The following is a 110589-nucleotide window of genomic DNA, read 5'->3' as shown; positions in this document are numbered from 1 at the left end:
CGGTCGGCTTTGGCAAGGTAGGTCCTTGGCCGGTGGAAGGCGCGCGCGCGATGGCCTGACGCAGATTCTCGGCCTCGACGCCACGCTGGCGGGCAAGCTTGCGGTAGCGCCCCTGGCGCATCCAGGTGGCGAACGAGCCAACGAGAATGCCCACGGCCAAAGCCAGGAACAGCATGACAAACAGCGGCAAGGTGAGCGTCAGCGACGGATTGCCGGGATTGAACGGGTCGAGCGTGAAGGCAACCAGTTCGCGATTCGCCACAGCCAGCGCGATCAGCACGATGGCAAGCGGAACGAAGATGACGATGACAGCGAAGCGGTTGAACATGGCGTCTCCGGTCGGAAGGATGGTCGCGGCCATCCGCCTGGAGGCCGGAATGGCGACTTGGGCGATCTCAAATCGCCTTATTTGTCGCCGTTCAGCCTCTCGCGCAGCTCCTTGCCGGTCTTGAAGAACGGCACCCACTTTTCCTCGACCTCGACCGACTCGCCGGTGCGCGGGTTACGGCCGGTGCGGGCGGGGCGGTTCTTGACCGAGAAAGCACCGAAACCACGAAGCTCGACGCGATTGCCCTCGGCGAGCGCATCGGTGATTTCGTCGAAGACCGCGCCGACGATGTTTTCGACATCCCGCAGGAACAGATGCGGGTTGCGGGTGGCAATGATTTGGACGAGTTCGGACTTGATCATGCGGACGGTCCCCGTAAAGGCGCGGCGGCCAATTTTATGCGGATGATTTTATTCGCTTTTTGACTTGTGCCCCACGCCAGATCAAGGGTGCCAGACCGAAACGAGACCGTCAAGGAACAAGCGGTCGGCGCCAATCTCGCGCAGCACGCCCTCGCTCTCCGCAGGCAGGCCGAGCGCACGGCCCAATTGGCGGATCATCGCGTTGGGCAGGAAGTAGCTGCCGCGGTCGGTGCTCTTCCACTCCACGACCTTCAGTTTTTCGTCGACACCTTTGCTGCCGAGCCACTTCACGGCTTCCTGTTCGCCGCCCAGCGCGTCGATCAGCTTGTTGGCGACAGCCTGACGGCCGGTGAAGATCGAGCCGTCGGCCAACGCCAATGCCTGTGGTCGCGGCAGCTTGCGCCGTTCCGCAACGATGTCGACGAACCAGTCATAGCTGTCCATGATCAGCTTGCGCACCATGGCGCGGGCTTCTTCGGTGGTCGGCGCGAACGGTGAGGGCGATGCCTTGAGCGGCGAGGATTTCACCTCTTCGAGCTTGACGCCGATCTTGTCCATCAAGCCGGTTACATCAGGATACTGGATCAGCACGCCGATCGAGCCGACGATGGAGGTCTGGTGCGCGACGATATAGTCCGAGGCGCTGGCGATCATGTAACCGGCGGATGCCGCCAGCGTGCCGACCTCGGTCACGACCGGCTTTTCGGCGGCGAGCTTGCGCACGGCGTCATAGATGGTTTCGCCGCCGACCGTGGTGCCGCCTGGGGAATTGACGAGCAGAATCACGCCCTTGACGTGGGGCGCCTTGCGTACCGCCTCGATGCGGCGGATCAATTCATCGTCCTGCGTGATGGTGCCTTCGATCTTGATCTTGGCAATATGGTCGACGCCGGTGCCTTCGCTGCCGCGATAATACCAGGCGGACAGCGCAGCCAGCCCGATCAACAGGACGGCAATCGCCGCAATACGCCAGAAGGTCAGCTTGCGCCGCAGGCGGCGGCGGTCGATCAGGTCGTCGGCTCTCAAGGTCATGTCAGCCTCATCTTTGGGGCACGCAAGCAGACGCTTTTAATGCAACCGCCAATTCAGGGCTACCGCTTTTGGGCCCAAGCGCCGTGCGGCATCATTGCCACAAGCATCCCGGAATGACGTCGCAACTCTTCATGAGCGATCCGGCAATACTGGGCAGGGTGATAGTCGAAATGTAGGCATGGCGGCGAAAAAGGCGGCATGCTAGTCTTGGTAGGCTCCTGGCGACGTTTCTTCGCTTCAGGGTTAAGTCATATTTTGCGATTTTTCTTCGCATGCGCTTGCTTGGGCGCAAACCGGCACCAAATAAGGCGCGGGTTCTGCGGGCAAAAGGACCAGAAGGTTTACATGTTGGCACGAACGACCGACCCGGAGGGTAAGGATGAGATTATTGTCGCGCCCAAACGCGGCGAGCTCCCATCCGAACGCGCGGTTGCCTTCGACAGCGCCCAGCGGCATTCGCGTCGTGTCCGCATCCTCAAGCTGGCTCTGCCGGTCGTGGCGGGCATCATCGCAATAGCTTTTCCCGTCTATTCCTATTTGAAGACCCCGCCCGCGGCCCCGGTGCAGGCCGACGGCAGCGCGTTCTCCAACGGCAAGCTGGTGATGGCCAATCCCAAGCTCGAAGGATTCACCAAGCAGAATCTGCCCTATTCGATGAAGGCCCTGCGTGCGATCCAGGATGTGGCCAAGGAAAGCATCATCGGGCTGGAAGGCATCGATGCCAAGCTGCCGCTCGACAAGGATACGTCCGCAGTGGTCGGCGCAGCCAAGGGTGTCTACAACCGCGATGCCAACACGCTGGAGTTGGCCAAGGATATTACCATGACCACCACCAGTGGAATGGTGGTGAAGATGAAATCGGCCTTCCTTGATATGGCGAAAGGCAATATGAAGACGAACGACCCGGTCGACATCGTCACGCGCGGCTCGCATATCCAGTCCGACTCCATGTCGGTGGAAGACAGCGGCAAGGTGCTGGTTTTCGAAAAGCGGGTGCGAGTCAACCTGGAGCCTGGCGTCCTGAAGACGACCAGCGACAAGAGCGGAGAGCCGAATGGGGCCGAATAACATGAAGTGGCTTGCTGCTGCGGCATTCCTGGCGGCTGCATCCACGCCCGCCTTCGCCCAGTCGGCTCAGACCAACATGTCGGGCCTGAAGCTCTCCGGCGACAAGCCGATCCAGATCGAAAGCGACAAGCTGGAAGTCAGGCAGGAGCAAAACCTCGCAATCTTCACGGGCAACGTCAGCGTGGTACAGGGCCCGACCCTGCTGAAGGCTGGTATCCTCAAAGTGTACTACCTGAAGGACAAGGCTGCGGGCAAAGATGGCTCCAAGAGTGCGGCCATGGCTGGTCCTGCACTCGGCGGCTCCACCAACATCGATCATCTCGAGGTCGACGGGACCGTCTATCTCAAGTCCGATGACCAGATCGCTACCGGCGAGCGCGGTACTTTCGACATGAAAAGCCAGGTTTTGGTTCTGACCGGTTCCAAGGTTGTGCTGAGCCAGGGTGACAATGTTCTCACCGGCTGCAAGCTGACCGTGCAGATGAAGTCTGGCCTTGCTAATGTCGACGGCTGCAGCAAAGGCGGTTCCGGCCGCGTCATGATGCAGATCAATCCGGATTCGGCCAAGAAACCCTGACCGAAAGTGCGATGCAGTTGCTGAAACAAACCGACACCACGCCGGCCGCGCCTGCCATTGTCGGGGGCGAAAAGGTCAAGCTCAAGGGCACGTTGATGGCCCGCGGCCTGTCTAAGAGCTACAAGGGACGGCGTGTGGTCAATGGCGTTTCGCTCGGCGTGCGTGCCGGCGAAGCCGTAGGACTGCTGGGCCCCAACGGCGCCGGCAAGACCACCTGTTTCTACATGGTGACAGGATTGGTCCCGGTCGATGAGGGCAAGATCGAAATCGACGGCTTCGACGTCACCTCGATGCCGATGTACCGGCGCGCCCGGCTTGGCATTGGCTACCTGCCCCAGGAAGCCTCGATCTTCCGTGGTCTCAACGTCGAACAGAATATCCGCGCTGTTCTGGAGGTGGTCGAAAAGAGCCGCAAGACACGCGAGCGCGAGCTCGATGCCCTGCTGGAAGAGTTCCACATCACACATCTGCGCAAGGCACCTTCGATGGCCTTGTCGGGTGGCGAACGGCGACGTCTCGAAATCGCGCGTGCGCTGGCAACACGCCCGGCCTACATGCTGCTTGACGAGCCTTTCGCAGGCATTGATCCGATCGCGGTGGCCGACATCCAGCAGTTGGTCCGACATCTGACGGCGCGCGGCATCGGCGTCCTGATCACCGACCATAATGTGCGCGAGACCCTGGGGTTGATCGACCGTGCCTATATCATCCACGCCGGCGAAGTGCTGACGCACGGTCGGGCAGAAGAGATCGTCGCCAATCCCGACGTCCGGCGACTCTATCTCGGCGAAGCCTTCACACTTTGACTTGGATACTGCTGGAATGCGTCAGGTCCGGGCTTTGCTCGCGACTTTCACGACCTATCTAACAAGCTGGTAAGCCTGTCATGTTAGAGCAATTCCAGGAGAAGTGTGCGGTCTCCGTCCGGAATTGCTAGAAACAAAGAATGAGAGCGTCTCCGTATACGCTCGAAGGTTCATTGCTTGACAAGCAAAAGCCGGGCCATTTGATAGCAGGCTGGCAAATGGCCTCATCGAACAGGAGCTTGCACTCCAAACATGGCGCTCGCGGCCAAATTGCAGCTGAGACAATCGCAGTCGCTGGTGATGACGCCGCAGCTGATGCAGTCGATCCGACTGCTGCAGCTTACCCATGTCGAGCTCGAGCGCTTCATCGATGAGGAGATTGAACGCAATCCCTTGCTGGAACGAGCCGATCCGCAGCCGGATACACCGGTAGAGCCCGCTCAGCAGAGCGAGAGCGAGCGGAAGCCGGAAGACGCCGACGAGTGGTTCGAAGCGGAGACGGCCTGGAGTTCCGAAGCGATGTCGGAAAAGCTCGATTCGTCGCTCGAAAACCTATTTCCCGATGATCCCGGCATCAGCGACCGGGTCGGTCCGGATCTCTCTCAGCAATGGAAGTCGGCGCCTGGCACCGGTTCCGGCGCTGCCGAAAACTTCGACATGGAGGACATGGCGGCGGCTGCCGTGACGTTGCGTGACCATGTCGGGGAACAAATCGCCTTCACCTTCCTCGACGCTGGCGATCGGCTGATCGCAGCTGAGCTTGCCGACGGGCTGGACGAGGCCGGTTATCTGTACGCAGAGTTGGAGGAGATCGCGGAACGTCTTGGGACGGACATGGCTGCGGTCGAACGTGTTCTCGATGCCTGTCGCGGTTTTGAGCCAGCCGGCCTGTTTGCGCGCGATCTGGCCGAATGCCTGTCGCTGCAGCTTATCACGCGCGACCGCTTTGATCCGGCCATGAAGGCGCTGGTTGCCAATCTGGAATTGCTGGCCAGGCGGGATTTCCAGACACTGAAGCGCTTGTGCGGGGTGGACGAGGAGGACCTCCTCGATATGCTGGCGGAGATCCGGGCGCTGGATCCGCGACCCGGTCTCGCCTTTTCCGGCGGTGCAAGCGACGCCATCGTCGCCGACGTCGAGGTGCGGTCCGCTGCCGATGGCAGCTGGGCGGTCGAGCTCAATGCGGATGCGCTTCCACGTGTCCTGGTAGACCAGGTTTATTTTTCCCAGGTGTTCGGCCAGGCCCGGAAGCAGGCCGAGAAGGATTTTCTCTCCGAGTGCCTGCAAAACGCCAACTGGCTTACGCGCAGCCTGGACCAGCGTGCCAGGACCATCCTCAAGGTCGCCTCCGAGATCGTGCGCCAGCAGGATGCTTTCCTCGTCCACGGCGTGCGCCACCTGCGGCCACTCAACCTGAAAACGGTGGCGGACGCCATCGGCATGCATGAATCGACCATCAGCAGGGTGACGACCAACAAATACATGCTGACCCCGCGCGGCGTGTTCGAACTGCGCTATTTCTTCACCGCCTCGATCGCCGCTGCGGATGGCGGAGCCGCTCATTCCTCGGAAGCGGTACGAGATCGCATCCGGCAGCTGATCGGAGAGGAGAAGGCGGAGGATGTGCTCTCCGACGACACGATCGTCGACCTGCTCAACGCCAACGGGATCGATGTCGCTCGCCGGACGGTCGCCAAGTATCGGGAAGCAATGAACATTCCGTCCTCGGTGCAGCGGCGGCGGGAAAAACGCGCGCTTGCCGGCGCCGGGCGTTGAGAAGCCGCAGATTTCCACAGTTTTTCGTTTCGTTGACAAGCGCCAGGGAGTTGGCTAGAAGCCCGCCCGCATGAGACGGGCTGCGGCCCGGAAGTGGTCGGCCCGTTGTGAAGTTGACCTGGGGGCGGTCAAGGAACGGTCCAATGGCCGCGGCAAGGTTCGGTTACAAAATCGGGCGCGGACGGTACCGCGAAGCTTGTCTGCACGGGCCACAGGTATAAACTCCAGACAGTGTGAAGCCTGAGCAGGAAAGGTCAATTTTCAAATGACGCTGCGCATTTCGGGGAAACACATGGACATCGGCGATGCGTTTCGTACGCGCATCACCGATCGGATCGGGGAAGCCATCGGGAAATATTTCGATCGCGGCTTTGCCGGACATGTGACGGTGGTGAAAGCCGGTTCGCGTTACACCGCTGATTGCATGATCCGTCTGGATTCAGGCACTGCGTTGCAGGCAACCGGAGATGCCCAGGAGCCGACAGCGGCCTTCGAGGCAGCTGCGGACCGGCTTGAGACACGTCTGCGCCGTTACAAGCGCCGCCTCAAATCTCACGCCTCTGGCGCCGGCAACGGTGCGGCAACGGACATCGCCTATACGGTGATGGCGCCGCTCGCCGATGACGATGAGGAAATCCCGGAAAATTACGCCCCTGCCATCGTAGCGGAATCGACCATGGTTCTGAAGACCATGTCGGTCGCCTCCGCAGTGATCGAGCTGGATACCAAAGACAGTCCTGTCTTCGTTTTCCGCAATGCCGGAAACGAACACCTCAACATCGTCTACCGCCGGCCGGACGGAAACATTGGCTGGATCGACCCTTCGACGACAAAGGTCGCGCAGGGATAACGCCCTCGGGGCCGCGCTTCGGCGCGGCCTGGGGCGGTGGGCGAAAAAGGGATTTTCAGATGGATCTGAGTGATCTGATCGACGTTTCGGCGATCATGCCGACGTTGAAGGCGAACTCTAAGAAGCAGCTTCTGCAGTTGCTCGCAGAGCGAGCCGCCACGATCTCCGGAATTCCGGAACGTGAGGTTTTCGACATCATCCTGCAGCGCGAGCGGCTGGGTTCCACCGGCGTCGGCAACGGCATCGCCATTCCGCATGGCAAGCTGCCGGGGGTGAAGCGCATCGCAGGTGTGTTCGCGCGCCTGGAAACCCCCGTCGATTTCGAATCGCTCGACGATCAACCGGTCGACCTGGTGTTTCTGCTGCTGGCGCCCGAAGGCGCGGGTGCAGATCATCTCAAGGCGCTGTCGCGCATCGCGCGGCTGCTGCGCGATGCCGACACGGTCGCCAAGATCCGCGGCACGCGCGACGCCAATGCCATCCTGGCGCTGCTTTCGCAGGCACCGGCTTCGCATGCGGCCTGAGGTCCCGGAAAATTAAAGTTCCCACCGCAATTCCAGGAAAAGCGTGTAACGGTTTTCAGTCCGGAATTGCGTAAAAACAAGGATTTAGAGCGTGTCCGCGTTTCCGTGAAGAACGGAAACGCTCTAGTGGCGGCGAATGCCGCCCTTTTCCATTCCAAACAGATAACCGCCGTTAATGAATGGCGACGGTGGTCAGGTCGTTCTCCATCGCGCCGGCAAGCGCGCGGTCGCGGGCATCCGACAACAGGATTGGTTGACCGTTGGCGGCAAACAACGCCCACAGTTCCATGCCGGGCTGGATTTCCTCGAGGCCGGGAAAGCGGCCGCGCAGGTCGTCGCTCGACACTTTTCTGAGATAGGCGACCGAGCCTTCGCCGAGATGGGCGAGTTCGCTGTTGGTCATGGTCAGTCTTTCGATAGTTCTGGGCATTTTAAGCCTCCTTTCAGCGAGGCGCCTGTCCAGGGCCGCCGCGCGCAAGAGCCATCGGCAAAGTTAGTCTTTCACCGATATGTTTATTTTTCGTACCAGCCTTTCGGCTTCCGGCCGGTCGAGGTCGATCGACAGAAGGCCGTTCTTCAACTCCGCCGCCAACACCCGCATTCCGTCGGCCAGCACGAAACAGCGCTGGAACTGGCGGGCTGCAATACCGCGGTGAAGGTATTCGCGTTCCGTGTCGTCGCTCTGGCGCCCGCGCACCACCAACTGGTTCTCTTCGGTGGTCACGTCCAAATCGTCTTCCGCGAAGCCGGCAACCGCAAGCGTGATGCGCAACCTCTCGGCGTCGCCTTCGCCGCCATGCAGCCGTTCGATGTTGTAGGGCGGATAGCTGTCGCCGGACTTTGCCAAGCGCTCCAGCGTCTTTTCCATTGCATCGAAACCCAAAAGAAGCGGGCTGGAAAAGGGCGTCATTCGACTCATCGTACCGTTGTCCTCCAAGAGCGACATGAACCGGTGAAAACCCGACTGGCATTTTCCCGGTCTTCATTGATATGGTCCGCCGCGCGGGCGAGTTCAAGCCATCAAAAGACCTGCCAACCAAGGACACAAAATGCCGGATAAACGCAAGATCATCATCGACACCGATCCAGGTCAGGACGATGCCGTAGCCATATTGCTGGCGTTGGCGAGCCCCGAACTGGATGTGGTCGGCGTCACCGCAGTTGCCGGCAATGTGCCGCTGAGGCTCACTGAAAAGAATGCCCTCAAGATCTGCGAGCTGGCTGGCCGCCGCGACGTCAGGGTGTTTTCGGGTGCCATTCGACCGCTGGTCCGGCAACTGGTCACCGCCGAGCACGTGCACGGCAAGACCGGTCTTGACGGTCCCGACCTGCCGGAGCCGACGATGAAGCTGCAGGAGCAGCACGCGGTCGATTTCATCGTCGAGACGCTGATGCGCGAGGAGCCTGGAACGGTAACGCTGTGTCCGCTTGGTCCGCTCACCAATATCGCGCTGGCCCTGGTCCGCGAGCCGAAGATCGCCGCGCGCATCAAGGAGATCGTGCTGATGGGCGGCGGGTTCTTCGAGGGTGGTAATGTCACCCCGGCGGCCGAGTTCAACATCTATGTCGATCCGCATGCCGCAGACGTGGTGTTCCGTTCCGGCGTGCCGATCGTGGTCATGCCGCTCGATGTGACCCACAAGGCGCTGACGACAGCTGCGCGGGTCGAAGCGTTCCGCAAGATGGGTTCGAAAGTGGGCGACGCAACCGCCGCGCTGCTCGATTTCTTCGAGCGTTTCGACGAGGAAAAGTATGGCACCGACGGTGGGCCGCTGCATGACCCTTGCGTCATTGCCTACCTGTTGAAGCCCGAATTGTTCAAGGGCCGCCATTGCAACGTCAGCGTTGAAACGGCCTCGGATCTCACGATGGGCATGACAGTGATCGACTGGTGGGCTGTGACCGACCGACCGAAAAACGCCACCGTCATGCGCGACATCGACGCGGACGGTTTCTTTGCGCTGCTGGCAGAGAGGCTGGGACGGCTTTAACGTCGGTTTGACGGAATTTGTGTGTTGTTCGCCTCTCTCCAGACCATCGGGGAGGGGCGAACTGTTACTTCGCCCGCGAGAAGGCCAGCCAGAGACCACCACCGACCAGGAAACCGCCGCTGATCCTCGACAGCAGTCGGATGCGGTGCGCGGAGAGCAGGCGCCCTGCACGACCCGCGGCGAGGGCGTAGCAGCTGTCGGAGACCGCGGCGAAGGCGAGGGCGGTCAGGCCCATCACCGTCATCTGCAACAGAAAATTGCCGCTTGGATCGATGAACTGCGGGAAGAAGGCGCCGAAGAACACCAGTGTCTTGGGGTTGCTGATGGCGACCAGCACACCCTGCAGCACGAAACCGCCGCGCGGTTTCCTGGCGGAACCATCCGGGTTGAGGCTGCCCTTGTTGCGGAACATCTGGATGCCCATCCAGATGAGGTAGGCGGCGCCAAGGAGGCGAACCCATTCGAACCAGTGCCCCATGCCGGCGATCAGCGACGTCAGGCCGATGGCGACAACGCCGATGGTGATTGCAAGCCCGATCTGCGTGCCTGCTACATTGGCTAACCCCGCGCGTGTGCCGTGGCGGATCGAATTGGCGATGATCAGCGTCACCGTCGGTCCCGGTACAAGGACGATGACGATGCACGCCACGACATAGGCAGCGTAGAGTGAAGGCGACATGAACGATCTCCCAATTCGAATGCCGACCTCAGCCGGTATCGAGATCAATGCATGACGCCCTTGGGCGTGCAAGTGAGCGCTGGTTGCGAGGCACCGACGGGTCTCGTCGGGATCGCTGAGGATCACGTCGCGCTTCAGGCCTTCTTCGACTTCTTCCCTGCTGTGTTCACAGCCACGGCGGCGCGGATGAGGGCCTTGAACGCTTCCTCGTCGACCACGTCGCCTTGCTGAAAATCGATGGCGCGCCTTGTGTTACCGTCGAGACTCGAATTGAAGAGGCCGGAAGGATCCTCTACCGAGGCGCCCTTGGCGAAGGTCAGCTTCACGGCTGCCTTGTAGGTTTCGCCGGTGCAGATCATGCCGTCATGCTCCCAGACCGGAACTCCCAGCATCGAGTTGGACGGTTTGCGCCATTTCACCTCTTCGATAACATCGGAATCGGCCTGCTTTATGAGTGCACGCAGGTGCGCAAGCATCTCGCCGCGCCAGTCACCCAATGCCTGGATGGTCTGGTCGATGAGTTGGGAGGGAGCGGCGTCTTCATGCGGTAGCGCGTTCTTTGTCATGACGTCTATCCCTGAACCGGTCGAATTTCGACGCCGCCATATTGCGCGCCGGGTACGCGCTTGGCGAACTCGATAGCGGTGTCCATATCCGCAACTTCTATGAGGAAGAAGCCCGCAACCCGATCTCCTGTCTCCTGATAGGCTCCCTGCGCTGCTTGTGCCCTGCCATCTCGAGAACGGACGGTAGCAACGCCCGCCGGCCATGTCGCAGTTCCGCGCAAAGCGCCACTCCCGGCAAGGAATGTATTGAATTGACCATAGTCGCGCCCCACGGCCGCCTGTTCGTCAGCTGTTGCAGCCGCCATCTTTGCGTCGTCCTGATAAATCAGCGTCAGAAAGAGCATTGTTCCTCCTCAATCATATCGTTGCTGTGGGAATTGAGTGTGGATCTGCGACCTAGCTACAATTTCTCGCCCGGCAGTCCGCTGGCCTGTCTAACCCAATCGGCAAACTGCGCTTCGTCGAGCTTGTCTTCGTAGATGTCGTAGTAGCGGACGGTCTTCTGTTTCGAAGCACCTGGCGGGACCGGGCTCAACGACGCGCCGCGGAAGAAGGAGACCTTCACATATTTGGTGAAGAGATGGATGCCGAGAAACCAGCCCATGGCTTCGTCGGCCACGCCATAGAGCGGTGAGTTCCATTTCACGGCCTTGCGCACGCCGGGAACGGTGTTCTCGATGATTGTATCGAGGCGACGGGTGGTGTGGCTTTTCCAACCGGGGGCAGCGGCTATGTATGCCTGCACCGGTGCGTTGCCGTAGCCCTTGGCGATCTGCGGGTTATCGCCGGAAAGCAGAACAGGCGTATCCGTACTGGCGGCCTTAGTCGCGACCCCTGCCGTCTTGGGAGTTTTTCCATCTGGCATCGCCGTCGCTCCTATCCGCTCGTCGGCTGGCCGTTACCGCCCTTGGCTACATAAGGCAGAACGAACATGTAGAGCCCGCTGAACAGCAGCAGGAAAAGCGGAAGCAGTGGCGAGTAGACGATCCAGGCAGGAGGCTGCCCCATCGCCATGGCGATGAAATTGGCAGCAACGGTTGTTGTGAAGATGATTGAGAGCCAGCGATGCGACTGTCGTATCCATTTGTTCCAGATCATGGTTCCCTCTTCTTCAAGTGACGCGCGGTCAGCGTCTTAATCGCTCTTCGTCAGAAGCTGTTCGAGATTTGTGAAGAACTGCTGCCAACCAGCCTTGGCGCCGCCGAAGGCCTGCTTCTGGTCGGGTCGGAAGCCCGACTGCTGCATGCGCAGATGTGTTCCCTTCTCCGTGGCCGTCAGCGTAAAGGTGACTACGCTTTTCATTCCGTAGGCCGGATCGTCATGGGCGAAGTCCCAGCGGTAGGACAGGGTCCTGTGCGGCTCAATGGCCAGCACCTCGCAATCCAGGACGCCGCCCCATTCACCGCGCAGGTTGAAGCGGTGGCCGACAACGGGTTCGAAATCGTTCTTCATCAGCCACTCCTCGATCAGGTGTGGTTGCGTCAGCGCGCGCCACAGTTTCTCCGGCGGAAACGGAATCTCCCGTTCGACTATGACGGTGCGCGTTTCGCTCATTGATCCATCCTTCTCAGCAGGTCTTCGAGGTCGTCGAAGCGACTTTCCCAGAATCCGGCCATTTCCTTCGTCCAGTCGACCAGTGGGGACAGCGCACCAAGTTGTGCGCTGTAATGTGTCTGGCGGCCTTCATGACGGTCGCGCACCAGACCTGCCTGTTTCAGCACGCCCAGATGTTTCGAGACGGCGGGCTGCGAGACACCGGCATGCGTTGTCAGGGCGCCAACCGTCTGCTCTCCGTTGCGGCACAATCGCTCGAAGATCGCCCTCCTGGTCGGATCGGCAAGCGTTCTGAACAACAGGTCGTGAGCGTCCGTCATCGAAATCAATAACCCGCTGGCTATGGATTGACGTATAACTGGAGAGCTATGGATTGGTCAAGCGAGAATTTTGAAGGTCGAGAAACGCCTAGTTCTTGGGCGAGGCGCCGATTTTCCAGGGCAGGGTGGCTTCATAGGCTGCAGCGGCACGCAGAACGGCAAGGTCGCCACGCGGCCGGCCGATCAGTTGCATGCCCATCGGCCTGCCATTGGCATCGAAACCTGCCGGCACATTCACAGTTGGACAACCGCCAAGCGTTGCAAAGGCTGTGACCTGCATCCAGCGATGGTAGCTGTCCATGGCGCGCCCTGCGATCTCGCGTGGCCAATGTGTCGAGACCTCGAATGGGAACACCTGTGCGGTTGGCAGCGCCAAGAGGTCATAGCGCTCGAACAGCGTGAGCAGCGTGCGATGCCAGGCAGTACGCCGCATCGCCGCGGCATGGATTTGCGGCGCGGACAGCCGCGCTGCACCTTCCGCTTCCCAAATTGCTTCGGGTTTCAGAAGCAGGCGTTTTGCCGGATCGTCATAGAGCAGCTTCAGTCCGCAGCCGCTGGAAGACTGGCGCAACGTAACAAAAGCTTGCCACAAGGCCTCGAAATCCACATCTGGCAGCAGAGGCTCGATTTCGAAGCCTATGCGGGCGAGCCGCCCGAGTGCCGCCTCGCAGAGGCCGAGGATGCCGTCTTCCATGGGCAGGTGGCCACCGAGATCGGCGAGCCAACCAATTCTGCCGCTGTTTGTCGATCCCTCATCGATGCCCTTCAGGAACGATTCCTGCGGGTCGTATGACAGCGGCGCTTGTGGGTGGTAGCCGGCCTGCACGTCGAGCAGGAGCGCCATGTCGCGCACGCTGCGGCCCATGGGTCCTTCCACGCCCATCTGTGCGTGGAAGACCTCAAAGCCTGGGCCGCCCGGCACGAGTCCTTGCGACGGGCGAAAGCCGAACACGTTGTTGTAGGCGCCGGGATTGCGCAACGAGCCGCCGAAATCGCTGCCGTCGGCAAGGGGCACAAGATCAAGCGCCAGGGCGACAGCGGCTCCGCCGCTGGATCCGCCGGCCGTCCAGGCGGGATCGAAGGCGTTGAGGGTTGGCCCGAAGACGGGATTGTAGGTGTTCGACCCGAGGCCGAACTCCGGCACATTGGTCTTGCCGATGACGATGGCGCCAGCCTTGCGCATACGCTCGACGAAGTACTCATCCGCCTCGGGCTCCAGATCGGCGAAGATCGGTGAGCCGAACGTGGTCTTGAGGTCCTTGGTCTGCGCAAGATCCTTGATGGCGATGGGCAGGCCGAACAGGCTGCCTGCTGGCCCGCCGGTGGCGAGATGAGCATCTGCGGCGTCGGCCTCGGCCATGAGATCGGCGCGGCCGCGCAACGAGACGATAGCATTGACCTTCGGGTTGAGCGCTTCGATACGGTCAAGAAAAGCGGCTATGACTTCGCGCACGGAAAGCCGCCGCTCTCGGATCGCTGCGGCAAGATCGACCGCGCTCAGGCTGCAGATGTTACCGGCCGGTGCGATGGCGTGCCGGCTTTCGGGGCGTATCTCGGGCATATTATTGGCCGTCCGCGTTCAGAGCTGCCTCGACTTCGGCTGCCAGCGGGATCGCCGGCTGGGCACCCGGCTTGAGGCAAGCGAGCGAGCCGGCTGCGGCGGCACGTGTGAGCGCCGTCTCAAGCGGCAAACCGCTCTCCAGCCCGGCCGCCAGATAGCCGCAGAACGTGTCGCCGGCGCCCACCGTGTCCACGGGCACGATCTTGAGAGCTGTCACGCGCAGGAAGTCGTCGCCGGTTGCTGCCAGAACACCTTCGCCGCCGAGCGTGACGACAATGGTGTGACCAGTCCTGCGTGCATAGGCACGCATGCGTTCCCCACGATCCGCTCCGGTCAGGCCGAGCGGTTCGCAATAAAGGTCGAACTCGGTCTCGTTGGCCACGACATAGTCGGCTTTGCCGAGCAGCCCGGCGGCTTCGAGCCGAGCGGGAGCGGTGTTGAGCACTGTGACCGCACCAACTTCTCTTGCCGCTTCGAGTGCCGCGTCTACGGTCTTGAGCGGGACCTCGTGCTGCAGCAGCACGACGTCGCCTTTCTTGAGCTGCGCCTTGGCGATGTCGCCGGGCAGCACGGCTTCGTTGGCACCGGCCACCACCGCGATCATGTTCTCGCCGTCGCCACCGACCAGGATATGCGCGGTGCCGGTGGAGCTGTGTGTCCTGGCAACCGCCGACAGGTCGACCTTGCCGGCTTGCAGCAGCGCCAGTGCATCATCGGCGAAGCCATCCTTGCCGACGGCGCCCACCATGCGCACCTGAGCGCCGGCGCGTGCAGCGGCCAGAGCCTGGTTTGCGCCCTTGCCGCCAGGCGCCGTGGTGAAGGAGGTTCCGGGCACCGTTTCACCGGGGCCGGGCAATCGCTCGACCGTGACAATCAGATCAAGGTTGATGGAACCAATGGTGACGATCAAGGCAGGCCCCTCAGGATTGTTCTGAGCTTATTTTGGCGCGGACCCTAGCGTTTCTCATCGTCGAAAGAAACTGATTTGCCGGCCGGCAGGCCTTCCTTCCCCGTGGAATTCTTCGGACATGATGAGTGATGCGCGGGACAGGCACGCCGCCTTGCGGATCTGTTGTCGCATTGGTAAAATAAAATAATGAATTCAATTATTTAAATTGGTCCATCAGGAAAATTGAACCATGCGCCTGCGTCATCTCCTGCTGGCCCTCGGCATCGTTTTCATCTGGGGTGTCAACTTCGCCATTATCAAGCTTGGCCTGAGACAGGTCTCACCGTTGGCATTGGGCGTGGCGCGTTTCGTACTGGCAGCGTTCCCGTGGGTGTTCTTCATTCCACGCCCCAAGGTGCCGTTGCGCCTGATCGCCCTTTACGGTCTTCTCATCTTCGCCATGCAGTTCGGCTTCCTGTTCACCGGCATGAAGCTGGGCATGAGTGCCGGGCTGTCTTCGCTCATCCTGCAGTTGCAGGTGTTCTTCACCATTGGTCTTTCCGTGATGCTGCTCGGCGAGCGGCCGACAATTTGGCAATTGGCCGGTGCCTTGCTGGCTTTCGCCGGTGTCGGTGTGGTGGCCTTCAATGTCGGAGGCGACGTCAGTGTCGTCGGCTTGGTCCTGCTTGTCGCAGCGGCCGCCTCCTGGGGAGGCGGCAATATTGTTTCAAAGAGGATTTCACAGCTTTCGGAGACGCCCAACGTTCTCGGGCTGGTGGTTTGGGGGAGCCTTTTTGCGTTGCCGATCCTGCTGGTGGTGGCGCTGGTCCTCGATCCCGATCACCTGATATCCAGCTTCACCAATCTCGACTGGGTGTCGGTCGGCTCGATTGCCTATATCGTTTACCTGTCGACACTGCTCGGATTTGCGGTCTGGGCGAGTTTGCTTGCGCAGTACCCGGTATCGACGGTCGCCCCGTTCACGCTGCTGGTGCCGGTGTTCGGGTTCTTCGGCTCGGCTGTGCTGCTCGGTGAGCCGTTGCAAGGCTGGAAACTTGGCGCATCCGGCCTTGTCATTGCGGGTCTGTGCATCAACCTGTTCGGATCGAAGCTGAAGGCATGGCGTGTCGATTCAAATACTCAAAGAACACTCTGAGATTTGTGCGCGGGGTGCCTTGCCGAAACCGCTTCGAATTTTAGGCCGCATTGGGTGAAAGCTGGCCCGCTTCCCAGCCCAGAATGGCGCGCTTGCGGGTCAGGCCCCAATGATAACCGGTGAGCGCACCGGACTTGCCGAGCGCACGATGGCAAGGCACCACGAAAGACAACGGGTTGGCGCCAACAGCAGCACCAACAGCCCGACTTGCGGTTGGCTGGCCGATCTCGGCGGCGATCGCTGAATAGGTGCAGGCCTTGCCCATCGGAATGCGCAGCAGTGCTTCCCAGACGCGGATCTGGAAATCCGAACCGATCATCACCACCCGGAGCGGCTGGTCTGAGCGCCAGCTGGCCGGATCAAAGATGCGGGCGGCATAGGGAGCCGTGGCGCTGATGTCCTCGACATAATTGGCATTCGGCCAACGGCTCGACATATCCCTGAAGGCGGCCTGTTCGCTGCCTGCGTCGTTGAAGGCCAGGCCGGCCAGACCACGATCAGTGACCATGATCAGCGCGACGCCGAAAGGCGAAATGTGGTAGCCGTAGCGAATGGTCAGTCCTTCGCCGCGGGTCTTGTAGTCGCCCGGGGACATCGCCTCATGCGTCACGAACAGGTCGTGCAGCCGTCCTGGGCCGGACATGCCGACTTCAAGGGAGGTTTCCAGCAGCGGCATGCCCGAATCGAGCAACTTGCGCGCATGGTCGAGCGTTACGGCCTGCAGGAAAGCCTTCGGTGACAGTCCCGCCCAGCGGGTGAACAATTTCTGCAAGCCGGTTGGTGTTTCGCCAACGTCTTCGGCCAGAGCCTCCAGCGACGGCTGGTCACGGTAGTCGAGGCTGATCTTCTCGATGGCGCGGCGCACGACCTCATAGTCACTGCCGTCGGGCGTGATGTCCTTTTCGAGGGTCGGGGCGATCTTCATCGGCATTTTGGTATTCATAGCGAGATGAGCGTTCATGGCAATTTCTCCTTGAGCGCGAATATCGGGATTTTCGTGGATGGCCTCCACCCGTTTCCTGCGAAGCTCAGCGTGCCTTGACGGTGGCGAGCGCGCGGGTGAAAGCCTTGGCGAAGCTCTCGCGGTCGTCCGGGTTGAGGAAGCCGCCGATCGCCACGCTTTGACCGCGCGACTCGACAGCCATTTCGGTGATGCCGATCTCGGTGTGACGGGCCACAGAGAAGCGCGACCAGAACGGGTTGAAGTGGTGCTCCTCTGTCTTGCCCGAAGGTGCGGTCTTGCGGATATCCAGAGCGGTACGAGACACCGAGACCTCCTCGCGGGCGCGTGCCGAACGATAGTTCAGGCGGAAAGCGACATAGATGGCCAGAACGTCGAGACCGAAGAAGCCAAAAATCGGCCAGGCGCCGTTGGCCAGGAAAACCACACCTGTCACTGCCCAGCCGAACAGCAGCGCACCCATCAGGATCATGAAGCCGACGCGGCCCAGCGAGCGGTGCGGCATGAGCAAAGCCTGAAAGATCGGCTCGTCAGCGGCGAAAGGGGCGTTTGTATCGCTCATCGCGTAATATTATAGGAAGCGCATGGCAGTCCCCAAGTTCAAAGATCGTCGCAGTTCGGAAAATCGGTCCACGCCCACGCGCAAGGGAACGATACGAACGTCCGCGAGGAAATCTTCGCGCAACAAATCGGCTTATACCCCGGCTGAGGTGCACGAGATATTCCGCCGTTTTGCGGTGCAAAGGCCCGAGCCTAAGGGCGAACTCGAGCATGTGAATGCGTTCACACTTCTGGTGGCCGTCGTGCTTTCGGCGCAGGCGACCGACGCTGGCGTGAACAAAGCGACCCGTTCTCTGTTCAAGGTGGCTGACAAACCGGAAAAGATGTTGGCCTTGGGAGAAGCGAAGGTCGGCGAATACATACGCACCATTGGTCTGTGGCGCAACAAAGCCAAGAACGTGATCGCGCTATCGCAGGCGCTGATCGATAACTATGGCGGTGAAGTGCCAGACAGCCGCGATGAACTCGTCAAATTGCCGGGTGTTGGCAGGAAAACCGCCAATGTCGTGCTCAACATGGCGTTTGGTCAGCACACAATGGCGGTGGACACGCACATTCTGCGCATAGGCAATCGACTGGGCCTTGCTCCCGGCAAGACGCCCGAACAGGTCGAGGAAGAACTTATCCGGATCATCCCGGATGAATATATGCGGCATGCGCATCACTGGCTGATCCTGCATGGCCGCTATGTGTGCAAGGCGCGCAAGCCAGACTGTCAGGCCTGTGTCATCGCCGACATTTGCAAAGCTGCCGAAAAGACAAACACCATTCCGGCGCCACTGGTCGAGTTGGCTTCGCTCGAACTGGCCAGTGAAGCCATTTAACTTGGGTGACTAAGCTTCTCGGACCCGACCCAGTTGCTTGCGCAGTGATGGACACGCGCGCTGAGCGTCAAAGACCGTAGCCCCTTGCCATAGCGGCTGCAAAGACTGGAATTGCAAGGAAAAGCAGTGCCTCCAGCCACACGTAGCGGCGCACGGAAGCGAGTTCACGAGCGGGGACCTCAAACGCGCTGCTCGCTGTGGCCAGCCGGTTCCAGGAGATGAAGCGAATGGTGGGCACGATGGAGAGCAGCCCTACCGTCGCGAAGATCGCCATCTTGACCCAGAATACCCAGTTGTAAACGTAGAATTCCCAACCCTTGAGGCCATGAAAGACGCGGCCGATGCCGACAAGGATGATCAGCACGGCGAGCAGGCCGTAGTGGCGGTCGATACGGACAAGGCGCCGCAATGTGCCGGGCGTCAATTCGTTACGGATCAGCACGAACTCGGCAGCGATGACGCCGGCCAGAGAGAAGGCAAGCAGGTGATGCAGGATGGTCAGGACGAGATCGGTGGTTTCCATCCGCATTCCCCTTCGTAATCTCGTTTTCATACGATGTCAGGAGAGAAATGCCCAGCGGGGTGCAATCGAACATTGCCTATTTGAACCGCGCCAGCGGCTGACTAATGTTTCTGGATGACGACGCTGATACGTGCCCTCAACCCCATGCCGGATGATATCCGGACCATTCTCGATCAGAGCGGATTGAGCGCTGCGTACGCGGCGCGGCCCGACTACCAGAAGAATGACTATCTGGGCTGGATCTCGCGAGCCAAACGCGAGGAGACGCGGCTGAAACGACTCAACCAGATGCTGGACGAGCTGAAACGCGGCGGTGTCTACATGAACATGGCCTGGCGCGGTTGAGCCGCCTGTTTGAAGGTTCGCTACCGAGTTATCGCTGCCGCTCTCTGGCCGGGAATGCGGGATCTGCTGGCCCTTGCACCCGAGGCGTCACCTGTTAGGTGCGGCTGAGATCAAGAGGTCACCATGACGACAGCAATCCGCACCGTACCGATCCTCGAGACAGAACGGACCATTCTGCGCGCTCACGCCTTGGAGGATTTCGAAGCGTATGCGCAGATGTGGGCCGATCCCATCGTATGCCGCTTCATTGGCGGCAAGGCGCGTACGCGCGAGGAAAGCTGGATGCGCTTCCTGCGGCACGCGGGGCTGTGGTCCCTGATCGGCTATGGCTATTGGGCGATCGAGGACAAGGCAAGTGGACGCTTTATCGGCGAGGCCGGGTTTCACGACATGAAGCGGGATATAACGCCGTCAATGGAAGACATACCCGAAGCCGGCTGGGGACTTGCCTCCGAGGCGCATGGCAAAGGTATCGCCAGCGAGGTGGTTGCACGCATGGTCGCCTGGGCCGATGAGGCTTTCGGGGATGCTCGGACCGTCTGCATCATCGACCCGGAGAATGGTCCGTCGCTGAAAGTGGCGGGAAGGGCCGGTTACGCTGAAGTGTTGCGCACGACCTATCATGGCGCGCCAACGATCCTTTTCGAGCGGCTGCCGTCGTGATGCTTTGCGCAGGGGAAATCTCTGCGCTGCGCTTTTCCAGCAGCCTACTCGCTGGGAAGACTCAATGTCTTCAATAGTGTCGCCAGTTCCGGCTCGTCGATAAGCGTGGCGGCATCATCTACCTTGAGCCAGGCGCGTTGGCGCGTGCTGGCCTCAGGCCAATTCGTCAGCTCCTCGCTAACGGCAAGCAGGTAGACTGTGACGTTGACGCGCGCGAAGCTGTTTGTCAGGCGTTTCCAGTAGGTATAGCTGCCGGCGGGCTGCTTCAACGTCTTGCCGATGACGCCGGCTTCCTCCTCAGCTTCTATGGTAGCAGCCTTGCGGCCGCTCTTGCCCGGCATGGGCCAGCCCTTGGGGACGATGAAGCGTTGCGTCTGGCGCGATGTCACCAACATGACTTCGATGCCGCCCTCCACCCCCTGACGAAAAGGGATCGCGGCGACCTGTCGAATGGTTTTGCCCTTTTTGGCCTGTTCGACCGCCCGCTTTTTCGGCAATGGTTTTGCGACCGACAGCTTGGCGGCAGTCGGAGCAGTGTTCTTCTTGGGCGCATTTTCACGCCCGCTCTTCTTTCCGGTTGCCGCCATGGCACTTCCAATCAAACCCACCTGGCGGTTCAGGTAGACTTTCAAATTAACATAAACATCGACACCGAGCGCGACGGCTCGCATGCTGCAGTCACATTATGAATTAATAATAGACGGCTAATCAAATTAAAGCTGTCTCGTCAGCGACAGCCACCCACCACGGTACCGCCATTGCTCGACGATTGGCAAGGTTGCCGGATCGCTGGCGCTACCGTTTGCGGTGGGACGACAACCTGCCGGTCGATCTCACGGTAGATTTGCTGCTGTTGCTGGAACTGCTGCCGCTGAAGCTGATTGCGTAGCGCCTGAAGATCGGCCTGGCCGATCGAATTGACGCCCGGCCGCACCGGCTGGAGGGATTGGGCATTGACGGGCAAAGCAGAGGCAATCGCCAGGACCAGCCCATAAATAATGATAGCGCGATGCTGTCTCATCGTTTGTCTGCTTCTTCATCTGTGCACATCGATCTCAATATAGTGCGCATCGAGGGCAGTTCTATGGTCGCTGGCGCGAGAGGGGGGCGGTTGTGAAAACGACGAAGGCCGCCCGGAGGCGGCCTCTATCTCATGACCGCAGCCTGTTCGGCTGCGAAATCAAGACGATTGTTACTTCAGCTTGTTGGCGATGTTCGTGAATTGGGTGCCGAGGTTCGTACCGATGGCGCCGGCGCCAGTGATGATCGCAAGAGCGATCAAAGTGGCGATCAGGCCGTACTCGATGGCGGTTGCGCCCGATTCATCCTTGAAGAAGCGCGAAAGAAGCTTGGTCATTGTGGTACCCTTTGCCCGGTTATGACTATCGTTCGACGGTCTCTTTTCGAACCGTGGCCTATCTTGCGATGCTTCACTTGCGGACCGGTTAAGGCAAATGGTAAACAAAGTGTAGATCGGGTGTTTGCTTAACAAAGGGCGAACGAACGTCGAGAGATTTCGATAAATATTGCATCTTATTGGAATTTTTAGTTGAGCGGCACGTTGGTGTTCGAAATTATGGGGTCGAGACATCTAGCCTCATCCTGAATAGGGTCTTCACCTGTCTGCCACACAGCGTGCGCGACAAGCCGTCACATCAGGTTCACTTAGCCAAAATAGGGTCCCCCGTGAATTTTGCTGCACTGCAAAAGGAGCGGGACAATGGTGGACGTAACCTCAAGTGAAATAGGAATTCCGCGACCCGAGCATCCGCTCGAAGGGCCAAGCATGGCCGGCAAGTGGTTCATGCCAGTCTTCCTGGCGATCGTGATCGGCGGGCTCATCTATGTCGGCTATGCGCTGAGCCAGGATCTGACCAGCGCTGTTGCCGTGCCGTGGATCCTGCTCGGCCTAGCGCTGCTGATCGCGCTCGGCTTCGAATTCGTCAACGGCTTCCACGACACCGCGAATGCGGTGGCAACGGTGATCTATACCCATTCCATGCCGGCGGAACTTGCCGTGATGTGGTCCGGCTTCTTCAATTTCCTCGGCGTGCTCACCGCAAGTGGCGCCGTTGCCTTCGGTATCATCTCGCTGCTGCCGGTGGAACTCATCCTGCAGGTCGGCTCAAGCGCCGGTCTTGCCATGGTGTTCTCGCTGCTGACGGCGGCGATCATCTGGAACCTTGGCACCTGGTATCTCGGATTGCCGTCCTCTTCCTCGCACACGCTGATCGGATCGATCGTCGGTGTCGGCCTTGCCAACCAGTTCCTGGCGCCGGCCGGCAGTGCCACCAGCGGTGTGGATTGGACGAAGGCGACCGAAGTCGGCATGTCGCTGCTGATTTCGCCATTGTTCGGTTTCGGCATGGCGGCGTTGCTGCTTCTGGTGATGAAGCTGCTCGTGCGCAACAAGGCGCTCTACGAAGCACCGAAAGGCAACACCCCTCCGCCGCTGTGGATCCGCGCGCTGCTGATCTTCACCTGCACCGGTGTTTCCTTTGCGCATGGCTCCAATGACGGCCAGAAGGGCATGGGCTTGATCATGCTGATCCTGATCGGCGTGGTTCCGACCGCGTTTGCCCTCAACCGTACGCCGGACGTCAATTATCTCGAAGCCTACAAGACTGCGGCCACGCAGGTTGATACCGTGCTCGGAAAGTATGTGAAGCCCGGCGTTACGGTCACTGACGCGAAGGCCGTTGTCAGCGAAGCTGTGCGCACGAAAACCTGGACCGACCAGACCACGCCGGCGCTGCAGACGTTTATCCAGCAGACCAACACGCTGGTGTCGCCTTATCCATCGGTCGAGAAACTGCCGATCGAACTGGTCAGCAACGCACGCAACGACATCTACCTGATCGGCGAAGCGCTCAAGCTGATCGACAAGAAGAAGCTGCTGCCGATGGAAGCCAATGATCTGAAGGTGGTGACGGCCTACCACAAGGCGGTCGACAACGCGACCAAGTTCATCCCGCTCTGGGTCAAGATCGCGATTGCGCTCGCGCTGGGGCTGGGCACTATGGTCGGCTGGAGACGCATCGTTGTCACGGTTGGCGAAAAGATCGGCAAGACCCACCTGACCTATGGCCAGGGCGCCTCCGCTGAGCTGGTCGCCATGGGCACGATCGGGGCTGCCGATATGCTGGGCTTGCCGGTCTCGACCACCCATGTCCTGTCGTCGGGCGTTGCCGGTACGATGGCGGCGAATGGTTCCGGTCTGCAGTGGTCGACGGTGCGCAACATGTTGCTCGCCTGGGTGCTGACGCTGCCGGCCTCGATCGCATTGGCCTTCGGTCTGTTCGTCTTGATGCGCGCGCTGTTCTAGGGCTGCGCTCTTTCGTCAAGCGAGGCTGGCGCGGTGAAACCGCGCCAGCCTCTTTGCGGTTTCTGCAACAAGATGATGGACCGAGATTTCGGGATCGCGTTCATCTAAAGAAGGCTCGGTGTCGTTTATGAATGAAGCGCCGCGTTTCAATCTTCCGGGTAGTGAAAACACTGAGCAGGTGCCCGGCCTGATTTTTGCCTATCAGGCGCTGCCGGGCCAGCCCGCGACTGTTCTTGCGCAGAAGGATATCGAACCCGCCCTCGCCGCTACCGAAGGGTGGGTGTGGCTGCATGTGGATCTGGTCGACCAGCGTGCGCACGGCTGGGTGGGGCATGCCTGCCGGCTTCCCCATGCTTCGCGTGCCATACTGGAAGGGCATGACAGTCTGGTCCTCGGTCATGAGGACGGGGTGGTGCATGGCGTATCAGCCGACATGCACAAGGATATCGAACGGCGCTCCAGCACGATCGGTCGGCTGCATTTCGCCGTGACCGAGCGTCTGCTGGTGACCGGGCGCCGTCATTCCCTGGAGGGGGTCGACCAACTGCGCCGAGCGCTGGGCGATGGGTTGAAGCTGCCCACAGCCTTCGATCTGTTCGAGGCGATCGTCGGAGCCTTTTGCAAGAACACCGGCCTCAGGCTCGCCGAAGCAGGGCGAAAGCTTGATGAAGTGGAAGACAATCTGGTCACCGAGCGGCTGAGCGATGAGCGCCGGCGACTGAAGGAGGTGCGCCGACTGGCGGTGTCCCTGCACAGGCCGGTCTCCGGCATGGTCGCACTGTTTGAAGACGAGGACCGCGAGGAATGGCAGCTTTCGCCGGCCGCCCACACAGTGCTGCAACGCTTGTCGACACGACTCGAGCGGCTCGACCGCGAAATCGTCATGATCAACGACCGTGCCCGGTTGCTGCAGGAGGAAATGGCAGCGGAGCTGGCTGATGAATCAAACCGCAGCCTCAAAGCCATGGCCGTGATGAGCGCATTGCTTTTGCCAGGCACGCTGGTGGTCGGCATATTCGGCATGAACACATCCGGCCTGCCGTTCACACATGGCGAGAGCGGGTTCTGGTGGGCCGTAGGGCTCTGCATCGGCGCAACCGGAACGTTCTATTGGCTGTTGCGCCGCGCAGGAATCAGCCTGCGGTTCTGACGCCTGCGATCCAGGCTGGCCGCATTGGCCTCAGGTCGGATCCTCACGATGCAGGTCGTGGATGGCGACGCCTTCGACGTTCGTCGGCGGAGTCAGCCACTGATGGTGGCGCAGCGTACGCTGCGTATCCTCGAGTCCCATGTCCCAGTGTTCGCGCATCGAGGTGCCGGAGAACTCGTAATCCTTGGCGTGGCCCTCATAGCCCTTGTGCTGGTAGATGAGGTGAATGATGTTGACGATGCCGGCGTCGGAATAGTCAGCGATCAGCGTCTCTTCCTCGGGCGTCCGCATTTCTGCCGGCACGCGCTTCAGCGCGTCGAGAAGCTGCATCTTCAGCCCATGGATGCGCTTGAAATTGTCGGTGTTCTGGCGTGTGCGGCTGGAATACATGATGTCCTTGTGACGCGACAGCACGTCCGGCATGCCGCGCGGCAGCATTCCGCGGGCGCTGAACAGGTCGACCTGGAAGACCAGTGAACTGCGATCCTCTTCCTGATCGAGCAGGTACTGCAGCGGCGTGTTCGAAACGATGCCGCCGTCCCAATAATATTCACCCTCGATACGGATCGCGGGAAAGGCCGGAGGCAACGCACCCGAGGCCATGATGTGTTCCGGTCCGATTCGGACCTTGTCGGTGTCGAAATAGACGAAGTTGCCGGTGCGTACGTTGACGGCTCCGACACTCAGGCGCTTGCGGCCATCGTTGAGCACGTCGAAATCGATCAGTCGCTCAAGTGTGTCCTTCAATTCCGCCGTGTCATAGAAGCTGGTAGCGCCCTCGGCACCTGTCTGTTCCAGCCAGGGGTTAGGGAAGCGTGGTTTGAAGAAACCTGGCTGTCCCATCGTCATCGTCATCCACGAGCTGGTGCGATTGCGGATGTCGCGATAGATATCGCCTTCAGGTGTGTAGGCCCAGATCTTGCGGCCGGAGATCGTCTGCCAGAATTGCTCCAGCCTTTGCAGGCGGCGGCTCGGCTCGTTGCCGGCGATGATCGAGGCATTGATGGCGCCGATCGAAACCCCGGAGAGCCAGGTCGGTTCGCAGCCGGCGTCGGACAGTGCCTGGTAAACGCCAGCCTGATAGGCCCCAAGCGCACCGCCACCCTGCAGTACGAGCGCGACGCGGTCGTATTGCGAGGCGATTTCCTGGATGGTGGCGATGTTCGCCTTCGTTCTGTAGCGGTCCAGCACGGTCAACTCCGGCACATGATTAAGAAGGGTCAGCCGGCGAGATAGTCGTGGACGACTTCGCCAAGGCCGAGGGTGAGGTCGGCAGTGAAGTGCAACGCCGAAACGACTTCGAGCACCGGCAGGCGCGCTACATCGGCCATGACATGAGGGCGAAGATCCAGCGCGGCGGGGGCCGTCCAGGCTTCTTTGAGCGTGATGTCGGTCAGGTGATAGCGCACGAGTTCGCAGATGCGCGGCGTGCCGTCGACATGCGGAATGATCTTGACCAGGAAGTTCGGCGCGGTCAGTGCGGCCATCACCTGGTCACGGTCGGCTTCGCGGTGCTTGTATCCCATCGTGCCGGTGGCACAGAGCACCGAGCCGTAATGCAGCGTGCCGACAACGACTTCGCCTTCGTTGACGATCTTGGGACTGGCCAGCTTCTTTGGGAAACCCCATAGCTCGCGGCCGCCAGCGATCGGCGCGTCGTCGTCCAGATACATGGAATGGACGTAGACACCGTGCTGGCCTTTGAAGCGCACGGGGATGACCTGGCCACTTTCGGTGTAATCGCCAAAGCCGGTGGAGTCCGGCATACGGATGAATTCGTACTTCACCAGCGGTTCGCCATCGATCTCCAGCGGCGCCGGCACCACTGCTTCCAACGCTTCGCGCGTGGTGCGGTAAGTGATGATGACATATTCGCGGTCGAAGAAACGATAGGGGCCGGGTGGAAAAGAGGGATTGGTCAGCGGCATGGCATAGGCGCGCTTCACGACGTCGGCGATTTCCAAGCTGTCACCTCGGGACTGGGATGTCACATCAGAAATAACGCCTGTCATGTTGCATGGCAGCATGACGGGTTTGTGTCGGGTCGATGAACGATTTCAGCTGTTTGTCGGTTCCGAGATGAAATCGACACATGTTTGTGATGGAAACTTGCTGCAATGCACCTAGTTAGAATGTCACCTCAACTGCCAGCCGAGAGATCGCCATGGGCTCCCTGACTTCAAAGAATGCGCTCGTCACCGGTTCAACCAGCGGCATCGGCCTGGCCATTGCCAGGGCTTTCGCCGCCGAAGGCGCCAACGTCACCATCAACGGGCTGGGCGATCCTGCCGAGATCGAGAAGGAGCGCGTGGCGATCGAAGCGGATTTCGGCGTCCAGTGCCGCTATTCCGGCGCCAACATGCTGAAGGGGGAGGAAGTGACTGCCATGGTGCAGGAGGCCGAGAAAGCCTTCGGCAGCGTCGATATCCTCGTCAACAATGCCGGAATCCAGTTCGTCGCGCCGATCGAGGAATTCCCCGACGACAAGTGGGAAGCGATCATCCGCATCAACCTGCTTGCTGCCTTCTACGCGATCAAGGCTGCCTTGCCCGGCATGAAGGCACGCAAATGGGGCCGTATCATCAACACGGCTTCCGCCCATGCGCTGGTCGCTTCCCCCTTCAAGTCTGCCTATGTCTCGGCCAAGCATGGCATCGCCGGTCTCACCAAGACGGTGGCGCTCGAAGCTGCTCAGGACGGCGTGACCGTCAACGCGATCGCCCCGGGCTATGTCTGGACGCCACTGGTCGAGAAGCAGATCCCGGACACGATGAAGGCGCGCAACATGACCGAGGAGCAGGTCAAGCATGATGTGTTGCTTGCTGCGCAGCCAACCAAGGAATTCGTGACGGTGGAAGAGATCGCAGCGCTCTCGGTCTTTCTCTGCTCGGATGCCGCAAAGCAGATCACCGGCACGACGCTGCCAGTCGATGGCGGCTGGACGGCGCAGTAAACTATCGCCCAATGGATGGTTTACCCGGCACGAGCCATTCGGCGCGCGCCGGGATAAGCCCGGAACCGTCGATCAGTGCTCTGCAGAACCCAGCAGCGGTGTCATTGCCTCGTTGATCCACTGCCATTCATTTCCGGGCTTCTGGCCAGGTTCCTCTCCGCGCAGAACGGCAAGCAGTTCCTGGTAGCGGGCCGAACGGGTATGATGCTTGCGGTATTGGCCAAGGTGCCAGTCAAGGAAGGCACGATCGGGCTCGCGACGCATCGCTTGCGCCGATTTCTGCAACCACTGACGCGCGATGGCGGCACCGGCCGAGGAAAGAGGCTCCTTCCCTTCAGCGATTGCGACCCTGACCTTGGCAAGGGTCGCATTTGTCGCTTCGGCGTAGGCTTCCGGATCGAATTCGCCGTTCCACATGGTGGAGGTGTCGGCCTGCATTTCCGCCAGGAGGCTCTCGTCGGCAAACATTGCCGTGATCTCGTTCCAGGCGTCGATCTGTGAGGGTGTCGGGTCGTCCGGCAATTGCGGCATGGAAGCGTCGATCATCTGCCGCTTCCAGTCTTCGCCCATGTCGGCGTGTACGGCCACCTTGTCGTAGTACCGCTCCATCATGGTTCGCATCTGCGTCTGGGACAGAATTGTCATCGTCCAAAGTCTCCTCAAGTCGGTTTCGGTCGGTTGGTCGATCTTGAGCGTGGTGCGCAGCACGGCGGCGATCCGGCGTCGGGAAGCGATCTCGGCCTCGAGTGTTTCGAGCCGCATCGCCAGGACATCTTTCAGCGAAAGACGCCGGGACAGGATCTTGCGGATGGTGGCAAGGCTGATGCCGGCTTCGCGCAAGGCTCGGATCAAATCGAGGCGGGCGACATCGGCATCCGAATAAATCCGGTAGTTGCTGGAGGTCCGGGTCGTCGGTGGCAGCAATCCCTTGTCCGAATAGAAACGGACCCGCCGCACCGAGATGCCGCTCAGCCGCGAAAGGTCGCCGATCGTGTGCATTTTTTCGCTCATGCAACCGTCCTACCGCCTCCACCAAGTGGAGGGTCAAGCGCACCCACCACGCTTTTTTCTGGATGGGCCCTGGGCAGGTTAAGCGACCGTTTCCCGAGCTGCCGCCGTGGAGTTGCGCACGACAAGCACGCCGGAAAGCAAATCGTCGTTCCCGGCAGCAGCCCCGCTACCACCGATCGCCGCGGCGACGGCGCGTTTGGCGATCTCTTCCACGGGCTGGCCGATGGTGGTGAGCCTGGGCGTTATCAGAGCGGCAAGCGGGATGTCGTCGAAGCCGATGACGGACAGTTCATCGGGCACCTTGATGCCGAGATCGTCGGCCGCGCGCAAAAGGCCGATCGCCTGCTGGTCATTGGCTGTCGCGATCGCGGTCGGCCGTAGTTCCGGCGCGCGGTCGAGCAATCTGCGCCCGAGTGCTTCGCCAGAAACATAGTCGAAATGACCTTCGGCAATCTCCGGCTTTATGCCGGCGGCTTCCAGGTGGTCGATGAAACCGGCGCGACGGGCCCGCGAAACAGGCGCATCGGCTGGACCGGCGATGTATGCGATGCGGCGGTGGCCGAGCCCGATCAGGTGGTCTGCCGCAACTGCAGCACCGCCATGGTGATCAACGGACAGCAGGCCGTGGCCCGCCAGCCGACGGTCGACGACGACGGTGGCAATGTCGCCCTTCCAGCCGCGTGATAGCCCGGACTGGATCGGCACCACGATCAGGCCGGTAGGCCGGCTCTTCAGCAGACTGTCGATTTGCGCCACTTCGATTTCGGGATCGTCGTTGGTGATGGACAGAAGGACCGAAAGACCGGAACGGAAGGCAATGGCTTCGACATGCTTGGCGAGTTCGGCAAAGAACGGATTGGTGATGTCGGGGATGACCAGGCCGATCATGTCGGTGCGGCGGCGGCGCAGGCCGCGCGCGACATGGTTCGGCTTGAAGTCGAGTTCGCGGATGGTCGCTTCGACCTTTTCGCGCAGCGCTGCGCCGACGGTCTCGTTCTTGGCCAGCACGCGCGACACGGTTCCAATCGAAACCCCCGCCTGCCGGGCGACGTCCTTGATGTTGATCACGCTGTTTCCACCCGCCTGTTGCAGCGATTGTGCCGCTTTAGAGCGCCGCGCGTCCTATCGGACGCGCAAAGGTCGCTCTAACATTTTGACCTGGCGCATGATCCTTTCCGAAAATCGATTCCGATTCTCGGGGTCATGCGCTAGGCTTTCGTTAGCCTTTCGCGATATTTGTCAAGGATGACGGCGAGGATGATGACGAAGCCGGTGATCATCTGCCGCATGAAATCGCTGAGGCCAAGCAGGATAAGACCGTTGGCCAATACGCCGATGATGCAGGCGCCGAGTAAGGTGCCGATGATCGAGCCGCGACCGCCGCTCAGGCTGGTGCCGCCAATGATGACGGCAGCGATGGCGTTGAGTTCGAAGCCGATGCCGATGATCGGGCTCGCGATGTTGAGGCGCGCCATGTAGATGATGGCGCCGATGCCGACCGCCGCACCGCAGATGGTGAAAGCCGCCACCTTATAGAAGAACACGTTGTGGCCGGCGAGCCGGGTCGCTTCTTCATTGTTGCCGATGCCATAGAGCACTCGCCCGAACACCGTGCGGCTCAGCACGAACCAGCCGATCGCCACGAGCAGCAGCGCGATCAGGAAGAGCACCGGCACGCCGTAGATCGTCTGCGAGCCGAAAGCGTTGAACGCGGCCGGAAACGAATAGATGGTCGAGGCGCCTGTGACCTGCAGTGCTGCGCCGCGGGCGATGTTCAGCGTTCCGAGCGTGACGATGAAGGAGGGGATGCCCCACCAGGCGCTGACAAGGCCATTGAGCAGTCCGAACAAGATGCCGGCCGCAACCGCACTCATCGTTGCCAGAATGACGGCAACTGACGGATCGAGGCCCGGCAGCGTCATCACCGTGCCGGCGACGACGGCGGCGAAGGCCAGAACCGAGCCGACCGACAGGTCGATGCCACCGATCAGGATGACGAAGGTCATGCCGATCGAGAGCACCAGATTGATCGTCACCTGGGTCAGGATGTTGGTGACATTCGATGAGGTCAGAAAGTGCTGGGTCGTCAGCGAAAAAACAACGATCAGCACGATCAGCGCGATGCCGATGCCTGCCTCCCGCAGCACGGTCTTGGCCGTGGTGCCGAGCGAGCCGTTGGGGGCGTTGTTGAATTCAGTGGCGTCCATGGTCGTTCTCGTCCTTGTAGGCGAGGGAAAGGATGCGCTCTTCGGAGAAGTCCTCGTGTGCGACCTCACCGGCGATACGGTGTTTCGACATCACCAGGATGCGGTCGCAGAGCGTGATCAGTTCAGGCAGTTCCGACGATACAACAAGCAAAGCCAGGCCTTTGTCGGCGAGACCGCGCAGCAGCGCGTAGATCTCCGCTTTGGCGCCGACGTCGACGCCGCGCGTCGGCTCGTCAAGCAACAGGATCTTCGGATCGTTGGCCAGCCATTTGGCCAGGACCACTTTCTGCTGATTGCCGCCTGATAGCGTCGAAGCCGGATCGGCGGTCTTGCCGTATTTCAGCTTGATCTCCTTGCCGAGATTTTCCGTCAGTCTCGCCTCGGCATCCGCATCGAGCAGGCCCGCATGCGAGATCTTGCCGAGATTGGCCAGGCTGACATTGGCGGCGATCGACATGGCCAGGATCAGGCCTTCTTCCTTACGGTCTTCCGTCAGGAAACCGATACCGTCGCGGATCGCCGCCTTGGGGCTGGTGTAGCGACGCTCCTGGCCGTCACGTTCCAACGTGCCGGACAATGGCAGATCGGCGGCGAAGATCGCGCGCAGCAGTTCGGTGCGACCGGCGCCGACCAGTCCGGCAATGCCAAGGATTTCGCCATAACGCAGGTCGAGTGAAACGCCGTCGGCATGCGGCGAAGCCGGGGGACGAAAGTTCTTCAGCGACAATGCGATGCGGCTGGTGGCGTCAAAGTTGCGGGTTTCGGCCATCTGGGCGGCAAGCTGGCGACCGACCATCGAAGCGACCAGCTTCTCCTGCGTGGTGTCGGCGATGTCGGCGGTCATGACGGATTCACCGTTGCGCAGCACCGTGACGCGATCGCAATTGGCAAAGACCTCGTTGAGATGATGCGAGACGAATACGATGGCGACGCCCTTGGCGCGCAGGCCGTCGATGATCGAAAAAAGGCGTTCGGTCTCGCGCGCGGTCAATGTCGCGGTTGGCTCATCCAGGATCAGGATGCGGCTCTCGCCCATCAGCGCGCGCGCGATTTCGACCAGCTGGCGATGCGCGACGCCAAGCGTTTCGACCGGACGGCGGACATCGATGTCGTCGAGGCCGATGCGGGCGAGTGCCTGACGGGCCTTGGCGTAGACAGCGCTATAGTCGACGATGCCGAAGCGTTTGCGCGGAATGTCTTCGAAACAGATGTTTTCCGCCACCGACAGGTAGGGCAGCAGATTGAATTCCTGGTGCACGACCTGGATGCCATGCGCCTTGGCATCGGCCGGGGAATGAGGCTCGTAAGGTACCCCGTCCAGGACGATGTTGCCGTCGTCCCGCTTGACGATGCCGCACAGGATTTTGATGAGCGTCGATTTTCCGGCACCGTTCTCGCCGACAAGCGCGTGCACCTCGCCGGGGCGCAGCGAGAACGAGACGCCGTTGAGTGCGACGACGCCGCCAAAGCGCTTGCGCACATCGGATAGCTCCAGCACGGGACGCGTATCAGCAGAGGCTGCCTGGGCGGCAGCGCTTTGTACGGGATTTGCCATGGGTTTTCCGCCTTCTGTTGCCGCGCCTTGTCGAGAGGCGCGGCAACAGGTCGAGGAGGTTACTTCACGTCGTCCGACGTGACGAGCTTGATGTCGGTCTTGACCCAGCCTTTGAGCGGCGCACCGCCCTTGACGACGCCGAGCGCCTTGTCGATCGCGTCGGCTGCCATCTGCTGGCCGAACTGGTCGACGGTCGCCAGCATCTTCTTTTCCTTCAGCAGCGGCTGCACTGCCGGGATGTTATCGAAACCGACGACTTCGATCTGACCGGTCTTGCCGGCAGCCTCGATTGCCTTGACGACGCCGACTGCCATGGAGTCGTTGGCGGCCATCACACCCTTGATGTCGGGATTGGCAGTCAGCATGTTGGCGAAGACCGAGTTGGCTTCTTCGGTTTCCCAATGGGCGGTGCGGGAATCAAGCAGGCTGAGCTTGCCGTCCTTGATCGCGTCCTCGAAGCCGAGCTTGCGCTGCGCGGCATTGTCGGCACCGGGATTGCCTTCGATGATGACGACCTTGGCGCCTTCGCCGAGCTTCTTTGCGAGCGCGTCACCGGCCATCTTGGCGCCAGCGCGGTTGTCGGGGCCGACGAAAGCGAGCTCGACACCCGCTTCCTGCTTGGCCTTTTCGTCCAGCGCGACGTCGAAATTGACCACGACGATGCCTGCCTCCATGGCGCGCTTCAGCGGCGGCACCAGCGCGCGGGAATCCGCCGGCGCAACGACGATAGCGTCGACCTTTTCCGTAATGAAGCTCTCGACGGCGTTGATCTGGGTCTCGATGTCGGTTTCGGACTGCATGCCGACAGCCTTCAGCGTGTAGTCGCCGCGCTTGGCTTCATGCGCCTTGGCGCCTTCCAGCATGTTCTTGAAGAATTCGTTGGCGAGCGATTTCATGACCAGGCCGACAACAGGTTTGTCGGCGGCGAAGCTGACAGCGGGCACGCTTAGCGAAGCCGCCAGGATGCCGGCGGCGATAATCTTTCCGAACTTCATTCTTTCCTCCACGATTTGTCATCGCGCTCTTTCCTCCCGAACGCGATGAAACGTTTCATCGCAGACTTTCGACAAGCCTGTCAAGGATGTCTGGATGGGCAGGATCTGTGGTTGTTCTGCCAGGGCGGATTCTGTGGCCGGGGGGAAATGGTCCCGTAAATGAAAAACCGCCGGCAGGATGCCGGCGGTTTTCGATTTGCCCGCTGACGGTCAGGCCGAAAGCAGAGCGTTCAAACGATCCCAGCTTTCGACAGCTCCTGACTCGGCGCCCGACTGCACCATGCCGTCACGCGCTTCGACAGATTGAAACACGGATTGCGCGACGACCTTCGTCTTGCCGCCGACTTCCTCGAAGGTGACGGTTTCGAGCAAGACGTGGCCGGGCATGCCTTCGAATTCAAAGGTGCGCACAATCCGGGACGGGGCGGTGATTTCGTGGTGTACGCCATGGAAGCCATATTCGTTGCCCGCCTTGTCGCGCTGCACGAAGCGCCAGACGCCACCTTGCCTTGGCTCTAATTTGTCGATCGTCGTGGTCAGCCAGCTTGGACCCCACCAGTTCGGGATGGCCTTGGGATCGGTGTACACGGCAAAGACCTGCTCGCGTGGCGCGTCGAAGGTGCGCGCCATGACGATCTCGTATTTTCCCGTTTCGGCGGTAAAGGTGGTCCTGGACATGAAAGCTACTCCATTTCTCAATAAAAACAGTCGGTTGTTTCGACGGGCAGGGGGTTAGTTCTTGCTGGCTTTGCCGGCCGCTGCGATATCGCTCAGAAAGGCGTCGAGCCGGTCGAAGCTCTCTTCCCAGTGCGTGCGATAGTTCCAGACCCAGTCTGCGACCTCCTTCAGGGCCTTTGCTTCGAGGTGGCAGTGCCGTCGCTGTGCCTCGCGGGTCTGGGAGACGAGAGATGCCTCCTGCAGCACCTTGAGGTGTTTGGAGACGGTGGGAAGACGAAGGTCGAAGGGTTCGGCCAGTTCGTTGACCGTGGCGTCGCCCTCGGCCAGCCGCATCAGGATGGCGCGACGGGTCGGGTCAGCAAGCGCATGGAAGGTGAGGCTGAGCTGGTCCATTATTTTTCCGATCGGCTAATTAGCTAATCGGTAAAATAAGAAAGAAGCCACTTTTGTCAAGCTGAATGCGCCGATGACACGGAGGAAATTACTTTATCGTTTTATTCCAGCGAGTTGCTGCGCCTATCGGGTTTCCATGAGTGGGGCCGTCGATGGGATATCGCTGCCGTCCGGCCCGTAGCTTGCCGGTAAGGTTAATGATTGGTTTCCATGCAGAGGTGCGGCAAACGTGATGTATGGGCGGCGGGATAAAGTCCCGTTCGGGGAAAACGATCTTGGGGTATGCTGGTGGCATCGTATTTGGAGACGATCTCGGATATTGAACCGCGCATGTTGAAGCCCTTGGCCAAGGACATTGTCATCGATGCGCGCAGCGGCCGCGTAGAGGGCGCGAGCCTGCATGAGGCCGTGGCCCTGTGGACCTTGCGGCTGGCCATGCGGGTTCTGCTGCCCTTGCGCCAGTTCGGCTTTTCCTATGTGGCCCGCGCCGTTCGCACCTTGCTGCCGAGCAAACGGCCGATGGTCTTCACATTGACTCCCGGCTCGTCGATGCGCGTTCCCTATTGCGATCCCTACTGGTCGATCCTGCTTCTGCCGGACTACTCCTATGAGCGGTCGATGATGGTGCTCCTGGCAGCGTCACGCGACGTTGCTCATGGTTTCATCGACGGGGGCGCGAATTATGGCTACTGGTCCATCCGGGCGAGCGGCCCGGAAGCCGGTAACAAGCCGGTCGTAGCAATCGAAGCGGCAGCCGACACATTCCGCGTGCTGGAAGACAATCGCCTGCTCAACGGTGGCCGCTACATCGCCTTGAACCGGGCGATCGGCGCGGTCAGTGGCGAGCATGTACGCATTTTCGGTTCCAAGCATGAAGCCCGCACCACCGTCGATCCCGCTGACGGTTCGCCACCCATCCTGGAATGCGATACGATCAGCCTCGACGATCTCGCTGCCCTGCCGCTGTTCGCCGGACTCGATAAATTCATCGTCAAGCTCGACGTCGAGGGCGTGGAGATCGCCGCGTTTTCCGGCGCCACACGATTGCTAAACGGCGATACCGTCTTCGTCTACGAGGATCACGGTTCCGATCTCGACCACGCCACCACGCGCCATGCGCTCGATGTTTTGAAGCTGCGCGTGTTCTGGCTGGGGCATGGCCGGCGCCGCGAAATCACGGCGCCGGAACAGCTGGCGGATATCAAGAAATCGCGGCGTTTCGGCTACGACATCATCGCGACGCGCAGCGCGTTCTGGATCGAACGGCTGGAAAAGCTGATTGGCGAATAAGATACCGGGCCGGTGCAATGTCCGGCCCGGCATTCGATTGTTCACTCCAGGCCCTTGGCCCGGTTCCAGGCCTTCGACCACATTTTCAGCGCTTTCTGGTCGAGCGCTTTCGGCAGATGGAAGCGTTTCTGCGCATCCTGCGAAGGATAAAGATCCGGGTCGGTGCGCAGCTTTTCGTCGAGCAGCGCGAGTGCTGCCTTGTTCGCTGTCGCAAAGCCGGTGTCCCTGGCGGCCGAAGCCGCAATCTCGGGCCGCATCACGAAATTGATGAAGGCGTGGGCGGCCTCCGGATGTGGCGCGTCGCTGGGCACTGCCAGCACGTCGGCCCACATCAGATTGCCTTCCTTCGACAGCCGGTAGGTGATCGAGAACGGCCGCTTCGCCTCTTTGGCACGGATATCGGCAATGTGCATATCGCCGGAGAAGCCGAGTGCAACACAGGCATCGCCCTCTGCCAGATCGTTGATGTAGCTTGAACTGTGGAACTTGCGCACATAGGGGCGGACCCTGGTGACGACGTCTACGGCCTTTTGCACTTCTTCGGGATTGGTGGTGTCCGGGTCGAGGCCGAGATAGATCAGCGCAAGGCCCAGAACCTGTTCGGCATCATCGAGCATGGTGACGCCGCAGGAGGCGAACTTGCTGACGACTTCTGGGTCGAACAGCATGCGCAAGGAGTCGACCGGTGCGTCGGGCATCAAGGCTTTGATCTTGTCGATGTTGTAGCCGACACCGGTTGTTCCCCACATCCAGGGCACGCCATGCGCGCCATCCTTGTCGATCTCGTCAACACGCGCGACCACTGCCGGGTCGAGATTTTCCAGGTTGGAAAGCCGGTTCTTATCGAGGGGAGCCCATACGCCCACGGGCAATTCACGCTGCAGGTGTGGTGACAGGTTGATGGTGATGGCGTCGTAACCGGAGCCGCCGGTGAGGATCTTGGTCTCGACCATGTCGTTGGAATCGAACAGATCGTAGGTGACCTTGATGCCGGTTTCCTTCTCGAACTTCGAGATGGTGTCGGGGCCGAAATAGGATTCCCACGAATAGAGGTGCAGCACCTTTTCCTCGGCCAGAGCCGAGGTCGCAAAAAGGCATGCCGCGGCAAGCGCGAGCCAGCGTTTCATCATTTCCTCCCTTGGTGTACCCCGGATCGTTGCCGGAGCCCTTCAATCAGAGCATCGCGTGATGTCTTGTGGATGCTCCGATAGTCTTCAATGCCCGGGCTACGCCACTAGGCAGCATTCTGGGTGAGCAGGCGCTTCGGTGTCGGTTCCAGCAGCGTGTGGTAGAGATCGGGACGCCGGTCGCGAAAAACGCCCCAGCTGCTGCGGGCAGCCGCGATCTCGTCGAGATCGAGAGTGGCCGTGATCACGCTGTCGGAAACGCGATCGGCCTCGGCCAGCTTGGCGCCGGTGTGGTCGGTGATGAAGGACGACCCGTAGAACACAACCTCGTTCGTCTCACCTTTTTCGATGCCGATCCGGTTGGCGGCAATAACCGGAGTGAGATTGGCGCCGGCATGCCCCTGCATGACGCGCTGCCAATGGTCCCGTGAGTCCCAGCCGGGGTAAGAAGGTTCCGAGCCAATGGCGGTGGGGTAGATCAATACCTCGGCCCCCATCAGCACCATGGCGCGGGCCGCCTCAGGGAACCATTGGTCCCAGCAGACGCCGGCGCCAATCTTGCCGGCGGCGGTTTCGAAGACCCTGAAGCCGGTGTCGCCACCGGCGAAGTAGAGTTTTTCGGAATAGCCGGGGCTGTCTGGAATGTGGCTCTTGCGATAGTGACCGAGCACCTTGCCGTCGGCGTCGATCATCACCAGCGTGTTGAACAATCTCGAACCATCGCGCTCGAACAGGGATACGGGCAGGATAGTGCCTGTTTCACGCGCCAAGGCAGCCATGCGCGCGACGGTCGGATGACCGTCGAGTGGACGGGCACGGATATTGTGGCGTTTATCTTCGTCCATGCAGAAATAGACGCCTTCGAACAATTCCTGCAGCACGACGAGTTGTGCGCCGCGTCTGGATGCTTCGCGGACATAGCGCTCGAGCTTGTCGAGATTGGCCTCGACATCGTCAGTGCAGGAAATCTGGACGGCGGCCGCAATCAGCTGACGCATGGTTCACCTTATCGGGGTTGTTGTTGTGTGACGCAGTGGATGCCGCCGCCATTCTCGTAGATGCGGTCCATGTCGAGCTGCACGATGCGGCGGTCCGGATGCAACCGGCCGAGCGTTTCCTTGGCCAGGGCATCGGCTTTCCTGTCGCCGAACTGCGGCGTGTAGAGCGCGCCGTTGCCGACATAGTAGTTGGCATAGCTGGTCAGGAAGTCGTCGCTGCTGGAGCGCGCGTTCGTGGCGGAGGGAACGGAGACCACCTCGAAATCGCGTCCGCGGGCGTCTTTGGTCCTGGCCAAGATGGCGAGCGCCTCCTCGTGAGCCCGGCCCCATTCGGACGTGTCGCCTGGCCAACTGCTGGCGACGAGCAGCCCGGGTTTCACAAAGCGGAGCGAGCCATCGATATGGCCATCGGTGATGTCCTGGCCGCGGACGCCAGGAACCCAGATCACTGCCTCGACCCCGAGGATTGCCTTGAGGTACTGCTCGATGTCCGTCCGGCTGAGGCCGGGATTGCGATTGTCGTTGACCCAGCAGCTCTCGGTGAGCAGCAAGGTGCCGTCGCCGTCATATTCGATGCCGCCGCCTTCGCCTCGGACCGGGGAGACGCGGCGCTCGGCCCCGACATGGCTGGCGACATGGGATGCGATCACAGCGTCATGCGCATGCGCCTGCTTGTCGCCCCAGCCGTTGAAGCGGAAGTCGACTGCAGCGATGGCCCCGTTCGAGGCGCGCACGAATACCGGTCCGGAATCGCGCATCCACATGTCGTCGGTGGCGATATCGACAAGTTCAACTTTCGGGCCGCAGAGCTCGCCGGCGATGGCGTGATGTTCTGCGGCGACTGCCATGGCCACCGGCTCATGCTCGGCAATCGCAGCGGCCAATCGGCCCAGTGTTTCTTGGACGCTTTCGTAGTAGGCGCCAGGTCCGCCGTAGAGGGAGGTCGTACTCGGCCAGGCCATCCAGGTCTTAGCATGCGGCTCGGCCTCGGATGGCGCAGTAACTTTCCAACTTGCTGCGCTCGCCGGTTTGATTGCGATCTCAGGCATGAGCGCCAATCCTGCTGTGGCCATGACGACGTGTCGACGTGTCCATGATGTCCTCTTTCGGCAGTCCATTACAGTGGCTGTTCCTGCGTGATGCAGTGGATGGCGCCTCCGGCTGGGACGACGGCTCCAACATCGACGGTGACGATGCGTCGATCGGGAAAGGCGCGCGCGACAGCCGCCATGGCCTCTTCGCCGGACGGACGGCCAAAGGTCGGCATGACGATGCCTCCGTTCGTGATGGCAAAATTGATGTAGGAGCGTGCGAACACGTCGCTGGTCGCCTGGACATCATAGGCTTCGGGAATGGGGATGACCTCGAAGCTGCGCCCACGCGCGTCGGTCTGGCCGCGCAAGGCTGCGAGGTTGTCGGCGAGGATACGCCCGTGCAAGTCAGACGGATCGGGATTGTATTCGAACATCACCACACCAGGGCGCACGAAGCAGCACATGCCGTCGATATGGCCATCCGTTTCAAGGTCCAGCGGATCGCCAGGCAGCCAAATCACTTTTTCGAGGCCGAGCATGCGGACGAGTTCCTTCTCTACCCATGCCTTCGACAGGCCCGGATTGCGGTTGGAATGCAGCAGGCTTGTTTCGGTGGCGATCAGCGTTCCTTCGCCGTCGGTGGTCAACGAGCCGCCTTCGCAATGGAGGAAAGAGCGAACGGCAAGTGCATCCTCACGAGCAAGGATGCGCTCGGCCAGGGCATTGTCCTGGTCGTAGGGTTCGTGCTTGCGGCCCCAGGCGTTGAAGCGCCAGGACACACCGGCAAGGCTGTCATCGGCGAGTTTCAGGAAGGTCGGGCCGGAATCGCGGATCCAGCAATCGTCGATCGGGATTTCGACAATGGTGATGCCGTTTCCAAGCGCGGCCCGCGCACCGAGCACATGATCGGGGTGAGTCACCATACTGACCGGCTCAAACTGGGCGATGGCATGAGCGACGGCGACATAGGCCTGCTGCATGGCAGGCAAGGTGGCGCCATACATGTCCTGACGGTGAGGCCACGCCATCCACGTCTTCGCATGAGGTTCGAACTCGGCGGGCCGACGAAATTTCAACTGCGAGGCCGGCCACTCGAGGGCATTCATGAAAACTCTCCATTCATGTGCAGCACTCATTGTTAAGCCGATGTCGCCCGCATACAACTGAGAAGGATTCCTGGTTTGAATGAATGGATTTCATGAATGGCGAAGTTCCGGCATATACCGCCGACGCAGTTCCTGAAGGGATTTGAAGCGGCGTCTCGGCTCGAGAGCTTCAGCCGCGCCGCAGAGGAACTGGGCCTTACCCAGTCGGCGATCAGTCATCAGATGCGCCTGCTCGAAGGCCATCTCGGTCAGGCTTTGTTCCTGCGCATCGGTCGCGAGGTTCGGTTGACGGACGCCGGGCGCGACTATCAGCGCACCGTGCGTCGCTGCCTCGAATTGATGGAGGAAGGCTATCGGCGTCTTGAGCCCTATCGGAAGCCTGGCAGCGTCGTCATCTATGCGCCACGGGATTTCAGCCGGCGTTGGCTGCTGCATCGTCTGCCATCCCTGCAAGCGGCGGTGCCATCTTGCGAACCCTGGCTGGACACCAGCGGGGCGGAAATCGACTTCGAGACGATGGAGATCGATCTGGCGATCATCCATGCGGAGGCGCCGCCAGAGGGTTGCGAAAGCCTGTTGATCGCCAGGGACATCCTGTCACCGGTTGCAACCGTGGTCCTGGCGAGAAGGCTGATCCATCCCGCCGACCTGCTCGGCATCTCGCTCATTCATGATGAGCGCCCTATCGGCTGGGCCGATTGGTTGCAGAGAGCCGGCGTCGAGGCGAATGGGAGTTGGCATGGAAGCAATTTCAGCGACAACGATCTAGCGCTTGCGGCAGCCGAACTTGGCCAGGGTGTGGCCTTGGGCAGCTTCCCGCTGGTCGAGACGGCGCTCGCAGCGCAAACCCTTGTGCGTCCCTATGAAGATGCGCTTGAGACAGGCCGCGCTTGGTATGCCCTGTCGACGAAGGACCGGCTCAGGGATGCAGATGTTCAGGGGGCTTGGGATTGGTTGGCCGAGCAATGCCAGCTTTAGACGACTTACGGCCGGGCGCTAGGTTCCGGCAAGTTTCGTAGCGGCACTCTGCCTCGGAGCGCATGTCAGCGCCCTAGTTCTCGCAACCATTTCTCGAAAGTCGGGGTTGGTGACTGATCGCCTCGGACGCTGACGGGCAACTGGCCGAGAGCCGCCTTTCGGACTTCGCTCGGGCTCGATCCGAATTCATGGATGAAGGCGCGGGTGAAGTTCGCGGCGACATCGAAGCTGGCCTGCTGGGCGATATCCAGTATGCGCTGGTTGTTGATTGGATCGCTGAGCGCAGCATAAGCGTCCTGCAAGCGCTTCTTGCGGATGTAGTTGAGAACGCCGCCGCTGGCCTCGAACAGCTGATAGAGCCGGGTGCGTGAAATGCCCATCGCACGAGAAATGCTGTCCGGATTGAGGTTCTGCGCACCGAGGTTGCGATGGATGTAGTGGTGTACCCGCTCCATCACACTCAACGTCAATGGATTGACGCCGTTTTGTCGACCGGGTGCTGCCTCCGCAAGGCAGGTAACAAGCATGTCACGTATCGTGAACACGATTTTTGCCAGGTCACTGGCCACCAGCGTTGGCAATCTCGTTTCAACGCTGCCGATGTAGTCGATCAAAAGGGTGGCATAGTTCCCCGAGAAGATCGAATTGTTGGCAGCGACCAGCATGCCCGCGTGGTCTGCGAACAGGTCGTACGGCATATAGAGCAGGGTCACTTCACTTGCGGTGGCCCGCCCGCGATAGGGGTGGCCGAGCGAACGAAAGGTGACGGTATCGCGGCGGCTTTCCACGACATGGCCATCGACCTCGGTCCAGGCATTTCCCTTATGCGGGATGCCGATGTACCAATGATCTATCGAACTCGAGCGTAATTTTTCAGCCGATCGCGTGTAGCGGTATCCATCCGTGCGCTGCCGCACGAGCAACATCTTGCCGAGGTTCCAGGCTGCATGTTCAGCGGCAAAACCGTCCTGTGGTGTCACGCCATCGGGTAATCCGACCTCGGCGATGGGTTCAAGATGCGAGCGCCATATGGCGAATTGCTCTGTAGGTTCCAGTGATGCCGTCGAAAAACGCAAAGGCGTGAGCGCTGGCGGTGTAAGGGCCACCACACTGCTGCTCTGATCAGGCTCGCGCGGCCAACGTCGTCTTTCGACGCGAAGCCCCCCTGTCAGGTCGGGTGAGGCGCTCAACCTGTCAGGCTGGTCTGAACGATCGCTCATTCAGGTTCTCCAACCCAGACTACCTTGCCAAACAAACGTTGCAGCCTTTCAAAAAGTTTCACGGCAAAAGGCTGTTTCTTACAAATACCCTCAGTTTCCGGCGACAATGTGCCGTCGAATCCCTTTCGAAGTCACGCGTATCGCGTGCGCGCGTCGGCGCGCCGACTCCTGCTCAGAGAAATGTACACCGGGATAACTTCTCGGATTCAAGGATAACGACACACTCAGCAGCGTGTGATCTAAATATTAAATGGATAATTTCTAATTAACGACGTTAAATATTATCAAATTTTGGCTGGTATTACTGAACAAAAATCAACGAATTTTATTTCTGCAAAACAACAAAATAAAAAACAGAGTTTGCGTAAAGTCGTTGGAGGCGTTAGTGAGTAGAGTAAGCAGCAATTTATTTCGTTCTGGGCCGGCAAATATTGAGCCGGCTTGGAACGACATTTTGACGATACCGCATGCGAAGTCTTGCAGGACAATTCTCGTTGCTGGCGGCGCGGGATTTCTGGGTTCGCATTTGTGCGAATTCCTCATCCGCCAAGGACATCGGGTTGTCTGCATCGACAATTTCTCCACAGGCAGGCCGGAAAACGTCCGGCATCTGAGGTCGTCGGGGGCCTTCACGCTGCTTCGCCATGATGTTGTTGATCCGATCGACCTGGCGGTCGATGAGATCTACAATCTCGCTTGCCCGGCTTCGCCGCCGCACTATCAGGCCGATCCAATTCACACCACGAAGACCAGCGTGCTCGGCGCGCTGAATCTGCTGGAAAATGCCGCTCTTCACGGCGCCCGCATTTTTCAGGCCTCGACTTCCGAAGTTTATGGCGATCCGAGCGTTCATCCGCAGCCTGAGAGCTACTGGGGCAATGTCAATTCGTTCGGTCCGCGTTCCTGCTACGACGAAGGCAAGCGCTGCGCAGAGACATTGTTTCACGACTTCAATGCGAAACGCGGCGTCGAAGTCAAAATTGTCCGTATTTTCAACACGTATGGACCGCGTATGCGGCCAGACGACGGCCGCGTCATCTCCAACTTCATTGTCCAGGCTCTCAGGGGCGAGGACATCACCCTGTATGGCGACGGATCGCAGACCCGTTCTTTCTGTTTCGTCGATGATTTGATCGACGGGTTCGTGCGCATGATGGCCTCGCCGTCTACGCTTATCGGGCCGATAAATCTGGGCAATCCGGTGGAATTCACGATTGCAGAGCTTGCCGACCAGGTGCTTGCTCTGACCGGTTCGCGCTCGCGCGTTGTCCGCCGTCCATTGCCGGTAGACGATCCACGCCAAAGGCGCCCCGACATTGCGCGGGCCATGTGCGAACTCGACTGGCAGCCGAGAGTGGTGCTGGCTGAGGGATTGAAGAAAACCATCGCCTATTTCGACGCCGCTCTGGCCGCCGAAAGCCGCAGGCTCACCGAGGTGGCGTGATGGGCATCCGGCGTATCCTTGTCACCGGCGGTGCCGGCTTTATTGGAAGCCATGCAGCCAAGCTTCTGCGGTCAAGGGGGCTGGAACCAGTAGTCTATGACAATCTGGCTACGGGAAATCGTTCGTCGGTGCGCTGGGGACCATTCGTACACGGTGACGTGCTGGACACAGTTCATCTGACGCGCACGATGGAAGATTTTCTGCCGGCGGCCGTCATTCATTTTGCCGCCTCGGCCTATGTCGGCGAATCCGTGGAGGATCCTTCCAAATATTACCACAACAATGTTGCCGGCATGCTTTCTCTGCTCGACGCCACCCGACAGGCGGGGGTGGAAAAGGTGATCTTCTCTTCCAGTTGCGCCACCTACGGCGTTCCCGCCAGCCTCCCGATCGCCGAGACCATGCCGCAGGTCCCGATCAATCCCTACGGCAAGACGAAGCTGATCGCGGAACATATGCTGGCCGACTATGCGAGCGCCTTTGGTCTGCACTATGTGGCGCTGCGTTATTTCAACGCCTGTGGAGCCGACCCGGACGGCGAGCTTGGCGAATGGCATGACCCGGAAACCCATCTTATTCCGAGGGCACTGTTGGCCGCAGCCGGCCGCATCGAGCGGCTGGAGGTGTTCGGCGATGACTATGACACTGCCGATGGCACCTGCGTGCGCGACTACGTCCACGTCAGCGATCTTGCCTGGGCGCATGTGCTTGCCTACGAACATCTGGCTCGGGGTGGTGGCAACCTCGCTGTGAATCTCGGCACCGGGCGCGGTGCCTCGATCCTCGAGATCCTCGAAGCCATCGATCGCGTCACCGGACACAGCGTCCCGATCGCTATCCAGCCGCGTCGTGCCGGAGATCCGCCGGCGCTTTATGCCGATCCAAGCCTTGCCCGGTCGACGCTGGGCTTCTCGCCCCAATATTCGGATCTCGACACGATTGTGCGTACGGCAGCCCCCTTCTTCGGATTGGGGGCACGGCCATGACGAAATATCCGGCCAGCGAAGCCCGAAGCGATCGCTCCATGCGGGAGATGTTGCTGTCTCCGGTGCTGACTGGCCGCCACCGTGCGGAATATTTCATCGGCGTCACCTTGTGGTTCGCTGCCTTGAGCTATTTCTGGGCCTGGTGGCTCGAGCCGTCCCACCATTTCAGCCCATTCGGGAGCGCGCTGACCAGCTACGAACTGGCATGGATCACGCTGATGCCGATCTATCTGATCGTGGTGTTCGCGCGTGCTCGGCAACCGAGCGGCCCTTTGCGGATTCCTACGGGCAGTCGTGTGGCCATGGTGGTGACCAAGGCGCCATCGGAACCGTTTCCAGTCGTTGCCGAGACGCTGCGCGCAATGCTGGCCCAGACCGTCAGGCACGATACGTGGCTCGCTGACGAAGACCCGTCACCCGACACCATTGTCTGGTGCCGTTGGCATGGCGTGTTCATTTCGACCAGGCGCGGCCGGCCCGACTACCATCGTCCCACATGGCCACGGCGTACGCGCTGCAAGGAAGGCAATCTCGCGTTTTTCTACGATCACTACGGCTATGACCGCTATGATTTCGTTTCACAGCTGGATGCCGATCATGTGCCGGAGCCCGACTATCTGTGGAACATGCTGCGGCCCTTCGCAGACCCCTCGATAGGCTATGTGTCGGCGCCGAGTATCTGTGATCGCAATGCGGGTCAGAGTTGGTCCGCGCGAGGGCGTCTCTACGCCGAAGCAAGCCTTCATGGTGCCATGCAGGTCGGCCACAACGCCGGGCTCGCTCCGCTCTGTTTCGGATCACACTATGCGGTGCGCACGGCTGCACTCAAGGAAATAGGCGGGCTTGGACCGGAACTGGCCGAGGATCATTCCACGACCTTGATGATGAACGCGCACGGTTGGCGCGGCATCCATGCGGTGAACGCGATCGCACACGGCGACGGTCCCACTACCTTTGCCGATCTCGTCACGCAGGAATTCCAGTGGTCGCGTAGCCTGGTGACGTTGCTGCTGCAACACTCGCCGATCTATGTGCCCCGCCTGCCGCGGCGGTTGCAGTTCCAGTTCCTGTTTTCTCAACTCTGGTATCCGCTCTTTTCCTCGTTGATGGCCCTGATGGTGGCGACACCGGTGATCGCGCTGCTGCGTGGGGAGAATTTCGTAGCGGTCACTTATCCGGATTTCCTGACGCATTTCCTGCCGCAATGGCTGATCCTCATCGGACTGTGCTTCCGCTGGCGCGCTGCAGGATGCTTCAGGCCCGTTGATGCCAAGATCTGGAGCTGGGAAAGTGCATTCTTCCTGCTGGCTCGCTGGCCATGGGCATTGGCCGGCAGTATCGCCGCGCTGCGAGACTGGGTGACCGGGACCTTTGTCGAGTTCCGCGTTACCCCCAAGGGAACGTCGGAAGTCGATCCGCTGCCGTTCAGAGTGTATGCGCCGTATGTGGCGATCGCCGTGGGCTCCGCCTTGCCAGCCCTGTTCGTCGAAGACGCGGGCGCCAGCCGTGGTTTCTATCTTTTCGCCATCATCAACAGCGCGTTCTACGCCCTGCTGACGATCGTCATCCTGATCAAGCATGGTCGCGAAAATCGCATGAAGGCAGTCAGCCGGTTTTATCGCCCGGCGATGACCGCGGGCATTCTGTCGATGATCGCGCTGCCTGCTTTTGCCGCGGTCGTACACGGCCGCGAGAGCGTCGAGGTGCTCGCCTGGGGTGGGCAACATCTGCAGCTGTTCGAGGAACGCTATTCCGCTGCCGGCGCCGGTATCGGCCGTACGGAACTGCGCAAGACGGTGTTCAGGCCGCATTGGCGCTGGGCGATCGAAGATACGACGGAATGAGTGTTGAAACGCGTAGTCGGGGGCGCCGCAAGGCGTTGGGTGCCATGAAGATCGCAGTCATTGGAACAGGTTATGTCGGCCTCGTCAGCGGGACCTGTCTTGCCGAGTGGGGTCATGAGGTAATCTGCGTCGACAAGAACGCCGACAAGATCGCGGGCCTCATCAAGGGGCGAATGCCCATCTACGAGCCTGATCTCGACGAGCTGGTGGCGCGCAATCAGGCTGCGGGAAGGCTTGGCTTTAGCTGCGATCTCGCAGCGGCGGTAACGAACGCGCAGGTGGTGTTCATTGCAGTCGGCACGCCGTCACGGGCTGGGCAAGGTGATGCCGATCTCTCATTTGTTTACATGGCAGCGCGTGAAATGGCGCCGTTCCTCGCCGAAGGTGCGGTGGTGGCGGTCAAATCCACTGTCCCTGTCAGCACGGGTGACGCCGTGGAAAAGATCATTGCTCACGCGCGTCCGCTCGGATCATTTTCGGTTGCCTCCAATCCGGAGTTCCTGCGCGAAGGCGTGGCGATCGGCGATTTCATGAAGCCTGACCGGGTCGTCGTCGGTGTCGAGGACGGTCGCGCGCGGGTTGTGATGGCGGCGCTCTACAAGCAGGCTCTGGGCGACATCCCACTTGTCTTTACCGACAGGCGCACGGCGGAACTCATCAAATATGCGGCCAATGCCTTCCTGGCCACCAAGATCACATTCATCAACGAGCTGGCCGACTTGTGCGAGAAGGTGGGAAGCAATGTAAGCGAGCTGGCGCTGGGCATGGGGCTCGATCGGCGCATTGGCACCAGCTTCCTCAATGCCGGGCCAGGCTACGGCGGATCCTGCTTTCCGAAGGATACCTTGGCGTTGCTGAGGATCGCTCAGGACTATGGTGTGGTTCTGCGCATCGTGGAGGAAACGATCGTTGCCAACGAGGCCCGCAAGCGAAAGATGGCGTTGAAGGTCATCGAGGCTGTCGGCGGTGATGTCGAGGGTTTGACGATTGCTGTGCTCGGGCTGACCTTCAAGCCCGACACCGATGATATGCGCGAGGCACCTTCGGTTCCGCTGATCGAGACCTTGCAACGGTATGGCGCCGTCGTCCGCGCCTATGACCCGGTCGGGCTGCAAAATGCCGCACGCCTGCTGGAGGATGTCACCCTTCTGGACGATCCCTACGAATGCGCCCGCAATTCTGATGCGGTGGTGGTGCTCACCGAATGGGACAGCATCCGCCGCATCGACCTAGGCCGTCTCAGGCGGCTGGTGCGGACGCCGGTGCTCATCGATCTGCGTAGTGCGTTCGAGCCGGGCGCGGCGTCCGCCGCAGGTTTCCACGTTTCGGTGATTGGGCAACGGTGCGAGCCGGTGGAATGGGCGGACCTGGCGACCGAGGAATCGGATTTCGAAAAGGCGGATGCCGGTTTGCCCCGCATGCTGCGCGGAAAGTGAGGGCCAGATGACCAATCCTCTCATCGATTGCTTTGCGCGGGGTGGCATGGCGGTTGCCGGTCTCGGTCTCGCACTTGGGTATGGACCGGCATTTGCCGCCGAAGCAGTTGCAGTGCCAGCGCAGGCGAGGGCTATGACTGCGCTGGAACTGCATGACCTGTATCGGGACAAAACCTGGCAGTGGGGCGATGGCGCGGGGCGCTTCCAGGAAGAGGGACGCATTTTCCGGGCCTGGTCGGGCAATGGGGCCAAAGCCAGTTGGGCTGTGGGCCGCTGGACGCTGACCAATGATGGGCAGCTATGCCTGAGGGCCGTATGGCACAGCCCCGGCGGCAGCTCCCCCAACAAGACCTGCTTCCGTCACATGTTTCACGACGGTACGGTCTATCAGAAGAAAGAGCCGTCCGGCGCCTGGTATGTGTTCAAGCACGCGGCGCTCGACAAGGACGACGAGTACCGCAAGCTCGTCACGCAAGACACGGTGAGCGCCAAAGTGCAGGCCAGTAGGCCCGTGGCGCAAGCAACAACAACCCCAAAAACCGTACCGCTTCCGACGCCAGCGCCGGTCGGTGCGCAGTAGTAGCGGAGAACGACAATGAGAAGGAAATTGGCAGTTATCGCGCTTTCGTGCGCGGGCTTGATGCTGAACGGGGTAGGCCTGGCGGCCAACAAACGCCCTCTCGGTGTTCCAAATGAAAACTCGGCGACGGCGACCATGCCGTCCGACAAGCGTCCGGTGATCACGCCGACATCCGTAGGCTTCGGGGCTTATGATCCTCACGGTGATTTCGGAGATGATCCAAACTCCAAGATCGAACATCTCTTCCTGCCGTGGGAAGACGTCGATCTTCGTACGCTCGAGTTGGCCGACGACTATGCTCAGAAACGCGGGCGTTCGCTGCTGGTCACCGTCGAGCCATGGTCATGGTCGCCCAACTGGCGCCTGACATCGTCGCAATTGCTGCACAGCATTTTGAGCGGAGAACGGGACGGGTATATGGCCGCAGTCTGTACCGAAGCCGCGAAGCTGAAAAGCGATGTCACCATCCGCTGGGCGCAGGAAATGGACGAGACCAACAACCAGTTCACCTGGGCGCACTGGAATCCTCCGGACTATGCGAAAGCCTATCAGCGCATGGTGACGGTGTGCCGCGAGCACAACAAGACCGCCAAATACATGTGGTCACCATTGGGGAACGAAGGGCTGGAGGCGTTTTATCCCGGCACAAATTTCGTCGACATCGTCGGCCTGTCGGTGTTCGGTTACCAACCTTACGACCAGGGCGTCATTGGTCATGAAACGAGTTTTGTCGAGCAGATGCGGGAGAAGTACGCCCGTGTCAAAGGCTTCGGCAAACCAATCGTTGTTGCTGAGCTCGGCTACGAGGGGGATGCCGGCTATGTCAAGGATTGGGCACAGACCGTCGCCAAATCGTATCCAGAGTTTCCCAAGTTGAAGGCCGTCGTCTACTTCAACGATCGCGAGGTCTATCCCTGGCCGAAAGGGTATGGCCTGCCCAACTGGCGTGTGGTGCAGACGCGCGAAGCATCCAATTGAATGAAGGCTGGGGCGTTTCCGGCTTTGTCGGAAACGCGGAAACGCTCTCTTTGGTTTACGCAATTCCGAACGCAAAACCGCTGTGCGCTTTTGCTGGAATTGCTCTTGGGTGGGAGAACAGAGATGACCCGTGCAAACGGACTGATCATGGTTGCAGCGTTGGTCGGGATGGCATGCGTTGCGACTGTTGCCGCTTCAGCGGCGCCAAGTGCGGCCACGATCAAGCAGGCAGAGCCGCTCGGCAACGAAGACCTTTACCGGCTGTACAGCCAGCGATCGTGGATATGGAAGGACGGCGCCGGCTACTTTGCGGTGCCACAACGCCGCTTTTCAGCCTGGACGGGGAAAGGCAGGAGCGCCTCGTACGGGGTAGGGAGCTGGTTCATTGCCGATGCCGGAAAGCTCTGCTTCAGAGCGGACTGGTATGCCAGAAGCGGTACTGCGCCGGCTCTCACCTGTTTCAGTCACCGCAGGAAGGGCAACGTCATATTCCAGAAGCGTGAGCCGGAGGGCGACTGGTATGTCTTTGCAAACGCGCCCGTCAGGAGAGGCGACGAAGTAACCAGGCTGCGCCGGGGCGACTACGTCTTCGCGAAGTTAGGCAAGGTCGAAAGCAAGCTGGGGCTCAAGCGCTGATCAGAACCGGCAGTTGGTCGAACAGCTGCCGGTTCTGCATAGACGAGGCCCGACGTCTCAACTGCGAAGGAAGCAGTGCGAGGTCTGTCCGAAGCCGCTCGGCGAGCAGATATGCGGCGCACGGCCATAGAAACGCACACTGTCGGAAACCTTCTGTGTGCTCCTGGCCATCGTCGTATGGCGTCTGGCGGCAACGACCTTGCGCTTGGGCTTGATCGCCTCGGCCGTAAAGGCATGGCTTGTCTGCGTGGTGATGGATGCGGATTTTACATTGCTGTCGGTTATGGAGTTGCAGCCTGTCAGGGCCATTGTCGCGATCGCAGCAAAAAGCAGTGGAACCGCGTGAAGCTTACTGCCAGCCCGGGAGGGGGCAGCCTTCGAAATCGAAGCCATCCTGTCATTCCTCATTGGTAGGGGCATGCACGTATGCAACCGAGGGATACACCGAGTCGCTTAAGACACGGTGGAAACAACCTCGCAAATGCACAGCTTTCACCGAGCGCGTTCTTAATGACTTGCGTGGATGTTTCGTCTGAGCGGCGCTGGTCGATTTGACCCGCGGCCGTAGCGCCGTCTCGATTGCCGGGCCCTTCTAACGTCGTTTTCCGATGTTCGACAGGGGAAAATAGTCGCAGGCACCGAACGACCGAAACATGCCTGGGCCGATGCGCAGGAAGGCCCGGTAGCGTCCAGCAGGTCATCGGCGTATGCGCATTCCGGTTGCCCCCGGAATCTATCGACAACGACACCTGCGCAAAAATCGTTCGCAGCAAACGCCGGAGAGAGGGCCGGTTTCCTTTCCCATCCCTGCAATCTCCACAAGAGTTTGTATCAATATCGGAGGGCTGTATGGGCTTTCCCCGATGCGCTTCACTCGGTCGAGGCTGAAACAGGATGCCTTTCCAGCTCGGGTGCGTGCGTCTACGCGATGGACATGGATGGGATACTCCTTTGACAACGAGCCACCTGCAAAAACCGCTGCTTTTCCTGCTGACCCCCAATTTCGAGGATGCGGCGTATCCGCAGCAACGCTTCTTCTGCCGGCATTCGGCGCTGGTCGAAGGTGTGATTGCCTCGTTTCCGGCGCTCGAGGACGTGCTGGATATCCGGCGGATTGATTTCAAACGGCCGCGTGCCGAAGTTGTCGCCTTGGTGGGGGAGGCGAACCAGGCATTGCCTATCCTGATATTGCCGCCGGGTGAAACGTCCGGGCAGGCTTCTGGTGAAGCCGGCGGCAGACAATTCGTCGCCGGCGCCGAACCGATCCTCACGGCTCTCGTGGAGCGCGAGTTCATCCCGCCGGCTCATCCATAGAGGGCTTCCGTGCTCCACGAGACGGCTCGGATTCCAGTTCCACGCAATTCCGAACGGAAAACCGCCACGCACCTTTCCTGGAATTGCTTTGAAGGCGGCCTACCGTCTTTCGTCAAAGCGAGCGAGGCATTCCGGATTTTGCTCGCAGGCTGAAAGGCTTTTCTCCATAAGCCGGCAATTTCGCCAAAGAGTCTATAAAATCTATCGAATTAATCGACTAAAATCCTGGGCGGTGCGGTGACGAAGAAGGGGATGACATGTCCTACGTTTTGAGTGCCTTGGATAAGAGCCCGCTTGTCGGCCAGGACAGCCCGACCGATGCGCTGAAGCGCACCATCGCGCTGGCCCAGCTGGCGGAGCGCCTCGGCTATCATCGCTTCTGGGTGGCGGAGCATCACAACGTTCCCGATCTCGCCAGTTCGTCGCCGGAGATCCTGATCTCCCATCTGCTCGCCCACACCAGCCGCATCAGGATCGGTTCGGGCGGCGTCATGCTGCAGCACTACAGTGCCTACAAAGTGGCCGAGAACTTCAACCTGCTTGCCGCGCTGGCGCCAGGTCGTGTTGACCTCGGTGTCGGCAAGGCGCCGGGCGGCCTGCCGCTTTCTACCCGCGCACTGCAGGCGGATCGCGATCCGGCGCGCAAGCCGGACTTCGCACAGCAGATTGCCGAGCTTGGCGCATATCTCGACCGCAAAGGGCCGGTCGAAGGACTGGCCGCTACGCCATTGCCAACGATTGCGCCGCAGCGCTTCCTGCTCGGCGCCAGCGTAGAGAGCGCGGAACTCGCCGCAGCGCATGGCTGGGAGTTCGTCTTCGCGCGCCATCTCAACGGTGACGACGCCCTGCTCGATGCAGTGGCTTCGACCTATCACAGCATCGCCGGTAAGGCGCCGATCGTGGCTGTATCCGCGATCGTTTCGGAATATGCCGGCGAGGCCATCGCTGAAGCGGAAAACACCAAGCTGTTCAAGGTGCATGTGCCGGGCGCACAGAGCGTGACGGTCGGCAGCGCGGAGCAGGCCGAGGAATATGCACGCCAGATCGGCGCCGCCGAATACCGTATCGAACCGAAGCAGTCGAGCGTGATCGCGGGCACTCCCGATCAGGTGTGGTCCGAGTTCGATCGCCTGGCCGGCCGCTACGGCATTGCCGAGTTCATCGTCGAACCGGCCGTCAATGGCTCCTGGCGCCTTGCCACGCTGGAGCTCCTGGCGCGGCGGCGTTCGGCTGTCGCGGCTTAAGGCAACCCGCCCCGGGGAGAAGGATTCGCGCCATGAGTGAAAAACGCATTCCGTTCGGCATCATGCTGCAAGGTCCAGGTGGCCATATGAATGCCTGGCGGCACCCAAGCGTGCCGGTCGATGCCAGTACCAATTTCGACTATTACGTCAGGACCGCCAGGCAAGCTGAGGCGGCCGGCATCGCTTTCGCGTTCGTGGCCGACGGGCTCTACATCAACGAACAGTCGATCCCGCATTTCCTCAACCGGTTCGAGCCGATCGTGCTGCTGTCGGCCCTGGCCGTCGCAACCGACCGCATCGGTTTGGTCGGGACATTGTCGACCTCCTACAGCGATCCGTTCACGGTGGCACGGCAGTTCGGTTCCGTCGACCTGGTGAGCGGCGGTCGCGCCGGATGGAATGCAGTGACGTCCCCACTGGAAGGCTCGGCCAAGAATTATGGCCGCGACAAGCATCCCGAGCATGCGCTGCGCTATCAAATAGCCGCCGAGCACATCGAGATCGTCAAGGGCTTATGGGATTCCTGGGACGACGATGCCTTCGTGCGTGATCGCGAGACCGGCCAGTATGTCGATTTCTCCAGGATGCACCGCCTTGACTACAAGGGGCAGTTCCACTCGGCTGAAGGACCGCTCAATCTTGGCCGCTCTGCCCAGGGGCAGCCAGTGCTGTTCCAGGCAGGCGCTTCCGAGGATGGGGTCTCGCTGGGCGGGCGTCATGCGGACGCTGTCTTTGCCGGTGCCGACTCCTTCGAGGAAAACAAGGCACTTTCCCGCCGGCTGAAAGATGCCGCGATAGCGCATGGCCGCGGTGCCGACGACATCAAGATATTCCCGGGCATTGCACCGATCGTCGGAGCCACCGAGGCGGAGGCAGAGCGAAAATATCACCAGATCCGCGATCTCGTCAGCGTGCCGGAAGCGCTGCGTTATCTCGGCCGCTTCTTCGATCATCACGATTTTGCGGCCTATCCGCTCGATGAGCCGTTCCCGGATCTCGGCGACATTGGCCAGAACAACTTCCGCTCGACCACCGATCGCATCAAGCGGACTGCCCGCGAGCGCGGTCAGACGCTGCGGGAAGTCGCTCTGGAAGTGGCAACACCACGGACGAAGTTCATCGGCACGCCCGAAAAGGTGGCGGATGAGATCACTCGCTGGGTCGATGGCGGCGCGGCCGACGGCTTCGTTCTTTCCTTCCAGGTGATCACCGAAGGGTTGGAAGATTTCGTGGGGCACGTCCTGCCGCTGCTCGAGGCGCGCGGCCGCCATAGCAGCAAGTTGACCGGCAAAACACTGCGCGATCATCTAGGCCTACCCTTCAAGGAAAGTCGCTACCAGCATCCCGGCGACGAGGCAAAGTCGGCGGCGGAGCGCGCTGCCTGATGACCATTCACCAAGCCGCTCCGGTCAAGGACGACGTCGCTTCCACGCTTCTCGGCTATCGCGATGAATTCGTCGCCTTGCGCCACAGGCTGCATAGCGAGCCGGAAATGGGGTTCCGGGAAGTGAAAACCTCGGCGCTTGTGGCCGAGTTGCTGGAAGCCTGGGGCTATGAAGTAACGCGTGGCGTCGGCAAGACCGGCGTTGTCGGCACATTGCGCAACGGCGACGGCAATGCCGCGATCGGCATACGGGCCGACATGGACGCGCTGCCCATCGTGGAGGCAACCGACCTTGCCTATGCCAGCACAACGCCGGGCACCATGCATGCCTGCGGTCATGATGGTCACACGGCAATCCTGCTGGCTGCCGCGCGCTATCTTGCCGAAACCCGGAAATTCTCCGGAACGTTCCGGGCGATCTTCCAACCCTCGGAAGAGGGGGGCGCCGGCGCCCGCGCCATGATCGGCGACGGACTGTTCGAGCGCTTCCCAGTGGACACGGTCTTCGGATTGCACAATTGGCCCGGCGTACCGGCCGGCCAGTTCGGTTTCCGCTCCGGCCCGACGATGGCTTCGGTCGACCTCGTCATCATCCGCGTCATCGGCAAAGGCGGTCACGGCGCAAAACCGGCGCAAGCGGTCGATCCGATCGTTGCGGCGGCTTCACTGGTGCTGGCGCTCCAGACCGTCGTCTCGCGTAATGTCGACCCGCTCGAGACCGCTGTCGTGACCGTCGGCACCATCAATGGCGGCATTGCCGCCAACGTCATACCCGACAGCGTCGAGCTGAAGCTGACGGTGCGTAGCTTCAACGAAGCCGTGCGTGAGCAGATCAAGGCCCGCATCATCGCCCTGGCCGAGGCACAGGCCGAGAGCTATGGCGCAAGGGTCGAGATCAGTTATCCACGCGGCTACTCCACGCTGGTCAATCACGAGCGGGAAACAACGTTTGCGCGCCAGGTTGCGTCCCGTCACTTCGGCGAACGGCGGCTGGAGCCTGACTTTCGGCCGATCACGGCAAGCGAGGACTTCGCCTTCATGCTGCAGGAGCGACCGGGCAGCTATCTCTTCGTCGGCAATGGCGACAGCGCCGACCTGCACAGCCCGCGCTACGATTTCAACGACGACATCCTGATCGATGCCGCCCGCTACTGGGTACATCTGGTGCAGGACTATCTGGCCGACCGCAACGGCAGCCCCCCAATCCTCACGCCTGAAGGAACCGACGCGCCATGACCGACGGCTTTCTTTACACGACCCCCCTCGATCCGCGCGCGCAGCCGCTGATCGAGGCTCTGACCTGGGAATATGAGACGCGTTACGGCAATTATTGGGGCGAGCCGGCGGGCGCCGAAATGGCGCGTTACCCCGCCGAACTGTTTGCTCCACCCCATGGCGCTTTCGTCCTGCTGATCCGCGACGGCAAGGCCATCGCGGGTGGTGCCTTCAAGCGTTATGACGAACGCACCGCGGAACTCAAACGTGTCTGGACCCATATCGATCTGCGTCGGCAAGGGCTGGCGCGCGTCATCCTGGCGGAACTCGAGGCACAGGCCGCGCGACAGGGCTACGGCAGAATCTACCTGACGACCGGCTTTCGCCAGCCCGAAGCCGCGGGCCTCTATCTCAACTCCGGCTACACCGCGCTGTTCGACACGACCGTCGATCCGGAAATCCACGGATCGCTGCCTTTCGAGAAGGATATCAGCGCACTGACTGTCGCAGCAATCGAGCCCATCCGCAAAGCGAGTTGAACGGGTTTTAGCGAAGAGATTCAGTAATTGAGATTTCGATTTGAATAGTAATGTCAATTACTGGCAAAAAGTTGAAAAAACTTGCCGTGACCAAGTGAATATAATTCTGAATATGGCTCTGTTGAATTGAGAATATCTGACGATCATTAGGATATTTCCGGAGAGGCGGAGTCGAATGACAACAGTTACGGATGTTGGCGAGATTTCCGCCGCCAGGCGATCACGATCCATTGAAAGCCATACTGGCTACAAGGTCGTGCCGGCCAAGCACCATTGGCGTACGGTCGGTACGGTGGTGGCGGTCCTGCTCATCGCGGTCACGCTCCACTCCATTCTCACCAACCCGCGCTGGGGTTGGGATGTTTTCGCGAAGTTCTTCTTCTCCGAACCAGTCCTGGTCGGCCTTGGCCGCACTTTGCTTCTGACGGTGCTGGCATCCGCCCTGGGCTTCCTGCTCGGTACCGTGCTGGCCTTTGCGCGCGTGTCGACATCACCACTGCTGTCTGGCGTCTCCTGGGCCTATATCTGGTTCCTGCGTTCGATCCCGCTGATCGTGCTGCTGCTGGTGCTGAACAATCTCGGTTATCTCTATCCGACGGTCGATGTCGGCGTGCCGTTCACCAGCATCTTGTTCGCGCAATACAACACCGTCGAGGTGCTCAGCCCCTTCGCGGTGGCGCTTATCGGGCTCAGCCTGAACCAGGCCGCCTTTTCGGCCGAGATCATCCGGGGCGGCATCCTGTCGGTCGATCACGGGCAGCACGAGGCTGCCGCAGCACTTGGCCTGTCGCGGCGGCGGCAGGCGCTCAACATCGTGCTGCCGCAAGCGATGCGCGCAATCCTGCCGAGCGGCTTCAACGAGATCATCGGTCTCGCGAAATCGACCTCGATGGTCTACGTGCTCGCTTTGCCGGAACTGTTCTACACCGTCCAGGTCATCTACCGCCGTAATCTGGAGGTTATCCCGCTGCTGATGGTGGCGACGGTCTGGTATCTGGTCATCATGAGCGCGCTTTCGCTCATTCAGATCGCGATCGAGCAGTATTATTCCAAAGGAGCCACGCGGAAGGCACCGAGCCCCGTGGTCAGGCGGATCGCCGCATTTCTGTCGGGCCTGCCCTTCGCGCCGGCTCGGGCCGGCCAGCAAGCCGTGGTTGAAACAAGGCAGCCGGTCGTGCGCAAGCCTCTGGCTACCGTCAATCTTGGCGACCGTGGCGCGGGCCGTATCGAGATCCGTGACGTGAGCAAGCGTTTCGGCATCCTGACCGTGCTTGACCAGGTCAGCCTCACCCTGGCACCGGGAACGGTCACCGCCATCATCGGGCCGTCGGGTGCAGGCAAATCGACGTTGCTGCGCACGATCAATCATCTTGAACGTGCCGATGAAGGCTTCATCTCGATCGACGACGAATTGATCGGCTACGAGCGCGACGGCAACGTGCTCTACGAGCTGAAGGAAGGTGCCATTCGCCGCCGCCGTTCGGCTGTCGGCATGGTGTTCCAGAACTTCAACCTGTTTCCGCATCTGACGGTGGTGGAGAATATCATCGAGGCGCCGGTCTCGGTGCATGGCGTGCCACGCGCCGAAGCGGTTGAAATCGCCCTCGATCTCCTGGCCCGTATCGGACTCTCCGACAAGGCCGGCGCCTATCCGCGCCATCTGTCAGGCGGACAGCAGCAACGCGTGGCGATCGCCAGGGCGCTGGCGCTGAGGCCAAAGGTCCTGTTGTTCGACGAGCCGACTTCGGCGCTCGATCCGGAACTGGTCGGTGAGGTTCTCGACGTCATCAAGGAACTGGCGGATTCGGGCACGACGCTGGTGATCGTCACCCACGAAATTGGATTTGCCAGGGAGATCGCCGACACCGTCGTCTTCATGGAAAGCGGTAAGGTGGTGGAAGTGGCGCCGCCCGCGAAGCTCTTCAGCGACCCGTCGCATCCGCGAACCCGCGCTTTCCTGGCCAAAGTTCTCTGATCCACGGCTTTTTGCGCCAGTCATATGTGCGGAGCTCTGGCGCGCCCGTCCTTACGTGTCGGGCAAGTTTTCGCACGTCCCGAAACAGGAGCAGGCAATGACACTCCATCGCAATCGATTTTCCTATCTGGCAGCCGGCATCGCTGGCCTTGGGCTGTGGGCGACCACCGCTGTTGCCGCCGAGTTCGACCTCAGCCCGGAACAGCCAACGCGTGTTCATGCGGAAAAGAACGAAAAGGCCATCACGGCGATCCCGAAGGACTACAAGTTCGTCGAGCCCGGCGTCCTGACTGTCGGCATCAATCCGTGGGATCCGCCGGTTGCCACCTATGCGACGGATGCCAAGGCCGTCGTCGGTACAGATCCGGATCTGGCTGTCCTGCTTGCCGAGACACTCGGGCTTAAACTCAACCTCGTCGCGGTCGCCTGGGAAGACTGGCCGCTCGGTTTGTCTTCCGGCAAGTTCGATGCCGTCATCAGCAACGTGACGGTGACCGAAGAGCGCAAGGAGAAGTTCGACTTCTCCACCTACCGGCAAGACGTGCTTGGTTTCTACGTCAAGAAGGACAGCCCGATCACATCGATCAAGGAGCCTAAGGATGTCGCCGGGTTGAAGGTCATCACCGGCGCCGGCACCAACCAGGAGAAGATCCTGCTGGAGTGGGATCGCGAGAATGTCGCCGCCGGGCTGAAGCCGGTCGAGGTTCAGTATTATGACGATCGGGCGGCCAGCCAGCTGGCGATCCAGTCGGGCAGGGCGGATGCCGAATTCAACCCCAACGCGACCCTGGCCTACGGTGCGGCGGTGAATGGCGGAACCAAGCTGGTCGGCGTCGTCAGCGGCGGCTGGCCGCGCACCGCCGAAATCGCGGTCGCCACGCGCAAGGGCAGCGGGTTGGCCGATGCCTTCACGGTTGCCGTCAACGAACTGATCGCCAGCGGCAAATATGGCGAGGTTCTGAAGAAGTGGAGCCTGACCGAGGAGGCGATCGACAAGTCGGCCACCAATCCTCTCGGCCTGCCGAAGCCCAACAGCTGAGTGAACGCTTGATGGCCGCAGGCGTCGGACGCGCCTGCGGCCTTGCCGCTTCCCAGATTCAAAAAAGAGCTACGCCATGTTTCCCGGAACTCGCCTTCTTGCCCCTGCCTTCCTTGCTGCACTGCTTGTGACTGCAGGCGCGTCAGCCACTGCGCAATTCGACCTCAGCCCCGAGCAGAGCGGCCGTGTGCGCGCCGACAAGGACGATGCGCTGGTGAAGTCGATCCCGAAGGATTTCCACTTCGTCGACGAAGGGGTGTTCACAGTAGCCGTCTCGCCGTCAGGCGTGCCGCCGATCGCCAGCTACGCTACGGATGCTGCCACTGTCATCGGCGCCGATCCCGACATTGCCCAGCTTGTCGCCGACAAGCTCGGCCGGCCCCTGAAGCTGGTGGTGGTCGCCTGGGAAGACTGGCCGCTTGGCATTGTCTCCGGCAAATTCGATGCCGTGATCTCCAATGTCGGCGTGACCGAAGAACGCAAGCTCAAATACGACTTTTCCAGCTACAGGCAGGGACTGCACGGCTTCTATGTCCGCAACGACAGTCCGATCCAAAAGATCGCCGAACCCAAGGACATTGCCGGTCTGAAGATCGTCACCGATCCCGGCACCATCCAGGAAAAGATCATCGTGGAATGGGACCGTCGCAACCGCGAAGCCGGGTTGAAACCGGTCGAGATCATCCTGTTCGACGACGAGGCGGCGTCGAACCTGGCGCTGCGGTCCGGACGTGCGGATGCTGTCTTCAGCGTCAATGCAGTTCAGTCCTATCAGGCGGCGGTGACCGGCGATGCGCGACTGGTGGGCACGGTCAATGCCGGCTGGCCGCTGACCACGGATGTCGGAGTGGTGACGCGACGCGGCAGCGGCATCGCTGACGTTGTCACGGCGGCACTCAATGAAACCATCAAGGATGGCAAGTACAAGCAGGTTCTCGACAAGTGGAATCTGGGACCCGAGGCGATCGCACAGTCGCGCACCAATCCGCCCGGCCTGCCGAAATATTGAGGGTCAGTCCGATGCAAGCTTCAGCCTGTCGCGGGTACCGTCGATGACGAGCCCCTCCATCCGACGCCTCGCCTTCCTTACCCCCGGCAACTATCCGGACAATGATCCCGCTGCCGGCTTCGAAAAGACGCTGCAATTGTTCGAGTTTGGCGAGGACATCGGGTTTGATGGTGCCTGGGTCCGACAGCGTCATCTGGAGCCTGGTATCTCTTCGGCCGCAGCCTTTCTGGCGGCAGCCAGCCAGCGCACCCGCAGGATCGAACTCGGCACCGCAGTCATTCCGATCGGGTATGAAAGCCCCTATCGGTTGGCGGAAGATCTCTCGACCGTCGATGTGCTGTCTCGTGGGCGGCTCAATGTCGGGTTGAGTGCCGGCACACCGCCGCATGCCGAGACACTGGGGCCGCTGGTCTTCGATGGCGACTGGCGCGGTTTCGACTTTTCGCATGAACGCGTGTTGCGTTTTATCCGCAACCTCAAGGGTGAGCCGATCGGCGCGCTAGGCGCGGTCGTCGAGTTTCCGGGAGGTCGAGTCACGCCAAGGCTGCAGCCTTATGCTGCCGGCCTTTCAGAGCGGATCTGGTATGGCGGCGGCTCGCTGCGGTCCGCCGAATGGGCTGGCCGCAACGGTCTCAACCTGCTTATCGGCAATGTGACTTCGGGCGAAGGCACGGATGATTTCTTCCAGGCGCAACTTCGTCAACTCGAGGTCTTCAGATCACAGCCAGGTCATGGCCGCGTCGCGCTCGGCCGCGTCATCGTGCCGTTCGACAGCGCCGACCCGGCAACGCGCCAGCGCTATCGTGCCTATGGCGAAGGCCGCGACGAAAGAACGGGCAAACCGCATGGCGAGCGGCGCACCTTGTTCGCCCGCGATCTGGTCGGGCCGTCGCAGGCAATCGTGGAGGCGCTGTTCCGCGACCCGGTCTTTGCCGAGGTGGAAGAACTGCGGCTGGAGCTTCCCTATAGTTTCCGGCATGAGGACTACGAACAAATCCTGTCCGATGTCGTTCAATACATCGCACCGGTTTTCGGGTGGGCCGAAAGCATTGCCGACACAAAGCCGGCGCATGCCCTTGCCCGATAGCGCTCGCGGTCGATGCCGTCATTCTCGCGCGGTTCGAGGTTTCGGCGAGATTGAGTTGCTTCAGGCTGGGTCAGCGATCGCTCGTGTCTGAGCGGTCCTGGTTTTCGCCAGAGACGGCCGGAACCATCTGATCGTTGTGGTCGTCGTCGAAAGCCAGTTTGTGTTCCCACGGATCGAAAAACTTGATCGCGGAGCGCTCCGCTTTGCCTTCATGGGCAAAGTGGTTTTCCTTCATACTGAACATGCCGCAGGTTCCCCTTCTGCGTTACACACTGGAAAGCCGCCCAGCCGATAAGACATCGAACCGGCTGGGCCTGCCTTGCGGTGCCTGGCACCCCCACACACCGTCAAGGCAGTTTACGTGTAAAGCAGTCGGGGTGAAGGCGCGTACCCCATTTGGGGCAGTGGCAATGGCGATTGCGCGTCTATTTTCGAGATGTTCAGCGGAATGCTGTGCTCAATCAGAAGAGGGGCGGCTTTTCTTGCAAGCCTGTTCCTGGACCTGCTTTTGATTGAACTAAGGAGCCAGCCCCGCACATTGCGCGGTATTGCGGATATGGGATTCCATCTCGTGCTTTGCACCCGCGCTATCGCTCGTTGTCAGCGCCTTGATGATGCGCCGATGCTCGGCGATGGAGTTCTTCATGCGTTCCGGATCGGTGATGGGAATCGGCTGGCGCTGTGTTTCGATCAACTGGTCGCGCATCGTCTCATAGAGTGTGCGCAGCACTGCATTTGAGCAGGCTGAAACGATGATGGCGTGGAATTCGAGGTCGGCCTCGACGTTGGCCAGCCGGTCCTGTTGGGCCCAGCCTTCTTCCATCGTGCGGGTGGCGGCTTCCATCTTTTCGAGCTGGAGTTGGGTCAAGCGTCCGGCGGCCAGTCGTGCGATTTCCCCTTCGAGCATGATACGGGTCTGGAACACGTCGAAGACGGAAAAGCTCTCCGAATAACGCCAGGGCGCCATATGGCCCGTCTGACCTTGCGGTGGGCTGGCAACGAATGTTCCCCGGCCAGGTTCTGTCTTCAGAAGGCCGAGCGTTTCGAGCGTCAGCAGTGCTTCTCGGAGTGAAGCGCGGCTGATGCCGAAGTTTTGTGAGAACTCGCGTTGCGACGGAATCTTGTCGCCCGGCTTCAGTGTCCCGCTTGTGATCATGGCCTGGATTTCCCGAGCCACTGACTGCGGAAGAAGCGTCTTGTTCAGCATTCTCACCCTCTTCTTCACCCCGTGCGAGTGGGGTGTTCAAATCTATTTTCGACCGGTGGCCTTGCAAAGCGGAAAGAGCCGTGTTTTTGTGGTCTAACTGGTCAGACCAGTTAGACCATGTAAAAGACTTCGAAATCAAAAGGCAAGGGGACCCATGACACTGGCATCAAAACTCAAAACGATCCTGCTTTCCGCGACTTGCGCCGTCGTTGGCGTCGTGGCCGCGCACGCTGCCGACCTCACGGTGGGGGCCAACATCGGCAACGTCCCTTGGGAATTCCAGGATGCGGACGGCAAAGTCGCTGGATTCGAGATCGATCTCGTCAACGAAATCGGCAAGCGGCTCGGCAAGTCGGTCGAGTTCGTCAACACACCTTTCAACGGCCTGTTTTCAGCCGTTCAGTCGGGGCGGATCAATATTGGCATCTCCTCGATCACCATCACTGACAAGCGACTGGAGTCGGTCGCCTTCGCGCAGCCCTATTATGACAGCGATCAGTCACTCACCGTGACCGCATCCTCGGGCATAACCGGACTCAAGGGAATGGATAGTAAGGTGATTGGCGTCGATACAGGGTCGACCGGAGATATGTGGGCCGACAAGCACAAGGCCGACTACAAGTTTGGTGAAATCCGCCGTTTCGAGGGCCTTTCCCCGGCGATGCTCGATCTCGTCGCCGGGCGGATTGACGGCTATGTCAGCGACATTCCCGCACTCCTCTATTACGTCAAGGACAAGCCCGATCTGAAGGTCGTCGAACGTATCCCGACCGGCGAAAAATATTCGATGATGTTCAAGAAGGGTGATCCGCTCGCCGCGGAAGTGAACGCCGTGATCACAACCCTGAAAAAGGAAGGTTTCGTCGCGAAACTGCACGAAACCTGGTTTGGCGCAAAAGCCGAGGAAGCGACTTCAACCGTCGCCGTCTTCGACATGCCGGCTGCCAAATAACCGACAAACCGGTGAAGCCTCCGGCCGGTGAAGCCCAAGCTTCGCCGGCCTCCAAGGGAGCCGTCGCGGCATGAATCTCATCGATACCTTCTTCAACGTCAAAGTGCTGCTCGACAGCCTGCCGCAACTGTTGCGCGGGCTCGTCGTCACGCTTCAGATCGGCATTACCAGCATTCTTTGTGGGCTGGCCGGTGGCCTCTTTCTGGCCGTAGCCCGTCTTTATGCGCCGGCCGTCTTCAAGCCTTTCATCCGAATCTATGTCGACTTCTTCCGATCCATCCCGCTGCTCGTTCTTCTGATCGTCGTCTACTACGCGCTACCCTTTATCGGGATAAAGCTCTCTCCCTTGTTGTCCGCGGTGACGGCACTCACGCTTGTTTCAGCCGCCTACACGGCCGAAATCTTCCGCGCGGGCATCGAAGCGATACCGCGAGGGCAGTTCGAAGCATCGGCGGCTTTGGGCCTCTCGAACAAACACACGATGATCGACGTCATCCTGCCGCAGGCAATCCGTGTCGTCATTCCGCCGCTGACCAACAATTGCATCAACGTGTTGAAGGATACTGCGCTCGCGTCGGTCGTTGCGATGCCGGACCTCTTGAAGCAGGCCACCCAGGCGCAATCGCTTGCCGCGAATCCGACACCGCTGATCGGTGCGGCCGCTATCTATGTTCTGCTGCTCTGGCCGCTGGTCAGCATGGTTGCCAGGTTCGAAAAACGTTTCAGCCGGGGAAGACGCTGATGGCTGCTCTCATTTCCATTCGCGGGCTGACGAAAGCCTTCGGTCAGTTCACGGTTCTCCATGGCATCGATCTCGATATCGCCGAAGGCGAGGTGGTTTGCGTCATCGGGCCCTCCGGCTCCGGGAAATCCACATTGATCCGCTGCATCAATCATCTGGAGACTTTCGATTCCCGATGCAGCATCACCGTGGATGGCATCCGGGTCGGGCAGGGAACGGCCCTCGCCAAGGTGCGAGCCGAAGTCGGCATGGTGTTCCAGTCGTTCAATCTGTTCCCGCATATGACGGTGCTGCGCAATGTCATGCTGGCGCCGATGCGGGTGCGGGGGACTGCGCTGGCAGACGCCCAGCGCAAGGCGCGGGAACTGCTTGCTCGCGTCGGTATCGCCGAGCAGGCCGACAAATATCCCTCACAGCTCTCGGGCGGGCAGCAGCAACGCGTAGCCATCGCGCGTGCGCTGGCCATGGAGCCGAAGGCGCTGCTCTTCGATGAGCCGACCTCGGCTCTCGATCCGGAAATGGTTGGTGAAGTGCTTGACGTGATGCGCACACTGGCCGGCACTGGCGTCACCATGGTCGTTGTCACCCACGAGATGGGTTTTGCGCGTCAGGTCGCCGATCGCGTCATTTTCATGGATGGCGGGCGCATCGTCGAGGCGGGAACGCCTTCCGAAGTATTTGATACCCCTCGCGAAGAACGAACACGCGGTTTTCTGCGCGCCGTCCTCAACCACTAGAACCACTTCCAAAGGATGATACAAATGGCCATCACCAAGCCGTTGGACATCGATTTCGCACGCGCCCAGTTTCCCGGTCTCGCGCGGGGCTGGACCTTCTTCGACAATGCAGGGGGATCACAGATCCTCCAGGGAGCGCTCGACCGTATCAACACGTTCCTGATCGAGAAGAATGTTCAGATTGGCGGATCCTACGCGGTGTCGCAGGACGCGGCGAAGGCGCTTTACGAGGCGCGCACGGCCGCCATGCACCTGGTCAACGCCAGCCGACCCGAGGAGATCGTGTTCGGAAGCTCGACGACCGCGCTGCTGCAGAACCTGGCCCGTGCCATGGCAAGCCAGCTCGAACCGGGCGACGAAATCGTCGTGACCGTCAGCGACCACGAGTCAAACATAGGCCCGTGGGACAGGTTGCAAGCGGCCGGGGTGGTCGTGAAGTTCTGGCCTCTCGACAGGAAGACCCTCGAACTTGATCTTGGCGACCTCGAGTCGCTGATGAACAAACGCACGAAACTCGTCTGCGTCTCTCACGCCTCGAACATCCTCGGTTCAATCAACCCCGTTCGCGAGATTGCCGACTTCGTGCATGCTCGAAACGCGAAATTGTGTGTCGATGCCGTGGCTTACGCACCGCATCGAGCGGTGGACGTGCAGGCATTCGACGCGGACTACTATGTCTTCAGTCTCTACAAGACCTATGGGCCGCACTATGCGCTGATGTACGGGAAGTACGACCTCCTGCTGGAACTCGACACGCTCTATCACTACTTCTACGGCAAGGACAAAGTTCCCGGCAAACTGGAGCCTGGAAATCCGAACTACGAACTCGCCTATGCCACTTGCGGGATTGTCGACTATCTTTGCGAACTCGGCATCCGCGCCGGCGCAACAGGCTCGCCACGGCAAAAGATCGAGGCGGCGTTCGAAGCGATCACGCGACAGGAGGATACCTTGGTCGAGCGGCTGCTGGCGTATCTGCGCCAGCGCAATGATTGCGAGATCATCGGGCAGGCCGTCAATCGGGACAGCAAGCGCGTTCCGACGATTTCCTTCCGCTTCGATGGCCGGGATGCAGCCGAAATCTGCAAGGCCATCGACGAAGAGAACATTGCCATTCGGTTCGGTGACTTCCATTCCCGCCGGCTGGCGGAATATCTTGATGTCACCGACCGCAATGGAATGCTTCGTGTTTCGATGGTGCATTACAACACCTTCGAAGAGGTCGATCGCCTGACGGCCGCATTCGACCGCGTGCTTTCGAGCGATACCGGAACCGTTGCGCAAGCACGGCGCCTCGGCTGAATGCTCGGGCGGAAAGCAAGATGCATTTCGATACAGTTATCCGCCACGGCACCGTCGTGACTGCCAGCGATATCTTCAGGAGTGATGTCGGTATCATCGATGGCCGAGTTGCGGCTCTTGCAGCCGGGCTGGTGGATGCCGACGAGATCATCGATGCAACGGGCCTGTATGTCATGCCTGGCGGCATAGACAGCCATGTCCACCTCGATCAGCCGTCAGGCCCCGGCATTGTCATGGCAGATGGTTTCGACAGCGGCACACGTTCCGCGGCGATCGGTGGCAATACGACAGTGCTTGCCTTTTGCATGCAAGAGAAGGGCCAGAGCCTGCGTAGCGCGCTGGAGGCCTATCATGCCAAGGCAGAAGGACACTGCCATGTCGATGCGGCCTTCCATCTCGTGATCACCGATCCATCCGCTGCGGTTCTGGGCCAGGAACTGCCGGCGCTGGTGGCAGATGGCTACACGTCCATCAAGATCTTCATGACATATGATGGTTTGCGACTGCGCGACGACGAAATCCTGTCGACCCTCGATGCCGCCCGGCGAACCGGCGCACTGGCCATGGTTCATTGCGAAAACGAAGATGCGATCCGATACCTGATTGGCCGCCATGAAGCGGAAGGGTTGCTCGAGCCCAGATATCACGCCACGACCCGGCCGATAGCGGCGGAGCGCGAAGCAACGCATCGGGCATTGTCGCTTGCCGAAATCGTCGACACGGCGATCGTGATCGTTCACGTTTCCAACCGGCAGGCGATGGAAGAAATTCGCCGCGCACGGGAGCGGGGACAGAAGATCGCGGGCGAGACATGTCCGCAATATCTGATGCTGACGGCGGAGGATCTGGACGACGACGCGCTTGAGGGCGCGAAGTATGTCTGTTCGCCACCGCCTCGCGACCGGGAAAGCCAGGAGGCTTGCTGGGATGGTATCGAGCAGGGCGTGTTCGAGCTGTTCTCCTCGGATCATTGCCCGTTTCGGTTCAACGATAGCGAGGGGAAATCAAACGAACGGGGCAAGCAGAGCTTTCGCTGGATCCCCAATGGCATTCCTGGTGTTGCCACCCGGTTGCCGATCCTCTTTTCGGAAGGGGTGATGAAGGGCCGGATCGATCTCAATCAGTTCGTCGCGGTGACTTCGACAAACCACGCGAAGCTCTATGGCCTCTACCCGCGCAAGGGAACAATCGCGATCGGCGCGGATGCCGATATCGCGCTGTGGGATCCCGACCAAGAGGTGGTGATCACCAACGATATCCTTCAACACGGTTCGGACTATACGCCCTATGAAGGATTGGCGGTGCGAGGATGGCCGGTACGTACCCTTCTGCGTGGGCAAACCATCATGCAGGACGGCCATCTGAGCAAGGCGACTGCCTCCGGCATTTATCTTCGCAGAACCCTGTCATCGCTGGCGCGTGGAAAGGGTGCTGAAAACAGGCCCGATGTTTGAGCGCATAAGGTCGAGTTGATGAGAGCGATGTTCTCGATCTGAATTCCCAAAAGCAGGAACCCGGCCGCCAGGCCGGGTTCCGCATTGATTTCAAGACGATGTCTTAGAAATCGCGCTGGAAGCGGAGAACGCCGCCCACGCCGTCGCTCTTGGCGTGATACTTGCTGGCCGACTTGTTGAAGTAATCCACTTCGCCGGTGATGGTGAAGCCCGGTACCAGCTGGTGTGCGATGTTCGCGGCCAGCGCGAAGGTCTTGCCCTGATCGTAGGACGCCTGGACGTTGAAGGCAGTCCGCTCGTCGAACTTGTAGGTACCGCCACCCCAGACAGCCCACTTGCCATCCCATGGCTTGTAGAAACTGCGCAGCGAGTTCTTCTCGGTGCCGTAACCGCCGAGCACGAACAGCGAGATCTGGTCGGTTGCCTTGATGTCCAGGCGGACCTTGCCGGCCCACTCTTCCCACGATGAATTGTAGGCAACGACGCCGGAGATGCCGCCCCAGCCTTGCGTGTATTTGCCACCAAGAACGACGTTCGGGACGTAGCTGTCGATGGTCTGGTTGGCAATGCCAGGAACCCAGACACCCGCGCCGTTCTTGATGCGGGTGTTGTAGCTGCCCGAACCCTGTTCCAGCGAGGCGATCGCCGAGAAGCCATTGCCGGCGTCGAAGGTGTAGCTGATCAGGTTGGTGTCGTATTCACCGAAGGGGATGAAATCGTCCTTGATGACGTTGCCGGCATATCCCGAGAAGGTGAGGAAGGCCGACTCGTCCTTACCGACGCGCAAACCACCCAGCTGGATCCAGGCGAAGTTCAGCGTGACGCCGCTGTTGCGGGCATTGGCGTTGTCGCTGCTGTTGCCGAAATTGAAGCGGGTTTCAGTGTAGGTCTTCAGCGTGCCGAGCTCGGTTTCCTGGCCGGTCCAGGTCTTCAGCGTGAAACGACCATTCTTGGCATAGGTGTCCCGCTCGCGACCATTCAGGCGGTCGGTCGTCTTGACGCCGCCGAAATCGCCGAGACCGACGTCATAACGTACATAACCGCCGACGCGCAGGCAGGTTTCGGTGCCCGGGATGTAGAAATAACCAGCGCCGTAGACGTCGCAGATCTTCACGTATTCTGCCGGCTCCGGTTCCGCGATGACGACAGCGTCGGCCGCGCGCGCTCCGGAAGCAGCGACCAAAGCCGCAGCCGAGCCGAGGAGAAGGCTCCTAACGTTCATTTTCAAACTCCTATCTTTGGAAAAGTGTCCTCGAAAAGGCGGTATCTTTTTTCCTTTTCGAGCAAAGCCATCGCACCTGAAACACGTCGATGCAAATTGATTTCAAATTAATATGGGGATTTTTGGTCTCTGTTGTTGATTATGTTGTCATAATGTCACGATTATATTAGGATCCTTATTAAATAACTACTGTAGATAGGAATCTAATTAAAATAATTACGCAAATAATAGTTATTTGAGTCGCTTTGAATTTTGCTTTGCAATATACGGAAGTCACATCGGCCTCCAGTCGATGAACGGTTCCGTGTCGATGTATCCCCTGCAATCGATGCGGAGCCGTTGCCAATTATTGATTTTTCGATCGGTGAAATGAAGGTAATTTAGTCATATGTATATTTAAGATATACACAGAGGCTGAATCTCCTGGAAGAAAATGTTCTTCCTCGGAGATTGTTTGTGACTGAAATCTATCCGGCGGCGGAAAATCGTCTGGATATTTTATCTGCTGATGAGAAATCGGTTGGATTTCGCTTCCCGCATCGAAATGCGCCGAAGGATTTTTGTGGCGATCTCCAGTTCCGACGCGTCGAATTCCGACAAGATGTCGTCAAGTAATTCGCTAAGTATATCTTCGAGCTTGGCGGCTAGGGCCGCGCCTGCTTCCGTCAGCCAAAGTGCCTTGGCGCGCTGGTCCCTGGGGTCTTCACGCCGCTCTATCAGCCTGGCCGCCTCAAGCTGGTTGATCATGTCGGCAAGCGTCGCTGCGCGAATGCCGATGCTGTTCGCCACCTCGGACTGCCAGACGCCATTCCCGAGCCTTGAAACCCATACCAAAGGCATTGCTCGAGCCTCGGAAATGTCCAGGCGCAAGAACTTCCGTTCTGCATGGGAACGCCAGCACCTGTCCGCGCGAACCAATTCAGAAACCAGATCCCGACGCGCGCTTTTCAAGCCGAACCGCCTTTGTTCCAGATGCACTTTGCCGGGTAGCCCGGCAGGGCCCTCCCAACCTGCCGGCTTCGGCCGCTTCCGTGTATCCGTGCGCAAGACGCCGAACACTGGAAGCACATCCTGCCTCAAAGACTGGAACGGTTGGGATTCCATGGATGGTCCGTGGAGTTTTTGTGGAGGGACCTTGAGAGCAGATGCCTGATCCGATCAATGGGCTGGTGCCAGCGGCAACGAAACCTCGATGGCCAGGCCGCCGCTTTGTGAGGAGCGGGCCAGGACCTCTCCGCCATGCGCTTGAGCGATGGCTCTGACAATGGCCAGTCCCAGCCCGCTGCCTCCATTCTTGCGGGAGCGGGACTCGTCGGCGCGCCAAAACCGTTCGAACATCTTGTCATGGCTTCCGTTCAGCACACCTGGGCCGGAATCCGAGCATCTGATGATGCCGACCGAGCCGGAGGTGAAGGTCTGCATACATACCGTGCTGTTCGGGGCGTAGCGGCGTGCGTTGTCCAGCACGGCCAGCAATGCCTGACGCACACGATTTCGGTCGATGTGGCACTGAACGGCCTGCAGGTCTCGTTCGAGCTTTACATTCGCCGCCGCCATTTCCGGTTCCAGTGCGCCGATGATCGCCTCGACCTCACCGGCCAGATCGACAGCCTCCAGCTTCAGATCGAGATGGCCGGCACTGGCAAGGCCGAGAGTCCGCAGGTCTTCGACCAGATGCGTCAAGCCATCGACGTGCGCGATGAGATTGCCGTAAAGCTCCCTGGTCGGCGGAAACACACCGTCAGACAGCCCCTGCAGGCGTCCTCTGAGGATGGTGAGCGGCGTGCGCAGCTCATGGGCGATGGCAGAGTTCGAGAAACGCAATTCGGATTCCGCGGTCTCGAGCCGCCCGGCCATCCTGTTGAAATCGCTGATCAGCGTTTCGGCTTCGCCGAAGCCATCTTGTGCGATTTCGGCGCGGGCGCTGAAATCCCCGGCCGCGATTGCACGCAATGCCTCTGCGACCGCATCCAGCGGTCGCAGAATGCGGCGCGCCAGCCTCAAGCCGACAATGCCCGCCGTGATCAGGCCGATCGCGACAAAGATGCCGAGCGCCACGAAATCGGTGAGCACCCATTCCGTATCTTCGTTCTGAATTGCGGTCGGGACGAGCCACTCGTAATTGTAGAAGTAGAGGATTCCGCCGAAGAACATGACAGCCAGCGCCGACAGCGTCACAGCGCTGATCGACAGCATCACCTGGCGGCTGAGGGTGCCTTTTCTCATCGTCGTGCGAGCCGGCGCAAGGCTTCAGGACGCGGTCCTGTGGCTGTGATGGGATGCCTTCCCATCAGCGGTGGCTCGCAACGAGCTTGTAGCCGACCCCGCGCACGCCCGTCACAAGACCGTCGGCCCCGGATGAGCCAAGCTTGCGTCTCAGATTGCTTACGTGGCTGTCGACCGTGCGCTCCAATGCTTCCCCTTCCGGCAGACACGCGTCGACCAGTTCGCCCCGCTCGAAGACCCGGTTCGGCGAACCGGCCATGTGGGCCAGCAGTCGGAACTCGGTTCGGGTGAGCTCCAGCGAGACTTGGCCGTTTACCGTCTCCACCGACGCCATATGGGCATCCGGATCGATGGTGAGAGGTCCGATGCGGATTGCGGTTCCGGCATCTCGCTTTCGTGTTCGCCGCAACACCGCCTTTGCGCGGGCGACGACCTCGAGAGGATTGAAGGGCTTGACGACATAGTCGTCCGCGCCAATGCGGAGCGCCTGCAATTTGTCCAGGTCTTCCGCGAGTGCCGTGACCATGATGACGGGAGTATCGCCCCGCCTGCGCAGGGCCGCGAGCACTTCATATCCATCCTGTCCCGGCATCTTCACATCGAGAACAATGATGTCGGGCCTCAGGCGCAGATGATGCGCGAGGCCGGTGGGGCCATCATTTGCACTGACGGTGCGAAAGCCTTCCCGGCTGAAATAGGTTTCAAGAATGTCGACGATCTCGGGCTCGTCCTCGACGATCAACACAAGCGGATTTTCCATCATCATCGGCAAGCTATCTTCCGGCATGCATCGCCCGCTGTCGCTTTTGTCTGGCGATGGCGTGGGCGGCAAGGTTGCAAGAGCGCTGACGTCACAACCGCTTCGACAAGCGGCTTGAGCGGCGCTGCGTTCAGGATGTGTCGATATTGTGTGGAGTTTTTGTGGAGACGGTCCGCGGAAGAGACGTGCGTCGATCCGGACGCGCACGAAAAAACGTTCGGTTCACGTTTGATAAACCATCCATGACCGATCGTCCCGGACATGGCTGAACTGATTCCTTTCCCGCTCCACTCGCGTGCAACCCTGGTCCGCTCGATCTCCGATGATCTCGAAGTCGTGCATGGTCCGAGCGCCAACACGTTCTGGCGAGAGCGCATTGCCGGCATTGTCGCCGGGTTACGCGCAGACGGTGTTGCCGACGATGCGATCCGAACCGAGATCCTCGGTCTTCAGTCGGCGGTTCAGTCCGAATTGCAGCAACGCGCCCGTTCGGCGGCCGCAATCTAGGACGCACCGTCCGCTTGAAGGTGTCCGGCACCGTGTATGGTTCGTTCCAGTGCCCTTACTCCGTCAGTGCCAAGTTACCTGCATTTGATAGCAGCGTGGCGCCATAAAACTGTCATTCTGCGTCCTGTCTTGCAAAGCCGTGGGGGCACGATGATGCAAGCGAAACCCCGGCCGTCGTGAATCTCCCAACGCTGCGACGGCCGGGCTTCTCTCTGGACTGCCGGCGAGTTTGCACGATCGACCGCAACGGCAACCGTAAATCGGGAAAGGGCGCATGCAGCCCTGTATGTTTGATAGCGACGGCAAGCCAGTCGACAACTGGCTGCCACGGATGCAGACAAAACGCTTTCTGCGCGAAGCGATCGCGCGTGGCGAACGCACTGCCGATTGCTGGGCGGAACTCACCAGGCGCAACCGAGCCGAAGCACAGTCCCTGTCTTGCGGTTGCGAGGACAGCGGTGAGCCAGACCTGCCCGAGGAGACCTCCACGGTACTCGACCACAAGACGGTCGGGTATGAGGAATACACACTGGTCGCCCTGTGTGACCCATGGGGCGAGTGGACACACCAGATCCGACATTACGTGCGCGATGCGGCGGCTTACGGCAGCCCGGGACAACGCCTTCAGATCGGCAGCGCGAACTACATCTGCGTTTTCCATGCCTTGCGCGTGTTCGACCGCCTGACGCGTGACGGATAGACCACGCATCGTCCGTGTTATCGCGCATGCGCGGCCATTGATTTTCTACTGTCCGCCGCCAGTTACCGCCGTCAGAACCTTGAACGGCGTGGTCACGGCGATCTCCGCGGCCGATCCGACGGCTTGACCAAGGCCGGTGCCCAGGTGCTCGATCGACTGGTTGTTGACAGGATCAGCCAGGGCCGCCGGCGTCCGCAACTGCTTGCCGAGCAACTGCACCAGGAGCGGGTTGTCGGCGAACTTCGCATGATTCATGCTATCACCGCTCTTGGATTTGGACAGGTCGACGACATTGACGCCGTATTGCGCGAGGTCGGAGGCATTGCCGTAGTCGCCGACACGCGGCTTGGCGCCGGAGATGAAGCTGGAGGCTCGCAAGGCGCGATCGTCGGCGGACAGCAGAACGGTGAACGGTCTTTTGGGTTTGCCGTAGCGGATCATCTGCTTCTTGAAGACGTCGACATCGATATCGGGCGAAGCGAGCACGACATAGCCGAGCTTGCCGGAAAGATCGCGGTCGCCGGTGATGGCCAGTTGCCGCAAGGCCTCCATCGCCACCCAGTTGCCCATCGAATGCGCGATGATGTCGATGCTCTTGGCCTTGGTCTTCGCCAGCAGCCTGAGCGTCGCCTCTAGATCGTCGCGGGCCGCGTTAGCGCTTTCCTTGTCGTAGATATAGCCGGTGGTCTTGCCGGCCGAAGCCCAGGAGAACAGCACCGGCGTGCCGGGATAGTTCGTATCCTGTGCAATCTGCGTCAGCCTGAAAACACCGTCGTCAAAGCCGTTGTTATAGCCGTGGACGAATACCAGGACACGTCCATCGTTGCGCGAGATGTCGGCGCCCACCGCCTGCTCGAATTCCCTGACGCTGTTGTAGAGCGTGGCGCGGGTGGCGGTGAAGTGCTTGGCGGGGTTGCTGTCAGCACGGCCCTTGGCCCGCTCGATCTGACCGACCTGATGGATCTTGGGCACGGACACGTCGATGCGTGCATATTGCGTGCGCAGCGAGCGTTCGCCGGCGAACACCTGGCGCGGATCGGTCTTGGCTGTCTCGCGCGTGGTGGCGACATAGATGTCGTGGGTGGCTGCGATTGCCGAGGCAGGCGCCTCTACCACGGTCTTGTTGAGCAGGTCGTGTGTGTTGGATCCAGCACAACCGGCTGCCGAGAGCGCGATGGCGACGACGAACAACGCCTTGCAGCACATGAAACCGTTGCCGAAGCTTTCGCGCCCGAGCGTGACACCATCAATCCCGGATAGAGGCAGAGGCCGCCTCCGTGGCTTGCGAGGCCGCATACGCCCCTTCCAGTCTACGTGTTGTCGCGGTTGCGCGAACCATCGTCAAAAAAGGGCATAGCGCCGAACGAGGATGGCGCTATGCCCTGGAGAACGCCGTGCCGGGATGAGGGCCCAGTGTGGCATGATGGCGAAGCAGGGGAGCCTTTCGGGAGGAGAGCTGCGTCGTCATCGCAACCAGCTTTGCACGGCTCATACCTGCTCGATACTGCCATTTGAGGGTTCCGGCCCGGCAATATGCGCGGCAGCGCACTTTCCTGTATCGCATCGCGCATCTGGCTCTTTCACTGCGCCTGCGTAAGCCATCGAAGGGCGCTCAAGCTGGGGAGAAAACAATATTCGCCGCCTCGCACGACGGCAAAGCTGGGCAATCCCTTCAGGCGACGCCGCAGTGGTTTGCCTGGAATCGTGAAATCGCCGTGGCCTTCATTGGTGCCGATGAGAGGGTCCTTTTCTCCGGCCATGCCAATGAAGTCACCCTGGTTGATCCATACCTGCTGGATGAATTCGAACTGCCGCGAGAGGCTCGCGCCCATGAAGATGAAGACGATCCCTCGCTCGACGCCGTCGTCTGTCGTCACACCCTCCGGCAGCACCGGGCCGTAGGCGGTTCCTCCGCGCAGGAGCCGATGCCGTTTCACGTCGACAATGGAGTTCGTCAGGCTGTCGCGAGGGTTGCAGCGGCGCATATGGGCGCCCATCGGACAAGCAAGACCGTTGGGATCCCGGCTGGCATAGGTGAAATCATTGTTGCGATGAGGATCCGCGCCGAGTTCGGGGTCATCCTTGTCAGGTGACAGCGCCAATGGAGCACCGCTGCGCCATCTGCCGATCATCTTCGCCGCGACAAACTCCTCGTCACTCTTGTCCTTGGCGTTTTCCTGAAGATAGCGGCGAAACGCAGCCACATCCTGGTAGTATTGCCGGAAGGCGAGATAGGTTCCGTTTCGTCCCAGCACCTCGGGTTGCGGCAGCGGCGCGATCCCGCCGTCCTCGTCCTTTTCGCCGAGTATGAATTCTCCGGGCATGATCGGATCCTGGCCTGGATAGGCGGTCGATCCGCTGCCGATGACATGGGCGCTGCCTATGCCATCCTTGAAGCCGAAATGTTCCCGGCCCGTCGCAGGGATCTCGACATCGAGCCTGTAGATCGGGGTGACGCCGTTGAGGCCCTTTCGCGCGCCCATCGCAAGCTGCAGCGGCTCGTCGATGTGCTCCTTGTTCTCGGCCGCAATCAGAATACCGATATGCACGTCCGGAGAACCAAGTGGTTCTCGCCAATTGGCCGGGTCGCTTTCACCGAGATCGCCGAGAACCTCTTTTCGCGAAGCCATCCCCGCTTTGAATTCGGCCGGGAAGCTGTCCAGGCTACTCTGCGAAAGCCCGAGCGCTTTCAGGCCCTGCCATGTGAAAACGATGTTCAATGTGAATGGCACAGGCTGTTCCCAGCCTGCTGCGGTCGTTACATGGGGCAGGATCTGCCCCAGCATCTTGCGCGCATCGGCGGCGTCATCGATGCGATACAGGATGTAGGTGCCATGGTACCTGTCGGGCCTGCGGCGAAGTGCGGTACCCTGTATGTCGGCAAGAGCAAGTGTGACGTCAGACACGATCAGCCCGGATGAGTTCGCTGGGAGGGGTCGAAGCAGAACGGATGATTAGTTCTGAAGCGCGTCGAGCAGGTCGTTGAACTGCTTTACCACACGTCCGCCTCGCGCCACATCACGGACGCTCAGCTGATTGTTCTCGACATACCACATGCTGGCCTGCACCTGATGTTTCGCGATGTATTCGAGCGCCTCCGGCTTGGCGAGGCCCGGATAACCCTCAGCAACCCCCAGGAACATGTGGTCGATCCAGGGCGTGGCAAATTTGATCACATCTTCGACGTAGGGCTTGAATTCGTCGCTGTAGGTTGCCGCGAACAGGATCTGGGTGTCGTTGTTGATCAGGGCGACGCGCAGGTCGTGAACGGTCCCTAGCTTGCCCTCCCAGTAATTGGATTCGGCTTGTGCCTGGGCGATGCGCTGCCGGAAAATTTCTGCGCCGCCCTGCTTTAGCGGGGCAACAAGCGTGAATTCGGAAACGTTGCCCATGCGAAGCCCGACCCCATCGGTCTGGACACGCACAGGGCAATGCCGCTTTTCAATCTCGGCAGGGTCAACAGTCGAATCAATATAAACTGTCTTGTTCACGCTCTCTGTCTCCTCGAATATTCAGCGGACTCCGAACGTGAACATCGAAATTACGAAACATAAGGCAAAAGAAGCCTTTATAAATCAGGTTTCGTATTGAATTACGATCGGAAATCAATTCGCTATGGCTGCATTTCGAGTAGATAACTTGAGGTAGCGGTGAGTCTGCTATCATACGATAGTATTCGAAAAGAAGCTCTGATCGGAATGATATCAAACGATGGTATTCAAGAAACCGTCAAGAACCTAACCAACCAGGGTCGTCGAGTTGACGGTGAATGACTGCGCGATGGGGGATCTGTCCTTCTCGCGTCACTCTTAATGCTCGATTTCTTGAGAGCGCTATCGATCGCTTCATTCCCTCACGCGGAGCAGAAGAATGAGTTCGTTTGTCAAATACTCGCCTGAAATCGAGGCTGCGGATCCTGATTTTGACAAGAGTCTCGCAATCATTCTCGATGGTGCGAAATCCTATGTGAAGGGTTCGGCCAAAACGAACGAAGGCGGAAAGGCCGTCCGCGATGCGCACGCCAAGGGCTATGGCCTGGTGCGCGCGGAATTTGAAATTCTTTCAGGCCTTCCCGATGCGTATGCGCAAGGTATTTACGCGGCGCCGGGCAAACATGAGGCAGTCATTCGATTTTCGAACGGCTCACCACACACCGGCGCCGACATGGGGTTGGGCAGCGCGACCGGCCTCGCGCTGAAGATCTTCAACATACCGGGGAAGACACTGCTCGAAGACGAGCCCGATACCGAAACATTCGACTACGCCAACATCAATGCGCCGATCTTCTTCTGCAATACTGTTGAACATTACCTGTTCGTTCAGGGGCTCTTCATTGGTGCTCCTGAGTATATCGCGCAAGGAAAGCGCGGCATCCATCGTTTCATGCGAGAGTTCGTGACTGGGAAAGGGACTCTTGCCGAGGACGAATGGGCTTGGGACGAACTACTGGCATTCCTCCGCGTCGCAAGCGGAGCGCCGGTCAATCTTCTCCAATCCACATATTGGACCATGGGCGCCGTCAGGCACGGAGACTACGTTGCCAAGGTGATGTTTCGTCCGACGGAAAAGAGCATCGCCGGGCTGCGTCGCCGTGCGCTGGACCTCACTTCCACGGCCGAAGTATTCAGGCCGGCTCTCGTGGAGTCCCTGCAGGAGGGATCCTTCGAGTTTGACGTCCAGGTCCAACTCTCTGTCGACATCAACAAGATGCCGGTGGAAGATGTGACCGTCGAGTGGTCGGAAGTGCTTTCGCCGCCCGTTACCGTTGCCCGACTGCGTATGCCGCGCCAGGACATTTCAGGTGATGATAACCTGCAGCGCATGGATCCGCTATCCTTCACGCCGTGGCGGACGAGAGAAGCACACAGGCCGCTCGGCAACATCCAACGGACCCGCAAGGAAGTGTATCGCCAGGTGTCGATTTTACGGCATGGCCTAAACCATCAGGCCCGTAAGGAACCTCGCTCGCTTGCGGACATTTTCTAGCGCAGGCCAGCAGAAGCGCACAGCGGTTTTGTGCCCGAAACTGCGCAGAACGGAATGAGAGTGTTTCGGCTAAATGCGGAAACACTCTCGGTAAAAGCTGAGCACCGATCACCTTGAGGAGTGAATGCTTTTCAGGAGGCTGACCAATTCGCTCTGCTGGCTTGTTCCGGTCTTTGAGAAGATGCGGATGAGATAGGCGCGAGCGGTACCGGTCGTAATTCCTTGGTTGGCGGCGCTGTCACGCAAGGAGAGACCTGATGTCAAAGTGACCGCCAGTCGTGCTTCGGCAGGTGTCAGGCCAAAAAGCTTGGAAGCAAGCTCTGGCGATGGTACCCCGACATTTGTGGCAACCGGCGTGACCACCATGATCGTGCAGGGTATCGAGAAGATCATCCTCGCGTCACCCACCATGGGCATCAGTTCCACGATCGCAGCGGTTCTGCCATTGTCGGCGGGCAGCGCGACGCTGATGCTTTTTGTCTTGGCGGTTTCCAGCGCCTGCGCGAAAGAACGGCGAAGGTCGTCATTTCCTCGAACGGACAGTTGTCCCGAGGGCAATCTCGAGATGTAGCGCTCGACGTTCTCGAACAGCTCATTCGCATGCAGAATATGGCCGCAGTCACTTAACAAGGCTGCCGGAAGCCCGAAATCGTTCAGCGTCTGCAAGCTGCTGCGCATCCGCTCGAATTGCAGGCGCGAGGCAAAAAACACCGAATGGCGAAATGCCGCGTTCAGCGTGTTCAGATGGGCGATCAGAGAAGCCTCATAGCGAGGTTCCTGCCGCCGCCGGGTGAATTCGAGCGTAATCACTTCTCCGTTGAAAAGCTCAATGATCGTTCCCGCCTGGACGCCGAAGCCACGCCTGATGTGACGGGCAAGGCGCACATCGAAGTCGGCGATGTCCGACCAGTCCCCCGCGAACGGATCGATCTGAAAAAAGCCCTGGTTTATGTATTCGCCCGATCGGACATGGGCCAGCCAGCGCTGCGTCTCTTCCGGCGATTGCTGCCATGGGGCAGGCCCCGGCGAGATGGTGAATGTTGTCGTGATCCCGCGCTGGACCGGCCAATAAATACCGATGCCACCGAAGCCAGAACCCGTAGCCTTTGCCAGATCGTCGAGCAGCGGCACCCACAACTCGGGCAGAAACGCGGCCTCGTACATCCTCTCGGAGATGCTCGCGAGGTCGAACACAAGACTGCGCTTCAAATTCCCACCCTGTGTGTATTGTCGAATCGCTGGCGCTTCGCACTGGATTTGCGAGCGCGCTGGCCTCTGGAGCTGGCCAATTGGTTCTTTGCGGTAATGTGCGGGTTTCATGCCGGGTCAGTTGCGCTCGAGCCGGCGGACGAACGGGGGCGAGAAAACGGCATCGGATGTGGTGTTAATCTAAACTGCGATGGCAGGTCGCCGTCGCAGTTGGCGTATTAGCTCTAAATAATGTATTCACATTATTAATTGGATTTATCTCGCGTATATAGTTTACGCGTGAATTGTAATCATGCTTATAAATAAGCATTGTTGGATTCCTCGTCCGCATTCGTCTCGATTTTGCTTAAATGACGGGCGTCTGAAGCTATCATTTGATATTAACCAAACGATAGCCTTCTGATATATCTGCGATGCTCCGGCAATTTGACACGCGCCTATACTGTGGCGGCGCTGTTTTTTCTGGTGTCGCGGTGAGAGTCGCAAAAGACAGGTGACCGGCTCCTGGTTGCAACGCCTTGGCAGGGAGCGGACCTGACGAACTGCGCCGGGCGCAGGCCCAAGCCATCAGGGCGCATCAAGCGTGGCGCTCTCATCCGGCGGCGGTCTGCATTGTCGTGAGAAGGCGGCCGGAGACGAAGCGGGGGTGTGCCCTGTCTCCGGCCATGTCATCTGCCCTGCATTCGCATGGCAAAGGCTGACTACCTGAGGGAAGGCGCGCCAACTGACATTGCATATCGCGTGCGTGCAGCCGCCCCAACCATCATTTGATAGGAGGCGCTCCAGCAAAGAAGCTCGGGCTTCAGGTCAGTCGTGATGGGAGTCCGCGACAAAAAGCTTGCCGGCGTCACTTGCATCCGGGGGGAGGATTTCGCCGCAGGCCTTGCAGTGAACCTGGGCAACAAATTCTGCTCCACAGGAATGTCTCAGCACTATCGGATCCGCGCTGCCGCCGAGGTTCTCGCTCCCCCATCGTTTCAAGGTCAGCAACACGGGTGACAGGGCGCGACCAGAGGGCGTCAAACGATACTCATACCGGGGAGGATGCTCGCTGTATGGGATGCGTAAAAGAACACCGTGCTCTTCGAGCTTGCGAAGCCGGACAGCGAGAATGTCGCGCGGTGCGCCGGTGTGGCGGGCAATGTCCGTGAAACGCTGAGGGCCATAAAACAATTCACGGACGACGAGCAGGCTCCATCGATCGCCGACAACCTCCAGGGCATCGGCAATGTTGCAGTTGCGCGGAACTTCACTTGGCGGAATTGAGAGCATTCCGGAGCCTATCATCCTTAGAGTTTGAAAATCAAACTAAATAAGAGTTGTGTTTTCAAACTCGCCGTGCAACGAGTCGGTTGGAAAATCAAACTGATCGTGGAGCGAGAATGTCCGGTGTTCAGATTGTTAGCCTGATTCCGAGGCTTGGCGAGGGCGACGGAAATCATCCGGCGGCATGCCAGGCCATGGTCCAGTGGTCTTTGGAGGAACTGCGGCAGGGTCGCCGGCCATGACCGCCTTCATCTCTTCTGAAGCAAGGCCGGATGCCGAACTGTCGGCACGCCAGTCAACCATCACAACGCTCATCCTTTGCGGAGCGGCGTTCATGGCGATGCTCGACGTCTTCGTCGTCCACATCGCTTTTGCGCAAATCGGACGCGAGTTCTCGCAATCGTCCCTTGCCGATCTCAGCTGGATTCTCAATGGCTACACCATTGTCTATGCTGCGCTTCTGATCCCGTCGGGCCGTCTCGCCGACAATCTTGGACGCAAGGCAGGTTTCCTGATCGGGTTGGGAATCTTCACACTGGCGAGTGTTGGATGCGCCGTGGCGCCGACCCTCCAGTGGTTGGTGCTTGCACGCATTGCGCAGGCTGTCGGCGCCGCGGCACTTACGCCGACCAGTCTCGGCCTGCTGCTGTCCGTTCTGCCGGCGAGCCGACGGGCGGGCGCTGTCAAAACATGGGCCACCACCAGCGCGATCGCCGGTGCTATCGGACCGGCATTGGGTGGCATGCTCGCCGAATACTCATGGCGATGGGTTTTCCTGATCAATTTGCCCGTCGGTATCCTGGCGGGCATCGCCGCCGCCTGGCTGCTGCCCGCATCGGCGCGCGCCGCGGGTTCGCCTGTTGCCAAGCCGGATTTTCTGGGAGCGCTCATTCTCGGGATCACCATCTCCGTCATTTCGCTTGGGTTGATCGACGGACAGCGAACTTCCGGCACACGACTGTTTGCCCTGGGAATTTTCGCCGTCGTTGGATTGATCTGGCTTGTGGTGCGGATCAGGAACCATCCCTCGCCGATCGTCGATCCGGCGTTGTTTCGGATACCGACCTTTGTGTGGGCCAACGTGACGGTGCTCCTGTTCTGCACCGCGTTTGGAGCGTTGTTCCTAAGCGTGGCGGTCTGGCTTCAGACAGCGGCGGGCTTAAGTCTGATCGCGGCCGGAATTGCGATGGTGCCTGGCCCGGTTGCGGTGCCGATAACCGCCTATCTGGTCCAGAAACTCACACCCGGCGCTTCAGCCAGAAGCCTCATCATCTGTGGCAATCTTGTCTTCGGTCTTGGCGCGCTCTTTCTGGCGGTCATGGCCTCTACTCATGCAAACTATCTCAGCGAGGTCTTGCCCGGGTGGATTGTCATCGGGGCCGGCATAGGGATGGCCCTGCCGACGATGATCGCAACGGCAACCCGGGATGTCCCTGTAGGGATGGCGGCAACCGGGAGTGGTGTGGTCAACACCAGCCGTCAACTTGGCTATGTCTTCGGTGTGGCGCTGCTGGTCGCCGTAACCGGTTCTTTCGCGCTGCCACCCGAGCAGGTGCGATCCGTTTTTCAGTTTTGCTGGGTGTCGATCGCTTTCATCATCGCATTGAGCGCTGCAGCTGCGCTGGGGCTGCGTTCGCAGGGACAACAGACATGACCGCACAGCACAACGCCGCTTCCGATTCAGCGCCGCGGATCGAAGCCTTCGCCGACGCCTTGTTGCGAGTACGACGCCCACCCGTCGATGTCCTCGCCGAGGGCGAAACGCAGACCCGACTGCTGGTCGCGACCCCGGGCGATTGGCCGGACGGTGCCGAGGTCGGCGTGAATCTGCGACGGCGCGGTGATGGACCAAACGTTCTACTGGTACACGGCTGGGAAGGCGGTCCGTCTGATTTCAGGATGATCGGCGACGAACTGGCGGCGGCAGGGTTCACCATCTGGTCTCCTGATCTGCCGGGGCACGGCAACTCCGGCGGGGAGCGCCTTTCCATTCCGCTGGCCGTGCGCGTGCTGCGCGCTGTTGCGCAAGAGGCTGGTCCGTTCGCATTGGCGCTCGGCCATTCCATTGGCGGGGCCTGCCTTGTTCATGCGCTGGCCGAGGACCTTGTTGCCGAACGCGTCGTCCTTCTGGCGACACCCACGCACTATGGCAATTTTGTTCGCGTTGCGTCCGCACAGGCAGGGCTGAAGGGCATCGCTGCCGAAGCACTGATCGAACATCTGCATCACCTGATCGGCGAGCATCCCGACTGGATCGACATGCGCCGCGAAGCGGTGGCCATGCGACAGCCGGCTCTGTTCGTGCACTCAGCCGACGACAGGACCGTATCCTTCGCTGCGGCAAGGGAGGTCGCGTCGCGCTGGCGCGGCGCCCGATGGATGGCAGTCGATGGTCTCGGTCACAAGCGGCTGCTTCGTGATCCGGTGGTGGTGGCGCACGTGCTGGCGTTTGCGCGGGGAGCTGAGGAGGAGGTCGGCAAGATGCGAATTGTCTCTGCGTGAAGATGAAGCGTGACCTTGCGCGAAAATCTTGAACGCTCTTCGAACTGGTTCCCGAACGATGGAGCCGTGACGAGGCGCGGTCCCTCCTGGCCTGGCAGCACTATGGATTGTCTGGGCTGCTCAAATGGATATCGTTCGAGAGCGCTTTCTACCCGCTCAAGAGGCGGCTGACGCCCAACGAGAATGAGGAGGCCGCACGCTTCTTCGCAGCAATCGAGCCGCATCTGCGGCGATCCGGAGGACCTTGGCTTTTTGGCGAGATCAGTCTCGCCGATCATGCTCTGGCGCCGAACGCGATCAAACTGATGCGCCACGGCGTGTCCGCGGATGCATTTGCCGGAGCAAAAGAATGGATGGAGACGATCCTGGCGCATCCGCATGTCGCCGAATGGCTGGCGGAAGCCGATCGTCTGCCGCACATCTGGTTCGACGAGTATCTGACGGCGGGAGTTGCCACCGAGTTTTCGAGATCGCCTGGAGGGCCGGGCGCCAGCATTCTTGGGCCGCTGGTGCAATGACAATCGGGTGCAGCCACAGTTGTCCATGCCTGGAGGTCTACGCCATCAATGCCTTCACGGCTTGAATGTCTTGCAGGAAGCGATTGCGTTCGGCTTCCTTCTCCGCGGAATCTTGAATGCGCAGGATGAAGGACGGATGGACGGTGAGGAAAACACGCAGGCCGTCCGCGCGCTCGATGATCTGGCCGCGCATCGCGGTGATCGGGACAGCCTTGCCGAGCAGGGATTGCGCCGCAGTTGCGCCTAGCGCAACCACGAGGCTGGGCTTGGTCAGCGCCAGCTCCTTGTCGAGCCACCAGCGACAGGCCTGGATTTCGCCGGTATTGGGTTTCGAATGGATACGGCGCTTGCCGCGCGGCTCGAATTTGAAGTGCTTCACTGCATTGGTGACGTAAATCGTCTTGCGATCGATGGCAGCCTCTTCAAGCGCTGCCTCGAACACTTTGCCAGCAGGTCCGATGAAGGGCCTGCCCGCTATATCTTCCTGGTCGCCCGGCTGTTCGCCGACAAAAACGACTGCAGCCCCTTCCGGACCCTCGCCGAAAACCGTCTGCGTTGCGTCGCGCCAGAGCGGGCAGCGCCTGCAGCTTTCGGCCGCCTTGCGCAACCCCGCGATGGACTCTGCTTCCACGCCATCGTTCCCCTGAACTGACTGGCGTGACTGTGGCCAGTGTTTCGCCTGGACCTTGGCATGATGGGGAGCCGGAGTCGTCGGCATTTTGGCGATCATCTCCCTGGCGGCGGCATCCGCGCCGGCCACCATACCGGGAATGAGTGGCGCCTCCGGGAGGTTCCGCCAGTATCTCTTCGGCATCTCCTTCTGCATTGCTTTTGTCTTCAGGCGCGCGGGGTTGAAGATGTTCTCATAATAGGTAAGCCACAGCGCCTCGGTGGCGTCATCGGCCGGTGCGTCGTGCTTGTCGGCGCCTGGCGCGAAGACCAGTCCGGCCTCGTCCCAATGGACGCTCAGATGCGGCGTCAGGATCGACCAGCGCATACCGGTGAAACGGCGGACAAAGAACGATGCGTTGCGTTCGACGATGAAATGGTCCGGCTCAAACCAGGCGACATAACGCTCGTCCCCGCCTCCGCCGATCTTCCGGAAGCGCACGAAGGCGCGCATTTTATGAATGTCGCGCCCGACGGCTTTCTCCATCGCCTCGAATCGCCGCACATCTGGGTCTGATGCGATCTTCAGCAACTCCGGCTCTGACCGCATCCGCCACAGCATCAGGTAAAGCAGGGCAAAGCGCTCGGGATCTTTGTGGCACAAGGTGGTCTCCGCGCGCTCGACAAAGTCGCGGGAAACCTTGAACTGCCCGCCAACGGGCGCAACAGGCAATCGGCTGGTTGCCCGCTCCGTTGTGTCGATCACCCAGGAAATTTCCTGCGGCTCGATGTCGTTCAACACGAGACTGCGGGCAGCTTCACGCCAGCCATCGAAGTCGGTCTGGCCGGTCAAGTGCACGGTGTAGGCCGAGAGATCGAGAAGCGTGGTCTGCATTGTCAGAACAACGAAAGCTGTTCGCAGGAAGAAACGATCTTGTCGCGCAATGCCGGCTGGTCGGTCAGCCCACCGGGTGACCAGCCTTGGGCAATGATGAATGGCCTGACCTTTGCGATGGAATGGCAAAGCCGTCCCACATCCTCGAGGCGCAAGCGGCGATGCCGCCGCGTCTCGACAATACGCGTGACGACCTTTTCACCGAGGCCCGGCACGCGCAACAGCAATTCCCGTTCGGCCGTGTTCACGTCGACCGGAAACATGGCGCGGTGGCTGAGCGCCCAGGCGAGTTTCGGGTCGATCTCGAGGTCGAGCATGCCATCTGCCTGGCCGTCCAGGATCTCATCCTGAGCGAAGCCGTAGAAGCGCATCAACCAGTCGGCCTGATAGAGCCGGTGCTCGCGCATCAGCGGTGGCTTTTTCAATGGCAGAGAGGAGGAGGCGTCGGGTATGGGGCTGAACGCCGAGTAGTAGACGCGGCGCAGGCGGTAGCTGCCATAGAGCCGCGCGCTGGCCTGCAATATCCCGGCGTCGGGGGTGGCGTCGGCGCCAATGATCATCTGCGTCGACTGCCCGCCCGTGGCGTAGCGCTGGCGCTTCTTCGTCCTGAGGGTCGGCTCCGACTTTTCCTCGATCTTCGAACGCAGTGCAGCCATTGAAAGCCGGATCGTCTCCGGGCGCTTTTCCGGTGCCAGTTTCTTCACGCCCTCGTCGGTCGGGAGCTCGACATTGATCGACAGGCGATCGGCATAGCGGGCTGCCGCGTCGAGCAGATCCTGAGAGGATTCCGGGATCGTCTTCAGGTGGATGTAACCCGCGAAGTTTTCCTCCTCGCGCAGCCGGCGGGCAACTTCAACCAACTCTGCCATCGTCTCGTCGGGCGAGCGGATGACGCCCGAGGACAGGAACAGGCCTTCGATGTAGTTGCGCTTGTAGAAGGAGATCGTCAGCTTGACGATCTCCTCGATGGTAAAGCGCGCGCGCCGGACGTTTGATGATGAGCGGTTGATGCAATAGCTGCAGTCATAAATGCAAAAGTTGGTCAGCAGGATTTTCAGCAGCGAGATGCAACGACCATCAGGCGCGTAGGAATGGCAGATGCCCATGCCTTCGGTCGAGCCGATGCCGCCTGATTTCCGGGAGTCGCGTTTTTCCGCGCCTGACGAGGCGCAGGAGGCGTCATACTTCGCGGCGTCCGACAAAATCGCCAGCTTTTCACCGAGGGTAAGGATGGTCATTTGTTCATGATATGTTCCTGTTTTGATAAATGCAATGTCGATTGACGCGCCAGAGCATTGGCGAAACCGCGTCGTCACCACGTGCGACGCTGCGCGAAGTGCTCGGCCGCGCAGCCGCACCTGATTATCAGGAGACTACGCCGCGCGAGCGGAATGCTCGGCCACTTGCTCACGGTTGGTTCGCCACCATTCGACCAGGCGGGCGAGGCCCTCGTCGAGGTCGATTGATGCCTTGAAGCCCAGAATCTTCTCTGCTTTCGTCGTGTCTGCCAGACGCCGTGAGACGGGGTTCACCTTGCGCTCGGGACCGTACTCGGGCTGGAGATTGGAGCCCATCACCCGCAAGAGCGAGGCGGCCAGATCGTTCAGGCTGGTCTCTACGCCGCTGGCGACGTTGAACACGTCGTCCTCCACGTCCGAGAGCAAGGACAGGATGTTGGCGCGCGCGACGTCCTCGATATAAATGAAATCCATGGTGGTGGATCCGTCGCCGAGGATCAGCGGCGGCTGTCCGGCGGCGATGCGGTCCATCCAACGGATCAGAACCTCGGTGTACTTACCGTGCACATCCATGCGCGGGCCGTAAACGTTGAAATAGCGCAGGGCCACGTAAGGCAAGTCGTACATGTCGTTGAACGAGCGCAGCAGGCCTTCCAGCATGACCTTGCTGGCGCCGTACCAGGTGCGGTTGTTGTAAGGGTGATGGCTCTCCTCGGTCGGGAAAAGGTCGGCCAAGCCGTAGACCGAGGCCGAGGACGCTGCACAGATCTTCTTCACGCCCTTGGTCTGGGCGGCCTCAATGACGTTGTAGCTGCCGTCGCACATGACGCCCAGGGCTTCGCGAGGCTCCGCGGCGCAGGCGATGACCCTCAGGGTTGCCATATGGATCACGGCGTCCATGCCGTCGGTGGCCCTGAGGACAGCCTCCATGTCGCGAATGTCGCCTTCGACGAGTTGGACGCGTGGGTTTTGCAGGGCGTCCCTGACGTTGTGCAGGCTGCCGCGGATCAGGTTGTCGAAAATCACGATCTTTTCCGGCGCGTGATCCTTCAGCAGGAGATCGATGGTCGTCGAACCGATCAGACCGCAGCCGCCGGTCACCAAGATGCGAGAGCCCTCAAGTTTCACGGTATTCCCTTTCTTCTGTTGGTGATGGCCTCGGCAGGCCTGTTTCCGGTCGAGCGCGGCTCACTCATCAAACACTTGCCTGCAGTTTCTTGACCGCGGCCACGACCACATCCTGCTGCTGCTCCGTGAACTCCGCAAACATGGGCAGGGACAAAACCTCGGCAGCCGCATTTTCGGCGTGCGGGAACTGGCCCTGCCTGTAGCCGAGGTCGGCGTAAGCGGGCAGCAGGTGCACCGGAATGGGATAGTGGATGCCTGACTGGATACCCTGAGCGTTCAACGCCTCTTGCCAGTTTGCCCGGTCGGGCGTGCGGATGGCGTAGATGTGGTAGACGTGCCGCACGTCGCTGCGAACGAAGGGTGTCGGCAGGCCGGTGCCAGCAAACATGGTGTCATAGCGGGCGGCGATGGTGCGGCGCCGTTCGGTCCACAGATCCAGGTACCTGAGCTTTACGCGCAGGACGGAGCCCTGAAGGCCTTCCAGGCGGTAGTTATAGCCCTTGAGTTCGTGATGGTACCTCCGCTCGGCACCCCAGTCGCGCAGCATGCGGACCGCACGGTTGTGCTCGGCATTGTCAGTGGTCAGCATCCCACCTTCGCCATAGGCGCCGAGGTTCTTGCCGGGATAGAAGCTGAAAGCCGCCATATCGCCGATGGCGCCAACGCGCTTGCCTTTGTACTCCGCTCCGTGCGCCTGGCAGGCGTCTTCCAGCACCACAAGTCCGTGCTTCCGGGCGATGGCCATGATCGGGTCCATGTCGGCCGGCTGGCCGTAAAGGTGGATCGGGATGATCGCCTTGGTGGCCGGCGTGATCGCGGCCTCAATCTGGGCCGGGTCGATGGTGTAGGTTGCAGGATCGATATCGACGAGCACGGGAGTAGCCCCGGTGTAGTAGATGGCCGCCACCGTCGCCACGAAGGTGAAAGGGGAGGTGATCACCTCGTCGCCCGGACCAATCCCGGCGGCCAGCAGGCCCAGATGCAGCGCACTGGTGCCAGTGTTGACGCCGGCACCGAAGGCCGCTTGCGAATAAGCGGCGAATTCCTTTTCGAATGCAGCGACTTCATCGCCCAGGGTGAACAGACAGGTCTCCAGGGTACGCTGAATGGCGGCATCTACCTCGGGCTTGATCGAGGCGTACTGGGTTTTCAGATCGACGAACGGGATCATGTCACGCAGCGCCTTTGCGTCGCAGGTGAATGGTTTCACCACGCCCTCGCATGGAACTGGTTGCAGCTTCGATGATCTCCACCACGCGCAGGCCAAGCTGGCCATCGGCGATCGGAACCTTCTTTTCGATGATGCAGTCGATCCAATCCTGGCCGGCAATGCGCAGGGCTTCGGTGGAATCTAGCTTGGGTGCCCACATGTCTCCCGTCCGGTAGCCGACGCGCATCTCGTGGATCTTGGCCGGATCATCGGTGAAGGAGACGCCTTTGTCGTAGACCTTGACCTTCTCGGAGGGCTCGAGATCGTCGTAGGTAATCATCTTGTTGGAGCCGCCGAGCAGGATGTTGCGCACCTTCACCGGTGCAAGCCAGCTCACATTGATGTGCGCGATCATACCGCTGTCGTAGAACAGCGAGATGTAGGCCAGATTTTCCGGGGTGCCGGGGAAATGGTTGATGCCGCTGGCCGTAACCGCGTTCGGGTGTTCTTCGAACAGATGGTCGATGATTGCGAAGTCGTGGACCGCCAGGTCGGAGATGACGTTCACGTCCTTCTGGAAGAGACCCAGGTTCACCCGGGTGGCGTCGTAGTAGTAGATCTGGCCGAGGTCGCCGGCGGCAACGATCTCGCGCATCTTCCGGACAGCGCCGGTGTAGATGAAGGTGTGATCGACAATCAGGGTCAATCCGCGCTTGTCGGCCTCATTGACCAGCATCCTGGCCTGCAGCGAGGTTTCAGCCATAGGCTTTTCGAGCCAGAGATGCTTGCCGGCCTTCAGTGCCGACATGCCCAGTTCGAAGTGGCTGTTGACCGGCGTCGCCACGGCAATAGCGTCGATCTCGGGATCCTGGAGCAGGGCCTGGACATCGCCGGTGGTCCGGACGCCCGGATAGCGGCGCTCCACCAGTTCGCGCTTCTTGGGGTCCAGGTCGGCGACTATGCGGACCCGGGCATGGGGAAGCTCCATGAAGTTACGCAGGAGGTTCGGCCCCCAGTAGCCGTAGCCGATTATACCGATGTTGATGATTTCGGCCTGGTCCTCACCCCACCTGCGCTCGCCAGAGTCCTGAAGGTCCTGTCGAACGCCTGTCGTTGGCTGAGAGGGGAAGCGCCCGTTGATCGTCCAATGTCGTTCCATCTCGACCTCTTCAAGCCATCTCGGCGTCTTCAAATTGTTGGTTTGAAGCCGCGAAGTCACTATGACCGTTGGGTTATCAGGACCCAACCAGGGTCATCCAGCCAGGCGAGGGCAGGCGCTGGAACTACCTCAAAGGATATCTCCGGATACGCCAAAGAATGCAATTCGACGTACGAAATCGTCCCGACAGAGAGGTCAGTCAGCCTTGGCGGTCCGTGTGTCTCCGACGACGCGTGCTGGTACGCCGATGGCGACGGCGAAGTCGGGGATGTCACGGGTGACCACGGCGCCGGCGCCGATCAGCGCCCGCTCGCCTATGGTCACGCCCGGGGTGATGGTGACGTTGGAGCCGATGGAGGCGCCCTTCTTGATCCGGGTCAGCTCGACCTTCCAGTCGGCTTCACTCTGGGCGCTCCCATCGAGGTTGGTGGCTCGGGGAAGGCGATCGTTGGTGAACATCACTCCGTGGCCGATGAAGACTTCGTCCTCGATGGTTACACCTTCGCATATGAAGGTGTGCGAGGAGATCTTGCAGCGCTCGCCGACATAGGAATTCTTCTGAATCTCAACGAAGGCGCCGATGCGCGACCCGTTGCCGACCTCGCAGCCGTAGAGGTTCACCAGATCGGGGTGGTGGATCACGACCTCGCCACGCAGCACCACACTGTCCGAAATCGGCATCGTTTCTCCCCCGGAGCTGTCTGTCGGTCGGTGACGATTTTTATGTAACCTGCCTTGTCGCTTGGCAAGCTTTGGCCAGTCGGGATAACAAGTATAGGCAGGCTGCGACCGTGGGAGCACGGGGGGACGATGCAATCTGAGAACGAGCGCTCCGAGCCAGAGGTGGCGCGCATGCGCCGCAACTACGAAGAGTTTCAAAGCTTTCGGAGGGAGGCCGAGCGCTGCCTGGAAGCTGACGACCTCAACTCCGCCGCAGCCTATGTGGAGGCGGCGGTCACGCTTGCACGGAAGCGACACTGCGGCTTTTATCGGTCCGACCCGCTTGAGCAGATATTGACCGAGATCGCGCGACGGGCTCTCGCCGCGAAGGTCGAAGCTACCCGACCGGCGCGAACGAAGATCGACCGTGTGCTGCATGTGGCCACTGTTCTGAACGAGGTCGGTGGCTTGACGCGGATGATGCGCCGCTGGATCGCCGCCGATGAGGGACGGCATCATTCCCTGGCCTTGTTGCGTCATCCAGGCGCGCCGCCGCTTTCGGTGCGCCAGGCCGTGGAGGCGCGTGGTGGCCACATCCACCTGATCGGCGCAACGCGCGGCGGACCCGTAGAATGGGCCAGGACGCTCCGGAAGTTGTCGCTCGATTTCGACCTTGTCGTGCTGCATGTCAGCAACGAGGACCCGACGCCGGGCATAGCCTTTGCAGACGAGCGCAATCGACCGCCTGTGGTGTTGGTCAACCATGCAGACCATGCCTTCTGGGTGGGGCTCTCCGTGTGTGACCTGATCGCCAGTTCGCGCGTGTCGGGCGAGCGGCTGGTGGTGGAACGGCGTGGGGTGCCGGCGGAGCGGCATGTTATCCTGCCGATCCAGATCGATCCGCCGATGCGCAGGCACGGTCGAGCCGAGGCACGGCAGAAGCTCGGCCTTCCGGCCGGCGGCCCGCTTCTGGTTTCCGTGGCCCGCGGTGTGAAGTACCGCACCTTGGGCGGGGTTTCGTTCGCCCACATGCATGTCGAGGCGCTCTTGGCACACCCCGATGCACGGTTGCTGGTCGTAGGTCCGGGTGAGCCGGCCGACTGGCAGGAGGCCATAGCGGCGACCGGCGGGCGGATCATGGGGCTGCCGGAGACGCCCGATCCATCGCTCGCCTTCGAAGCAGCGGACGTCTATCTCGACTCCTACCCTTTCGTATCGATTACCTCGATGCTGGAAGCTGGCGGGCTGGGCGCCCCCTGCGTGACGCTGTTTCCCTATCCGTCGGATGCCAACGTCATGAGCACCGATATGCCTGGATTGGCGCCGACCATTGGCTTCGCCACCTCGATGGCGGACTACAACCGCATCCTGTCGGACTGGCTGGCCGATCCCAGGGCCCTGCGTTGGCGGGGCGATGAGACAGCCGCCAACGTAAAGCGGCTGCACACCACGCCGAATTGGCTCGAAAGCCTGGAGGCGCTCTACACCAGGGCCCTGGCAGTCCGGCCAGTCACACCGCTGCGCGAGAAGAGAATTCCCGCCGACGAGGAGTTCTATGAAGGCTATCCCGACATTCTGCTCAACGAGGTGTTCGGCGAGTTCGACAACGTCGAGGCGATCCTGAAGCGTTCCCTGCGCCTGATGTCGCTGGCGGAACGGTTAAGGGTATGGCGGCGCCTGGCGCGGACCAGGAGCTTCGACGGGCCTCGCGATGCTGCCCGCAACCTGCTGCCCGAATGGCTGCCCCGGCGCATAAGCCGGCTATGGAGGTGAGGTTCCAACAGTAAGGTCCCACCCGCTGGCGCGTCTCTTATCGCGTCTACTGCGCCTGAAAAAAAGTGATCGATCTTCGGCCGCGACCACATCAACTCATCCAATACTGCCAATACTACCCAAGCATGAAGTGGCTGCCGGTTCGGGCAGCCGTCGCGATCATACTTTTGATTGAGAGCCCTACTTCTGATGAGCAATTCCGTTCGAAGGGATAAGGCCATGAGCGCCTCGGGTTCGATATTGTTGCCCGCTGGGTCCGAACGTTATGGCCGGTATGCGGCCTGCCGTTCGAGGCTGATAGAAGAACAGAGGCGAAAGTGGGCACGCTTGGGGGAGCAACGAAGTTTCTGAAGCGGGCGGTCCGAGCGTTCGGTGTCGAAAGGCGTCATCTGGTCGGCCCACGCATGGTCCTCGAACGCGAGGGTATGTCCGTCCTTGGCCGACGCATGCGCCGTTCGGGAGGCCGGATCCTGGCTTACCACTCTGTCGGCCAGCCGCTGATGAAGCACAACGACGTGCCGCCGAAGCTGTTTCGTCGGCAACTGGAGTGGGCCGCGGCGCGGGGTTATCGGTTCGTCCCAGCCTCGAAGATTGCGCGGACGGGGGGCGACCCGACGGACCTTGCCATCACATTCGACGACGGCCTGCGCAGCGTGATGACCGAGGCTGCGCCGATCCTGAAGGATTTTGCGGCGCCGTGGACCCTCTTCGTGGTCACCGACTGGAGCGAAGGCGCCTCGCCCTGGGGCACTGACGAGATTCTGGGCTGGCGCGATCTGGAGCGCCTGGCCGCCGCCGGCGTCGAAATCGGCAGCCACTCCGCGACCCATCCTGATTTTGGACAGCTGGATGCCCCCGCCGCCCGTGAGGAACTGCATCGCTCGCGCGCCATGATCGACGCCCGGCTCGGTTTTGTGCCGACGTCGTTCGCAATCCCGCTCGGCCAGTCGGCCAACTGGACGCCGGTCGCCATGCGGGAGGCCAAGGCAGCAGGCTATGAACTGGTCTATGCCCAGGCCGAGGAAACGCGTTCGGCTGGCACCATCGCGAGAACCTTCATCACACGCTTCGACAACATGCGGGTGTTTTCAGCGGCCTTGTCGGGCGTTTTTGATCGCTGGGAGGAGTGGGGATGAAACAGGCGCGCATCGTTTCGGTCGTCGTTCCGACCCGAGATAGACCACAGCTCCTGGACCAAGCGCTGGAGAGCATCCGAGCGCTAGAGGGCTCGGACCTGACGTTCGAGATTCTGGTAGGCGACAACGGCTCCAACCATGATGCCACCAGCACTGTGACGCAGGCCCACGGCGCGCGGCATCTCATCGTGGCGACAGCGGGCGCGGGCGCTGCGCGCAACGCGGCGATGCGTGCGGCGACGGGAGAGTTCCTGGCCTTCCTGGATGACGATGACGTCTGGACCGAGCAGCATGTACGGCCGCACCTGCAGCTCTTCGACAGTCACCCACAGATCGAGTCGATCTTCGGTCAGGTGGTGATGACCGATCCTGATCTGCTGCCGATCGCGTCCCCCATCCCTGATGCGGTGCGCCCCGACGGCGACCATCTGAAGATGATGCTGGACGGCTATTTCCCGCAGATCGGCGCCACGATGGCTCGTATCGGGGTACGCGACGCCTATGGTTATTTTGACGAGACCCTGCTGGCCGACCAGGACTGGGACTGGCAGCTGCGTGTCGCGGGTGGCGGGCATGTGGAGCATGTCGCTGTGCCTTGCGTCTTGTTTCGCCAGCGACCGCCGGGATCCTACGATGCCTTGGTGCTGAGCCGGATTCCTTATACGCGCAAGGTATTCATGCGGCACGCCATGCCCGTCTGGCGCAAGTGGCGCTCGCCAAAGGCGTGGTTGCATTCCTATTTCGCCGCGCTCCTGGGGTTCTACACCTATTTCGCCGATGCAGCGGTGGAGCGGGCCGTCAAGGGGGATGCGAAGGGCGTACGGTTTGCCGTGCGTCATGCGCTGCTGGTGTTTCCGTTCCGGGCGGTAAGACAGCTCGTGATGCCGACCCCATTGCGTGCAGCGTTCTTATGGTCGATCGGCCTGGGTGCGCGACCGCTGGTTGCCGAGGGGCGGAGCTGAACTGAACAGGCGTGGAGCTCAAGGATCAGATCGGCATGCAGGACGTCCAGAACACCCCGAAGCCCGGTGCCGATGTTCCAATCATCATCAGCATTGTCATCGCGACGCACAACCGCAGCCACGACGTCCTGGAGAACGTCGATGCCTTGCTGCCGCAATGTGTCGGTCGGCCAGTGGAAGTCATCGTCATCGACAGCGCTTCGGCACCGGCGCACGCCGCGGTGCTGGAGACCCTGAAAGCGCGCGCGGGATTGCGCTTCATACGGCTCGATGAACCCGGCGTCGCCAAGGCCCGCAACGCAGGGTTCGAGGCCGCTGCGGGTGAATGGATCGCACTGTTGGACGATGATGCTGTAGCGCGCTCCGGCTGGGTCGAGGCGGCGATCAATTGTGTCGCCCGGTGCGATGCCCGGACTGCCATCCTGGCCGGCCGGGTGATCCCATACTGGCCCGACGACGCCGGCAGCCTTGAAATGCCACCGAGCCGGCTTGGGCCACGCGCGCGCCTGTTGCTGTCCGTGGTCGATGAGCGCGGCTTCCGGGACACGACCGATCATCCCATCGGCGTTGGCGCCAACATGCTGTTTCGCCGGAGTGTGCTGGCAGCACAGGGCGGGTTCGACGTCGCGGCCGGCCGGGTCGGCTCGAACCTGGCCAGCGGGGAAGAAGCCCAGATGATGACCGACCTGATTGGGGCCGGCTACCGCTGCTGGTATTCGGATGCCTTCGTGGTGGACCACAAGGTCCATGCCGGTCGTCTGACGCGCGCATGGCTCACGGAGCGCGCGCGCAAGGAAGGCGAGGTGGAACTGAGAAGCCTGAAGACGCCGGGCCAGAAGACGGCGCGCGCGATCAAGATGCTCATCGCCACCCCAATGCTGGCCGTGCTCCAGATGCGTGATCGGCCCGAGCATGAATATTACTTGCGTCTGAACCACAATCTTGGCCTGCTGCGGAAGCTGTTCGCTCCGGCAGGGTGAAGGGGGCTCACGCCGTGGCCGGCGCCGCTTTCCGTGTTGCCTGGTGAGCCCAGGCCATGATCGGTCGTTCGAGGAAACGCCAGGATATGGTTGCGAGGCCGACTGTCACGGCAAACTCGATGGGGGCCGGGATCCAATCCGGCGTTCCGAACGGGACGCCAAATTTCCGGGCTGCCGCTTCGATATCGTAGAAATGCACGAACTCGTGGAAGATGTAGCAGCCGTAGCTGATGCGCCCCAGGCTGCGCAGGGGCCAGGTCTCCAGAAAGGCGACGAAGCGCGTGCCCTGGTTCTCCGAGATCTGGAGGACCAGAAGCGCAGCGGTAGCCGCGACTGCCGGTGCATAGAAGCGCCACACAATCTCGTCCTTCAGGACAGTGAGGGGCATGATGAGAAGGGCGAGCGCCGCGATGGCCTGGGCTGGCGTGGAAACCAGCCATGCCGGCCCTCGCCGGTCGAGGTTCAGTCCTACCAGGCCGCCTAGGGCGAGATAACCAAAGCCGGTCATGGGATTCAGACCGATGATCTTGGGTGATAGTCCGGCCCATTCGAAGCCCACCTGAGTGACGAGGCCCAGAACCACGAAGGCAACGCAAATGTGTCTTGCACCCTTGCTGGGGACGAACAGCAGCAAGGGTGCAAACAACAGATAGAATTGCTCTTCGATCGCCAGGGTCCAGAAGTGGTTGAAATGGCCCACCCAGTGGTCGGTCGTGAACACATAGATGTTTGTGGCGTAGAGCAACATGGCCAAGGGCGCGCCGCCTCCGAAGCCATCGAAGTGAACGAACAGCGAGGCAATCAGGAAGAAGCCGATCGTTGCGTAATAGATGGGGAATATTCTGGCTGAGCGCCGAAGATAGAATATTCCCAGACCGGCCCGCGTCGTCGTTTCGCCTGCTTCGATCGCCGCTCGCGTGCGAGCCAGGATACGGGTGATCAGCAGGCCGCTGAGCGCGAAGAACAGCATGACCCCGTCGCCGCCGAGGGATCCGTAACTCCCCTGATGAACCTTGTGGCTGATGAATACGAAGATGAAAGCGATCGCGCGGAGCCCGTCGAAACCCTTGATGCGGCGTTCGTCGTCGAGTCGCATCGGCCCTGGCTCCGCCCGCCTATCGCGCGACCGTGTGCTGCCCCGGGGACAGGACGGCGGCCGCGCTGCTGGCCTCGGCACCTTCCCGCGCAGTCAATCTGGCGGCCAGTTGCAGGAACGGCCGCTCCAAAAAATGCCAGGAGAGCGTCGCCAGCGCGATGGTGATGAGGAGCTCGACGGAAAACTGCACGATCGGTGGTGGATCGATGTCGATATGCAGCTTATGGAACACCGCCTGGATGTCGTAGAAATGCACAAACTGGTGCAGGATATAGAAGGCATAGCTCACCCGGCCGAGCGAGCGCAGCGGCCAGAGGTTGAGGAAAGCCACGACCGGGGTCTGCTGGTTACGGGCGATCTGGAACAGGAACAGGCCGGCAACCGTGCAGGTCAGCGGTCCCCAGACATTCCATGAATCTCGGAAGTATCCGAAGACCAGCGGGATCGCGATCAGCGCCAGGCCAGCCGTCGCCTGAGCCTGCGCACTTACCAGCCACGCGGGCGGCTTGAGGTTTTTCAATGAGGCGACGAAGCCGCCGACGCTAAGCATGCCGAAGGCGATCAGAGGATCGACATGGATGGCGTTCGGGTGAGTCTTCACCAACACCAGCCAGGCCAGCATGGCCGCACCGGCGAACATGAAGCCGATGCAGATCCGAGCCAGGTATCTACGCGGGTTGAACAACAGGATCGGCGCGAAGAGCAGGTAGAATTGTTCCTCTGCCGACAGCGACCAGAGGTGACCGAAATGGCCGTGGTCCGCAGTCGGCGTCATCTGGATATAGATGTTGGTGCCGTAGAAGGCGTAGATCGTCGCCTCCATGCGTGAGAAGCCGACGAATGAGGTGAACAGCGACCCCAGCGCAAAAACGCCGAGACAGGCATAATAAAGCGGGAAGATACGCAGGCTGCGGCGCAGATAGAAGTCACCCATCGACCGCCAGCTCGACTGGGTCCCGGCCTCGACCTTTCCGCGCATCTCCGAAAGGATCGATGAGATGAGCATGCCGCTGAGCACGAAAAAGAGCCAGACGCCGACAGAGCCATAGGAATCGTGATGCGGCAGGGTCGTCTTGTGGCTGATGAAGACCATCAGGACGGCGATCGCGCGCACGCCGTCAAAGCCGGCGATACGATCTCCCCCCGGCCGGGCAACCGCCTTGGCGGGCTGGGTGGTGAAAATCGCATTCCGATCTATCGTTACCATGGATCAATACCCGAGCCGATGCTCCATATGTCGAACAGTTTCACGCATCGGAGTCATAGGAGTCCGAACCGATAAAGCGCGCTGACGGCGCGTGGGCGAAAGATCGCGCCATAACGCCCGGCCGTGGGCTCACCCCAACTCCGCTTGTAGCCTTGCCCTGAGCCGAGATCGAAATGATGGTGCCCGGCGCTCGCCGCCCATTGGATCGAGGCCTCCATCATGCGGACACCGACCCAAAAGCGGTCGTAGTCGGGATCGCGGACGATGCATTGGCCAAGCGCAATGCCGTCCTTGCACATCAGGACGATGCCGGCCGTGCGCCGATCGCCGTCGAGCAGATGCAAGGTATGGAACTGGATCGGACTGTCCGCGCCGTGCCTTTTCATGAAAGCGCGCCAGAATCGCCGGCGATCCTCGGCGGCGACTATCTCCTCGGCGTCGGTGCCCTCCCACATGCGCACCCACTGGGCGCAGCACCACTCCAGGTCATCCACGTTGTCGATGCGAAGCCGCATGAAATCGTCGCAGCGTTTGCGGGCCCTGCGCACATTGCTGCGGTGATTGCGGCTCCAGCGCGCCTCATAGTCGCCCTGCAGGTCGACGCGGTGGTTGTCCGGCGACCAGTAGGATCGTGGATTGAGCTCCATCACGCTCTTGTCTAACCCTGCCTCTATCCGCACCTCGACGCCCAGGGCATGCAGCGCCCGACCCAGGGCGGCTGGAGAGGATGCCGGCGCGATCACGCCGGAAAGCGATTGATAGGCAACGGGCTCCCAGTATCGGCGGCGGCGGCGCAGGGAGATGAGCGCGGTCGGCCGACCGTTTTCTGTCGCCAGGGCGTGGCGTTTCCGGATGCTCGTGGGCTGCGTGAGCTCACGATAGAGGTCGCGGTCGCAGCCAGGAATGGCCGGCAGATCGTCGAGAGCCTGGTCGAGGGTCGAGTTCCAGGCATCGAACCAGGCAACGCGGACACCGCGCGTCGTCAAGCGGGTGACGATACGGGCCGCAGAGATCACCGCGGGCGCGGCGACATGGCCCAGCACACGCTCGAAGCCCGAGCCGGCGGGATTCACCCCGGCGGCGTGTATGGCGTCAGAGTGGCTCATCACCGATCCTTTCTTGCCGGCCATCGAGACGGTCGAAGAGGCGGCCGGATCGTCCTTTGATCGCGGACCAGACGGATTGCACGCCATCCCGACGACCGGCGGGATCGATTTCGCTGTGCGCGTCGGCCGGCACAGGCGCCTGTCCCTGTTCTGTGGCTTCGCCAAGGAAGTGCCGGATGGATGTGAGCGCAGGGCGCAGCCAAGCAGGCGCCAGGGCTTGGGCCCTGCCCAGCAGATAGGCCAGTTCGGCCGCGAAAGGATGACGGGTCCAGCCCATGGCCAGGAACCAGAACACTCCGCCAAGCACGCCGCCCAGGAATGCCTGCAGGACCGATATCTCCATGTCGAAGCCGTTCAGCCCGATGATGACGAGCGGGCCCAGCGTTGTGGCCAGGGTTGCAACGGCGCTGGGCGCCAGCGCGCGCAGATATTCGCCAACGCTCAGATTCAGCCGACGCATCAGGAACCAGAGGCCAACGCCCACCTGGATCGGTGTGGTGACGAAGATCGAAAGTGCGAGAACCAGGGGGCCATGCTGGGCCGCCAGGACCATGATCAGACTGGTGATCGGCAGGGAGATGATCCAGGCCTTGGCCGTGTCGCGGATACCGCCGGCGGCCACCAGGGCCGGGAACATCAAGGGGACCGGGAAGTAGAGCATGGTGGCTGCCGCCATCACCTGCACCAGCGGGATTGTGGTATCCCATTGCGGTCCCAGCATGGTGCGCACCAAGGGGTAGGCGAACAGGACGACCATTGCCAGACCTGGCCAGTGGAAGGCGGTCAGGCTGGCCGCAGCCTTCAGATAGGGGGCTTTGAGGGGACGACCTGTGCGCGCATGGGCAGCAAATCCCGGCAGGGCGACCGCAGAGATGGCCGATGTGACCAGCCGGCTGGGCATTTCCGTGACCTGTTGGCCTCGGCTGTAGAGGCCGACATCCGTGCTGCCGCTGGCCCGACCCAGCATGAATGTCGGAATGACGGCACCGAGGGAGGTCAGAAGGCCGGTCGCGGTATTGAGGCCGCCGAAGGCCAGAATCTCGCGCCATTTGGTGAATTCGATCCGGAAAATGGACAGGTCGGGGCGTATGAGGATGGCGAAGACGAAGGTGGAGAGCGGATAGCTCAGCGAACCCCAGGCGAAGCTCATATAGCCGACGCCCATCATCACCAGGCCGGTGGTCGTAATGTTGCCGACCAGGGCCGCGCCCAGGTTGATGGCTGCGATATCCCAGAACCTCAGATCGCGTCGAAGCAGGGCGACGATCGGCGAACCTATGCTCGAAAACAGATAGCCAAAAGCCATGGTGCGGACGAAGCTCTCCAGACGCGGTTCGTGAGCGAAGTCGGCGTAGAGGCCCGCAGTTGCGAAGAAGGCGGCCGTGAGGACGATGGCGACCATCAGCATCATGGTGAAGGAGGTGCGTATCTCCTCCTTGGTGAGCTTTTCGGCGTTGACGATGTAGTTGGTGACGCCGAAGTCGCGCAGACCCTCGGCGAGTGCGACGAGGCTGGCGCCTAGGAAGGCTGCGCCAATTTCGTTGGGTGTCAAAAGCCGCGATGAAACGTAAAGCGTAATGAAATTGAGGATGAGGGTGGCGTATTTGTCGAAATAGACTGCGACCACCGCGCGCCGAACGCTCGCCATTTCAATCGCTCACTTTCGCTAGGACTGGCCCCAGTGCGAGACCGCCGCCATGTCTGGCCGTGAATCCCGCAGCTGGCGTCTTGCGCCTTGGATTTTGGGCCGAGTGGCGTTGATCAGGGTCGAGGCAACCTTCTGTTGATCCTCATCGGTCATCTGGGGATAGAGCGGAAGGACGATGGCATGATCCTGAGCTGCCTCCGACTCTGGCAACGGCGTGCGCAGGGGATGAGAGGCATAGACGTCCTCGCGGTGGGCGCACATGATACCGCGCCGGGTGGCGACGCCGGCATCCAGCATAGCTTGCATCACAGTGCGTTGGTCGGCAACAGCCGGCAGCCGGACACAGAAGCTCTGCCAGTTGGTGCGCGCGTAGGACGGTTCGCGCACCAGGCTCAGCCATTGTGCCTCGCCAAGCAATTCGGCGTAGCGGGCGGCCAGTGCACGGCGGCGGACAACAATGCCGGGCAGGCGCTTGAGCTGCTCTCGGCCGACAGCAGCCTGAATGTCGGTCATCCGATAATTGTAGCCGACAACCGGATGCGTCTCGAAGATCACCTGGGCCGAGCCATGGCGGATCGTGTCGGGCACGCTCATGCCGTGCTGGCGCAGCAGCTTGAATTTGGCGGCCCAGTCGGCATGCCTGGTGGTCAGCATGCCGCCGTCGCCGGTGCTCATGATCTTGCGCGGATGAAAGGAGAAGCACGCCACGTCGCCGTGCACCTTGCCGATCTTCTCCCACTGGCCGCGCCAGAGGATCTCGCTGCCGCTGGCACAGGCTGCGTCCTCGATGACGGGCAGGCCCTTGGCCTTGGCGATGTCGAGTACCGAAGCCATGTCGCAAGGCAGGCCCATCTGGTGAACGACCAGGATCGCCCTGGTCTTGGCCGTAAGCGCCTGCTCGATCAAGGTCGGGTTGATATTGTATGTGGCTGGATCGATGTCGACGAAAACCGGGATCGCGCCGCAATAAGTCACCGAATTGGCTGTGGCTATATAGGAGTGGCTGACCGTGACCACTTCGTCTCCGGGCTTCACTCCGGCAGCCAGCAGGGCCAAATGCAGGGCCGTTGTGCAGTTCGAGACGGCCACGGCGTGCGGTGCACCGGTAAAGGTGGCGAACTCCGCCTCGAAGGCTGCGATTTCGGGGCCTTGTGTGACCCAGCCGGACAGGATGACACGCCGTGCCGCCTCGGCCTCGGCTTCATCCATCGTGGGCTTGATGATCGGAATCATGTCAGGGTCCTCAGCTGAACGAAAGTCCCACCTCGGTGCGCCAGAAGCTGAGATTGTCGTATCACGAGCAAGCCGGTCGCTCACCTTGTCCTAATGTGGGCCGGCGAGTTGGGCGTATCAGTATATTGGGGGTGGTCGACGATGCGGATACCGCTTTCGGTCAGCGGACATGTCACCCTCGCCGGATGCTTTCAGGCTTCCAGCCAGCCTTGGCGCATCGATCCGCCCAGTTGCCCAGGAAAATTCCAGATCAGCACTGCAGGATGTTCTGAGGTGACGAGGAAGCAATGGAACAACCAAGGTTCCAATGCGGTCGTGCGGATTTACCAGGTTCTCGTCGGCGGAGATCCGCAAGGCAGTTAGGAGCCCCAAGAGCTCTGGGGACCCCGATGCTCAGGTCTCTATGTATTCGCCTTCGAATCCTGCGAACTTCATCAGGCCTGCATGATCGAGCAGGCGGACATAGCCCTGTCGAAATTCAAGAAACTTGCGTTCCCGCAGTTCTCGCAGCATACGGTTGACGTGGATCGGGGTAAGCCCAAGCGCGTCAGCGAGGTCATACTGGGTCAGCGGGCATTCAAAGCTGTTGTCAACGACTGAGCCCACTCTCTGCAGGCGTGCCGTCAGTTCGAGCAGCAGATAGGCCGTCCGTTCCAGGGCGCCGCGTCGCCCTATGTTGGCGAGATGTTGAGCGATCACCGCACCGTTGTGCGCAAGGGCTTCAACCAGGAAAGAGAAGAGATCCGGTGATTTCATGGCCGCAACCGTGAACGTCTTGGTCGATGCGGTCGATAATGAAAGTTCAGTCTGCGCCAAAAAGGTTTCAAGAACGCCGCCCTCATGCGACTGGGGCAGGATGACATCGCCCGTCAGGGCAAAATCCAGTATCTGGCGCTGTCCGGTTGCCAGCTGGTGCGAAATGCAACCCCAGCCCGACTCGACGATGTAGAGGCGATCGTTGTCGTCGCCCTGACTGAAGATGATTGCGTTGGCTGGATATCGCTTCGAGGTGAACCCTAACGTTCTCATAAACGCCGCATCGCCAGCGCCAAATCCAACGAGGGACGACTGGGACGCGTCCCATCTCAAAAGCGAACGTGAAGCATAAGTCATCCGTACTGCCCGCCCATACGAACTAACTGTACGCCTTTTACGAGTTCGTCATGCACACAAATATGCTCGGCGGCATTGCGCAAATTAAAATGATGCCTTCTTAAGCAACTTCTAATATTCGTTGGAAAAATATCTGCAGCCTCGTTTTGGAGAAAGCCATGCAATCTGGCTTGCGCCAGGTTGACTGACTTTCTTCTTTGAAATTCGCTCTTTGAGTCTCGCCCAAAGGATACTGCAGTTTACTATCACGACAAAGACACAAAGGTATTACGCCATTAGTAGAAGTCGACCGCCAAGCTACGGTCGATGGGTTCATCCTGGGCCGTTTCGAAAAGACAGTAGCGTTTTGAGAAAGCAAGTGCCGCGCATTGGTGCGCGACTGCTCGGACAGGGAACCGGTTTCTTCAGCCGTAACTGTGTTTGAGGCCAGATCTGTCCTCTTCATGCAACGGAAGCGGGAACGCTTCGATCTGTCCTTCGGTCTTGTCGAGATACTGCATCAAGGCAGTCACCAGATGGTAGAATATGCTGGCAGGAACCTCAGTGGCCAGCGGCCGGCCGCGCTCGTCAATCCTGTCTACCCAGAGCCCGAGCGGAGCCGGATCGATATGCCATCTGAAGAGGCGCGCGACGCGTGCTTCGATCTCAGGCTTCAGATCGGGTCCACCGATGTTGTCCAAGGCGATTGCCGCCTTGATCGCTTCGCATTGCGGCCAACTGCGTGAAAGCCTGTCGAAGGGCATTCCCTGTCGCGACACGGCTGCGTAGGCGAGACCGGTAGCTCGGTTCAATCCGCTGGCGACGGCCGACGAATAGAGCTTCCTTGCATACGCAGACAGGTCTTTCTGCCCGCTTGCTCGTGCAAAATCGACGAGGAGCGAGGCCCATTCGAAGTGATGCCCCGGTTCGGTCCACTGGCCTTTCTCTCCGGGGATCGGAAGCCAGTCGGCGTCGAAAAACTCGCCGAGTGTCCAGCTGTCTTGGTCAAAGAAATGGCAGCGGAAGAGATCGATGATGCGGGCCGCCCGACGAAGGTAAGTGCGATCGCCGGTCACGCCATACCAGGCAAGGAAGGCCTCAAGCAGGTGCATGTGTGGATTGGACGACCGCACTCCGTTCCCGCCGGGGGTATCGAGGAAACCATTCAGGCAGCCGTCTTCAAGGTAGGAGTCGATGAAGTTGAATGTCTCCTGTGTTAGCTGCAATGCGCCCTGGTGACCACATCGATGGGCATGAGCAAGCGCCAGGAGTACGCAGGAATGGTCATATGCGTCCTCCGCCGGGTCAGCCACACTGCCATCTACGTTCAGCGTGCGCACCCAACTGCCGCGGTCGGTCCGGCCGTGTTGTGCAATGAAGCTGATACCGTGATCGATGAGGCTGTCGGCTGGTCCGCTCCAGCCACGTTCCTTGGCCACGGCGAAGGCATAAATCTGACGAGCCATCGTCCGCATCCGCTTGGGCTTGCCCAACGGCCTTGCATCGAAACCGAGGGCCTCGTGAAACCCACCATATACGTTGTCGACGCCCGCAGTGGACCACAGCGGCAGTGTCTCCTGGAAAAGCCAGTGCTCGACGCGCTTGCGCCATGAGCCGCTGACGACAATCCGGTCTTCCGACGCCGTGAGTTTCGTCTCGAGGCGACCACTCTTTTCCAACTGCTCGACGACTTTCTTGACGTTCTGGCTATAGCTGACGGGAGCGACGAATATCGCATCCGGTGTTGCCACCACGGCGACATCCTTCATTCCGATGACGGTCAGCAGCCTGCCCTGGCTTCTCAGGTAGGAATCGCCGCAGTTCATGGCAACGACATCGCCCATCACAACGTTGCCGTTGTTGTCCGTCGGGCTGGCTTCAAGCAATGACTGCCACGAGCCAAGGTCATTCCAACGGAACGCGGCCGTCACCATCGCGATGCTGTGCGCATGCTCCATGACGGCATAGTCGATCGACGTCGAGGGGACCGTAGAATAGAACCCCTGGGGCAGGTAGACACCCGAGACGTCGACCCTCGCGGTTCTGTAGGCCCGTTCAGCGGTTTCCCAGATCTGCGGCTGAAACTCCAGCAACGCTGCGCGCATCGTTTCGGCGCGAAAAAGGAAGATACCCGCATTCCAGTAGAATCGCCCTGACGACAAATACGCCTGGGCCGTCTCGATGTTCGGCTTTTCGACAAAGCGCGAGACTACGGCCGCACCGTCACCATTGGCAGCAACCTCGATGTACCCATATCCCGTTTCCGCATGAGTGGGCGTGATGCCAAACACCACAATGCTTCCCGCGTCGGCTGCGGGTATGCCCGCTTCGACTGTTTCCCAGAACTGCGCTTCGCTTGAAATCTCATGGTCCGACGGCACCACGAGGACAAGGGCATCGCTTTCGTGTTCAGAGATGGTCTGCAACGTGGCAATGGCGACTGCCGCTGCCGTGTTGCGGCCCGAGGGTTCGAAGATCGGCTTTCCGCCATTCAGGCCGAGCGGACTGATGTCCGAGATGACGCGTTCGGCGTGTTTTTCAGAGGCGATGAGGTAGATAGGCGTCTCGCCATTCGGCCACGCCTTGAGGCGCCGGACCGTCTTCGCAAGCATCGAGCCATCCCCGGAGAGATCATGGAATTGTTTGGGATTGTCTTCACGCGAGAGCGGCCACAGTCGTGACCCGACGCCCCCGCTCATGACAAAACTGATGATCCGGTGCGGCATGCTTCAGCTTCCCCCTCAGAATGTCTGGTTGTAGGCTCCGACCTCTGGATTGCGGCGCAGGACGGCGTCGAGTGCCTCGAACATCTGTCGGCGTCGTTCCGACGAGACAGGGCTCTCGACGACGACGACAATTTCAGGCTTGTTCGATGATGCCCTGACCAGACCCCAGGTGCCGTCCTGGGCCACCACGCGCACCCCGTTGACGGTGACCAGATCAGCCATTGGCTGACCTGCGAACTCGGCTCCGTCCCCTTTCATTTTCATGAAGTCACCCACGACCTTGTCGACGACGCCGTATTTGACTTCGTCGGGGCAATGGGGAGACATCGTAGGGGTGCCGAAGGTGACGGGCAGGGCGCGGTAGAGCTCGGCCAGCGTCTTTCCTGGATTTCGGTCGAGCATTTCGCAGACGGCGATGGCCGTGACGAGGCCATCGTCATAACCACGCCCGATCGGTGGGTTGAAGAAGAAGTGCCCCGACTTCTCGAAACCGGCGATTGCATCAAGCTCGGCAACCCGCCGCTTGATATAGGAATGCCCCGTTTTCCAATAGTCTGTGCTTGCGCCGTTTTGCGCGAGTACAGGATCGGTCGCGAAAAGCCCGGTTGATTTCACATCAACGACAAAGGTGCATTGTGCGTGCTGGCTGGAAATGTCTCGCGCCAGCATGACACCAACCTTGTCGGCGAAGATCTCGTTGCCTTCATTGTCGACCACGCCACAGCGGTCGCCGTCGCCGTCGAACCCCAGGCCCAGATCAGCACCGGTTTCCAGAACGGCATCGCGAATTGCGTGCAGCATCTCCATGTCTTCCGGATTGGGGTTGTAGTGCGGAAACGAGTGGTCGAGTTCCACGTCGAGCGGGATCACGACGCAGCCAATGCTATTCAGCACCTGCGGCGCAAACGCGCCGGCTGTGCCGTTGCCGCAGGCGACAACGACGCGCAGCTTTCGGCGGATGTGCTTTCCGATGACCAGATCTTCAATGTACTTCTCGCGAAAGTCGGGTACGAATTGATAGCTTCCGCCACCGACCAGGTCGAAGTCGCCGTTTAGCACGAGTGCCTTCAGGGCGGTCATCTGATCAGGCCCGAACGTGAGAGGTCGTTGCGCACCCATCTTCACGCCGGTCCAGCCGTTCTCGTTGTGAGAGGCCGTGACCATGGCGACAGACGGAGCATCGAGTGCGAATTGGGCGAAATAGGCGGTCGGGGAAAGCGCCAGGCCGATGTCCTTGATATGCGCGCCAGCAGCCATCAGTCCTGAGGTCAACGCCATCTTGATGGACATGGAATAGCTGCGAAAGTCGTGACCGGTGACGATCTCCGGTCCTACGCCCATGCGGCGAATCAGCGTGCCAAGACCCATGCCCAGGGCCTGGGCACCCATCAAATTGAGTTCAGGTTCTTTTTCCGAGTTTGGGTGGCCGAACCACCAGCGCGCATCATATTCACGGAAGCCAGTGGCTTTGATGAGAGCATTGTTCTCGAACGCGAAAGTATTCGGCTTGGCCTGGTCGACTATCTTCAGGGTCACGACTACCGCTCCGATATTGCGGCAATATTTCTAGCATGCTGTCCGGCCCGGGCCCCTTCATGAATTCGGGTAGCCTTACCCCCCGTTCGGGCCACTTCATCCAATAGGTGATGCCTGTCGATGATCGAAAGGATGTCTCGTCAGGGTATGGCTGCCAGGCCATCGTGAAGGAATATTCCGATCCGGGGCTACGGCAGCATTCTCCATTCTGAAAATGGCTGATCGTAGGCTTCTCCACGAGAGTGTGATGGTGCCGTCCTCTCCCGGAAGATCGTGCAAAACAGGGAGAGGAGAAGGGTAGGCCTACGCCGATTGGAGGCGTTTACCTTCCTCCGTGCCGGGATAGTCTTTCTCGCAAAAGCTTAGGATCGCGGGGGCCCTGGGCACACACGAGAACATCGGTCGGACGCCATGGAACTCCTGTGTCAGGCCTGCGCGCACGCCTGTGCCAGGCTTGAGTGCACGAAGGATATTCCTTCGTGTCCACCGGAGACGCTAGATGAACCGCTTGTTCGCCAGCCAGTGGCCTTTGGCAACCAATCAGCAGGTCAATACCGGGCAGGACTTCATTGGCCTGTCGGACATAACCGGATTTCTGAGACATTACGTCAGAACGATCACGGCCTGTCTTGTCGCTGCATTCCTGGTTGCCTGGTTTTACAATTTAACCACGGATCCGGTTTTTACAGCCAGCGCCCAGATCTTGATCGAGCCGAGACTGCCACAACATCTGCAGGAGGGTGCGGAAGTAAATCTCTCGCTGGATACCGCTCAAATCGAAAGTCAGATTGCGGTGATGCAGTCTGAAAAGATTGCCTCGATGGTCATCGATCGGCTGAAACTGATTGAAAACACGAATTTCAATCGCCCCAGAGCACCGATTTTGATCGAGAGGCTCAGGAAAATAAGGGACAAGATAGCTGAGGCGCTGGGACTTCAGAAAAGCACCTGGGCCTCAGAGGCGTTCGCGAAACTGACCGACTACCAGAAGTCACGCCTCACCATGTTGATCTTTCGCAACGGCCTCGATGTGCGGAGGGTCGGTGTCTCCTACGCAATCGAAATATCCTTCACTTCGGGCGATCCCGAAGGCGCCGCACGGATTGTGAATGCGACCACCGACGCCTTCGTTCACGAACAGGTCGAAACCAAAGCCGACGCAGCAAGGGAAGGCGGAGCCTGGCTGGAACAACGACTGCAACAGCTGCGCACCCAGATGAACGAGGCGATGGCGAAGGCCCAGGAGTTCCGTTCCCGGCATGACTACAGCGTTGGTCAGGACGGCAATGCCAGCGTGAATGCGGAGCCGACCCTCGAAGAGCTCGAGGTGACGGCAGATACCTATCGGAAAATGTATGAGAGTTTCCTGCAGGCCTATACGAATTCGGTAAGCCAGCAGTCTTATCCGGTAGCAGATGCGCGCGTGATCACGGCGGCGACAGCGCCACTTTCTCCAAGTGCTCCAAGGCCTAAGCTGGTGTTGGCTTTCGCGGCCGTCGCAGGCCTCATTCTCGGCATCGGCCTCTCATTCGTGCGGCATTCGCTCGACTGGACCATACGGTCGCCCCGTCACATCCGTGACAATCTGGGAATTGAGTGCGTCGGTGAATTGCCGCCTGCGGGCAACAGGCAGGAATGTGAAGACCTCAACGAGGTGGCCAGGCATCCTTGGTCACGATACAGCCAGAGCCTGAGGAAAGCGCGAACCGAAATCAGTCTTGCTGAAACGAACCACCCGGTGAGGTTCCTCGGACTGACTGCGGTCTCAAACAACAGCCAGAAGAGCAGCGTGGCAACCAATCTCGCCACGCTTTACGCAATGTCCGGGCTCAAGACGCTGGTCATAGATGCCGATCTCGGGAGATCGACAATCACAACATGGCTATCGGACCATCCGGGCATGCTGGGCAAGGAGGGGAAGGGTCCTGTTCGGCTCAAGATCATTCGCGCCCCGGGGCGGTTCGATGTGCTTTCAAGTTCGATGGTGGATGCGAGAAATCTACTCGTGCCAAAGAACATGCAAGCACTCCTCTCCGAACTGAATACCGACGAAGTGGCAGCCTACGACAAAATCATCGTTGATCTGCCGACACTCGAATCCGGGGCCGATGACCTGATCGTTGGATCCGTTCTCGATGGCGTCGTGATCATTGCGGAGTGGGGAAAGACGCACACTGACACCCTGCAGGAACTCGTCAGGACATTGCAGGCCTCCAGGACGCCGATCCTTGGCGTGCTTCTCGCAAAAGCACGCGTCACGACGTCCAAGCGCCGGTGGCTTCGGCAAGGTTCGGCGTTTTCGGTAGTCGCCGATGCACACAGGGCAGTCATACGTCGAGTAGGGGGTAACCCGGGGGGTACGGCGCTACCTCCTTTGCATTTCTTGCCGAGGGGAGCCGTCCTTGGAAGACTGCTGAGGCTAAACATCGGAAAACGGCGACCGTCACATGACACACGCCCTTGAGCAGCACTATCAACGGAGGGATGCGATCTGGGATCAGCCCGTTGTGCCGGCAGCGATCGAGAACAAGGTGATCGTGCACATCGTCGGTCCGCAACACTACGCCAGTGCAGGAGCAGCGCTGAATGATCCATCGAGTGTCATCGACACGGGAGCTACGAATCCTCCCATCGGGGGCATCCTCAAACGGATCATGGATATCGTAATTGCCTGCCCAGCGCTCGTTTTGGCTGCGCCTGTCATGATCCTCGTGGGCTTGCTGATCAAGATTACGGCCGGAGGTCCGGCAATATTCTCGCATAGCCGAGTTGGCTTCGGTGGCAAGCCGTTCGATTGCTATAAATTTCGCTCGATGGTCAGGAATTCAGACGAAGTTCTGAAGACATACCTCGATGCAAACCCCGAGGCCCGCCAGGAGTGGGTAGAGACCCAGAAGATCAGAAACGACCCTCGTGTTACGTTCTTCGGACGAATGCTGCGCAAGTCGAGCCTGGACGAGCTCCCTCAACTCATCAACATACTGCGCGGTGACATGAGCTGCGTAGGCCCAAGACCAGTCGTCATGGACGAACTCCAGCGCTATGGCGAGCACCAGGCTGAGTACCTCGGAACGAGGCCAGGACTCACGGGCCTTTGGCAGGTGAGTGGAAGAAGCAGCATGGACTACGAAAACCGCGTCGCGCTGGATAGCCAGTATGTGCGGAACTGGTCGATCTGGCTTGATCTCGTTATCTTGCTCAGGACCATCGTAGCAGTTCTGCGGGTCGACAGGGCTTCCTGAACACCGGTGACATCACTCGTCGTTTCGACGACGACGCAGCGACAAGGCCAGGCCAACCAGATAGCCGCCGGCCGAGAAAAACATCAGGATCAGCGACTTGCCCACAGTGAGATGGCCCGGAAATCCCAGGCTGTTCCAGGCCAAGATACCGACAAGAAGCAGTGCAGTCGCCGCCAGCAGTGCTGCGGCCTTGAAGCGTAGGCCCAAGAGTACGCCTGCCACCGATACGGCAAGTATGCCCGTTAACACCGATATCTCCAGTGATACCCGCAAATCAATCGGCTGCCGCGGCGGAGGATTCCGCCAAGCCTAGAGTGCGCCAACTGATATGCGGCCTCGAAGGGCAAGGCAAGCGCAGGAGACAGTGCTTGTGAATGCAGCTCGAGATACAGACGCCAACTTCGTCGAGCCGGCGTCTTCCGACCATGGCTGTCGGATCACCACGCCTGAATGCTCTGGGAACATCGAGTGTTGCAGCGATTTGACCCAGTATGGATCAGATCAGTTCGTATTCCGAACCGTGCTCGTCTCCGCCCGAATGCTTGCATCTGCCGGGAGCAAGCTATCCAGCCCCGACTTCGGCAGCGGAATTTCGACCTTCACGGTATCGCCCGGCTCGACAAGGGTTGTCTCGTCGGCGGCAAGCTCTTCCGTGCCGTTGTCTTTCGGCCGCACAATCTTGAAAATCGGTTCGGCCCTTTGAGCGCTTTGACTGAGGGCCAGCAGAGCCGGGGCTGAAACCTGTGTCTCCTGCAGCAGTTGCACCGCGGTATCGGATTTGTTGGTGACTTCGTTGAGCTGCTGCTGCGTTTCACGCAAGCTCTCGGCGATCTCGCTGGAACGCTGGTTGCCGAGGTTGAGGATCTCGATGTCGGTCTTGCTCATCTCCTGCCTGACCCGCAGCATCGATGTCTCAGCCGCCAGCCGATCGCTCTGCATCCGGGCGACGGCCCCCTCGAGGGCAAATTCACGTGGTGCAACCGCAAGGCCTTTTTGCACGAGGCTTGAGACTCCTGCGAGTTCCTTTTGGATGAGTTCGATCTGTTTGCTATGGAAGGTCAGCTGCTGCTCGAGCGA

General features: G+C 60.4%; 111 protein-coding genes (2 of these 111 only partly in view). 49 read left to right on the top strand and 62 right to left on the bottom strand.

Features of this window, described 5'->3' with window-relative positions:
* The 3 genes from AC3WTO_RS19900 to sppA form a co-directional block, all read right to left on the bottom strand.
* Positions 1 to 328 carry the 5' portion of a DUF1049 domain-containing protein gene (locus AC3WTO_RS19900; protein ID WP_492462620.1) on the bottom strand. It extends 5 nt beyond the left edge of the window, so the window shows 328 of its 333 coding nt (coding positions 1-328); its start codon is at positions 326 to 328; the stop codon falls past the left edge of the window.
* Between the two features lie 77 nt (positions 329 to 405).
* Positions 406 to 690 carry an integration host factor subunit beta gene (locus tag AC3WTO_RS19895; protein WP_129413282.1) on the bottom strand — a complete coding sequence of 95 codons (285 nt, stop codon included), beginning with the start codon at positions 688 to 690 and terminating at the stop codon, positions 406 to 408.
* A gap of 81 nt (positions 691 to 771) precedes the next feature.
* Positions 772 to 1722 (bottom strand): signal peptide peptidase SppA, encoded by a 951-nt coding sequence (gene sppA / locus AC3WTO_RS19890; protein ID WP_492462619.1) that lies wholly within the window; start codon positions 1720 to 1722, stop codon positions 772 to 774.
* Positions 1723 to 2067: 345 nt separating this feature from the next.
* On the opposite strand from sppA, the gene lptC reads away from it, so the two are divergent.
* From lptC to ptsN, 6 genes are all read left to right on the top strand, one after another.
* Complete coding sequence (gene lptC / locus AC3WTO_RS19885) at positions 2068 to 2790, top strand: LPS export ABC transporter periplasmic protein LptC (RefSeq protein WP_492462618.1); 723 nt, start codon at positions 2068 to 2070, stop codon at positions 2788 to 2790.
* Positions 2777 to 3367, top strand: a complete 591-nt coding sequence (locus AC3WTO_RS19880) for an LptA/OstA family protein (RefSeq protein ID WP_492462617.1) — start codon at positions 2777 to 2779, stop codon at positions 3365 to 3367. The genes lptC and AC3WTO_RS19880 overlap by 14 nt, the downstream gene beginning before the upstream one ends.
* 95 nt (positions 3368 to 3462) lie before the next feature.
* Positions 3463 to 4173 (top strand): LPS export ABC transporter ATP-binding protein, encoded by a 711-nt coding sequence (gene lptB, locus AC3WTO_RS19875; protein ID WP_245488616.1) that lies wholly within the window; start codon positions 3463 to 3465, stop codon positions 4171 to 4173.
* A gap of 252 nt (positions 4174 to 4425) precedes the next feature.
* Positions 4426 to 5949, top strand: coding sequence for an RNA polymerase factor sigma-54 (gene rpoN / locus AC3WTO_RS19870; RefSeq protein WP_492462616.1), 1524 nt, complete (start codon positions 4426 to 4428; stop codon positions 5947 to 5949).
* Positions 5950 to 6214: 265 nt separating this feature from the next.
* Complete coding sequence (hpf, locus tag AC3WTO_RS19865; protein WP_492462615.1) at positions 6215 to 6799, top strand: ribosome hibernation-promoting factor, HPF/YfiA family; 585 nt, start codon at positions 6215 to 6217, stop codon at positions 6797 to 6799.
* A gap of 59 nt (positions 6800 to 6858) precedes the next feature.
* Positions 6859 to 7323, top strand: coding sequence for a PTS IIA-like nitrogen regulatory protein PtsN (ptsN, locus tag AC3WTO_RS19860; protein WP_492462614.1), 465 nt, complete (start codon positions 6859 to 6861; stop codon positions 7321 to 7323).
* Positions 7324 to 7495: 172 nt separating this feature from the next.
* Here the strand turns inward: ptsN and AC3WTO_RS19855 are convergent, their stop codons facing one another.
* Positions 7496 to 7753 (bottom strand): BQ00720 family protein, encoded by a 258-nt coding sequence (locus tag AC3WTO_RS19855; RefSeq protein ID WP_054309700.1) that lies wholly within the window; start codon positions 7751 to 7753, stop codon positions 7496 to 7498.
* Between the two features lie 63 nt (positions 7754 to 7816).
* The gene (locus AC3WTO_RS19850) at positions 7817 to 8242 is read right to left on the bottom strand and encodes an Hsp20 family protein (RefSeq protein ID WP_492462613.1); all 426 of its coding nucleotides are present in this window, start codon (positions 8240 to 8242) and stop codon (positions 7817 to 7819) included.
* 130 nt (positions 8243 to 8372) lie between these two features.
* Here AC3WTO_RS19850 and AC3WTO_RS19845 point away from each other — a divergent pair, with 130 nt between their 5' ends.
* Complete coding sequence (locus tag AC3WTO_RS19845) at positions 8373 to 9314, top strand: nucleoside hydrolase (protein ID WP_492462612.1); 942 nt, start codon at positions 8373 to 8375, stop codon at positions 9312 to 9314.
* A gap of 64 nt (positions 9315 to 9378) precedes the next feature.
* Here the strand turns inward: AC3WTO_RS19845 and AC3WTO_RS19840 are convergent, their stop codons facing one another.
* From AC3WTO_RS19840 to AC3WTO_RS19800, 9 genes are all read right to left on the bottom strand, one after another.
* A complete protein-coding gene (locus tag AC3WTO_RS19840; protein ID WP_492462611.1) occupies positions 9379 to 9993 on the bottom strand; it encodes a LysE family translocator in 615 nt (204 codons plus the stop codon).
* A 134-nt stretch (positions 9994 to 10127) separates the two neighbouring features.
* Complete coding sequence (locus tag AC3WTO_RS19835; RefSeq protein WP_492462610.1) at positions 10128 to 10559, bottom strand: DUF1801 domain-containing protein; 432 nt, start codon at positions 10557 to 10559, stop codon at positions 10128 to 10130.
* A gap of 5 nt (positions 10560 to 10564) precedes the next feature.
* Positions 10565 to 10903, bottom strand: a complete 339-nt coding sequence (locus AC3WTO_RS19830; RefSeq protein ID WP_492462609.1) for a YciI family protein — start codon at positions 10901 to 10903, stop codon at positions 10565 to 10567.
* 56 nt (positions 10904 to 10959) lie between these two features.
* Positions 10960 to 11424, bottom strand: coding sequence for a DUF1801 domain-containing protein (locus tag AC3WTO_RS19825; protein ID WP_492462608.1), 465 nt, complete (start codon positions 11422 to 11424; stop codon positions 10960 to 10962).
* Positions 11425 to 11435: 11 nt separating this feature from the next.
* Complete coding sequence (locus AC3WTO_RS19820; protein WP_492462607.1) at positions 11436 to 11657, bottom strand: hypothetical protein; 222 nt, start codon at positions 11655 to 11657, stop codon at positions 11436 to 11438.
* 36 nt (positions 11658 to 11693) lie between these two features.
* Positions 11694 to 12113: an SRPBCC family protein gene (locus tag AC3WTO_RS19815; RefSeq protein WP_492462606.1), complete on the bottom strand. Its 420-nt coding sequence runs from the start codon at positions 12111 to 12113 to the stop codon at positions 11694 to 11696.
* A complete protein-coding gene (locus tag AC3WTO_RS19810; protein ID WP_492462605.1) occupies positions 12110 to 12433 on the bottom strand; it encodes an ArsR/SmtB family transcription factor in 324 nt (107 codons plus the stop codon). Before AC3WTO_RS19810 ends, AC3WTO_RS19815 begins: the two co-directional genes overlap by 4 nt.
* Before the next feature lie 88 nt (positions 12434 to 12521).
* The gene (locus AC3WTO_RS19805) at positions 12522 to 13994 is read right to left on the bottom strand and encodes an amidase (protein ID WP_492462604.1); all 1473 of its coding nucleotides are present in this window, start codon (positions 13992 to 13994) and stop codon (positions 12522 to 12524) included.
* Position 13995: 1 nt separating this feature from the next.
* Complete coding sequence (locus AC3WTO_RS19800; RefSeq protein WP_492462603.1) at positions 13996 to 14904, bottom strand: ribokinase; 909 nt, start codon at positions 14902 to 14904, stop codon at positions 13996 to 13998.
* 229 nt (positions 14905 to 15133) lie between these two features.
* On the opposite strand from AC3WTO_RS19800, the gene AC3WTO_RS19795 reads away from it, so the two are divergent.
* Positions 15134 to 16039 carry an EamA family transporter gene (locus AC3WTO_RS19795; protein WP_492462602.1) on the top strand — a complete coding sequence of 302 codons (906 nt, stop codon included), beginning with the start codon at positions 15134 to 15136 and terminating at the stop codon, positions 16037 to 16039.
* A 40-nt stretch (positions 16040 to 16079) separates the two neighbouring features.
* Here AC3WTO_RS19795 and AC3WTO_RS19790 read toward each other — a convergent pair whose 3' ends face one another.
* Together AC3WTO_RS19790 and AC3WTO_RS19785 are read right to left on the bottom strand one after the other, a co-directional pair.
* Positions 16080 to 16982, bottom strand: coding sequence for a methylated-DNA--[protein]-cysteine S-methyltransferase (locus AC3WTO_RS19790; RefSeq protein ID WP_492462770.1), 903 nt, complete (start codon positions 16980 to 16982; stop codon positions 16080 to 16082).
* A gap of 85 nt (positions 16983 to 17067) precedes the next feature.
* A complete protein-coding gene (locus AC3WTO_RS19785) occupies positions 17068 to 17562 on the bottom strand; it encodes a DUF2244 domain-containing protein (protein ID WP_492462601.1) in 495 nt (164 codons plus the stop codon).
* 22 nt (positions 17563 to 17584) lie between these two features.
* Here AC3WTO_RS19785 and nth point away from each other — a divergent pair, with 22 nt between their 5' ends.
* A complete protein-coding gene (gene nth, locus AC3WTO_RS19780; RefSeq protein ID WP_492462600.1) occupies positions 17585 to 18385 on the top strand; it encodes an endonuclease III in 801 nt (266 codons plus the stop codon).
* Positions 18386 to 18452: 67 nt separating this feature from the next.
* Here the strand turns inward: nth and AC3WTO_RS19775 are convergent, their stop codons facing one another.
* Entirely contained in the window at positions 18453 to 18908 is a 456-nt protein-coding gene (locus tag AC3WTO_RS19775) for a DUF2214 family protein (protein WP_492462599.1), read from the bottom strand.
* A gap of 114 nt (positions 18909 to 19022) precedes the next feature.
* Here AC3WTO_RS19775 and AC3WTO_RS19770 point away from each other — a divergent pair, with 114 nt between their 5' ends.
* Together AC3WTO_RS19770 and AC3WTO_RS19765 are read left to right on the top strand one after the other, a co-directional pair.
* A complete protein-coding gene (locus tag AC3WTO_RS19770) occupies positions 19023 to 19253 on the top strand; it encodes a YdeI/OmpD-associated family protein (RefSeq protein ID WP_492462598.1) in 231 nt (76 codons plus the stop codon).
* Between the two features lie 123 nt (positions 19254 to 19376).
* Positions 19377 to 19916 (top strand): GNAT family N-acetyltransferase, encoded by a 540-nt coding sequence (locus tag AC3WTO_RS19765; protein WP_492462597.1) that lies wholly within the window; start codon positions 19377 to 19379, stop codon positions 19914 to 19916.
* 44 nt (positions 19917 to 19960) lie between these two features.
* Here AC3WTO_RS19765 and AC3WTO_RS19760 read toward each other — a convergent pair whose 3' ends face one another.
* The 3 genes from AC3WTO_RS19760 to AC3WTO_RS19750 form a co-directional block, all read right to left on the bottom strand.
* The gene (locus AC3WTO_RS19760; RefSeq protein WP_492462769.1) at positions 19961 to 20413 is read right to left on the bottom strand and encodes an NUDIX hydrolase; all 453 of its coding nucleotides are present in this window, start codon (positions 20411 to 20413) and stop codon (positions 19961 to 19963) included.
* Between the two features lie 230 nt (positions 20414 to 20643).
* Positions 20644 to 20937, bottom strand: coding sequence for a hypothetical protein (locus AC3WTO_RS19755; protein WP_492462596.1), 294 nt, complete (start codon positions 20935 to 20937; stop codon positions 20644 to 20646).
* Positions 20938 to 21108: 171 nt separating this feature from the next.
* The gene (locus tag AC3WTO_RS19750) at positions 21109 to 21273 is read right to left on the bottom strand and encodes a Flp family type IVb pilin (RefSeq protein ID WP_492462595.1); all 165 of its coding nucleotides are present in this window, start codon (positions 21271 to 21273) and stop codon (positions 21109 to 21111) included.
* A 363-nt stretch (positions 21274 to 21636) separates the two neighbouring features.
* On the opposite strand from AC3WTO_RS19750, the gene AC3WTO_RS19745 reads away from it, so the two are divergent.
* Positions 21637 to 23241 (top strand): inorganic phosphate transporter, encoded by a 1605-nt coding sequence (locus AC3WTO_RS19745; RefSeq protein ID WP_492462594.1) that lies wholly within the window; start codon positions 21637 to 21639, stop codon positions 23239 to 23241.
* 127 nt (positions 23242 to 23368) lie between these two features.
* Positions 23369 to 24391 carry a transporter gene (locus AC3WTO_RS19740; protein WP_492462768.1) on the top strand — a complete coding sequence of 341 codons (1023 nt, stop codon included), beginning with the start codon at positions 23369 to 23371 and terminating at the stop codon, positions 24389 to 24391.
* Positions 24392 to 24421: 30 nt separating this feature from the next.
* Here the strand turns inward: AC3WTO_RS19740 and AC3WTO_RS19735 are convergent, their stop codons facing one another.
* Positions 24422 to 25582: a patatin-like phospholipase family protein gene (locus AC3WTO_RS19735; RefSeq protein ID WP_492462593.1), complete on the bottom strand. Its 1161-nt coding sequence runs from the start codon at positions 25580 to 25582 to the stop codon at positions 24422 to 24424.
* A 29-nt stretch (positions 25583 to 25611) separates the two neighbouring features.
* The gene (locus tag AC3WTO_RS19730; RefSeq protein WP_492462592.1) at positions 25612 to 26355 is read right to left on the bottom strand and encodes an acetoacetate decarboxylase; all 744 of its coding nucleotides are present in this window, start codon (positions 26353 to 26355) and stop codon (positions 25612 to 25614) included.
* Positions 26356 to 26555: 200 nt separating this feature from the next.
* Between AC3WTO_RS19730 and AC3WTO_RS19725 the strand changes: the two genes are divergently transcribed.
* Positions 26556 to 27344: a 3-hydroxybutyrate dehydrogenase gene (locus AC3WTO_RS19725; protein ID WP_492462591.1), complete on the top strand. Its 789-nt coding sequence runs from the start codon at positions 26556 to 26558 to the stop codon at positions 27342 to 27344.
* A 72-nt stretch (positions 27345 to 27416) separates the two neighbouring features.
* On the opposite strand, the gene AC3WTO_RS19720 is transcribed toward AC3WTO_RS19725, so the two are convergent.
* The 7 genes from AC3WTO_RS19720 to AC3WTO_RS19690 all read right to left on the bottom strand — a co-directional run bounded on the left by AC3WTO_RS19720 (position 27417) and on the right by AC3WTO_RS19690 (position 34183).
* Entirely contained in the window at positions 27417 to 28355 is a 939-nt protein-coding gene (locus tag AC3WTO_RS19720) for a helix-turn-helix domain-containing protein (protein ID WP_492462590.1), read from the bottom strand.
* A gap of 78 nt (positions 28356 to 28433) precedes the next feature.
* The gene (locus AC3WTO_RS19715) at positions 28434 to 29423 is read right to left on the bottom strand and encodes a LacI family DNA-binding transcriptional regulator (RefSeq protein WP_492462589.1); all 990 of its coding nucleotides are present in this window, start codon (positions 29421 to 29423) and stop codon (positions 28434 to 28436) included.
* A gap of 140 nt (positions 29424 to 29563) precedes the next feature.
* The gene (locus tag AC3WTO_RS19710; RefSeq protein ID WP_492462588.1) at positions 29564 to 30562 is read right to left on the bottom strand and encodes an ABC transporter permease; all 999 of its coding nucleotides are present in this window, start codon (positions 30560 to 30562) and stop codon (positions 29564 to 29566) included.
* Entirely contained in the window at positions 30549 to 32117 is a 1569-nt protein-coding gene (locus tag AC3WTO_RS19705; protein WP_492462587.1) for a sugar ABC transporter ATP-binding protein, read from the bottom strand. The genes AC3WTO_RS19710 and AC3WTO_RS19705 overlap by 14 nt, the downstream gene beginning before the upstream one ends.
* A gap of 59 nt (positions 32118 to 32176) precedes the next feature.
* Entirely contained in the window at positions 32177 to 33112 is a 936-nt protein-coding gene (locus AC3WTO_RS19700) for a sugar ABC transporter substrate-binding protein (protein WP_492462586.1), read from the bottom strand.
* Positions 33113 to 33322: 210 nt separating this feature from the next.
* The gene (locus tag AC3WTO_RS19695) at positions 33323 to 33790 is read right to left on the bottom strand and encodes an SRPBCC family protein (protein ID WP_492462585.1); all 468 of its coding nucleotides are present in this window, start codon (positions 33788 to 33790) and stop codon (positions 33323 to 33325) included.
* Positions 33791 to 33844: 54 nt separating this feature from the next.
* The gene (locus AC3WTO_RS19690; RefSeq protein ID WP_492462584.1) at positions 33845 to 34183 is read right to left on the bottom strand and encodes an ArsR/SmtB family transcription factor; all 339 of its coding nucleotides are present in this window, start codon (positions 34181 to 34183) and stop codon (positions 33845 to 33847) included.
* A 330-nt stretch (positions 34184 to 34513) separates the two neighbouring features.
* On the opposite strand from AC3WTO_RS19690, the gene AC3WTO_RS19685 reads away from it, so the two are divergent.
* The gene (locus AC3WTO_RS19685) at positions 34514 to 35473 is read left to right on the top strand and encodes an FkbM family methyltransferase (RefSeq protein ID WP_492462583.1); all 960 of its coding nucleotides are present in this window, start codon (positions 34514 to 34516) and stop codon (positions 35471 to 35473) included.
* A 41-nt stretch (positions 35474 to 35514) separates the two neighbouring features.
* Here AC3WTO_RS19685 and AC3WTO_RS19680 read toward each other — a convergent pair whose 3' ends face one another.
* From AC3WTO_RS19680 to AC3WTO_RS19665, 4 genes are all read right to left on the bottom strand, one after another.
* Positions 35515 to 36600: an extracellular solute-binding protein gene (locus tag AC3WTO_RS19680; protein ID WP_492462582.1), complete on the bottom strand. Its 1086-nt coding sequence runs from the start codon at positions 36598 to 36600 to the stop codon at positions 35515 to 35517.
* Positions 36601 to 36707: 107 nt separating this feature from the next.
* Positions 36708 to 37598, bottom strand: coding sequence for an N-carbamoylputrescine amidase (gene aguB, locus AC3WTO_RS19675; RefSeq protein WP_492462581.1), 891 nt, complete (start codon positions 37596 to 37598; stop codon positions 36708 to 36710).
* Between the two features lie 8 nt (positions 37599 to 37606).
* Positions 37607 to 38647 (bottom strand): agmatine deiminase family protein, encoded by a 1041-nt coding sequence (locus AC3WTO_RS19670; protein ID WP_492462580.1) that lies wholly within the window; start codon positions 38645 to 38647, stop codon positions 37607 to 37609.
* A gap of 68 nt (positions 38648 to 38715) precedes the next feature.
* Entirely contained in the window at positions 38716 to 39738 is a 1023-nt protein-coding gene (locus AC3WTO_RS19665; protein WP_492462579.1) for an agmatine deiminase family protein, read from the bottom strand.
* A 96-nt stretch (positions 39739 to 39834) separates the two neighbouring features.
* Between AC3WTO_RS19665 and AC3WTO_RS19660 the strand changes: the two genes are divergently transcribed.
* Entirely contained in the window at positions 39835 to 40716 is an 882-nt protein-coding gene (locus AC3WTO_RS19660) for a LysR substrate-binding domain-containing protein (protein WP_492462578.1), read from the top strand.
* Positions 40717 to 40781: 65 nt separating this feature from the next.
* Here the strand turns inward: AC3WTO_RS19660 and AC3WTO_RS19655 are convergent, their stop codons facing one another.
* Positions 40782 to 41936 (bottom strand): helix-turn-helix domain-containing protein, encoded by a 1155-nt coding sequence (locus AC3WTO_RS19655; RefSeq protein ID WP_492462577.1) that lies wholly within the window; start codon positions 41934 to 41936, stop codon positions 40782 to 40784.
* Positions 41937 to 42366: 430 nt separating this feature from the next.
* Here AC3WTO_RS19655 and AC3WTO_RS19650 point away from each other — a divergent pair, with 430 nt between their 5' ends.
* The 7 genes from AC3WTO_RS19650 to AC3WTO_RS19620 all read left to right on the top strand — a co-directional run bounded on the left by AC3WTO_RS19650 (position 42367) and on the right by AC3WTO_RS19620 (position 49840).
* Positions 42367 to 43380 carry a UDP-glucuronic acid decarboxylase family protein gene (locus AC3WTO_RS19650; RefSeq protein WP_492462767.1) on the top strand — a complete coding sequence of 338 codons (1014 nt, stop codon included), beginning with the start codon at positions 42367 to 42369 and terminating at the stop codon, positions 43378 to 43380.
* Positions 43380 to 44366, top strand: a complete 987-nt coding sequence (gene galE, locus AC3WTO_RS19645) for a UDP-glucose 4-epimerase GalE (protein WP_492462576.1) — start codon at positions 43380 to 43382, stop codon at positions 44364 to 44366. Before AC3WTO_RS19650 ends, galE begins: the two co-directional genes overlap by 1 nt.
* The gene (locus AC3WTO_RS19640) at positions 44363 to 46210 is read left to right on the top strand and encodes a glycosyltransferase family 2 protein (protein WP_492462575.1); all 1848 of its coding nucleotides are present in this window, start codon (positions 44363 to 44365) and stop codon (positions 46208 to 46210) included. The genes galE and AC3WTO_RS19640 overlap by 4 nt, the downstream gene beginning before the upstream one ends.
* Positions 46211 to 46254: 44 nt before the next feature.
* Positions 46255 to 47646, top strand: coding sequence for a UDP-glucose dehydrogenase family protein (locus AC3WTO_RS19635; RefSeq protein WP_492462766.1), 1392 nt, complete (start codon positions 46255 to 46257; stop codon positions 47644 to 47646).
* A gap of 7 nt (positions 47647 to 47653) precedes the next feature.
* Positions 47654 to 48226, top strand: a complete 573-nt coding sequence (locus AC3WTO_RS19630) for a DUF995 domain-containing protein (protein WP_492462574.1) — start codon at positions 47654 to 47656, stop codon at positions 48224 to 48226.
* 15 nt (positions 48227 to 48241) lie between these two features.
* A complete protein-coding gene (locus AC3WTO_RS19625; RefSeq protein ID WP_492462573.1) occupies positions 48242 to 49204 on the top strand; it encodes a glycoside hydrolase family 26 protein in 963 nt (320 codons plus the stop codon).
* 123 nt (positions 49205 to 49327) lie between these two features.
* Positions 49328 to 49840 (top strand): DUF995 domain-containing protein, encoded by a 513-nt coding sequence (locus tag AC3WTO_RS19620; protein WP_492462572.1) that lies wholly within the window; start codon positions 49328 to 49330, stop codon positions 49838 to 49840.
* Positions 49841 to 49897: 57 nt separating this feature from the next.
* On the opposite strand, the gene AC3WTO_RS19615 is transcribed toward AC3WTO_RS19620, so the two are convergent.
* Positions 49898 to 50233, bottom strand: a complete 336-nt coding sequence (locus AC3WTO_RS19615) for a hypothetical protein (protein ID WP_492462571.1) — start codon at positions 50231 to 50233, stop codon at positions 49898 to 49900.
* Between the two features lie 501 nt (positions 50234 to 50734).
* Between AC3WTO_RS19615 and AC3WTO_RS19610 the strand changes: the two genes are divergently transcribed.
* The 9 genes from AC3WTO_RS19610 to AC3WTO_RS19570 all read left to right on the top strand — a co-directional run bounded on the left by AC3WTO_RS19610 (position 50735) and on the right by AC3WTO_RS19570 (position 60646).
* Complete coding sequence (locus AC3WTO_RS19610; protein ID WP_492462570.1) at positions 50735 to 51154, top strand: DUF3088 domain-containing protein; 420 nt, start codon at positions 50735 to 50737, stop codon at positions 51152 to 51154.
* 257 nt (positions 51155 to 51411) lie between these two features.
* Entirely contained in the window at positions 51412 to 52398 is a 987-nt protein-coding gene (locus AC3WTO_RS19605; protein ID WP_492462569.1) for an MsnO8 family LLM class oxidoreductase, read from the top strand.
* A 32-nt stretch (positions 52399 to 52430) separates the two neighbouring features.
* Positions 52431 to 53783 (top strand): LLM class flavin-dependent oxidoreductase, encoded by a 1353-nt coding sequence (locus tag AC3WTO_RS19600; protein ID WP_492462568.1) that lies wholly within the window; start codon positions 52431 to 52433, stop codon positions 53781 to 53783.
* The gene (locus tag AC3WTO_RS19595; RefSeq protein ID WP_492462567.1) at positions 53783 to 55018 is read left to right on the top strand and encodes a M20 aminoacylase family protein; all 1236 of its coding nucleotides are present in this window, start codon (positions 53783 to 53785) and stop codon (positions 55016 to 55018) included. The genes AC3WTO_RS19600 and AC3WTO_RS19595 overlap by 1 nt, the downstream gene beginning before the upstream one ends.
* Positions 55015 to 55536 (top strand): GNAT family N-acetyltransferase, encoded by a 522-nt coding sequence (locus tag AC3WTO_RS19590; RefSeq protein ID WP_492462566.1) that lies wholly within the window; start codon positions 55015 to 55017, stop codon positions 55534 to 55536. Before AC3WTO_RS19595 ends, AC3WTO_RS19590 begins: the two co-directional genes overlap by 4 nt.
* A gap of 175 nt (positions 55537 to 55711) precedes the next feature.
* Entirely contained in the window at positions 55712 to 57511 is a 1800-nt protein-coding gene (locus AC3WTO_RS19585; protein ID WP_492462565.1) for an amino acid ABC transporter permease/ATP-binding protein, read from the top strand.
* Positions 57512 to 57608: 97 nt separating this feature from the next.
* A complete protein-coding gene (locus AC3WTO_RS19580) occupies positions 57609 to 58550 on the top strand; it encodes an ABC transporter substrate-binding protein (RefSeq protein WP_492462564.1) in 942 nt (313 codons plus the stop codon).
* Positions 58551 to 58626: 76 nt separating this feature from the next.
* On the top strand, positions 58627 to 59559 hold the full coding sequence (locus AC3WTO_RS19575) for an ABC transporter substrate-binding protein (RefSeq protein WP_492462563.1): 933 nt from the start codon (positions 58627 to 58629) through the stop codon (positions 59557 to 59559).
* A gap of 43 nt (positions 59560 to 59602) precedes the next feature.
* Positions 59603 to 60646 carry an LLM class flavin-dependent oxidoreductase gene (locus AC3WTO_RS19570; protein ID WP_492462562.1) on the top strand — a complete coding sequence of 348 codons (1044 nt, stop codon included), beginning with the start codon at positions 59603 to 59605 and terminating at the stop codon, positions 60644 to 60646.
* 70 nt (positions 60647 to 60716) lie between these two features.
* Here the strand turns inward: AC3WTO_RS19570 and AC3WTO_RS19565 are convergent, their stop codons facing one another.
* Together AC3WTO_RS19565 and AC3WTO_RS19560 are read right to left on the bottom strand one after the other, a co-directional pair.
* A complete protein-coding gene (locus tag AC3WTO_RS19565; protein ID WP_492558433.1) occupies positions 60717 to 60890 on the bottom strand; it encodes a hypothetical protein in 174 nt (57 codons plus the stop codon).
* Positions 60891 to 61163: 273 nt separating this feature from the next.
* Positions 61164 to 61853, bottom strand: coding sequence for a FadR/GntR family transcriptional regulator (locus AC3WTO_RS19560; RefSeq protein WP_492462560.1), 690 nt, complete (start codon positions 61851 to 61853; stop codon positions 61164 to 61166).
* A gap of 154 nt (positions 61854 to 62007) precedes the next feature.
* Here AC3WTO_RS19560 and AC3WTO_RS19555 point away from each other — a divergent pair, with 154 nt between their 5' ends.
* From AC3WTO_RS19555 to hydA, 5 genes are all read left to right on the top strand, one after another.
* Positions 62008 to 62805, top strand: coding sequence for an ABC transporter substrate-binding protein (locus tag AC3WTO_RS19555; protein WP_129413073.1), 798 nt, complete (start codon positions 62008 to 62010; stop codon positions 62803 to 62805).
* A 70-nt stretch (positions 62806 to 62875) separates the two neighbouring features.
* On the top strand, positions 62876 to 63547 hold the full coding sequence (locus tag AC3WTO_RS19550; protein WP_492462559.1) for an amino acid ABC transporter permease: 672 nt from the start codon (positions 62876 to 62878) through the stop codon (positions 63545 to 63547).
* Positions 63547 to 64284, top strand: coding sequence for an amino acid ABC transporter ATP-binding protein (locus AC3WTO_RS19545; RefSeq protein WP_144222581.1), 738 nt, complete (start codon positions 63547 to 63549; stop codon positions 64282 to 64284). Before AC3WTO_RS19550 ends, AC3WTO_RS19545 begins: the two co-directional genes overlap by 1 nt.
* A gap of 24 nt (positions 64285 to 64308) precedes the next feature.
* Positions 64309 to 65586 carry a cysteine desulfurase-like protein gene (locus AC3WTO_RS19540; protein ID WP_492462558.1) on the top strand — a complete coding sequence of 426 codons (1278 nt, stop codon included), beginning with the start codon at positions 64309 to 64311 and terminating at the stop codon, positions 65584 to 65586.
* A gap of 20 nt (positions 65587 to 65606) precedes the next feature.
* The gene (hydA, locus tag AC3WTO_RS19535; RefSeq protein WP_492462557.1) at positions 65607 to 67040 is read left to right on the top strand and encodes a dihydropyrimidinase; all 1434 of its coding nucleotides are present in this window, start codon (positions 65607 to 65609) and stop codon (positions 67038 to 67040) included.
* Positions 67041 to 67143: 103 nt separating this feature from the next.
* Here hydA and AC3WTO_RS19530 read toward each other — a convergent pair whose 3' ends face one another.
* The 4 genes from AC3WTO_RS19530 to AC3WTO_RS19515 all read right to left on the bottom strand — a co-directional run bounded on the left by AC3WTO_RS19530 (position 67144) and on the right by AC3WTO_RS19515 (position 71248).
* Positions 67144 to 68262 carry a porin gene (locus AC3WTO_RS19530; protein ID WP_492462556.1) on the bottom strand — a complete coding sequence of 373 codons (1119 nt, stop codon included), beginning with the start codon at positions 68260 to 68262 and terminating at the stop codon, positions 67144 to 67146.
* 498 nt (positions 68263 to 68760) lie between these two features.
* A complete protein-coding gene (locus AC3WTO_RS19525) occupies positions 68761 to 69366 on the bottom strand; it encodes a MarR family winged helix-turn-helix transcriptional regulator (RefSeq protein ID WP_492462555.1) in 606 nt (201 codons plus the stop codon).
* Between the two features lie 54 nt (positions 69367 to 69420).
* Positions 69421 to 70488, bottom strand: a complete 1068-nt coding sequence (locus AC3WTO_RS19520) for an ATP-binding protein (RefSeq protein WP_492462554.1) — start codon at positions 70486 to 70488, stop codon at positions 69421 to 69423.
* A gap of 64 nt (positions 70489 to 70552) precedes the next feature.
* A complete protein-coding gene (locus tag AC3WTO_RS19515) occupies positions 70553 to 71248 on the bottom strand; it encodes a response regulator (RefSeq protein WP_492462765.1) in 696 nt (231 codons plus the stop codon).
* Positions 71249 to 71509: 261 nt separating this feature from the next.
* Here AC3WTO_RS19515 and AC3WTO_RS19510 point away from each other — a divergent pair, with 261 nt between their 5' ends.
* Entirely contained in the window at positions 71510 to 71755 is a 246-nt protein-coding gene (locus tag AC3WTO_RS19510; RefSeq protein WP_492462553.1) for a DUF6074 family protein, read from the top strand.
* A gap of 274 nt (positions 71756 to 72029) precedes the next feature.
* Entirely contained in the window at positions 72030 to 72455 is a 426-nt protein-coding gene (locus tag AC3WTO_RS19505; RefSeq protein ID WP_492558432.1) for a hypothetical protein, read from the top strand.
* 45 nt (positions 72456 to 72500) lie between these two features.
* On the opposite strand, the gene AC3WTO_RS19500 is transcribed toward AC3WTO_RS19505, so the two are convergent.
* The 3 genes from AC3WTO_RS19500 to AC3WTO_RS19490 all read right to left on the bottom strand — a co-directional run bounded on the left by AC3WTO_RS19500 (position 72501) and on the right by AC3WTO_RS19490 (position 75946).
* On the bottom strand, positions 72501 to 73661 hold the full coding sequence (locus AC3WTO_RS19500) for an alpha/beta hydrolase (RefSeq protein WP_492462764.1): 1161 nt from the start codon (positions 73659 to 73661) through the stop codon (positions 72501 to 72503).
* Positions 73662 to 74035: 374 nt separating this feature from the next.
* Complete coding sequence (locus AC3WTO_RS19495) at positions 74036 to 75361, bottom strand: Dyp-type peroxidase (protein WP_492462551.1); 1326 nt, start codon at positions 75359 to 75361, stop codon at positions 74036 to 74038.
* A 48-nt stretch (positions 75362 to 75409) separates the two neighbouring features.
* Positions 75410 to 75946, bottom strand: a complete 537-nt coding sequence (locus AC3WTO_RS19490) for a hypothetical protein (protein WP_492462550.1) — start codon at positions 75944 to 75946, stop codon at positions 75410 to 75412.
* A gap of 379 nt (positions 75947 to 76325) precedes the next feature.
* Between AC3WTO_RS19490 and AC3WTO_RS19485 the strand changes: the two genes are divergently transcribed.
* Positions 76326 to 77441: a catalase family protein gene (locus AC3WTO_RS19485; protein ID WP_492462549.1), complete on the top strand. Its 1116-nt coding sequence runs from the start codon at positions 76326 to 76328 to the stop codon at positions 77439 to 77441.
* Positions 77442 to 77549: 108 nt separating this feature from the next.
* Here AC3WTO_RS19485 and AC3WTO_RS19480 read toward each other — a convergent pair whose 3' ends face one another.
* On the bottom strand, positions 77550 to 78650 hold the full coding sequence (locus AC3WTO_RS19480; protein WP_492462548.1) for a helix-turn-helix transcriptional regulator: 1101 nt from the start codon (positions 78648 to 78650) through the stop codon (positions 77550 to 77552).
* Positions 78651 to 79457: 807 nt separating this feature from the next.
* Complete coding sequence (locus tag AC3WTO_RS19475) at positions 79458 to 79922, bottom strand: winged helix-turn-helix transcriptional regulator (RefSeq protein ID WP_492462547.1); 465 nt, start codon at positions 79920 to 79922, stop codon at positions 79458 to 79460.
* 232 nt (positions 79923 to 80154) lie between these two features.
* Between AC3WTO_RS19475 and AC3WTO_RS19470 the strand changes: the two genes are divergently transcribed.
* The 3 genes from AC3WTO_RS19470 (at position 80155) to AC3WTO_RS19460 (ending at position 82936) form a co-directional block, all read left to right on the top strand.
* Positions 80155 to 81570, top strand: coding sequence for an MFS transporter (locus AC3WTO_RS19470; protein ID WP_492462546.1), 1416 nt, complete (start codon positions 80155 to 80157; stop codon positions 81568 to 81570).
* Positions 81567 to 82418: an alpha/beta fold hydrolase gene (locus AC3WTO_RS19465; RefSeq protein ID WP_492462545.1), complete on the top strand. Its 852-nt coding sequence runs from the start codon at positions 81567 to 81569 to the stop codon at positions 82416 to 82418. Before AC3WTO_RS19470 ends, AC3WTO_RS19465 begins: the two co-directional genes overlap by 4 nt.
* A gap of 107 nt (positions 82419 to 82525) precedes the next feature.
* Positions 82526 to 82936, top strand: a complete 411-nt coding sequence (locus tag AC3WTO_RS19460; protein ID WP_492462544.1) for a glutathione S-transferase family protein — start codon at positions 82526 to 82528, stop codon at positions 82934 to 82936.
* 37 nt (positions 82937 to 82973) lie between these two features.
* On the opposite strand, the gene AC3WTO_RS19455 is transcribed toward AC3WTO_RS19460, so the two are convergent.
* From AC3WTO_RS19455 to AC3WTO_RS19430, 6 genes are all read right to left on the bottom strand, one after another.
* Positions 82974 to 84440, bottom strand: coding sequence for a UdgX family uracil-DNA binding protein (locus tag AC3WTO_RS19455; protein WP_492462543.1), 1467 nt, complete (start codon positions 84438 to 84440; stop codon positions 82974 to 82976).
* A gap of 2 nt (positions 84441 to 84442) precedes the next feature.
* Entirely contained in the window at positions 84443 to 85678 is a 1236-nt protein-coding gene (locus AC3WTO_RS19450) for a putative DNA modification/repair radical SAM protein (protein ID WP_492462542.1), read from the bottom strand.
* A gap of 135 nt (positions 85679 to 85813) precedes the next feature.
* Positions 85814 to 86806, bottom strand: a complete 993-nt coding sequence (locus AC3WTO_RS19445; protein ID WP_492462541.1) for an NAD-dependent epimerase/dehydratase family protein — start codon at positions 86804 to 86806, stop codon at positions 85814 to 85816.
* A 67-nt stretch (positions 86807 to 86873) separates the two neighbouring features.
* The gene (locus tag AC3WTO_RS19440; protein ID WP_492462540.1) at positions 86874 to 87977 is read right to left on the bottom strand and encodes a DegT/DnrJ/EryC1/StrS family aminotransferase; all 1104 of its coding nucleotides are present in this window, start codon (positions 87975 to 87977) and stop codon (positions 86874 to 86876) included.
* A 1-nt stretch (position 87978) separates the two neighbouring features.
* Positions 87979 to 89004: a Gfo/Idh/MocA family protein gene (locus AC3WTO_RS19435; RefSeq protein WP_492462763.1), complete on the bottom strand. Its 1026-nt coding sequence runs from the start codon at positions 89002 to 89004 to the stop codon at positions 87979 to 87981.
* Positions 89005 to 89310: 306 nt separating this feature from the next.
* On the bottom strand, positions 89311 to 89796 hold the full coding sequence (locus AC3WTO_RS19430; RefSeq protein ID WP_492462539.1) for an acyltransferase: 486 nt from the start codon (positions 89794 to 89796) through the stop codon (positions 89311 to 89313).
* A gap of 129 nt (positions 89797 to 89925) precedes the next feature.
* Here AC3WTO_RS19430 and AC3WTO_RS19425 point away from each other — a divergent pair, with 129 nt between their 5' ends.
* The 4 genes from AC3WTO_RS19425 to AC3WTO_RS19410 all read left to right on the top strand — a co-directional run bounded on the left by AC3WTO_RS19425 (position 89926) and on the right by AC3WTO_RS19410 (position 94626).
* The gene (locus tag AC3WTO_RS19425; RefSeq protein ID WP_492462538.1) at positions 89926 to 91548 is read left to right on the top strand and encodes a glycosyltransferase family protein; all 1623 of its coding nucleotides are present in this window, start codon (positions 89926 to 89928) and stop codon (positions 91546 to 91548) included.
* A gap of 446 nt (positions 91549 to 91994) precedes the next feature.
* Positions 91995 to 92684, top strand: a complete 690-nt coding sequence (locus AC3WTO_RS19420) for a polysaccharide deacetylase family protein (RefSeq protein ID WP_492462537.1) — start codon at positions 91995 to 91997, stop codon at positions 92682 to 92684.
* Positions 92681 to 93646, top strand: a complete 966-nt coding sequence (locus tag AC3WTO_RS19415; protein WP_492462536.1) for a glycosyltransferase — start codon at positions 92681 to 92683, stop codon at positions 93644 to 93646. Before AC3WTO_RS19420 ends, AC3WTO_RS19415 begins: the two co-directional genes overlap by 4 nt.
* Positions 93647 to 93681: 35 nt before the next feature.
* Complete coding sequence (locus tag AC3WTO_RS19410) at positions 93682 to 94626, top strand: glycosyltransferase family 2 protein (protein WP_492462535.1); 945 nt, start codon at positions 93682 to 93684, stop codon at positions 94624 to 94626.
* 7 nt (positions 94627 to 94633) lie between these two features.
* On the opposite strand, the gene AC3WTO_RS19405 is transcribed toward AC3WTO_RS19410, so the two are convergent.
* From AC3WTO_RS19405 to AC3WTO_RS19370, 8 genes are all read right to left on the bottom strand, one after another.
* Entirely contained in the window at positions 94634 to 95722 is a 1089-nt protein-coding gene (locus AC3WTO_RS19405) for an acyltransferase family protein (RefSeq protein ID WP_492462534.1), read from the bottom strand.
* A 19-nt stretch (positions 95723 to 95741) separates the two neighbouring features.
* Complete coding sequence (locus tag AC3WTO_RS19400) at positions 95742 to 96929, bottom strand: acyltransferase family protein (RefSeq protein WP_492462533.1); 1188 nt, start codon at positions 96927 to 96929, stop codon at positions 95742 to 95744.
* A gap of 53 nt (positions 96930 to 96982) precedes the next feature.
* On the bottom strand, positions 96983 to 98059 hold the full coding sequence (locus tag AC3WTO_RS19395) for a GNAT family N-acetyltransferase (protein WP_492462532.1): 1077 nt from the start codon (positions 98057 to 98059) through the stop codon (positions 96983 to 96985).
* Complete coding sequence (locus AC3WTO_RS19390; RefSeq protein ID WP_492462531.1) at positions 98022 to 99683, bottom strand: lipopolysaccharide biosynthesis protein; 1662 nt, start codon at positions 99681 to 99683, stop codon at positions 98022 to 98024. Before AC3WTO_RS19390 ends, AC3WTO_RS19395 begins: the two co-directional genes overlap by 38 nt.
* A gap of 18 nt (positions 99684 to 99701) precedes the next feature.
* Positions 99702 to 100916 carry a DegT/DnrJ/EryC1/StrS family aminotransferase gene (locus AC3WTO_RS19385; protein ID WP_492462530.1) on the bottom strand — a complete coding sequence of 405 codons (1215 nt, stop codon included), beginning with the start codon at positions 100914 to 100916 and terminating at the stop codon, positions 99702 to 99704.
* 393 nt (positions 100917 to 101309) lie between these two features.
* Entirely contained in the window at positions 101310 to 102029 is a 720-nt protein-coding gene (locus tag AC3WTO_RS19380; RefSeq protein WP_492462529.1) for a Crp/Fnr family transcriptional regulator, read from the bottom strand.
* Positions 102030 to 102433: 404 nt separating this feature from the next.
* Entirely contained in the window at positions 102434 to 104734 is a 2301-nt protein-coding gene (locus tag AC3WTO_RS19375) for a mannose-1-phosphate guanylyltransferase/mannose-6-phosphate isomerase (protein WP_492462528.1), read from the bottom strand.
* Between the two features lie 15 nt (positions 104735 to 104749).
* On the bottom strand, positions 104750 to 106270 hold the full coding sequence (locus AC3WTO_RS19370) for a phosphomannomutase/phosphoglucomutase (RefSeq protein WP_492462527.1): 1521 nt from the start codon (positions 106268 to 106270) through the stop codon (positions 104750 to 104752).
* A 499-nt stretch (positions 106271 to 106769) separates the two neighbouring features.
* On the opposite strand from AC3WTO_RS19370, the gene AC3WTO_RS19365 reads away from it, so the two are divergent.
* Both AC3WTO_RS19365 and AC3WTO_RS19360 read left to right on the top strand, forming a co-directional pair.
* Entirely contained in the window at positions 106770 to 108734 is a 1965-nt protein-coding gene (locus AC3WTO_RS19365) for a GumC family protein (protein WP_492462526.1), read from the top strand.
* Positions 108718 to 109512 (top strand): sugar transferase, encoded by a 795-nt coding sequence (locus tag AC3WTO_RS19360; RefSeq protein ID WP_492462525.1) that lies wholly within the window; start codon positions 108718 to 108720, stop codon positions 109510 to 109512. Before AC3WTO_RS19365 ends, AC3WTO_RS19360 begins: the two co-directional genes overlap by 17 nt.
* Positions 109513 to 109524: 12 nt before the next feature.
* Here AC3WTO_RS19360 and AC3WTO_RS19355 read toward each other — a convergent pair whose 3' ends face one another.
* Both AC3WTO_RS19355 and AC3WTO_RS19350 read right to left on the bottom strand, forming a co-directional pair.
* Positions 109525 to 109761: a hypothetical protein gene (locus tag AC3WTO_RS19355; RefSeq protein ID WP_492462524.1), complete on the bottom strand. Its 237-nt coding sequence runs from the start codon at positions 109759 to 109761 to the stop codon at positions 109525 to 109527.
* Between the two features lie 252 nt (positions 109762 to 110013).
* Positions 110014 to 110589, bottom strand: the final stretch of a protein-coding gene (locus AC3WTO_RS19350; protein ID WP_492558431.1) for a polysaccharide biosynthesis/export family protein. The gene runs 735 nt beyond the window's last position; 576 of the gene's 1311 nt are visible here — the last part of the coding sequence; the start codon falls outside the window, past its right edge — the gene reads right to left on this strand; its stop codon occupies positions 110014 to 110016.

The organism is Mesorhizobium sp. EU05-FHT14A09, assembly GCF_058790995.1.
The sequence above is the reverse complement of the archived record's forward strand: the minus strand, read 5'-3'. Positions and strand labels throughout refer to the sequence as shown.

What these genes read in the sequence shown, in the direction of transcription:
- AC3WTO_RS19660 (WP_492462578.1), top strand. Translation starts at nt 39,835, where the DNA reads ATGGCGAAGTTCCGGCATATACCGCCGACGCAGTTCCTGAAGGGATTT.
- AC3WTO_RS19360 (WP_492462525.1), top strand. Translation starts at nt 108,718, where the DNA reads ATGACACACGCCCTTGAGCAGCACTATCAACGGAGGGATGCGATCTGG.
- AC3WTO_RS19615 (WP_492462571.1), bottom strand. Translation starts at nt 50,233, where the DNA reads ATGGCTTCGATTTCGAAGGCTGCCCCCTCCCGGGCTGGCAGTAAGCTT.
- AC3WTO_RS19455 (WP_492462543.1), bottom strand. Translation starts at nt 84,440, where the DNA reads ATGCAGACCACGCTTCTCGATCTCTCGGCCTACACCGTGCACTTGACC.
- AC3WTO_RS19555 (WP_129413073.1), top strand. Translation starts at nt 62,008, where the DNA reads ATGACACTGGCATCAAAACTCAAAACGATCCTGCTTTCCGCGACTTGC.
- AC3WTO_RS19685 (WP_492462583.1), top strand. Translation starts at nt 34,514, where the DNA reads ATGTTGAAGCCCTTGGCCAAGGACATTGTCATCGATGCGCGCAGCGGC.
- AC3WTO_RS19725 (WP_492462591.1), top strand. Translation starts at nt 26,556, where the DNA reads ATGGGCTCCCTGACTTCAAAGAATGCGCTCGTCACCGGTTCAACCAGC.
- galE (WP_492462576.1), top strand. Translation starts at nt 43,380, where the DNA reads ATGGGCATCCGGCGTATCCTTGTCACCGGCGGTGCCGGCTTTATTGGA.
- AC3WTO_RS19430 (WP_492462539.1), bottom strand. Translation starts at nt 89,796, where the DNA reads ATGCCGATTTCGGACAGTGTGGTGCTGCGTGGCGAGGTCGTGATCCAC.
- AC3WTO_RS19520 (WP_492462554.1), bottom strand. Translation starts at nt 70,488, where the DNA reads ATGAGAAAAGGCACCCTCAGCCGCCAGGTGATGCTGTCGATCAGCGCT.
- AC3WTO_RS19590 (WP_492462566.1), top strand. Translation starts at nt 55,015, where the DNA reads ATGACCGACGGCTTTCTTTACACGACCCCCCTCGATCCGCGCGCGCAG.
- AC3WTO_RS19665 (WP_492462579.1), bottom strand. Translation starts at nt 39,738, where the DNA reads ATGAATGCCCTCGAGTGGCCGGCCTCGCAGTTGAAATTTCGTCGGCCC.
- AC3WTO_RS19755 (WP_492462596.1), bottom strand. Translation starts at nt 20,937, where the DNA reads ATGAGACAGCATCGCGCTATCATTATTTATGGGCTGGTCCTGGCGATT.
- AC3WTO_RS19655 (WP_492462577.1), bottom strand. Translation starts at nt 41,936, where the DNA reads ATGAGCGATCGTTCAGACCAGCCTGACAGGTTGAGCGCCTCACCCGAC.
- AC3WTO_RS19390 (WP_492462531.1), bottom strand. Translation starts at nt 99,683, where the DNA reads ATGGCGAGCGTTCGGCGCGCGGTGGTCGCAGTCTATTTCGACAAATAC.
- aguB (WP_492462581.1), bottom strand. Translation starts at nt 37,598, where the DNA reads ATGCGTCAGCTGATTGCGGCCGCCGTCCAGATTTCCTGCACTGACGAT.
- AC3WTO_RS19785 (WP_492462601.1), bottom strand. Translation starts at nt 17,562, where the DNA reads ATGAGCGATACAAACGCCCCTTTCGCCGCTGACGAGCCGATCTTTCAG.
- AC3WTO_RS19670 (WP_492462580.1), bottom strand. Translation starts at nt 38,647, where the DNA reads ATGCCTGAGATCGCAATCAAACCGGCGAGCGCAGCAAGTTGGAAAGTT.
- AC3WTO_RS19525 (WP_492462555.1), bottom strand. Translation starts at nt 69,366, where the DNA reads ATGGAATCCCAACCGTTCCAGTCTTTGAGGCAGGATGTGCTTCCAGTG.
- AC3WTO_RS19395 (WP_492462532.1), bottom strand. Translation starts at nt 98,059, where the DNA reads ATGGCCGGCAAGAAAGGATCGGTGATGAGCCACTCTGACGCCATACAC.
- sppA (WP_492462619.1), bottom strand. Translation starts at nt 1,722, where the DNA reads ATGACCTTGAGAGCCGACGACCTGATCGACCGCCGCCGCCTGCGGCGC.
- AC3WTO_RS19500 (WP_492462764.1), bottom strand. Translation starts at nt 73,661, where the DNA reads ATGTGCTGCAAGGCGTTGTTCGTCGTCGCCATCGCGCTCTCGGCAGCC.
- AC3WTO_RS19375 (WP_492462528.1), bottom strand. Translation starts at nt 104,734, where the DNA reads ATGCCGCACCGGATCATCAGTTTTGTCATGAGCGGGGGCGTCGGGTCA.
- AC3WTO_RS19750 (WP_492462595.1), bottom strand. Translation starts at nt 21,273, where the DNA reads ATGACCAAGCTTCTTTCGCGCTTCTTCAAGGATGAATCGGGCGCAACC.
- AC3WTO_RS19420 (WP_492462537.1), top strand. Translation starts at nt 91,995, where the DNA reads ATGCGCCGTTCGGGAGGCCGGATCCTGGCTTACCACTCTGTCGGCCAG.
- AC3WTO_RS19475 (WP_492462547.1), bottom strand. Translation starts at nt 79,922, where the DNA reads ATGCTCTCAATTCCGCCAAGTGAAGTTCCGCGCAACTGCAACATTGCC.
- AC3WTO_RS19775 (WP_492462599.1), bottom strand. Translation starts at nt 18,908, where the DNA reads ATGGAAACCACCGATCTCGTCCTGACCATCCTGCATCACCTGCTTGCC.
- AC3WTO_RS19795 (WP_492462602.1), top strand. Translation starts at nt 15,134, where the DNA reads ATGCGCCTGCGTCATCTCCTGCTGGCCCTCGGCATCGTTTTCATCTGG.
- AC3WTO_RS19425 (WP_492462538.1), top strand. Translation starts at nt 89,926, where the DNA reads ATGCAATCTGAGAACGAGCGCTCCGAGCCAGAGGTGGCGCGCATGCGC.
- hydA (WP_492462557.1), top strand. Translation starts at nt 65,607, where the DNA reads ATGCATTTCGATACAGTTATCCGCCACGGCACCGTCGTGACTGCCAGC.
- AC3WTO_RS19570 (WP_492462562.1), top strand. Translation starts at nt 59,603, where the DNA reads ATGACGAGCCCCTCCATCCGACGCCTCGCCTTCCTTACCCCCGGCAAC.
- AC3WTO_RS19895 (WP_129413282.1), bottom strand. Translation starts at nt 690, where the DNA reads ATGATCAAGTCCGAACTCGTCCAAATCATTGCCACCCGCAACCCGCAT.
- AC3WTO_RS19700 (WP_492462586.1), bottom strand. Translation starts at nt 33,112, where the DNA reads ATGAAGTTCGGAAAGATTATCGCCGCCGGCATCCTGGCGGCTTCGCTA.
- AC3WTO_RS19610 (WP_492462570.1), top strand. Translation starts at nt 50,735, where the DNA reads ATGCCTTTCCAGCTCGGGTGCGTGCGTCTACGCGATGGACATGGATGG.
- AC3WTO_RS19840 (WP_492462611.1), bottom strand. Translation starts at nt 9,993, where the DNA reads ATGTCGCCTTCACTCTACGCTGCCTATGTCGTGGCGTGCATCGTCATC.
- AC3WTO_RS19575 (WP_492462563.1), top strand. Translation starts at nt 58,627, where the DNA reads ATGTTTCCCGGAACTCGCCTTCTTGCCCCTGCCTTCCTTGCTGCACTG.
- AC3WTO_RS19640 (WP_492462575.1), top strand. Translation starts at nt 44,363, where the DNA reads ATGACGAAATATCCGGCCAGCGAAGCCCGAAGCGATCGCTCCATGCGG.
- AC3WTO_RS19595 (WP_492462567.1), top strand. Translation starts at nt 53,783, where the DNA reads ATGACCATTCACCAAGCCGCTCCGGTCAAGGACGACGTCGCTTCCACG.
- AC3WTO_RS19450 (WP_492462542.1), bottom strand. Translation starts at nt 85,678, where the DNA reads ATGACCATCCTTACCCTCGGTGAAAAGCTGGCGATTTTGTCGGACGCC.
- AC3WTO_RS19740 (WP_492462768.1), top strand. Translation starts at nt 23,369, where the DNA reads ATGAATGAAGCGCCGCGTTTCAATCTTCCGGGTAGTGAAAACACTGAG.
- AC3WTO_RS19745 (WP_492462594.1), top strand. Translation starts at nt 21,637, where the DNA reads ATGGTGGACGTAACCTCAAGTGAAATAGGAATTCCGCGACCCGAGCAT.
- AC3WTO_RS19855 (WP_054309700.1), bottom strand. Translation starts at nt 7,753, where the DNA reads ATGCCCAGAACTATCGAAAGACTGACCATGACCAACAGCGAACTCGCC.
- AC3WTO_RS19415 (WP_492462536.1), top strand. Translation starts at nt 92,681, where the DNA reads ATGAAACAGGCGCGCATCGTTTCGGTCGTCGTTCCGACCCGAGATAGA.
- AC3WTO_RS19465 (WP_492462545.1), top strand. Translation starts at nt 81,567, where the DNA reads ATGACCGCACAGCACAACGCCGCTTCCGATTCAGCGCCGCGGATCGAA.
- AC3WTO_RS19790 (WP_492462770.1), bottom strand. Translation starts at nt 16,982, where the DNA reads ATGAATACCAAAATGCCGATGAAGATCGCCCCGACCCTCGAAAAGGAC.
- lptB (WP_245488616.1), top strand. Translation starts at nt 3,463, where the DNA reads ATGGCCCGCGGCCTGTCTAAGAGCTACAAGGGACGGCGTGTGGTCAAT.
- AC3WTO_RS19365 (WP_492462526.1), top strand. Translation starts at nt 106,770, where the DNA reads ATGAACCGCTTGTTCGCCAGCCAGTGGCCTTTGGCAACCAATCAGCAG.
- AC3WTO_RS19410 (WP_492462535.1), top strand. Translation starts at nt 93,682, where the DNA reads ATGCAGGACGTCCAGAACACCCCGAAGCCCGGTGCCGATGTTCCAATC.
- AC3WTO_RS19580 (WP_492462564.1), top strand. Translation starts at nt 57,609, where the DNA reads ATGACACTCCATCGCAATCGATTTTCCTATCTGGCAGCCGGCATCGCT.
- AC3WTO_RS19620 (WP_492462572.1), top strand. Translation starts at nt 49,328, where the DNA reads ATGACCCGTGCAAACGGACTGATCATGGTTGCAGCGTTGGTCGGGATG.
- AC3WTO_RS19585 (WP_492462565.1), top strand. Translation starts at nt 55,712, where the DNA reads ATGACAACAGTTACGGATGTTGGCGAGATTTCCGCCGCCAGGCGATCA.
- AC3WTO_RS19560 (WP_492462560.1), bottom strand. Translation starts at nt 61,853, where the DNA reads ATGCTGAACAAGACGCTTCTTCCGCAGTCAGTGGCTCGGGAAATCCAG.
- AC3WTO_RS19545 (WP_144222581.1), top strand. Translation starts at nt 63,547, where the DNA reads ATGGCTGCTCTCATTTCCATTCGCGGGCTGACGAAAGCCTTCGGTCAG.
- AC3WTO_RS19635 (WP_492462766.1), top strand. Translation starts at nt 46,255, where the DNA reads ATGAAGATCGCAGTCATTGGAACAGGTTATGTCGGCCTCGTCAGCGGG.
- AC3WTO_RS19690 (WP_492462584.1), bottom strand. Translation starts at nt 34,183, where the DNA reads ATGGACCAGCTCAGCCTCACCTTCCATGCGCTTGCTGACCCGACCCGT.
- AC3WTO_RS19565 (WP_492558433.1), bottom strand. Translation starts at nt 60,890, where the DNA reads ATGTTCAGTATGAAGGAAAACCACTTTGCCCATGAAGGCAAAGCGGAG.
- AC3WTO_RS19770 (WP_492462598.1), top strand. Translation starts at nt 19,023, where the DNA reads ATGACGACGCTGATACGTGCCCTCAACCCCATGCCGGATGATATCCGG.
- lptC (WP_492462618.1), top strand. Translation starts at nt 2,068, where the DNA reads ATGTTGGCACGAACGACCGACCCGGAGGGTAAGGATGAGATTATTGTC.
- AC3WTO_RS19530 (WP_492462556.1), bottom strand. Translation starts at nt 68,262, where the DNA reads ATGAACGTTAGGAGCCTTCTCCTCGGCTCGGCTGCGGCTTTGGTCGCT.
- AC3WTO_RS19880 (WP_492462617.1), top strand. Translation starts at nt 2,777, where the DNA reads ATGGGGCCGAATAACATGAAGTGGCTTGCTGCTGCGGCATTCCTGGCG.
- AC3WTO_RS19705 (WP_492462587.1), bottom strand. Translation starts at nt 32,117, where the DNA reads ATGGCAAATCCCGTACAAAGCGCTGCCGCCCAGGCAGCCTCTGCTGAT.
- AC3WTO_RS19600 (WP_492462568.1), top strand. Translation starts at nt 52,431, where the DNA reads ATGAGTGAAAAACGCATTCCGTTCGGCATCATGCTGCAAGGTCCAGGT.
- AC3WTO_RS19485 (WP_492462549.1), top strand. Translation starts at nt 76,326, where the DNA reads ATGAGTTCGTTTGTCAAATACTCGCCTGAAATCGAGGCTGCGGATCCT.
- AC3WTO_RS19605 (WP_492462569.1), top strand. Translation starts at nt 51,412, where the DNA reads ATGTCCTACGTTTTGAGTGCCTTGGATAAGAGCCCGCTTGTCGGCCAG.
- AC3WTO_RS19825 (WP_492462608.1), bottom strand. Translation starts at nt 11,424, where the DNA reads ATGCCAGATGGAAAAACTCCCAAGACGGCAGGGGTCGCGACTAAGGCC.
- rpoN (WP_492462616.1), top strand. Translation starts at nt 4,426, where the DNA reads ATGGCGCTCGCGGCCAAATTGCAGCTGAGACAATCGCAGTCGCTGGTG.
- AC3WTO_RS19630 (WP_492462574.1), top strand. Translation starts at nt 47,654, where the DNA reads ATGACCAATCCTCTCATCGATTGCTTTGCGCGGGGTGGCATGGCGGTT.
- nth (WP_492462600.1), top strand. Translation starts at nt 17,585, where the DNA reads ATGGCAGTCCCCAAGTTCAAAGATCGTCGCAGTTCGGAAAATCGGTCC.
- AC3WTO_RS19815 (WP_492462606.1), bottom strand. Translation starts at nt 12,113, where the DNA reads ATGAGCGAAACGCGCACCGTCATAGTCGAACGGGAGATTCCGTTTCCG.
- AC3WTO_RS19400 (WP_492462533.1), bottom strand. Translation starts at nt 96,929, where the DNA reads ATGGTAACGATAGATCGGAATGCGATTTTCACCACCCAGCCCGCCAAG.
- AC3WTO_RS19810 (WP_492462605.1), bottom strand. Translation starts at nt 12,433, where the DNA reads ATGACGGACGCTCACGACCTGTTGTTCAGAACGCTTGCCGATCCGACC.
- AC3WTO_RS19835 (WP_492462610.1), bottom strand. Translation starts at nt 10,559, where the DNA reads ATGACAAAGAACGCGCTACCGCATGAAGACGCCGCTCCCTCCCAACTC.
- AC3WTO_RS19720 (WP_492462590.1), bottom strand. Translation starts at nt 28,355, where the DNA reads ATGAGCGAAAAAATGCACACGATCGGCGACCTTTCGCGGCTGAGCGGC.
- AC3WTO_RS19710 (WP_492462588.1), bottom strand. Translation starts at nt 30,562, where the DNA reads ATGGACGCCACTGAATTCAACAACGCCCCCAACGGCTCGCTCGGCACC.
- AC3WTO_RS19765 (WP_492462597.1), top strand. Translation starts at nt 19,377, where the DNA reads ATGACGACAGCAATCCGCACCGTACCGATCCTCGAGACAGAACGGACC.
- AC3WTO_RS19625 (WP_492462573.1), top strand. Translation starts at nt 48,242, where the DNA reads ATGAGAAGGAAATTGGCAGTTATCGCGCTTTCGTGCGCGGGCTTGATG.
- AC3WTO_RS19440 (WP_492462540.1), bottom strand. Translation starts at nt 87,977, where the DNA reads ATGATCCCGTTCGTCGATCTGAAAACCCAGTACGCCTCGATCAAGCCC.
- AC3WTO_RS19470 (WP_492462546.1), top strand. Translation starts at nt 80,155, where the DNA reads ATGACCGCCTTCATCTCTTCTGAAGCAAGGCCGGATGCCGAACTGTCG.
- AC3WTO_RS19680 (WP_492462582.1), bottom strand. Translation starts at nt 36,600, where the DNA reads ATGAAACGCTGGCTCGCGCTTGCCGCGGCATGCCTTTTTGCGACCTCG.
- AC3WTO_RS19550 (WP_492462559.1), top strand. Translation starts at nt 62,876, where the DNA reads ATGAATCTCATCGATACCTTCTTCAACGTCAAAGTGCTGCTCGACAGC.
- hpf (WP_492462615.1), top strand. Translation starts at nt 6,215, where the DNA reads ATGACGCTGCGCATTTCGGGGAAACACATGGACATCGGCGATGCGTTT.
- AC3WTO_RS19515 (WP_492462765.1), bottom strand. Translation starts at nt 71,248, where the DNA reads ATGGAAAATCCGCTTGTGTTGATCGTCGAGGACGAGCCCGAGATCGTC.
- AC3WTO_RS19540 (WP_492462558.1), top strand. Translation starts at nt 64,309, where the DNA reads ATGGCCATCACCAAGCCGTTGGACATCGATTTCGCACGCGCCCAGTTT.
- AC3WTO_RS19820 (WP_492462607.1), bottom strand. Translation starts at nt 11,657, where the DNA reads ATGATCTGGAACAAATGGATACGACAGTCGCATCGCTGGCTCTCAATC.
- AC3WTO_RS19385 (WP_492462530.1), bottom strand. Translation starts at nt 100,916, where the DNA reads ATGATTCCGATCATCAAGCCCACGATGGATGAAGCCGAGGCCGAGGCG.
- AC3WTO_RS19830 (WP_492462609.1), bottom strand. Translation starts at nt 10,903, where the DNA reads ATGCTCTTTCTGACGCTGATTTATCAGGACGACGCAAAGATGGCGGCT.
- ptsN (WP_492462614.1), top strand. Translation starts at nt 6,859, where the DNA reads ATGGATCTGAGTGATCTGATCGACGTTTCGGCGATCATGCCGACGTTG.
- AC3WTO_RS19805 (WP_492462604.1), bottom strand. Translation starts at nt 13,994, where the DNA reads ATGCCCGAGATACGCCCCGAAAGCCGGCACGCCATCGCACCGGCCGGT.
- AC3WTO_RS19380 (WP_492462529.1), bottom strand. Translation starts at nt 102,029, where the DNA reads ATGACTTATGCTTCACGTTCGCTTTTGAGATGGGACGCGTCCCAGTCG.
- AC3WTO_RS19510 (WP_492462553.1), top strand. Translation starts at nt 71,510, where the DNA reads ATGGCTGAACTGATTCCTTTCCCGCTCCACTCGCGTGCAACCCTGGTC.
- AC3WTO_RS19405 (WP_492462534.1), bottom strand. Translation starts at nt 95,722, where the DNA reads ATGCGACTCGACGACGAACGCCGCATCAAGGGTTTCGACGGGCTCCGC.
- AC3WTO_RS19850 (WP_492462613.1), bottom strand. Translation starts at nt 8,242, where the DNA reads ATGAGTCGAATGACGCCCTTTTCCAGCCCGCTTCTTTTGGGTTTCGAT.
- AC3WTO_RS19695 (WP_492462585.1), bottom strand. Translation starts at nt 33,790, where the DNA reads ATGTCCAGGACCACCTTTACCGCCGAAACGGGAAAATACGAGATCGTC.
- AC3WTO_RS19505 (WP_492558432.1), top strand. Translation starts at nt 72,030, where the DNA reads ATGCAGCCCTGTATGTTTGATAGCGACGGCAAGCCAGTCGACAACTGG.
- AC3WTO_RS19845 (WP_492462612.1), top strand. Translation starts at nt 8,373, where the DNA reads ATGCCGGATAAACGCAAGATCATCATCGACACCGATCCAGGTCAGGAC.